The organism is Gracilibacillus orientalis, from assembly GCF_900114645.1.
Taxonomy (GTDB): Bacteria; Bacillota; Bacilli; order Bacillales; family Amphibacillaceae; genus Gracilibacillus; species Gracilibacillus orientalis.
Map to the genome: position 1 here is coordinate 1 of NZ_FOTR01000005.1, position 115,343 is coordinate 115,343.

The following is a 115,343-nucleotide window of genomic DNA, read 5'->3' on the forward strand; positions in this document are numbered from 1 at the left end:
TGCTATTTTTATGAGACTTATAGTACAGGCCCGTTGGTCAAGTGGTTAAGACACCGCCCTTTCACGGCGGTAACACGGGTTCGAATCCCGTACGGGTCACCATTTATATCAATTATGTTAGGATGGCATGTTAAGAACGCGACTTCCTGTCGCAAAACGTGCACTAGCACTTTTTGTGCGTCGGAGGATTAGCTCAGCTGGGAGAGCACTTGCCTTACAAGCAAGATGTCGCAGGTTCGAGCCCTGCATCCTCCACCATTTTAGCCGGTCTAGCTCAATTGGTAGAGCAACTGACTTGTAATCAGTAGGTTGGGGGTTCAAGTCCTCTGGCCGGCACCAGGTAATGTCATAATATTTATGCATGGAGGGATAGCGAAGTTGGCCAAACGCGGCGGACTGTAAATCCGCTCCCATCGGGTTCGTAGGTTCGAGTCCTACTCCCTCCACCATTGTATAAAATTTCTCTAAGTGTATATACTATTTTTTGTACACTTCATTTCCATTGTTGGGCTATAGCCAAGCGGTAAGGCAACGGTTTTTGGTATCGTCATGCGCTGGTTCGAATCCAGCTAGCCCAGCCATTTTTTTATGCCAAAAAATAATTACGAAACTCATTAGAGCCATTAGCTCAGTTGGTAGAGCATCTGACTTTTAATCAGAGGGTCGGAGGTTCGAATCCTCCATGGCTCACCAGTTTTAAGGGGCCTTAGCTCAGCTGGGAGAGCGCCTGCTTTGCACGCAGGAGGTCAGCGGTTCGATCCCGCTAGGCTCCATTATTTTAAAAGTTTACTAGAAAAGCGGTTTTCCATCAATTTTGGAAAACCGCTTTTTTGAATAATACTTTTTCATTGTAATCAACAAAATGAGGTGCAATATCTCTTGTTTTCTTCAGAAGATTGTTTCAATACGATCATTCACTATTTGTGCTATTCCTTGATGAAAAAGGAGAGTGGTTCTGCCAACATCATGCGAAAAGGCTTCCCGGAAGCGTAAGTATATTTACGTATTAGGGTAAATTCTATATCTTATTATCCAAAACTATAAAACTATTTACTCTTCTTAGTTTAAAGCTTCCTGTTTTTTTGTGAAAATTTGTCATGTATCAACAAAAATGTACATTTTCTTGGTATAATATTTTTGATTAGAAAAACAAAAAGGTATCAAAAAAATTATAAAATAAATGAAACTTTTCTTTGGGGTATCTCGTAATTAAAGTAACCGCAAATGTAGCGGAGGTAATTAGATGATTGAGGAAAAATTGAAGCAAAATATAAAATCAGTAAAAAAGGGAGACCAATCAGCATTCGAAGACATTGTTGCATTCTATCAAAATAAAGTCTTTGCTATATGTTATCGTATGATTGGAAATAAACAAGAGGCAGAAGATATCTCACAGGAAGCTTTTATTCGAGCGTATCTTAACATTCAGTCATTCGATGAAAATCGAAAATTTTCAACTTGGCTTTTTCGGATTGCAACAAACTTAACAATCGACAGAATACGTAAGAAGAAACCAGATTTTTATCTTGATGCTGAAATAAAAGGAACAGATGGATTAGATTTATATGCACAATTACCGGCTGAACAAGCTCTGCCAGAAGAAGAGGTAGAGAGTTTAGAAATGCAAAGTTATATCCAAAATGAAATAATGCAACTCCCTGCAAAATATCGGAGTATAATCGCTTTACGTTTTTTAGATGAGCTATCTCTAAAGGAAATTAGTGAAATACTGGAAATGCCAGTGGGGACAGTCAAAACGAGAATCCACAGAGGCAGAGAAGCTCTTAGAAAAAGGCTTCGCCATGTTTAAGGGGTGTGAGTGAAATGAAATGTAATAAAGAAATTGTTGAATTGATGCATCAGTATTTAGATGGTGCTATAACGGAAACGGATGAACAGCGATTACGCTCCCATTTACAATCATGTGAAGCTTGCCAAACACATTTTCAAGAATTAAAAAGAACGGTAGCATTAGTGACAGCAAACATCGAATTAAAACCTTCAAAGGACTTTACTAGTAATGTAATGGCACAATTGCCGAAAGAGAAGAAGCGTATGTCGGCGAAAAGATGGATGAAGCTACATCCAATGCTAACAGCAGCTGCCATCTTCTTTATCTTGATGTTTAGTGGGACTTTTTCCGCATGGAATCAAGATCAACATCAATTAAGTTATCCTAAGGGTCAAAATTTAATTGTAGAAAATGATACTGTTATTGTCCCGAAAGATGTGGTTATAGAAGATGATCTTGAAATAAAGAATGCCAATGTGAAAGTGGAAGGAAAAGTCTTAGGTGATGTTGTTCTTATAAATGGGAAGCATCTATCTGCCTCTGCAGGTAAAATAGCAGGAGAAATTAAAGAGGTAGATCAAATATTTAATTGGATGTGGTATAAACTAAAAGACCTTACTGAAAGTGTTTTTAGTTTGGACTAACAAGAGAAGACAGTGACTCTTATTTTGATGAATAAGTGTCACTGTCTTTGCATGTTTAAAACAAATAGAAAATATTACATTTATTTAATGGTTATATAAAACATATGTTATAATGAAAAATAACTACAATAGAGATAAGGAAGAGGATTCAGATGGACATAAGGTTGTGTTTGCATGCTTAATGGTGACATGAACGTACTTGATATTGTCAAAATCATCACAGATATTGCCATTGTTTGGTATGTTTTATATAAATTATTAATGCTAATTCGTGGTACGAAAGCGATCCAATTATTAAAAGGTATCTTCGTTGTCATTATCATTTATCTTGCGAGTGTATTATTCGATTTAAGTACAGTACGCATGATTATTTGGCAAGTGATTATGTGGGGACCTCTAGGAATTATTATCTTATTCCAGCCAGAATTAAGAAGAGCGCTGGAGCAATTAGGAAGAGGAAGCTTTTTTTCTCGAAATACAACTTCCGAGGAGGAAGAACTTAATCAATCGATTGAAGCAATTGTAGCTTCTTGTAAATACATGGCCAAGAGAAGAATTGGAGCTTTGATTACGATAGAACGAGAAACTGCAATGGGTGATTATGTATCAACTGGTATCCCGATTAATGGGAATTTAACTAATCAATTGTTAACGAATATATTTATTCCAAATACGCCTTTACATGATGGTGCTGTTATCATCAGCCGAGATGAAATTGTAGCGGCGGCCTGTTATTTACCATTGTCTGAAAGTCCATTTATATCGAAAGAATTGGGAACGCGGCACAGAGCAGCGCTAGGTATTAGTGAAGTAACAGATGCCATTACGATTATTGTATCAGAGGAAACTGGAGATGTATCGTGTACGAAAAATGGCGAGTTACACCGTAATCTGACGACGGAACAATTAGCAGATATCTTAGAAACCGAATTAGTGAGAAAATTTAAAACCTCAACGACGAAGGCATGGAATTGGAGGGGTAAAAAAAATGAATAAGTGGTTGGAAAAACCATGGGTTATAAGAGTTGTTGCCTTGATACTTTCCGTTTTGCTTTTTGTGGTCGTTGCATTTGATGAGAAGTTTTATGATAATGACGATGGATTTGAGTTATCATTTGGTACTACTAACGAAACACAGACATTGGATGATGTGCCTGTTCAAACACAAATTGATCAAGAGAAATATGTTGTAAGTGGAGTGCCAGAAACCATAACTGTTTCCTTGCAAGGATCGGTTAGCTTGGTAACATCGACCGTATTACAACGTAACTTTGATGTGTTTGTAGACCTCGAAGATTTAGGCACAGGTACACATATGGTTCCACTCGAATATTCAGGTATTCCAGACCGACTCAATGTCTACATTGAACCACAAGAAGTAGAAGTAACAATAGAAGAAAGGGCCAGTCAGAAATTTAATGTTACGATAGATACGGTGAATAGAGACATGGTGGAAGAGGGATATGAAGTTGCCAATGTCTATGCTGATCCAGAGCAAGTAGAAGTTACCAGTTCAAAAAACATTATAGATAAAATAGCGATAGTAAAAGGGTTTGTCGATGTCAGTGGTTACAGTGAATCAGAGACAATCGAAAATGTCCCTGTAAAAGTTTATGATGGTCAAGGAAATGAATTAAATGTAAGAATCGATCCACCAACAGTCGATGTGTCTGTGGATATGAAAAATCCAAATAAAACCGTCCCGATATCACTCCAATCGGAAAATGAAGTACCAGAAGATGTTCGTTTAACTTCGATGGAATTAGAAACAGAAGAAGTGAAAGTATTTGCTGCAGAAAGCTATTTAGATCAATTAGAAGAAATTGAGACAGAACCAATTGATTTAAGTCAAATTTCTGAAAGTGGCACGATCGAAGCCCCATTAGCAATATCTTCAGATGTTAGAAAGATAAATAGTGAGACAGTCAATGTTAATGTAGAAGTAGAAACAGTAGAGGAAGAAACGGTAGAGGACGTCCCGATTGAATATGATGATGAAGTAGACGAGCTTTCTGTATCATTTAGCGAGCCAGATACCAATAGTATGAATATCACCATGAGAGGCTTTCCATCAGATTTGTCAGATATAACAGTAGAAGATCTCCGTTTTACAATTGATATTGGAGATCTTGCTCCTGGTGAACATGAGCTTCCAGTTGAACTCGTTACACCGGAAGATATCCCAGAAGGGGTAGAATTCGAATGGGAATATGAACAAGTAACAGTAGACATCGAACAAGAAGAATAATTCATAAAACTGAACTTAATTGGATAAGTAATGTAAAAGGAGAGATTTGGAATGGGTAAATATTTTGGAACGGATGGTGTCCGTGGCGTCGCAAATAAAGATCTGACACCTGAATTAGCGTTTAACCTGGGACGATATGGTGGATATGTGTTAACAAAAGAAGCTAATAAACCTAAAGTGCTAATAGGCCGTGATACACGTATTTCTGGGAATATGTTAGAAGGAGCGTTAGTTGCTGGTCTTCTTTCGATTGGTGCTGAGGTTATGCGACTAGGTGTTATTTCTACACCAGGTGTCGCTTATTTGGCAAAAGTAATGAATGCGCAAGCAGGTGTAATGATCTCTGCTTCTCACAATCCAGTTGAGGATAATGGAATAAAATTCTTTGGTTCTGATGGTTTTAAATTATCAGATGAACAAGAAGCAGAAATTGAAGGGTTATTGGATATGGATACAGATGATTTGCCGCGACCAGTGGGAGAAGATGTAGGTCAGGTAAATGATTACCTTGAAGGTGGACAGAAATATATTCAATATTTAAAAGAAACAATTGATAATGAATTTGATGGTATACATATCGCATTAGATTGTGCGCATGGTGCAACATCAGGACTTGCATCACATCTTTTTGCTGATTTAGAAGCAGATATTTCAACCATTGGTTCATCACCTAATGGATTAAATATTAATGATAATATCGGCTCTACTCATCCTGAGAAATTACAAGCACTTGTGATGGAAAAAAGTGCAGATATCGGTCTTGCCTTTGATGGTGATGGAGACCGTTTAATTGCTGTTGACGAAAAAGGAAATATGGTTGATGGCGATCAAATCATGTTTATTATCGGAAATTATTTAAATAGACAAGGAATATTGCGTCATTCGACCGTTGTGTCTACGGTTATGAGTAATATCGGTTTTTACAAAGCATTAGAAGCGAATGAAATGAAAAGCAATAAAACAGCCGTTGGAGATCGTTACGTAATGGAAGAAATGCGCAAGGGTGGTTATAACCTTGGCGGGGAACAATCTGGTCACATCATTTTCTTAGATTATACTACTACTGGTGATGGGATGTTATCTGCATTACAACTAGTAAATGTAATGAGAGAGACAGGTAAGTCATTATCAGAACTAGCTAGTGAAATGAAAAAATTCCCGCAGGTACTAAAGAATGTTCGTGTAGTAAAGAAGAATGAAGTGATGACAAATCAAACGGTACTTAATGCTATAGATAAAGTAGAGGCAAAGATGGGTGACCAAGGACGTGTTTTAGTACGTCCTTCTGGGACCGAGCCTTTAGTTCGTGTTATGGTGGAAGCACCAACATTAGAAGACTGTAACCATTATGTCGATGCTGTTGTAGAAGTAATCCAGCAAGTAATGGGAATGGAAGATCAAGAATAAAAAATGAAGCTATGGGAAACCCCCATAGCTTCATTTTTTATCACTAATAGTATAGATAGCGCATAGAAATGTAGTAGATCTTTTACGATAAATATTGCTTATAAAGATCTTTTAAAGTAAAATAAAAGAGTCGTTTTCATTAACGACGTACTCAAAATTAGAAAGGAGTATAGAAAGAAGAATTGTAATTAAAGCGCCTGGGCTATGATGAACGAAATAATCAATAGCTGACGAGGTGGAGGTTTATCGAGGATGATCGGCGGATGCCTCCCGGTTGTACATCTCAACTGATATGTTTTTATTCGAAAACAGGAAGGCAACTTCTTGGTACAAGAATAAAAATAAGATGAACGAAACAAACACGAGAAAGGGGCAGATAGACGCCCCTTGTAACAAATAAGTTCAATGGTCGTTTGTTTGCCCCTTATTATAAGGAGGAAACAACGCTATGTGCGGTATTGTAGGATTTATTGGAGCAAATGATTCAAAGGAAATTTTATTAACAGGGTTAGAGAAATTAGAGTATCGAGGATATGATTCTGCAGGTATTGCTTTATTAAATGATAATGGTGTAAATGTGACAAAAGTAAAAGGACGAATTGCAGCGTTACGTGACAAGGTAGACCAAGATGTGATGGCGACAATGGGGATCGGACATACTCGTTGGGCAACACATGGTGAGCCAAGTGAAGACAATGCGCACCCTCACCAAAGTGGATCAGGCCGTTTCACATTAGTTCATAACGGTGTAATCGAGAATTACAATGAGATTCGAGATGAATATTTAGTTGGCGTTACATTGAAAAGTGAAACAGATACAGAGATCGTCGTGCAGTTAATTGAACAACTCGCTAGTGAGACGAATGATGTATTAAGTGGTTTCCGTAAAGCTTTATCTGTTCTAAAAGGATCTTATGCCATTGCTTTAATTGATAATCAAAATCCTGACCTTGTTTATGTTGCCAAAAATAAAAGTCCATTACTTATCGGTTTAGGTAATGGTTTTAATGTAGTAGCAAGTGACGCGATGGCAACATTAAAAGAAACGAATCGTTATGTGGAAATTGAAGATAAAGAAGTTGTATTGGTTCAACGTGACCGTGTGGAAATCCAGAAGTTAGATGGAGCAGTTGTAGAGCGTGAAGCGTATGTAGCTGAAATCGATGCTTCTGATACGGAAAAAGGAACCTATCCACACTTTATGTTAAAAGAAATTGACGAACAGCCATTTGTTATCCGTAAAATCATTCAAGAGTATCAAGATAAAAATGATACAATAAAATTAGATAAAGATATCCGTAAAGCGATGAAGAAATCGGATCGTATCTATATTATTGCAGCGGGAACAAGTTATCATGCTGGATTAGTGGGGAAGCAATTTATTGAACAATTGGCTAATATCCCTGTGGAAGTGCATATTGCAAGTGAGTTCTCTTATAATATGCCTCTGTTATCTGAAAACCCATTATTTATTTTCATTTCTCAAAGTGGGGAAACAGCAGATAGTCGTTCGGTATTAGTACAAACAAAAGCTTTAGGACACCCGGCATTGACGCTTACTAATGTGCCTGGTTCAACCCTTTCTCGTGAAGCAGACTATACCTTGCATTTACATGCAGGTCCAGAAATTGCGGTAGCATCAACAAAAGCATATACAGCACAAATTGCTGTGTTAGCTATTCTGGCGGTAGATAGTGCCAGAGCAAAAGGTATTGATCTATCATTTGATCCGCTCCAGGAACTTGGTATTGTATCAAGTGCCATGGAGACATTAACGGATCAAAAGGAAGAATTTGAGCGTATTGCAAAAGAAATGTTTGAAACATCAAGAAATGCCTTCTATATCGGTCGCGGCATGGACTACTTTGTTGTTCAGGAAGCGGCATTGAAGTTAAAAGAAATTTCATATATTCAAGCAGAAGGCTTTGCTGGCGGAGAATTAAAGCATGGTACGATTGCTCTAATAGAAGATGGAACACCAGTTATAGCTATCTCAACGCAAGGCAATGTCAACTTTTCGATTCGCGGTAACGTACAGGAAGTTGCAGCACGTGGAGCTAACACTTGTGTCGTAAGTATGAAAGGTCTGGAAAATGATAGTGACCAATTTGTCTTACCACAAGTCCATGAACTACTAACACCATTAGTAAGTGTGGTTCCAATGCAATTACTTTCTTACTACGCAGCACTTCATCGCGAGTGTGATGTTGATAAGCCAAGAAACTTAGCTAAGTCTGTGACGGTGGAGTAGTTAGACTTATAAGAAGATTTTTATTTGTAGCATGAAAAAAAAGTTCTATACTGAAATGTCTTTTTGTCACCCACAATTAATGTTTTTCCGTGAATTGGAAAGGAAAGAGCATTTGAGAGAGACTTTTGGAGAAGATGTGAGAGAAAAATGAAGTGATAATGAAATGGTTCAGCATCGGATAAAACTTGATTTATAGAGGTTTAGAGCAGAAGAGAAGGATATCCTTTTTCTTCTGTTCTTTTTTTATCTTCATTCAGTTTTTTTCTATTGCGGAAAAACAAAGTTACCGTTCGACAAATTTCGCGGGGTGTGTTTCGGGTCAAAATCGGCAGTTTTACGGAAAAACATTAATTACGTGTAAGAAATAGGAAAACAAGGTTGAGAGTAACGGTGGTAAGGGATTGAGGGGGATTTTGGGACGGAAAGAGATTAATTGTGGGGGATAATTGGCAGAGAATGTAATTGATATTAGAGAACAGTATCCTTTAGATAGAGAGAAAAAAACCAAAATAGCAGTTAAGAAACAAATTAACCATTCAATTGAAAAAGCAAATGGAACCCCCATTGTAATGACAACTGACTTTTTAATAACTTTAAATGGACAGAGTGGAATAAGTTATATTGCAAGGTCCATTAAGCCAGCAAACCAATTAAATGATAAACGTGTTATAGAAAAATTAGAAATTGAAAGGCAGTATTGGGAGGATGAAGATGTTGACTGGAGAATTATGACTGAGCTTGATATTCCAATTGACCTATGCAGAAATATTGAACAACTTCATCAGCATTATAACTTAGATGATAAAGAAAAATTGTTGGCTGAAACTCTGTATAGAGAACTACTAGAGCAGGAAGGCGTATTATTAAAAGCTTTAAATTCATTTGATTCCAAGTATAATTTGGAAGCTGGAAGCGCATTGGCTCTGTTTAAACATTTATTGGCTAATAAAGCCATTACATTGGATATAATGCAGAAAATAAACTACAGGATGGATATTGGAAATCTTAAATATATGGGATTAAGTCTAGAAGAAGGGACATTAAAACATGAAAATATATTCTAATGAAATTTTAGCAAATGTAAAGGAGAGTAAAAGATACAGGGTTTTATGGACAGACAGTAAAAATAGCTATACATATTTAATCGAAATAGATAATAAAAAGGCTTTACCTTTTCTAAGAACGGTGGATGCAATAGCCGAAGATATATTACTGGGAGTATTAGTAAAAGAAAAGAATAGTACGAGGATAGTAAATGAAGAAGAGGTTAGTAAAAGAGCCTTAGAGTTGAGGAACACAGCATGGAAAACTATAAAAGATGCTGTGAATCAGGAACCGGAAATTTACATATCTGAAACAAGAGGCAAAAATCATTGGTGGACTAATGGAAAAACACAATATAACAAAGGTTTCGCTTTATAGCTACCTAAGAAGATATTGGCAAAGAGGGAAAACACCGAATGCTTTAATTGCAGATTACAGTAATTCTGGTGGAAAGGGAAAACCAAAAGTAGCTAAGAAAAAAATGGGTGGGACTAGTAAATTTTCTGAATTCGAATCAAAAGTAGTTGTAGACGAGAAAATTAAAAGGGTATTCAGAATTACGCTTAGGAAATATTATTTTAATCAAAATAAAAATAGCATTCCTTTTGCTCATAAAATGATGGTTCGAGAGTTTTTTTGCTAAGGATTTTTATTATGAGGACGGTCAAGAGAAGCTAATAATTAGTGATAATGTTGCAATACCAGGTACTTTCTGAATACAGAATATAACGATCGTCAAAAAAGGGCATCTAGAGTTGGCTTAAATAAATTTGAGAAACAATTTCGTGAAATTCTAGGTTCTTCAACTTATGAAACATTTGGTCCGGGTACAAGATTTCAGATTGATGCAACGATAGCAGATGTTTATTTAGTTTCTGAATATATATAAATTTATTAATGAAAACTGGGGAAATAGCTGGGATGAAATTAATCATGAGTGGAAATCGATAATTGAGAAATTAATTTTTAGCAGGATGAATAATAAATAAAGCTTTAACAGGAATTAATAATTTCAGGAGAAAAGATATAAGTTATACCATATGTAAATAAATTTCATTGTTGACAAAATACCTGCCAGGGTATATTATAGGGTTAGTCAGATGGACACCGGTTCTGTTCATCAAATGTAAATTTTTAAAAGAGGGTTGACACCCACTTTTTATTTTATCATTTTATATACCTGTAGGGGTAAGGGTAATTTAGGTTAAAAAAAGCACACAAAATAGGAGGATTAACATGTCAGAAAAGAAAAAAACAACCATTGTTCTATTCAGTGGTGATTACGATAAAGCAATGGCAGCATATATTATTGCGAATGGTGCAGCTGCCTATGACCATGAAGTTACTATTTTTCATACGTTTTGGGGCTTAAATGCTCTAAGAAAAGATGAAAATATTGAAGTAAAAAAAGGTTTTGTGGAAAAAATGTTTGGCAAAATAATGCCAAGAGGTGTAGATAAAATGGGCCTTTCTAAGATGAATTTTGCGGGTGTCGGGCCTAAGATGATCAAAGATGTCATGAAAGAGCATAACGTGATGAGTTTACCGAATTTAATTGAGATGTCTCAAGAACAAGATGTTAAGTTAGTTGCTTGCACGATGACAATGGATTTATTAGGACTGCAAAAAGAAGAACTATTAGATGGTATTGATTATGCTGGGGTTGCAGCTTATCTTGGTGACGCAGAAGATGGAAATGTAAACTTGTTTATATAATAATGATGGATTTTTCCTTCATCAGTTGGAGGACGATAAAATGGAATATTTAAATTATGTTATTTATGCGTTAATACTGTTTTTTATTGTAAAACGATTTATTCCCGTTAAAGGAATCAAAAATATCTCAACAACGGAACTCAAAACAAAACTAAAAGATAAAAATAAGCAATTTGTTGATGTGCGAACACCAGCAGAATTTAAAGGGAATAATATTAGAGGTTTTAAAAATATTCCACTTCATACCCTAGGGGAAAAAGCAACAAATGAACTTTCAACTGATAAAGAGGTAGTTGTAATTTGTCAAAGTGGAATGAGAAGTCAAAAAGCATCAAAAAATCTAAAGAAATTAGGATTCACCAATGTAACAAACGTTAAAGGTGGCATGAATGCCTGGAGATAGTCTGAGTGATAAGAATCCATGAAAATTTAAATAAGAAAGGAGATGTTATTATGAAAAAAATTTCAACTAAAGAACTTCAAAATTTAATAGAAGAAAATAAAGACATAAATATTATTGATGTACGTGAGGTTGATGAAGTAACTCAAGAGAAGATCATAGGAGCAATAAACATTCCACTAGGTTTATTAGAATTTCGAATGCATGAATTAGATAAATCAAAGAAATATGTTATGGTTTGTCGTTCTGGTGGTAGAAGTGGTCGTGCCGTACAATTTCTAGAAAGCCAAGGGTTCAACGTAATCAACATGACTGGCGGAATGCTGGCGTGGGAAGGCCAAACAGAATAAAATTTTTTGATTACAAATATACTTGCACAGGTATTAGGAGGTTGTGTTATGGATTTATTAAAAGCAAATGTGGTGTTGGATGCTACAGGTCTAGCTTGCCCGATTCCTATTGTTAAAACAAAAAAAGCAATGAAAGATGTAGAAGCAGGGCAAGTGATTGAAGTGCAAGCAACCGATAAAGGATCAAAAGCTGATATCGAGGCTTGGGCCAACAGTTCTGGACATCAATATTTAGGGACACAAGAGGAAGGTGACACTCTAAAACACTATTTAAGAAAAGCATCTGATGAAGAAACAATTGAAAAAAAACATCCAAATACTGCTACAAATGAAGAACTAGCATCAAAGTTATCTGAAAATATTGTGGTTCTTGATGTAAGGGAGTCAGCAGAACATGCCTTTAACCACATTCCAAGTGCAGTTTCGATTCCATTAGGGGAATTGGAAGACCGTATAAACGAGTTAAACAAAGATGATGAAATCTATGTTGTATGCCGTACTGGAAGTAGAAGTGATTTAGCCGCACAAAAATTGGTGGAAATTGGTTTTAAGAATGTTGTTAATGTATTACCGGGGATGATTAAGTGGACTAGAGAAACAACAAAACTAGAAAACTAAGGAGGTAATGTTCTGGCGAATATTACTGTATATACAACAACACATTGCCCATGAAAGGTACGTGGGTTTTAGGTTTTGATCCAAACAGTATTATGGATGCTTTGAAGAATTAACTATATTTTTTTACAACAAATAATACCGTAGGGGGTAATTTAAATGGCTGTAAACATGATGACAGCACATCAGGTGACACAAAAGGTTTTTAATAAAGAAGAATTATTTATTTTAGATGTTCGTAATGAAGATGCATTTGAAGATTGGAAGATTGAAGGAGAATACTTTGAATACTTGAACATTCCTTATTTTGAACTTTTAGATGGAGTAGAAGAAATTCTAGATAAGATTCCTTCTAATAAAGAAATCTTAGTAGTTTGTGCCAAAGAAGGCTCTTCTGTAATGGTAGCAGAAATGCTATCTGAAGCAGGATTAACAGTGTCTTATTTACAAGGCGGTATGAAAGCTTGGAGTGAACACTTGGAACCTGTTAAAGTTGGAAATTTGAAAGACGGTGGAGAAATATATCAATTTGTTCGCATTGGTAAAGGTTGCCTTTCTTACATGGTTATTTCAAATGGGGAGGCGGCAATTATTGATACAACACGTATGACAGATATTTTTGTAAATTTTGCTACAAGTAAAGGAGTAAAGATTACAAACGTGTTTGATACCCACCTTCATGCAGATCACATCTCAGGAGGAAGGAAAATTGCTGAACAAACAGGTGCAACATACTGGTTACCTCCTAAAGATGCACAAGAAGTAACCTTTGAATATGCAGCCTTAGAAGGTGGAAGTGTTGTAACAATTGGGAATACTGCAATTGATATTCATGCCCTATATTCACCAGGACACACAATTGGTTCCACATCTTTTGTCGTAGATGAGAAATTCCTATTATCTGGTGATATATTATTCATAGATTCTATTGGAAGACCCGACCTAGCAGGGAAAGCTGAAGATTGGGTTGGAGACTTAAAAGAAAGTTTATATTCTCGTTACAGAGCATTATCAGAGGAACTAGTTGTTTTACCAGCACACTTTATGATCATCGATGAATTAAATGAGGATGGAAGTGTAGCTGAAAAACTGGGTAAACTATTTGCAAAAAACCACGGTCTAAACATTGAAGATGAAGCCGAATTTAGAAGATTAGTGACGGAAAACTTACCGCCACAACCGAATGCTTACCAGGAAATTCGTGAAATAAATAGGGGTAAAATTACACCTGAAGAAGAAAAACAAAGAGAAATGGAAATTGGACCAAACCGTTGCGCCGTACGTTAATAGTTAATTTCGCAATTATGAAGGAAAAAATCATTTAGGAGGAAGATAAAATGGACGTATCAAAAGTATTAGACGCAAAAGGGTTAGCATGCCCAATGCCAATCGTAAGAACAAAGAAGGCAATGAATGAATTAGAAACTGGCGAGATCTTGGAAATTCAAGCAACAGATAAAGGTGCAAAAAGTGATCTTGCAGCATGGGCAAAATCTGGAGGCCATGAGCTATTAAAAGATACAGAAGAAAATGATGTATTAAAGTTTTGGATTAAGAAAAGTTAAATAAAAGGGGACCATGAACAATGGTTCCCTTTACTTAGGGGGGAGGAAAAAATGGACTTTGCTTTTATCATTACGATATTCTTAATTGGTTTTGTCGGATCTTATGTATCAGGAATGCTCGGTATTGGTGGTTCCATTATTAAATATCCAATGCTGTTATATATTCCACCATTATTTGGTGTGACAGCATTGACAGCGCATGAAGTATCAGGAATTAGTGCTGTTCAAGTATTGTTTGCAACTATTGGAGGCGTATGGGCTTATCGAAAAGGTGGCTATTTAAATAAAAAGCTTATTGCTTATATGGGTATTAGTATTCTTATAGGTAGTTTTATTGGTGCATACGGCTCTAGTTTATTATCTGAGGGTGGAATAAACCTAACCTATGGGATATTAGCATTAATCGCTGCTATTATGATGTTTGTTCCTAAAAAAGGAATTGATGATATACCATTAGATCAAGTTGAATTCAACAAATGGTTGGCAGCCTCCCTTGCTTTAATAGTTGGTATCGGAGCGGGAATTGTTGGGGCAGCGGGCGCGTTTTTATTAGTTCCGATTATGCTTGTAGTTCTTAATGTTCCTACACGTATGACGATTGCTTCATCTTTAGCGATTACTTTTATCTCATCAATTGGTGCAACAGTAGGAAAAATCACAACAGGACAGGTCGACTACTTTCCAGCAGCAATTATGATCATCGCTAGTTTAATTGCTTCGCCACTAGGTGCAAATACTGGTAAGAAAGTAAATACGAAGGTGTTACAAGTTATATTATCATTACTAATAGCTGGAACGGCTATTAAGATATGGATGGATATAATTTAAAATGGATTCAAAAGGGAAGGAGGAAATTAATTAATGGATGAATATAGTTTCCAGTATTTAAAAAGTGATGTTAAAATTAATCATATTCATACATTGTTGGGTGACGGACAATTTAAAGTATTTCATGTGTAACTAGTAGAAGCTGCTAGTTGGAAGAACTTGATTTGTCGTTTCTACTCCTTGGATTATTTGTTATAATTATTGCAGTTGTATTTGGTATTTACTTTTCTAAATACCTGGAGGAGTATATAATAACGTGAGATTAGGATAATAGGGGGACAATCAATGGGTCTCTTCTATTTGAAAACGACATTATGTTGATCTTTCAATAGATAAAAAATAATGGCTTAAGACCAAATTGAAGCAACTTAGTATGAGGTTTTTAAAGAAAATAGGATTTCATATAGCTCTCTATTGTTGCCCTAGTATAATGAAGGAGGACTACTATTGTGGAGTACAATGATCAAATGAAAAATAGAATGAAAAGAATTGAAGGACAAGTTAGAGGTTTGATGAAAATGATGGAAGAGCAAAAAGATTGTAGAGATGTAGTAACACAGATGTCTGCTGTAAGAAGTGCTTTAGATCGTACAGCAGCTTTAATTGTTAGTACAAACCTTGAACAGTGTATTCGTGACGAAAAACAAGCTGGTGGAAGCTCAGAAGACTTAATAAAAGAAGCGGTAAATTTACTTGTGAAGAGTAGATAAATTGACTATTAAATATTTTTTATTATAAAAGAGGTCCAATCTAAATATAATTAGGTGACCTTTTTTAAACAGAAAAATAATACCCATGCATGTATATTTTTTTAGTTTTAATAATACCCTTGGTGGTATGTTTTTGTTAATAATATAAATTCAATAGGGGGAAAATAGCGATGAAAGCTATATCAGCAAAAGAATTAGCTGTGAAAGTTAAAGCAGGAGAAAAATTGAGATTATTGATGTTCGGAAAGATGCGGAAGTGCACAAGGTAAAATTCCTGGTGCTAAATATATACCTTTAGGTGAACTTCCAGAGCGTTTAAATGAAATTGATAAAAATGAACATCATTATATGGTGTGTCGCTCAAGAGTTAGAAGTGGTAAGCATGTGCTTTCTTAAAGAATGAAGGTTATGACGTTACGAATATGGAAGGCGGCATGTTGAGCTAGAAACATAAAGTTGAGAAATAAGGAGGAATATTGGTGAGCATTACAGCGAATGAAGTGTTAGATGCAAAAGGCTTAGCCTGTCCAATGCCTATTGTTAAAACAAAAAAAGCAATTACAAATTTAGAAGCAGGTCAGGTCATGGAAGTTCAAGCAACAGATAAAGGATCAACTGCTGACATCAAAGCGTGGGCAGAAAGTACAGGGCATCAATATCTTGGAACAGTAGAAGACGGTGATGTATTGAAACACTATTTACGAAAAGCTAGCGAAGAGGAGACAAAAGGTGAGACCAAACATGAGGATGTGCTAGATATTGAGGAGCTTCACAACAAAGTAGAAGGGGAAGAAGCTATTTCTGTTCTTGATGTTCGTGAGCCTGCTGAATATGCCTTTGGTCATATCCCTGGCGCAGTGAATATACCCCTAAGTGAATTAGAAGAACGTTTTGAAGAGATTAACAAAGAACAAGATATACATGTTATTTGCCGAACAGGTAGTAGAAGTGACTTAGCTGCACAAAAGCTTACGGAAAAAGGTTTTCAGAGTGTGAAAAATGTAGTGCCAGGCATGACAAATTGGGAAGGCCCAACTGAAGGCAATTAATAAGAACACAACAATATAGGAGGAATAATAAATGGCTAATACAAAAGTTGCAATCATAGCTGCAAACGGAGGACGTTTTGATGCTTATAAAGTATTTAACGTAGCACTTGCAGCTGCGGCATCTGATGCAGAAGTAGGTATTTTCTTTACCTTTGAGGGATTGAATTTAATTCATAAGGAGGCACATAAAAACCTCCCGCTTCCAGAAGGAAAAGAACACTTCCAAGAGGGATTTGAACGTGAGAATGTTCCGGCAATTGAAGAAATGGTGTCAATGGCGCAAGAAATGGGGATTAAATTAATCGCATGCCAAATGACAATGGACGTTATGAGTTTAGATAAAGAGGTATTTGTTGAAGGAGTTGAAGTAGGTGGCGCTGCTACCTTTATTGAATATGCGAAAGATGCAAACACGTCATTAACATTTTAAATAAAGGAGGAAATAAATTGCCTAATCCCATAACAACTAGTGAATTAGCGAAGAAAGTTGTTAATCATGAAGAAACACTGATCTTAGATGTTAGAAATACAGATGAATTTGATAACTGGAAAATTAAAGGCGGGAATGTAGAAGTAATTAATGAACCGTATTTTAATTTATTAGATGGAATTGACCCTGTTGCTGAAAATTTAGTTAAAGATCAAGAAGTCATTGTTGTTTGTGCTAAAGGCGGTTCTTCTCAAATGGTAGCTGAGTTACTGGAAGAAGAAGGTGGATTCACTAACACCTATAACTTAGACGGTGGCATGAAAGCATGGAGTGAACACCTAGAGCCAGTGAAAATGGGTAATTTAAAGGATGGCGGAAGTTTATATCAATTTGTACGTTTGGGTAAAGGTTGCTTATCGTATATGGTGGAATCTGATGGTGAAGTAGCCATTATTGATACTAATCGGATGATTGATATTTACGAAGCATTCGCTAAAGAAAAAGGAGTGCAAATTAAACATTTAATTGATACCCACCTTCACGCTGATCACATTTCGGGTGGCCGTGCTTTAGCTGATAAAGTAGGCGGAACGTATCACTTACCACCAAAAGACGCAACAGAATTGACTTATGATTACAAGGCATTAGAAGAAGGAAACGACATCACTGTGGGAAACACAAAGGTGAAAGTACAACCAATTTATTCTCCGGGACATACAGTCGGAAGCACATCATTAATTATTGATGATGAATATCTTTTAACGGGTGACATTCTATTTGTGAAATCCATCGGCCGACCAGACTTAACTGGTAAAGCGGAAGATTGGGTTGGAGACCTTCGTAATAGTCTTTATAAACTGTATAAAAGATTATCCGAAGATTTAATTGTCTTACCTGCACACTACTCGTTTGCAGAAGAACTTGGTCAAGGTGGAAGTGTATCTGCACGCTTGGGCGATCTTTATCAACGTAATGAAGGGCTACAAGTAGACGATGAAGATGTCTTTAGAAAAATGGTGACAGAAAATCTGCCACCACAACCAAATGCATATCAAGAAATTCGTGAAACAAACATGGGAAAAATTACACCTGAAGATGAAAAACAAAGGGAAATGGAAACTGGACCGAACCGTTGTGCGGTTCACGGTTAAAAGGAGGAATGTGTAATGGAGTCCGCAAAAGTATTAGATGCAAAAGGATTGGCATGTCCAATGCCGATTGTTAGAACGAAGAAGGCAATAAATGAGTTAGAATCAGGTGATGTTCTTGAAATACATGCTACAGATAAAGGTGCTAAAAGTGATTTAGGTGCATGGGCAAAGTCTGGTGGGCATGAACTACTAAAAGAAACTGAAGAAGGCGATGTATTAAAGTTTTGGATTAAAAAAGTATAGAAGGCGGCCCCTTAGAAGGTCCTATTTCATAAGAAAGGAGTGAGAACACTGGCTGGTAAGAGATTCAATCCTGGTAAAGCACATAAATTAATGAGTGAAGAGAGAAAAGCACTATTACCACCAGATAAAATAATCGAATACCTAGAAGTAGAAGATAATGATGTTGTGGCAGATCTCGGTGCAGGCAATGGGTACTTTACTATTCCATTTGCCAAAAGTACTAATAACACTGTCTATGCTGTTGATATAGAGCCTATGATGCTAGATATGTTAAAAGAGAATGCAGTAAAGGATAGTATAGAGAATATTCATTATGTCGTAAGTGATTTGGTGGAAATTGAACTAGAGGATGAGTCAGTAAATAAAGCAATTATTTCCATGGTTATTCATGAAGTTTCTAGTATTGATCATACGCTTAATGAGATTAAACGAATTTTAAAACCTGGTGGACAACTGTTGCTTATCGAGTGGAAGGATATTGAGATGGAATATGGTCCTCCACAGCACGAAAGGATTTCGGCCACAGATATGCTAGAGACTATTCATAATGCAACCATTGATGCTGAACTAATTGATTTGAACCCGCAACACTATGCGGTAAAAGCAAGGATGAAATAAAATAAAGGTAGGAAGCGGAGAATAGATAGTGAAGAAATTATGGGGAATGTTTTGAACCTCTCAAAAACGTATTTTCCAGGCAGGAGCAGGATTTTTCATCTATTCATTTCTATCAAAGTTCATATAATGTAACTATTATATCAAGGAGGAATCATTTATTATGTTTGATTATACTGTAGAAACAAATCAATCGATGGAAGAAGCAGTGCAGTCATTAGAAGAAAGCTTAAAGCAAGAGCAATTTGGAATACTATGGCAGTTTGATATTAAGTCTAAGTTACAAGAAAAGGGGTTAGACTTTAATCAGCCCTATTTAGTGCTTGAAGTATGTAATCCAAAAGAAGCACAACGAGTATTAACACAAAACCAAATGGTTGGTTACTTTCTACCTTGTAAAATCGTCGTTTATGAAGATGGTGACAAAGTGAAAATCGGCTTACCTAGACCAACTGCTTTAATCGAATTGGTAAAGGATGAAACCATTAAAGAATTTGCTGCAGATATTGAAAATAGGTTAATTGCTTGTATAGATCAGAGTATCTAATTATTTAGATATATGGTTTAAACGGTAAAGGTGCATGACCTTTTGGTGCCCCATTAACTTTATTTATTGATGCGTTAATTTTCTTTGTAGCTTCATTTTTATATTGTTTAATACCTAATTTTATTTTCCAACAAGGACTAAACCAAGAATTAATTGTTTTATCTCTCAATGAAAGAATGAAACAGTTTGTTGAGGATATAAAAGTAGGTTTTAAGTTTTTAATCAATCATAAAGAACTCATTATGATAGCTTCTGTTACATTAGTTTTTAATTTCACTTACGCTCCATTAGAACCTGTTTTCCCAGTTTTTGTTGGAGATATTTTAAATTCTGGAGCAGAAATACTTGGTATTATTTGGACTGTTTTTGCTATTGGTGCATTATTAGGTTCGATTATTTGGGTGAGATTTAAACCTCGAGTTCCATATTCCTATTTACTTGGAACTGTAATTTTTTTGTGGGGAATGGCTCCGTTGTCATTTAGTTTTTTTTCAAACGAATATATTATTTATTTTATTATGTTTTTAGGTGGAATAGCTTATGCACCATACAATATTGTTGCGCCTACACTTCAACAACAATTAGTACCTAATCATTTAAGAGGGAGAATTATTGGTATTATTGGTTTAATAGCTGGACTAGGATTTCCCATCGGGGCATATGTGGGTGGGAAATTAGGTGATTATTTAGGTGCAGCACACACCATATTTTTATCAGGTTTATTAACAGTTTTACTAGGAGTAGTCGTTTTTTAAAATCCAGCTTTACGTTTTAAAGAGGCTTATACACTTAAAAAATGATACTTTATTTTTTTATGGGTTAAATTAAAAACGGAATATTGGAATATTATGTTAAAATTATGTGAGAAGATATTGTGCTACCAGGTCAGGTTTATTAAATAATGCACTTAAAATAACTGGTGCGTTTCTTTCATAAGGAAGAAGCGCTTTTTTCAACACAAGTGAAAGGAAAATTATGGTGAAGTGATATTAGCGAATTTTGTTGTTCATGTAAAGTAGCAGGATTGTTCAACAAATTGTACCCTTTAGGTTGTAATTTGGTTAATAAAAATGAACCGGTATATGCGGCATTTGAAGATGATTATTATGTCTGTTGTTTTTTAGAACATAATCCGTTTAATGAACGACATATTTTGATTGTTCCAAAGAAGCACTATTATGATGTTGATAAACTGGATGATGCTACTGCAAAGTCGGTAATGAAAGCATCTATTGTTAAGGGTATGGATGATTTTGAAGAAAAGACTGTAACGGCACCATTAGAATTACACAAAACCTTTACTGTTCAAAACGTGTTAATCTCTTATGTAGGAGGTAGTGAGGAGAACAATAACAAGTTGGTTAAGGCAATTGATCCGTTAATTTTATTAAAGTTAAATTAGATATGCCTTAAAACATCTTAGTATATTTATAAAAGAAAAGGAGTTTCAATTTGAAGAAAATATTTGTTTTCGTCCTTCTTTTACTATTATTAGTGTGGTGTAGCCAAAGAGATGTCCAGCAGAATACAGATTTAGAGGAATCCATTTATTCTGTTGTTGGGGATAAAAATAAAAGTGAGATAAGTATTAAAACATTGACGAGTTTCGACTGGGATAAAGCATTACTGTTCACACCTTATAGTACACAAGAAAATATAGAAGAACAATTAGGTGCTGATTTTAAAGACCCATCCAATATTGATATTAGAGACGATATATATCTTTTGGTTTTCCTTAACAAAGATAAAGTCGTACAATATGTTGAAATAGCACGTCAAGGAGCTGACTTTTCAATGGGAGAAAAGGGATACCTTACTCCGTCCGAAGATGTGATAAGGATTAAAAGGCATTAAAAAAGAATTTTCCTTGTTGTAGTAACTGGTGCCTTACTTCAATCGTATAGCTTGTGTCAGGATTCAGGCGTTTAAAGAGGCTATTCTGCTGTCTGAAGTTTTACTGTAAAAGTTTAGAAAGGTGGAGGAGAATGGACAAAATACCTGCATCATTTGTTGAATATACAGATTTACTGCCGAGTTTGAAGGAGACAACTTCTTGGGAACTTCTGCGCCAATGGTCACTGTCTGAAGTCTGGAGAGTAGGCAAGCAGGGTGGTGATTCTCTCATTATCAAAAAAGGAATAGAAGAAAACTCTCGTGAAGTTGCAGTTTACAACCATGTATTGATTCCACTAGAATTGGATATACCAACCATTTATGAAGCTTACGAGGATAAGGCTATTGGCTTATTAATCATGAGAGATCTAAAGGGAAAAACATTAGAACATGACCCTCAACATAAATATTTTGTCGAAGCTGCCAAAACCTTAGCAAAAACTCGCAACAAGGCAAGGTTAGGAATAATAGAAGGAAAACTTACTGAAGAGTCGTATTTAGCGAACTACGTTTCAAAAGAAGATATAATAGACGATTTAAAGTATATTAGCCAACAAAGTGAGTACATAGACACTGGTCAAGATGTGGTGTTAGAGAAAGCTCTAAACGTATTGCCGTATCAGGTTGGTCAGTTATATGAAAATTTTCCAATAACACTTACACATAACGATTACCATGCCAAAAATATAATAAAAAACAATGGGGGGATAGCTGTTATTGATTGGGCATCAGCATATCTTAGTCCCCATCTTGGAGATTTATACTGTTTGATTAGTTCCGCAAAAGACTACGATATTACACCAACCGATTTGATTTATGCGTATTGGGAAGAAATTGATGATGATTGGTCATGCGATATGGAATGGCAAATAAACATAGGTGGTATTTGCTGGATAATTCATGAACTTCGTCAGCTTTTAGATTATGGGATTAAAGCTATCCCGGTTGCACATGAATGGATTCCTGAAATGATTTATGATATTCGTCAGTTATTGGGCGATTTATAGGTTAAATTAATTAAAATGTATTAGGTCTTAAGAAACACCATGCAATTACTGGACAACACTCCAGAAAATATGACGTAAGTCTCATTTTATAAAAGTTGCTATCCCCTTTGGATATAAAAATCTAAAGGGGATTTTTGATGTCAAAAAGAATAGCTGAAATTGAAAAATGGCTTATTAGGTTGTGTATGAAATGGATGATTGGATGGTGTTAAATGTGGATTTTTTATTAAATAATATAATGATATTATATTAAAAGAAATTAATGAAAAAAATGTAGATTTGAAATGAAGTTTGATAATTTTTGATTGAAATAAATCAACATTTCTTAATGTTTTTGCTTGATTTATTTCTTGAAAAGGAAAACAATTTTTGTTGTTATATCAGTATTTATAACCTTTTTCCATCAGAATATTTATAGGTTGAAATTCAAAAAGATCTTATTTAATGGTATGAATCTATAATATAGAACATATAAATATATTGTTGACACAATTGACATACTATGTATAATTAATGACAACGGTTACATTAGGTGTATTAATAAATGATATGTCATTTGTAGGTGGGTTAGCTGTTATCTAAAATACATGATTGGAGGAGGAAAAATTTAGTTTTCTGCTTTTATTTTTTCGGATACTCAGAATAGGAGGTAGTAAAAATGAGCAATTCTATCTTTCGCAAATTAATGTTTAGTTTCTGTTTAGTAATAGTAATAGCCTTAGTCGCTTGTTCTTCAAATGAGGACGGGGACGGAAGTACTAGTGAAGGCGACACTGTGGAATTTTGGCATTCTATGACGGATACTTCAGGTGACGCTGTGGAAAAAGTGATAGAAAAATTTGAAGAGGAAAATCCTGATATTAATATTGAAGCTACTTATGTGGCAAATCAAGGAGAGGGGCAAAACGAGAAATTATTAACAGCTATTGCCGGTGGAAATCCTCCTGATGTTGCCTATTTTGATCGATTTGAAGTGGCCGCATGGGCAGCTCAAGGTTCTTTAGAGCCGCTAACAGAGATGGCAGAAGAAGCTGGAATCAGTCAGGATAATTATTATGATTTTGCATGGGAAGAAGCTAGTTATGAAGAAGAATTGTATGCGGTTCCAACTACAACGGATTCACGGCTACTTTTCTATAATAAGGATCATTTTGAAGAAGTAGGATTAGATCCAGAAAGCCCACCTACAACAATCGATGAACTAGAAGAAGCAGCGGAAAAATTAACGATTAAAGAAGGAAATCGTTTTGAAAGAATTGGTTTTATTCCTTGGTTTGGTCAAGGTTGGTTCTATGGTTGGGGATGGTCATTTGGTGGAGATTTCTATGACCCAGATACAGGAGAGGTAACTGCTGATCATCCTAAAAATGTGGAAGCATTAGAGTGGATGACAGAGTTCGGCCAAGAATATGGCGTGGAAGATATTGCAGGTTTCACAGATTCTCAGGGTACTGGCGCAATGGATCCGTTCGTATCAGGTCAGATTAGTATGAAGATTGATGGTAATTTTGGTGTAGCAGCCTTAGAAAAATTTGATCCAGATTTAAACTATGGTGTAACGCCAATTCCGACTCCTACTGGTGATAATTTCACTACTTGGTCTGGTGGCTGGTCTGTAGTCATGCCAAAGGGTGCTAATAATCAAGAAGGAGCTTGGGAGTTCATGAAGTTCTTTGGTAGTGAAGAAGGGCAGAAGATTTTCAGTGAAACAAGTAGAGACTTCTCTGTCATTGAATCAGTAAATGAATCATTAGGGTATACCGAAGATCCAATCTTTGCTGAATTCATAAATATATTGCCTGAATCTAATTCTCGACCAGTAATGACAGAAGGTTCCCTTTATTGGAATGCATTAGCGGATGCCGTGGAGGCTTCTACACGTGGAAACGGCACACCAAAGGAAAATTTAGAAAAGGTTACCCAACAAGTTTCTGACGCATTGGAAGAATAAGCAGTAAAGGAGAAGGTAACTCTTCTCCTTTACCTCTTAAATGAGGGAGGTAATCCAGATGAAGAAAAAGATGGAACAATCCGATCAGCCTTTGTCAGCGGGAGGTATGATAAATCCCAAAAAGAAAAAATCTAAAGTAAGTGGATCGTCTATTAATGGTTGGTTATTTGCCTCACCGTGGATTATAGGGTTGTTATTATTTTATGCGTTTCCGCTCTTCTCTTCCATTTACTTTAGCTTTACTACATATAGTATATTAAGCCCAGGTGAATTCATAGGCTTAGATAACTATAAACAACTTATGAGTGATGGATTATTTTGGAAGTCTATTTATAATACTATTTATTTCGCTGTTTTCTTTGTACCTTTAAGCATCATCATTGGAGTTGCATTAGCGATGATGTTGAATATGAGAGTTAAAGGAATGGCTGTTTACCGTACAATCTTCTTTCTGCCGACCTTAGTACCTCATGTGGCATTAGCGGTATTATGGATGTGGCTATTAAATCCAGGTTTCGGTCTAGTAAATGGTGTGCTAGATGCAATCGGTATTACAGGTCCCAATTGGTTAGGAAGTGTGACATGGTCAAAACCATCCCTGATTTTGATGTCCCTATGGGCGATTGGGCAACCAGTGATTATTTATTTGGCAGGACTCGGGGATATTCCTCAAGAGTTATATGAAGCTGCTGATGTAGATGGTGCAAGCTGGCTGCAGAAAACGTTTAAAGTAACAATACCATTATTAACACCCGTTATTTTCTTTAATTTGGTAATGGGGGCGATTGGGGCATTTCAGCAATTCACCCTCCCATATACGATGACGCAAGGACAAGGAACACCTGATAACTCAATGACTTTTTATGTCATGTATTTATATGACAATGCCTTTAAATATTTTCAAATGGGTTATGCGTCTGCGATGGCGTGGATTCTCTTTATCGTTATCATGCTATTAACAGCAGTGATTTTCATTTCATCAAAACGGTGGGTACATTATCAAGGTAAATAAAAAGGAGGTAGTTCGTAATGCAGCCAAAAGCAAGACAAAATCTTCTGAGAACATCTGCTCACCTTGGTTTATTAATTGCTTCAGCGTTTTTCTTAGTGCCTTTCTTGTGGATGGTATCAACATCTTTGAAGCCAGTTACACAAATTTTTACGTATCCGCCTGAAATGATACCTAATCCATTTCAGTGGAGTAACTATATTGAAGCAACACAGTATATTCCGTTCTTTACCTATTTATCTAATACAACGATTATTACTGTATTCAGTACCATAGGTGTCGTCTTATCCTGTCCGCTTGTAGCATATAGTTTTGCTAAATTAGAGTGGAAAGGCCGCAATACGATGTTTATTATCACCATAGCAGTTATGATGATTCCTATGCAGGTGACGATGATTCCGCTCTTTTTATTGTTTAATAAGATTGGCTGGGTTGGAACACCATTACCATTAATTGTCCCTGCATTTTTCGGTGTACCATTCTCCATCTTTTTAATGAGACAATTTTTTATGGGCTTGCCAAACACTCTAAGAGATGCTGCCAAAATTGATGGAGCAAGTGAATTCAGGATATATTGGCAAATTATGCTGCCGCTTGCTAAGCCAGCTGTGTTAGCTGTTGGGTTGTTTCAATTTATGAATGTGTGGACCGATTTTATAGGCCCGTTACTTTATCTTACGGATGAATCACAATATACGTTGTCATTAGGTTTACAGCAATTCCAAAGCCAGAAAGGTACAGAATGGGGCTTGATGATGGCTGTTTCCACTATGATGACTTTACCGGTTATCATTTTATTTTTCTTTATGCAACGTACATTTATTCAAGGTATTACCTTTAGTGGTATCAAATAAGTTCGTTTTTTACAATAGGAGGTTTTTAAGATGGATTATCAAATTGGCATGCGCTTATCCCCGAATATGGGAGAGGAAGGTATTGAATATGTTGCTAAGTGGGCAGCAAGCATTGGTTTAGATGTAATCGATGTTCCGGAATGGAATCAAGATATAAAACAAGTTCTAGATAGGTATGGGTTGAAAGTAGGATCGATTGATGGTCGAGGTGCAGTGGGTAACTCAAAACTATTAAGTTTAGATGCTGACAAAAGAAAACAAGCAGTAACCGAGTTAAAAGAACAGATGTCAGAAGTTGCTGCCTTAGGTGGTAAGGTACTATTCATGTGCTTAATCCCAGAGGATAATAGTACTCCAAGGTCGACAAGTTTTGAATTATGGAAAGAAACGTTTTCTAAGATTATTAAGCATGCAGAACATGAAGATCTTTATATTGCATTAGAAGGTTATCCTGGTCCAGCCCCATACTATCCGACAATTGGTTGTACACCTGAGATGCTAAGAACGATGTTTCAAGCAATTCCTTCTACACATTTTGGATTGAATTTTGATCCATCTCACTTAGTGCGCTTAGGGATAGATTATATGCGCGTATTAACAGAATTCGGTGATCATATTAATTATTGCCATGGTAAAGACACGGAAATATTACAGCAAGAATTATATGAATTCGGTATTTTGCCAACAACATTTGGAACGAATATTGATTTTTCTGAGGGATCTTGGCGATATACCATACCAGGTCATGGAGAAGTGGACTGGGGCAAAGTAGCGTTAGGTCTTGAAAAAGTAGGTTATCAAGGACCAGTGAGTATCGAGTTAGAAGATCATAGGTATTGGGGTTCCCTTGAATTAGAAAAACAAGGAATTATCAAAGCGAAGGAACATTTAGAGAGATATTTTAAATGAGGAATAAAAGGAGCGTTATTATGACTAGTAAAGTTAGCATTGGAATTATTGGAAGTGGTGGAATTGCAGCTGCTCATGCGCAAGCTTATTTAAGTTTTCCAGATGTTGAAATTATCGGTGTTTCAGATATAATACCAGGAAAAGCACAGAGCTTTATTGATCAGCAGGGTATAGAAGGTGCAATAGCTTGTGATAGTGTAGAAGAATTATTAGCATTAGATATCGAAGCAGTAAGTGTTTGTACACCAAATGTTGCCCATCATTCTGCCTCAGTTGAAGCATTACAGGCAGGAAAACATGTATTGGTTGAAAAGCCGTTAGCTGTAACATTAGATCAAGGAATTGATATGGTAAAAACAGCAAAAAATAATGACAAAATCTTAAGTGTAGGCTTCCAGCCAAGATACGACCCTAATATGAAAGCGGTAAAAGAATTAATCAATTCTGGTAAATTAGGTGATGTCTATTACATGCAAGCTGGAGGCGGGCGTCGTAGAGGTATGCCTGGTGGGACGTTTATTAATAAAGAATTAGCTGGAGCAGGTGCGATGGCGGATATCGGCTGTTATTCATTGGATCTAGTCTTGAATGCGTTAAATTATCCTAAGCCACTTACTGTATCTGCTTATACGTCTAGTTTATTTGGGACGAACCCAGCTTATCATCCTGAAGCAGACAAGTTTGACGTAGAAGATTTTGGTGTTGCGATGGTTCGATTAGAAGGTGGGAAAGTATTGAATTTTAAGATTTCCTGGGCAATGCATATGGATTCATTAGGACCAACATTATTCCTTGGAACAGATGCTGGATTGAAATTGACTCCTGCAGGTAATGGTCCTTGGAGCGGTGTCTGGGATGGTGGCATAGGATCTATTGAATTATTCCATGATCTAAATAACCATCATGTAGAGACATCCATTCCGGTACAGGAGCACTCCATTGATATTTTCAGAGAAAAAGTACGTGATTTCGTTACGGCAGTAAAAGAAGGTAAATCAGCACCTATTCCTGCTGAAGAAATCTTGATCAACCAAGCAATTATTGATGGTATCATACGATCATCAGAATTAGGAAGGGAAATGGAGATTAATATACCAGAAATATAATCAACAGAGGTTGAGGCTAAAGCTTATTGTGAAGAGGTAAAGGAGCGATGTCATGGAATTAGATGGCCTAGCAGGAAAAGTATATAAAGTTACCGATTGGTTAATGACGATAGTTGTTACTAATTTGCTATGGTTTATATTTAACATACCAATCGCTTATTTAACCTTTATGTTATTAGTAGTTGATGATATGAGAGAGATTATTGCATTCTCTTTATATATTTTGATATTAGTACCATTGCTGTTTTTTCCAGCAACAACAGCAATGTTTGCGGTGATCAGACATAAAATAATGTTTTCGAAAAATGATGTGAGCATTTTTAAGCTTTTTATTAAGAATTGGAAAGTTAATTTTGTGAGAAGTATGCTTGGAGGAAGCATTTTTGCGCTTCTTTGGGTTATTTTAGTGGTTGATTACTTCTTTTTTGTAAATCGTATAAATGAAAACTTTGTGTATTTGTTTATGTTGATTGGTTTTTTTCTAGTTGTCATGACGTTACATTTCTTTTCTGTGACTGTACATGTTCATACTAAGCTGCTCCAGGCCATAAAGAATGCAATGATAATAAGTCTGATTAACCCACTGTTAACACTTATCATAGGCGTAGTAAGTCTAGCTGTTATCTATTGCAGTTTTCAAGTAACTACATTTCTGATTCCTTTTTTTGTGGGGTCGCTAATAGTGTATGTATCATTTTATGGTTTTTATCGCTTCTTCACAAAAATGATAGATACTACAATGCCAATAACATCTGAAAAAGGTTAACTAGATAATCTAGTTAACCTTTTACTTATCTAAATGAATATTACAAAAGTGGAATAATTTATGAATCGTTGATTTTTTTGATATAATAGTATATTAATGGAGAAAAGTACATCGCTTACCTTGAGGTGAAGAAATGAGAGCACTGTATGAGCAAGTGTATGAATCTTTAAAGCAAGATATTCTTTCATCGAAATATAAAATAGGTGAAAGAATACCTTCTGAGAAAGAGATAACAGAATCTTTTTCAGTCAGTCGTATAACTAGCAAAAAGGCACTAGAGAAATTAGTTCAAGACGGCCTGGTATATCGGCAAAGAGGAAAAGGAACCTTTGTATTGAACACAAGTCAAACCTCGGTAAATATTGAAAAAAGTAATCGAACAAAGCCTGTATTCGGCTTGATTGTTCCGATGTTTAGCGAAAGCTATGGTACGGGAATCATTGAAGCAATTGAGGAAGAGGCGAATGGTAAGTGTATGATTATGCTGAAGCGTTCGCTTGGTATACTAGAACGAGAAGAAAAAGCAATCAAGGAACTACTTGCATATGGAGTGGACGGCCTAATCATATTCCCAGCAAAATCAGAGCATTATAGCGCAGAAATTTTAAAAATGATTGTGAATAAGTTCCCTTTTGTATTAATTGACCGCAACTTTAAAGGTATTGCGGCTCCATCTGTATCAACAGATAATTTTAATGCCGCTAAAAATGGTATTAAATATTTATTTGATAGTGGTCATGAACAAATAGGTATTTTACTAGCAGAAGATTTTGAAATTACTGCAATTGAAGAGAGACTAAAAGGGATTGTCAGTGCATTCGCAGAAAATAAGGTAAGTGTCAATAAAGCGTACTGGTGTGACACCATCAAAAGAACTCCCGCTACGGAGAAAAAAGATATCGAATGGATTAAACAACATTTAATCAATAATCCTAATTTAACGGCACTATTTGCTTTAGAATATAAAATTGCGACCTTAGCGAAGATAGCGGTGGAACAACTTAATAAAAAAGTCCCGGAAGATATTTCGATCTTATCCTTTGATAGCCCAACAGTAACAACGATGGAGTGGCACTTTACCCACATAAAGCAGAATGAAGGAGAAATTGGCAGGCGGGCAATTCAAAAGTTATTACACATGCAAGAGACTGGATTAGACTCAGACAAAGAACAGATCAGAGCAACTTTACATGATGGAAATTCTACCATGCCACTCGTTAAGGTAGTTGCGGAGAATCAATCTGAAACATGATCAATCCTTTATCGGATGAACGATAGTAATAGAAGTTCCCCATCTTTCCTTACTACGAATGATAAATGTATAGCGACTATTAAAGATTAGCTCAAGTCGCTTATTGGTATTCGCTAATCCGATATGCTTTGTTGATAATGATTCGGATTGAATTTCTCTTCTTAATGCATGCAGATTCTCCTTTGAAATGCCCTTTCCGCTATCAATCATCGTAACGTGGATCTTATCCTCTAAAACATGAATTTTTATTTTAATAGTGAGTTCTTGATTCGATTGATGGTCTATCCCATGAGCCAAGCTATTTTCAATAATCGGTTGTAACATAAATTTTAGTACTTGTTTATCCAAAAGCTTTTCGTCGTAATCCCAAATGATTGAAAAAGGGTGATCCGAACGTATCTTAATAATGTCGATATAATTCTGGGTATGATGTATTTCCTCTGCTAATGTCACAGTATGTTGCTTGATTCGTAAAGAAAAATGAAGAATATCTGTTAGTGTTTCTACCATTTTTGTCACTTTATTTGGTTGTCCTGTTAATGCCATAGCCCGCCAATAAATGATAGTTAGTGTATTAGACAGAAAGTGTGGATTAATTTGATTTTGAAGTGCTAACAATTCAGCTGATTGCAGCTGGTACTTGTTTTCTTTCAGTTCTTTTTCTAAATTGCTTTGGTTCACATAATTTTTTAAAATCCTTTGCACAATAAGTTGATATTCGTTGTCTTTAAAAGATAATTTCTTTGTCCACTCTTCATGTTGACTAGTGGTATTTAAGGTAGAGATGATTTTGTGAACGTGTTTTGCGTTTTTTTGTGATAAATAATAAATGGTTGCTGCTCCTAATATCAATGATAATAGTACAAATAATAAGGTAAACCATCTTAATTGATTAGGGATATTATAGATAATATTGTCTTCAATTACCGAGATGTATCGAAGTTGATATTCATCAGAGAATAGTTGATGAACAATATATGTGTTTCCATCTAACTTCATTGAATAGGATTCTTGTTGATTAGTTAAATCTAATTCAGATGGATTTATGCTATTACTCGTTGTGTTTTCATATAGTTTTTGGTGATTTTCGTCTAAGACGAATATATTTTGATCTTGATAATGATTTAATTCATTCATTAAATCTTTGAAATAGCTTTGGTATATATTTAATACAATTATCCCTTCCACATGTTGTGCGCTCGTTTTAAAAATATTTTTGTAAATCGATATAACTGGTTCAGGTGATTCAAATGAAAACTCAGAAATGCTCCGTGTTCTCATCCATAGTTCTTCCTTCTTAGATGACTTATCAAACTCTTCGAACCATTCCGTATCATGCATGGAGCTGATAGAGGTAACACCAGCTCTAGATGTTAGTACACGATCTTTATCATTCATATAATAAACATATATCGAGTGAATATAAGGGGTTGCTATTGCTTTACGTCGTAATGTACCTTCTCCATATTCTAAGTTTCGTTTCTGTTGGAGTGTTAAAAACTCTGAATCTAGTATATTTTGAAGTGATAAAATTATTTCTGGATTCCAATTATAATCTAAGTGTAACAAGTGCATGTCGTTTAGAACGAGACTTGTTTGTTGGTCTAATTGCTGTAGTAGATTCAGGTTATTAGTTGTAATGGATTCTTTCATATATTTGTCGGTAATAATAATAGCAAATGATCCGAGTATGAATACCGGTATTAATACAGGAAATAAAAAGAGAACAATGTTTTTGATTAATATTTTATTCATCATATTTCAGTTTGATGGTTACTTGTTTGTCGGTATTCTCTCGGTGTTATGCCATAATATTTCTTAAACGTTCGGGTGAAATTTTTTGGGTTGCTATAGCCGACAAGTTTACTGATTTCATACGTCTTATAGTTAAAGTCATTCAGCATTTGTGACGCTTTTTCCATTCTGATTTCTGTTAAATAAGTGGAAAAATTAGTACCTGTCTTTTCCTTGAAGAAGGTACTTAAATAATTTGGTGACATTTTGCATAGATTAGCTAGATCTCCGAGTGATATGTTAGCATAGTGATCTTCTACATATTTCTTTATGGTATGAATAATATTATCCGAATAGCTACCAGTCCCTTTTGTCGAATGAACGGTTAAGCACGTATCTAATTTCTTCTTCAACTGGGAGAATACCTCTTGCATTTCCTCATACTTACCTGGTTTAACAATATAGTCGACCACCCCAAATTTCATGGCTTCCTTCGCATATTGAAAATCACGATAACCACTTAAGATAACGGTGTGAATCTGATTATGTTTTTGATGAATCTGTTTCGCAAGACCAAGTCCGTCTATGACAGGCATTCGGATATCTGTTAATAAAACATCAATGGGATTTTGGGATATATATTCAAGCGCTTTTTCACCATTTTCACAATCATGGGCGATTTCAAAACCTAGATGACTCCACGGAAAATAGTTTTTTAAGCCATAACGAATTTCTTTCTCATCATCTACTAGTAATATTTTGTACACTTTTTTCGCTCCTTTAAGTATCTTTTTCTACGATATCGTAAATAAAGATTCCTTTTAATGTAAACGCTTAACTTTTTAGTAAAAATATTAATTGTAACCCCTTTTTTATATGTAAAGTCATTATATACTTAACGTAACGATTTATTATTCATTTATTTTAAAAGATAACAGAAAAAATAACAACCGTAGGAAGGGGGGGATTAGTGAATGAGTATGGAAAAGTTGACGGATGTCGTGAGGGTTTTTTGTATTCAACTCTTACAGCTAGTGTATTTAAATATGTTATGGTTCCTCTTTACGATTTTCGGCATCATTCTATTGGGAATAATTCCTGCAACATTGGCAGTTTGTAAAGTGCAGCATCATCTATTAACAGAAAAACATATCCCATCGATTTGGAGACTATTTTGGGAGACGTATAGATCGCATTTCTTTAAGGTGAATCAATTAGCAATTGTACTTGGGTCAATTGGTTTCATTATTTATTTTGATATACAGTTTTTTATGAATCAAGAAGGTCTTTGGAGTTATGGCGTTAGTGTATGTTTTTATATTATTTCTGTTTGGTTCATGATTACGTTGTTGTATATTTTTCCAACTTATTTACATTACCAACTAAGTCTTTTTGGTTATATTAAATATTCTTTTATTGTAGGTATGTTAAATCCTATTAAAACAATTGGTTTTACCATAGCGATTGTCGGTGTGATATATCTGTCATTAGCATTCCCACAGCTATTATTCTCAATAGGAATAAGCTTAACTTTATTTATTGTCATGGTTATCGGGAATCATGCAATAGATACTATTAATGTATTGAAAGAGAGTTTCAGTAATTAAACGATAAAAAATTTATGAAAAAGGGGAGAATTTACATGACAAAAAAATGGCATTATTTATTTTTTGCTTTGGTTATGACTGGTTTATTAGTCGCATGTAGTTCGAGTGATTCTGCGTCTGAAACAGATAGAGATAGTAGTAATAAAGTAGAATTACGAATGCTCTGGTGGGGTTCACAAGATAGACATGATCGCACGTTAGAAGTAATTGATTTATACATGGAAGAAAATCCGAATGTAACGATTTCTGCAGAATTTACTGGTTGGGATGGTTATTGGGAGAAGATGGCAACACAAGCTGCTGGTGGCAACTTACCTGATATCGTCCAAATGGATTATAAATATTTAGCGGAATATGCTGGGAAAGGTTTGTTAGCAGATTTAAACCCATATCTAGAAAGTGATGCGCTCGATTTAAGTGATGTAGAAGATACGTATATTGATGGTGGAATCATCGATGATAAGTTATACGCAGTGAATATTGGTGCCAACGCACATGCGATTGTGGTAGATAATGCGATGTTTGAAGAAGCAGGCATAGATCCACTAGAGCCAGGTTATACGTGGGAAGAATTGAAAGAAAAGGCAAAAGCGCTTTCTGATAACTTAGGTGATAATGTGTATGGTGTCCATCCGGGTGCAGGCGTCATGGGATTTAAACATTATTTAAGACAACATGATCAATGGTTATATAGTGAAGATGGAACAGAACTTGGTTATGATGATGATCAATTATTAGTAGATTACTTACAGATTACCGTAGATATGTTGGAATCGGGAGCAGCTGCTCCACCTGATGTGTTTATGACAGCCGGTACAAATGTGGAACAATTTCCGATTGTAAATGAAGAAACAGCGATCGTCATGGATATTCACAGTAATCAAATTACCGCCATTGAATCAGGAGCCGGAAGATCATTAGATTTAATGCTTCAGCCTAGTTTAGAAGGTGGCGAACTCGGTCATTATATTAAGCCTGGCCAATTCTTTTCTGTAGCGGAAAGTTCAGAACAACAAGAAGAAGCTGCAAAATTTATTAGTTTCTTTACTAATAGTATTGAAGCAAATGAAATATTAAATGCAGAACGAGGAGTACCAATCGCAGGAGCGGTTCGTGAACACTTAAAGGAAAATGCATCTGATGCAGGTAGAAAAATGTTTGAGTATGTAGAGTTAGCACAAGAGCACAGTCGTGAAATTGATCCACCAGATCCACAAGGTTCTACAGAAATTGAATCATTATTTGCAAATGAAGTGCAAGATCCGATTTATTATGGTGAAGTAACTCCAGAAGAAGCGGCTGAGAATTTCAGAGCGAAAGCATCTGAAATATTAGCTACAGATCAATAGTATAATAAGAAGTCATCCGATCATGAGATGACTTCTACCTTAATTGTTGGAGGTGTATACATGCCAGAGCAGGCTAATGTAGCGAAATATAACAGTAACAGTGACAAGCTGCATAAACAATGGAAGGTCGATTTGATTGGGTTTGCGTTTATTTCACCATGGTTAATTGGCTTTTTAGGCTTTATTATCGGTCCTATGCTTGCATCCTTGTATTTTTCATTTACTAATTATGATTTATTAACTGCACCTACGTGGATCGGATTAGATAACTACATAAATATGTTTACAAATGATAGTAGATTTTGGCAAGCGATAAAAGTAACATTTATCTTTGTCTTTGGTAGTGTTCCACTTAAATTAGTTTTTGCCTTATTTGTGGCGATGTTATTTAATACAAAACGTCGTGGCGTTGGGTTATATCGAACATTGTATTATGTGCCCTCTATTCTTGGAGGAAGTGTAGCGATAGCAGTAGTGTGGAAGCAATTATTTGGAGGCGATGGTGCGATTAATGATATTTTATCATTGTTTGGGATTCCTTCGATTAGTTGGGTAACAAGCCCTGACTTTGCACTTTCTACACTGATCCTTTTGGTTGTTTGGCAATTCGGCTCACCAATGCTTATTTTTTTAGCTGGTTTGAAAGCGATACCGGCAGAATTGTATGAAGCGGCAGCTGTTGATGGAGCTAGTCCATTTCACCAATTTATCAAAATAACAATTCCGATGTTATCGCCAGTTATCTTCTTTAATTTAGTGATGCAGACAATCCAAGGATTTATGGCATTTACACAAAGTTTCTTGATTACGGAAGGTGGACCAATGGATCGGACATTATTCTATGCTGTTTATTTATATGAGAAAGCTTTTGCCCATTTTGATATGGGGTATGCATCCGCATTAGCATGGATTTTATTATTAATTTGTGGCATCTTTACGGCATTTATCTTCCGTACAGCTAAAAGCTGGGTCTATTACGAATCGGAAGGAGGTAAATAAGGATGAAAAGAAATAAAAATCTCAAAACACTTATTTATCACGGATCGATTTGGGTATTAGGTCTGTTAATGATTTATCCAATATTGTGGACTATTGCGAGTTCTTTGAAACCTGAAAATGAAATATTTCGTAATGCTGCATCGTTAATCCCTTCAGAAATTAGATGGGACAATTATTTACAAGGGTGGGAAGGGTTCGGTAATCTTAGCTTTGCTACTTTTTTCATTAATTCGACTTTTGTAACTACAATGGTTGTGATCGGGACCTTATTCTCATCGACCCTAGTTGCTTTTGGGTTTGCAAGGGTGAACTTCCGATTTCGAATGCCGTTATTTGTATGTATGATTATTACGTTAATGTTACCTCAACAAGTAACGTTAATCCCTCAATATATTTTATTCCATAAACTTGGTTGGGTAAATACTTACTTACCGTTAATTGTGCCGGCATTTATTGGTGGGATTCCATTTTTTATCTTTTTAATGATTCAGTTTATCCGTGGGATCCCTCGTGAATTAGATGAAGCGGCATATATGGATGGTTGTAGTATGTTTGGGATATTTTGGCGTGTGGTCTTACCTTTAACGACACCTGCTTTAGCAACGGTTGCGATTTTTTCTTTCTATTGGACTTGGGATGATTTTATGACACCATTAGTTTATTTGAATGATACGAAACTATATACTGTTGCGTTAGGTTTGCAAATGTTTTCCGATCCTGCATCTGTATCTGCTTGGGGACCAATGTTTGCGATGTCTGTTGCCTCGATTATTCCGCAATTACTAGTATTTTTATTCTTCCAAAAATACTTAGTAGAAGGAATTACAGCAGGTGGTGTCAAAGGATAAAGTTAGGATAAATAACAGTAGAATACAGTAGCGTTGCTTGTTCCCTCAGATGATCTTGGTCTAAGAGTGTTGTTTGTACCATATTTATAGCAAAAGGTAGACCAAGATTACCGATATAGGTGCATTTCTTTAATACACAATGTGACCAACCATTCAAATAATAACTCAGGACCCCATCTGATAAACAGGTGGGGCATATTTAGCTCTTACTTTGACATTAAAGATAAATTTTTGCTAGTAATCTGGAGTAGCTTTATAAAATCATGTAATTAGGTTTTTGAACTAAAGAATCAATCTTACTTATTCGTTGTATAATTGTGTCTTTAGGAGCATTTCACATAAATTTCTTTAAGCCTTAACATTCCTCGAATCTGCTCTGAAGAGATATCTTCATATAGAAGTTGAAAAATTTGTTGTAAAGTAAATCCTAATTCTTTATACATTAAGATACGGTTTGCTGTTCTGCGGAATAATAGCGATACCTAGTGTCTGGATCAACTTTGGCATGTTTCAGCATCCCAATTGTTTAAGTATATACTTTCCAGTATAGGGGAAAGTCAACAATTTTTATCACGGTGCTAATCGTCCGTAAAATCCTTTTCTGTTGGAAGCCTTACTTTATATCAAACAAAGTCCGATTCATAAGCATGAAATTTGAAGAGGACGGAAGTTAATGAGATAGTTACTTCAATATAAAGGAAGAAGGTGTAAAACAAATGGAGTCAAATAAAGTCATTGTTGCTTTATCTGGTAGTATAAGAGATAATTCATCAACTCAAAAGTCGTTGAAAAGTCTTGGAAGCTATATACCAAACGAATTTGATTACATCATTTATGATGGTCTTCAAAAACTTCCTCATTTTAACCCGGAATTAGATGGCGAGACACCTCCTTTAGAAGTTCAATCTTTTAGAGCTCTATTAGATAAGGCAGACGGTGTGGTGATTTGTACACCAGAATATATAAAAGGTGTACCCGGCGTTCTAAAAAATGCGTTGGAATGGTTAGTATCATCAGCAAATCTATACACAAAACCTGTAGCCGTTATTACTTCCTCGGGTGGAGGGGAAAATGCACATCAAGCATTGCAACTTAATTTAAGTATGCTTAATGTCGATGTTTCTGAAGGTCGAACACTATTAATCTCAGGTGCCAATAGTAAACAAAGTGAGAACGGGGAATTTGCAAATCATGAAGTTGTTCAATCACTTAAGGACTTAATAAGTAATTTAATAGAACAGATTAAGTAAAATATTTCATCACTAGCAACAAAAAGATCGTCACTTGTGGCGTTCTTTTTCTTTGATAAAAGAAATAATCCTCGGATGAAGTGATGGCTACTATTCTTCCAAAATAGACAGGAATGTTTTTATAGATGTTATTTTTTTACAGGTAACAATCACCTTTTTTATCAGATAGAGGAAAAAGACCTATTGAATTCTTTAAGGTATAATGATAATTTTAAATAGTACATATTATCTAATTTTGAGGTGAAGAAGTGGAAAACGGTAATAATCTTGAAGAAGAAAACGTAGTAGAAAATTCTGAAACGAAAGCTTCAAACGAAGAATCTGGGGAGGAAAAGAAGAAGAGCTCTACCAATTTTGATTTTGGAGAAAGCATGAAAGAAACAAAAGGGATCTTGAAAGAAGCTATCCTGAGACCGCATAATATTGTAAGTTCAAACAGATCGATTAAACTTGAAACAAGTGTACTTATATTATTGTTTCTATCTTTTTTAATTGGTATTTGCAGTTTTATTTTCTATAAATATGCTTTTGATGGTATGCTTAGTTTCCTTGAAGATGTTGGGTTTTTATTTATTCTATCCACTATTTTTTCGTGGATTATAACGTTTGCGATCGGTTATCTTTCAGTATACTTACTGTTAATGTATTTTGGAAATCGAAAAATGGAGCACAAAGAATTATTGACTAAATACGCTATTGTAAATATTCCATTTGCATTGGTTTTCTGTTTAGTAATTCTACTTTTTGGATTTTTAATGATAGACTTGTTTGTCATTACATACGTGTTTGCATTAATGCTTTATGGAATGTTACACATTTATCTTTATCTAGTAAACATGGATAAGCCAAAGTTGGATTTATATTGGACAATGACTGTTTATCTATTATTTTTAATTGTCGTAACGTACTTACTGAATGGACTTGATTTCACATCCTTCTAAAATAAAGAGGAAAAATACAGTTATCAATCTGTTTTTGTTTATCATTTATTATTGGAAGTATTATGTTCCCATGTTGTAAATTATCAAGGAAACCGTTTAACCCCTTTGGATTAATTTGTCTAAAGGGGTTTCTTATGTTAAAAGTAAAATAAAAATGCCGTTAAAGATCCGATAATAGACGAAGTTAAAAGGGAGTGATTCATATCTCCTTTATCCAAAAGGTTTAACTATAACTTTAGAGTTATGTAACGGCTTATAAAACGAAAATCAATTAATGAAAGCTTATTTTTACTCGAACGTTATCACTTGCATTGATGTTGTAAAATAAAATAGAAATCTCTTTTACTTTTATAAGAAACAGGGAAGACCATGTAAAAAAGAAAGAAACTTTAATTTAAGTAAAAGAGACATCTCAGTGTAGGCAGCCACAGATGAAAGGGTAGATTAGGACGGTTGGAAATCTTCAGGATATAAATGTGGAAAGGGTGAATGTATGACGACTAAAGTTCGATCGGAAAAAGAAGCGCATGTGATTGAAGTACGCCAGCTAAAAATGCGTTACGGTACAGTGGACGTGTTGAAGGATGTGAATTTCTCAGTGAGACGTGGTGAAGTTCTCGCCCTTCTAGGTCCCAACGGTGCGGGAAAGACGACTACCATCGAAATTCTAGAAGGTTTCCGTATATCTTCTGGTGGGGAAGCGTTTGTCTTGGGTATTTCTCCAAAAGAAGCAGATGAATCTTGGCGAGCACAACTTGGTATTGTTATGCAGTCCTGGAGGGATCATCCGAAATGGAAAGTGCATGAATTGTTGGATCATTTGGGCAGATATTACGAGCCTTATTCTACTGCAACTCGCTTCAGACCAATGGATGCCGGTGAATTGATTGAGAAAGTCGGTCTGCAAGAACAAGCGAATCAAAAGATTAGTAGCTTGTCCGGTGGTCAACGCAGACGGCTTGACGTTGCCATTGGATTGATCGGCAACCCTGAAGTTTTGTTTCTGGATGAGCCAACTACAGGCTTCGATCCGCAAGCTCGTCGGGATTTTCATGAGGTGATCCGACGTTTGTCAAAATTAGAAGACACTACGATTTTATTGACGACTCACGATTTACATGAGGCGGAGAAACTATCCGATCGTATTCTGATTCTGGCAGATGGTAGAATCGTCGCCAATGGTAGTGCAGAGCAACTAGCTGAGCAAGTTGCCGGAACTTCAGAAGTGCGGTGGATGGTGAACAATGAACGCTTCCAACGAGAAGTACCGGATGCTCCATTGTTTGTCCAACAATTGTTTGAAGAGCATGGCGCTGCCGTTACTGACCTAGAAGTGCGCAAGGCGAGCCTGGAAGATGTCTATATCAAAATGGTTCAACAGATAAAAAATAACGGACGGTTGGACAATAAGCTGGCCAATTTTGAGGGGGAAACAGAATGAACCCTGTTCTACACGCGGCTAAACTCGGTGTATTGCGTGGCTGGATCGAGTTTAAACAAATGCTCAAAAATCCTCAAGAGTTTGGCTTCAATATTATCATGACTATTGTATTCTTGGTTGTTTTGTATTTCCAGCGTAATAAGACGATTGAAGGAAATGATATGGCATTAGCCATGTTTGCACTTCCGAGTTTGCTCGGTATGTTAGTTGTATTCGGCGGCTTTATGGGTGCTGCTACTACGTTGACATTTGAACGGGAAGATGGAACGTTACTTCGGGCGAAGGCGACACCAAATGGTATGGTCAGTTACTTGATCAGCAGAATTATTAGTGTGACGACTTTCTCCATGGTAAGTGTGATCATGCTGCTGATGCCTGGACTGTTTTTGATTAAAGGATTGGCGGATACTTCTTGGAGCGGTTGGTTGCTGCTGTTGCTTATTTTTATTATTGGCATATTGGCTACTCTTCCATGGGGAGCTGTTGTTGGCTCGTTAGTAAAAAGCACTGCTTCCTCATTTAATTTGACGATGTTGCCGTTGGGTGCCTTGACAGCAATCTCCGGTATCTTTTATCCAATTACCAGTTTGCCAGATTGGTTACAAGTCATTGGCCAAATTTTCCCGGTTTATTGGCTGGGTCTCGGCATGCGGGCGGCATTATTGCCAGAAACAGCAGTACTGGCCGAAATTGGGGAATCCTGGCGCTATTTCGAAATGTTTGGGGTGCTTGGTATTTGGACCATTGCAGGATTCCTAATCGTCCCCAAAATATTAAGACGAATGGCACGCAAAGAATCCGGATCCACCATGGAGAAGCGCAAGCAAGAAATGATGTCCCGTGGTTATTAAACAGTGTTGATGGATTTATAATAAAGTTGGTGAAGATTTCCCTTTTGGATTTCACATTGTCCAAAGGGTCTTTTTATCTGATACTATAAGTCACTTAAATGATATAATCACAAAAATCCCAGCGGGGAAGTTCCCACCAGGATTTAGATTGAAAAATGATTATTATACAAATCAAAAAATTAAAAGATTTATTTTAAGGGTTTTAATGGATCTCGAAATAATCAACGAAAGCATCCCACTCTCCGTCATCAGATGTTACAATGAGCTCAATCTCTTGCTCTCCAGTTCCATGGTTCACATTGTCTATGGTATAGACAGCAGGGTTGCTTCCGCCGAAGTAGAAAGTACCCTTCGTTTGTCCGCCAATTTTTAAGTCGACTCTGGCCATGTTGGAGTTATCAGAAGCACCACGAAGTGAAAAACTATGGGTGTCACTTGCAAAATACTGGGTGTATTTGACCGAATCATTGTTTGCGTATAAAGCGACTCCATCGAATGGCGAACTGATATTTCCGGTATACTGACCACTTTTGGTCATGTTTTCGGCTTCCACTCTCGTATTGCTGTCATTTTCATCATCACCGCCGGAACCACCATCACCACCACCAGAGTTTCCACCGATAGTAATTGTATTACTATATACATCAGCACTTCCACTGCTTTGATAGCCCTCTACCGTAAGTGCTGTTTCATACATATTACCCATATCCATCCCTAAACTTTCCCACGCATTAAAATGTTCACTAACAGATATGGTTCCGCTCGTACGTTTCGATCTTCGGACACTCCAATACTGCTGAAAAGTTGCCGTTCCTATGATGGAAGGTTCGTTGGTTCTAGTGGTCTCATAGATATCATAGGTACCACCATCAACGGTAATGGTGTCTTTTACTGTTCCACCTGGTGGACGCCAGTTGCCCCAACTCTCAACGATGTAATATTCTACGAGTGGGTCAACAGTCCATCCATAAACCGTTAAATAGGAGTTGCCATTAGGCTGATAGTTGGCTCCATAGTTTATTGATATATTTCCAATTTGCTGGTGTGTCTGTGTCTCGTCGAATTTCTTGCCTTTACGGAATAATATATTATTGACATTACTCCACTCAGCACTGAATGTACCACCACTATTGAGGGTCATACTTCCTGACCCACCGCTATCCTTCCAGAATTCATAATCGTATCCGTCATGGGTGCCAGTTTCATTACTAGTGACCGCTGCATTGACATTTATTGCAGGAATTGTAAGTGCGAAACAAACTAACATTACGAAAAAAATCTTCATACTTTTTCGTTTCAATTTGGAATTCCTCCTTTTTGCTGAAATGCAATTAGTCCTTACTATGATGCTGTGCAGCCCTTATCAGGCAAATTACTCCCTCCTTTTTGTAAGCGGTCTCTTTAACGCACTTTAATGGTACTAGAATTTTCCATTAATTTTAACCATAAAAACTATATATGATATTTAAGAAATTAAAGATTTCATAGTTTTAGTGAAGACTTTGTCATTTATCTCGTATCAATCTGTGTTTCCATTAACTTATTAACATAAAAAATATGCATACTACAAATTGAAACATCAAAATTACCACACAAACTATTTCCTGAGCTAGAAATTACAGATGTCGCAAATTCTATTCAAGAATATGTGCAACAAAAAAACTAAATATCTCACACTACCTTACTTCATATGAGCCTGTATTAATTAATAAAGAGCAAGCAGAATTGATGGGATGCAAAAAAGGTATTCCAGCTATGAAAATACAAAACCGTTGCCTACTTAAAGGTGGTGTTGTTTATGAGTATAGCGAGGTTATCGCAATTGACTATTCTTGCACTTATATTACACCTTTTAACAAAGAAAACCATTCACAGCGAAGAAGACAAAGATAATAGAAAAACCTATGATAAGGTATCATAGGTTTTTAATAATATTATGATTTATCTTCATTTTCAGCTAACATTGATAGAAATTCAGGAGGAAAGATAATCGGTTTTTCCCCATTACCATTTTGGTGATCGTCTTCTTTGAGTTGACTTACTTCCTTATGGATTCTCTCCATTCGTTCATCTAGTTCATTTGCTGTCACTGCAGCATCTCTTAAATCATCTCGTAATGATTTAGGGATAGCTTTATTATATTTATAGTAGATTTTATGCTCTAAACTTGCCCAGAAGTCCATTGCAATCGTTCTAATTTGAATTTCAGCATAAACATTTTCAACCCGGTCTGACATGAAAATGGGTATCTGTACTATCAGGTGAAGACTTTTGTATCCATTAGTCTTTGGATTTTGTATATAGTCTTTCTTTTCAATCAATGTAATATCTTTCTGTTGAGTCAGCATATCTGCTACTCTATGAATATCTGATACGAAAGAACAGTTTATTCGAATTCCGGCAATGTCACGGATGTTCTCTCGGATCACTGGCAGGTTTAAAGGCAACTTTTTCTTTTGCACTTTTTTGAAGGTGCTTTCAGGTGATTTGACACGTGATTTCACATGTTCAATCGGATTGTAATCATGAATTTGTTGAAATTCCTGTTGTAATATACTAATTTTTGTACTTACTTCTTCCACGGCAAACTTATAAGCCATCATAAATCGTACCATTTCTGTTTTCCAATGCATGACATTTTTGAGTTCTATTGAAGTATCTTCCATGTTGTGAAATCTCCCTTCTCATTCACTAACGTATCTATATTCAAGCACTATTAATTGTTTTGGTAAATTCTATTATCATAAAGTAATCAGCTCAAGTCAAAGAAAAGAATGAGGAAAAAGTGTGAAAGAACTGTGGTGTGCAGTCAAATGAATGCTATGGGAATCATTCAAATCCAATACAAAATGCATCAAGGGATGATTTTTAGAAATAATGAATTTGAAGCACGGATTGTAAAATAACCTCCATATTCAAACAGACCATATAGAATGCATTATTTCAAAATAATGGCTGATATAGAGTCGAATGATCTGATTCTGAATTTTACATACAAGAAATAATAGTTTCTCTCGAATTCTCTTATGTAAAGAGAAAATGGGGAGGAATTTTTTATGTTAAAAAGATTTAGAAATATGTTTATAGTTTGTATAATGGGGGCCCTTATGATGATTATAGCTCCTACCATTTCAGAAGCTGCGATTGGGGATCGCACACTAACTAATGGATCATCAGGATCGGATGTTGCCGAATTGCAGGATTATTTGATGACGAAAGGAGTATTCCCGTACCATACGTCGACAGGATACTACGGTGACATCACGGAGGAAGCGGTAGAGGATTTTCAACGAAAACGAAATCTGAAAGTAGATGGTATTGCTGGTCCGCAAACGAATCATGCGGCACAAGTGTTGCGAAATGGTAATATAGGAAAGCAAGTCATCCAAATTCAATACCAGTTGAAGGAGACAGGACACTACAATTCAAGTATAGATGGTATTTATGGTTCCGGTACAGTGAGTGCGATTAAGAGCTTTCAAAAACAACAAGGATTAGCAGTCGACGGAATTGCAGGACCTAATACTAGATCAGCATTGGATAGTTTAGCTGAGCGTGGTACAGCAGCTGGAAAAACATTGACGGTGGAAAGTACAGCGTATACGGCAAGTTGTGATGGTTGTTCAGGTGTGACAAAGATGGGTCTTGATCTAAAGGAATATCCTGATGCGAAAGTAATCGCTGTTGACCCTAGTGTTATTCCACTAGGATCTATTGTTAAAGTGGAAGGTTATGGAGTCGCCATTGCAGCAGATATTGGCGGTGGTATAAATGGCGATTCAATCGATTTGTTCATTCCTAACCGTGACGATGCCCTTCAATGGGGACGTAAAAACGTACGTGTGGAAATAATAGAATAGATTACAAGAGCTGACCCCTGCATTTTTGCCGCGGGTCAGCTTTTGTATCACGATACTAACCGTCAGTAAGCCCCCACTGATCATAGTTTCACTTTTATCAGGTAAGAAACAGAAACATCCACGAATTAGTATTACATATTTTAGCAAGTATCTAGCACTTCTATAATCCGTATTTTACCATAGGAAAAACAATCCATTTTATCCAAGTCTACTCTATTTAAACGATTTATTTAACAATTAGTAGGTAATAGGTTTAGTTTTTTGTAATAACTATTGTAAAAGGGTGTCTGCTATTGGCAAGATATGTAGTAGAAAGTCAACTTAGATCGAAAGGGGATTCTGGTATTGGAAACATTTCTTTTTATTTTATTCTACATATGTATATTTTTTCCGATTCTCCATCTACTTCATTGCTTGCCATGGTTTCGTGTACAGGGAGAGGATGATAGACGAAATCCCAAGTCAGAGAAAGGAGTAAGTATATTAATCCCTTGTTTCAATGAAGCGGGAATTATCAAAACGTCGGTTAATAGCATGAAATCACTAGATTACCAAAACTTTGAGGTGATTTATGTTAATGATGGTTCGTCGGATGATACGTTTCCACTTTTGTATAAAAATTTAGAGTTAGAACAATGCTGGAAAACGACACTTAATCAGTTACCGCATCAGGAAATTGAGAGTGCTTATCAGTCTAAATTATATCCTTATATCTTTGTGGTGAATAAAGTAAATGGTGGCAAAGCAGATGCATTAAATGCTGGCATTGAATGTTCGACAAAAGAATTAGTCGTAACATTGGATGCAGACACCATATTAACAGAATCTGCTCTCCATTCCATCAATAATACATTTGACGATGAAAATGTTATTGCTGCAGGTGGTATGGTGCATGTCTTGCAAGCAAAAACGTCAAATCCATTGAATAAGCTTACGCTAACGAAAGCTAATGTGCTCCTTGGTGTGCAGATGCTCGATTTTCTTAAAGCTTTTTATGTAACGAAGATATCACTAGCCCGTTTTCAGGGATTGGCAATTATATCTGGAGCCTTTGGTATTTTCAATAGGGAATTGCTCGTTAAGGTTGGCGGATACAGGTCCTCTGTAGGGGAAGACATTGATATAACGCTAAAAATTCAGCGTTATATCTCTAAAAAGAAACATGAGATGAAAAATAAAAAAATTGTCCTCATTAAGGATGCTATTAGTTATACGGAATTACCGGAAACATGGATAGATTTATTTAAGCAGAGAATCCGTTGGCAAAAGGGATATATTGATTGTCTAGTCCACTTTATGCCCTTTCTATTAAGAACTGTATTGACAAGAGCTGTTTCCTTTTTCTACATTGCAGAAACACTTGTTGTTGCAATACTAGCAGCCTATGTAACAATTGGTGTTTTCACGTACAATGCAGTCGTTAATTTTTCTACGTCATTACTTAGTTTTGTATTGATCTATTTACTTTATATTATCATATTTAATTTAGTATATGACATATTGGCAATATTACAGGTTAAACGTTATGGCTTTACTTTTCAAAAAAAGCAAGTCTTTCGATTGTTCTTAACGATTCTCTATGATGTTTTTATCCATCGCTTTGTAACCATGTATTTTGTTTTGTATGGAAGTATCGCCTATTTCTTTAATAAAGACTGGAAAAAGGTAAAACGAACCGGAAGAAACTATGAAACAGATATGGCATCAGAATATACTACAAGGATATAACATAAAAGCTGGGTGAGGATAATATGAACAAAGACAAATTAAAAAAGTTACTCGTCATAGTAATAACCGCTGTTGGTGTGCTCCTTATCACTACCGGAGGTTATGCATGGCATTCATTTACATCAACCATTACGAATATTCAGGAAGAAATTGATTATCAGGCAAATCAAATGCGTGTAAAAAATCTCGAATTGGGATCAGGTGAACCAATGAGTCTATTATTAATTGGAGTAGATGAACCTGGGTCAAATGGAGATTTTAATCAACGATCGGATACACTCATTTATGTAACCTTAAATCCAAAAACAGAAACAACACATATGGTAAGTATTCCGCGTGATACGTATACAGAAATGACAGGAGAAATTATAGATGATGAGATTCCAGATTCTCCTGCTTTAGATGGTGAAAAAGATAAGATTTCACATTCATATGCTCTAGGTGGTACTAGTATGACTGTGCAATCAGTAGAAACCTTCTTGGATGTGAGAGTGGATTATTTTGTGAAAGTGGATATGACAGGACTTGAAGATATTGTGGATGCAGTGGGTCGCATCGAAGTGGACAATAGCTTTGCATTTACATATAAAGGAGTTACTTTTGAAGAAGGTCCTAATCACTTAAATAGTGAAGAAACAAGAAAATATGTACGTATGAGAAAAGATGACCCACGAGGAGACTTTGGCCGTCAGGAAAGACAAAGACAGGTCATTCAGGCACTCATGGAAAAAGGAACAACACTACAAGGTTTAACTTCATCTATTTCTAATTTTAAAAAGATACTTACCGCAATAGAAGATAATTTTCGAACCAACCTAGATCTGGAATCTATGTGGGATATACAAGATAATTATCGTGATGCTTTAAACAATATTGTAGAACACGAAATCCCCGGAGAAGACGGAGAAATCGATGAGACGTATTACTATATGCCAGATGAAGAAAAAGTTCAGGAACTTTCTGAGGAATTGAATAAGCAGTTGGAAGAATAGTTGAAAGTTGCGTTTTATGATTCAAAAGAGAGATAAGAGCTACATTATTAGTACTCTTATTTCTCTTTTTTCTTTTGTTGTAGATAACGGGTTACTTTATTTCAATTTCCACATATTTTCATGGAATACCACTAAAAAGCATTTGCTATTAAAAATAATAATAGTGTGTTTTGATCAATCTCTTTCGAAACACGCTATTTCTTTTGCATTTTACTATTTTTCCATAAGACTATAAAACTAATTTTTCTGCAATTATATCAATCATATAAGCAATATAATCCTCTTTTCTCTAAAAGGTTATAGGTAAAAATAATCATTTTTCGACAAAATAGTTTAACGATTAGTCTTTTGTGATATTCTATCATATTAAGAAGAGGAATATTTTAGCATCTTTCCTATAGGAAAAAAGGAGGGCAACAATGAATAATAGATTATCTTCTAAACTCGTATTTATTCTTTCTTTATTTTTTCTATCATTTATATTTTTGCAACCAGTACAAGCTAGTAATTTAGAAACCTATGAAGTTAGTTCATCGACTCTTAATGTTCGAAGTGGGCCTTCTTCTGACAGTGAAATCGTAGCACAATTCGTGAACGGGAATGAGCTAGTGATTTTCCAGGAAAAATACGGATGGGTTCAAACTTACTTAGATGGAGAAGAAGTATGGGTGGCCAGACATCATTTAGTAAAAAAAGATTCTTCGAATACCGAAACTGCTAGTACAGGAACTACTAATACCGAAACAAGTAGTGATCATAAAATGGTTACTATTACATCCGAAAGCATTTTTGTTCGTTCTGGACCAGGTACTAGTCATGAAATGGTTAGCTCAGCAGTATCTGGAGATAACTTTGAGGTGACAGACAAGTCAGGTGATTGGTATCAAATTATGTTAAGTGGATCAGAAACAGGCTGGATTGCTTCGTGGTTAACTGACCAAGCTTCTCACCAAGAAGCATCTCAAGATAACAATGCTAATGCTGTATCCTCTAATTCAAAAAGCTTAGAAGGATACAATATTGTTGTTGACCCGGGACATGGTGGTACAGATCCTGGAGCAATAGGCTTCAATGGAATACAAGAAAAAGACGTTATATTACCTACTTCAACAAAGGTTATTGATCATTTACGTGATGCCGGTGCTAATGTCATTGTCACTAGAACCGGAGATAATTTTGTCTTATTAGATGATCGTGTCAGAATTAGTAATAGCTATTATACAGATGCTTTCATTAGTCTTCATTATGATTCATCTTTAAATATGTCAGCAAATGGAGTTACTACGTATTTTGCTGATATAGCTGATAAAAAAATGGGTGAATCTATACAGTCATCCATTATATCTCAAGTTAGTCTTCATGATCGGGGAGTAAGACAAGCAAACTATAAAGTGCTTGTTAATTCATCAGCTCCTTCTGTTTTACTTGAGTTAGGTTTTATATCCAATCCTCATAACCTGCCGATCGTACAAACAGAAAGCTATCAAAACAGTGTAGCAACGGGAATCACAAATGGATTAATAACATATTTTGAATAATACGAGTGGGCTGAATGAATATTCAGCCCACTTTTTTGCTGTAAGGTCCCCTTCTCCTAAATGAATTCCTTTCTCTTCCTACAAGTCAATTGTGAACTTTCCAATTTTTATCACGGTGCTAACCGTCTGTAAGACCCCCACTGATCATAGTCTCACTTTATGAACATTTAAAGATAATCAAGGGTTGTTTTTCTGAGAGTAATAGTATATACTTTTTAACTGATAATGATTATCAATATTGGTTACGGGTTTGGAGGGAAAATATGTATAAACAGAAGAATGTTTATTTTATAATCTTTTGTCTGTTGATGTCCTTGGCACTTCTAGGTGCTTGTAATACGACTGCTACTCATGAAGCCAATTCTGAAGAGGATGAGACGGAAAATGTTAGATATTACGAGAGTGAAAAGGGAACGGTTGAATTACCACTTGAACCATCAAGGGTTGTAGTTTCAGTGAGAGATTATGTCGGTGATGTATTGGCGATGGGCGTCAAACCTGTTGGAGTATCTGAAACAATGGTTTTCGATGCGCCTTATTATCAGGAACAGTTGAAAGGCGTAGAAAGCGTCGGAGAGGATACCGCAATATCCTTAGAAAAGATTACTAGTCTAAACCCTGATTTAATTATTACATATACAGAAGATTCATATGAACAATCGTCCAAAATTGCCCCGACGGTTTTGATTCCATATGGAGAACTTAATTACGAAGAACGTTTACTTGAATTCGGCAAAATATTAAATAAGGAAACGGAGGCTCAGCAAAGGTTAGAGCAGTTTCAAGAGAAAGTAAAGGATAAGAAAGTACAACTATCAGATACATTGGAACAAGATACCAAGGTAGCGATCGTTGAAATTACAGATAAAGATTTGTATGTGTTTGGAAAAACATATGGTCGCGGCGGGGAAATTTTATATAATCAATTAGAATTAGCAGCACCGAAGAAGGTAGAGGAAGTCACAGAAGCTGAGGGGTGGGCAAGTATATCCCTGGAAACCATACCAGAGTACTTAGGAGAAGCTGATTATATCTTAATGGGTGTACGAGATACTGGATCAGATAAAAAAGCTGAAATTCAATCTAGTAAATTATGGACAGAATTATCTGCTGTTAAGGAAGGAAAGGTGTATGAATATGACCTTGCATCGTTCTACTTCCAAGATGTCATAGCTCTCGATTATCAATTAGACTTACTTGTCGAATTTTTTCAATCGAATGAAAAGGTCAACTAAATCATAAGGTGCCAAAATAAATGGAATGAAGGCGGATATATTGGTTCAAATCAACCATTTTTATCACGGTGTTAACCGTCTGTAAGACCCCCACTGATCATAGTCTTACTTTATTGATCTTAAGAGAGGAGATTTTTAATGGATGCTTTAGATGTAAATAAAATAAGTGTAGGTTATTCGAACAACTTAATTATTAAAGATTTGAGTGTCGCGATTCCAAAACATAAAATCACGACTATTGTCGGACCCAATGGATGCGGGAAATCAACGCTTATCAAAACGATTGTCCGCGTTTTGCAAGTGCAATCTGGAGCTGTTTTCTTAGAAGGAAAAGCTATCCATACATTGGATACCAAAGAGGTTGCCAAGCGTATGGCTGTTTTACCCCAAACAGCACAAGCACCTAGTGGATTAACGGTGTTTGAACTCGTTTCTTATGGTCGTTTTCCTCATCGCAAGCGGATGGGAAGATTAACCCAAAAAGACTATGAATATATTTATTGGGCACTTGATGTAACCGGTTTGAATGATTTGAAAGATCAACCCGCCAATGCTCTTTCGGGAGGTCAGAGACAACGAGTGTGGATAGCAATGGCGTTGTCGCAAGGAACAGACATACTTGTGCTTGATGAACCTACCACTTATTTAGATCTAGCCCATCAATTAGATATTTTATTATTACTACAACGTTTAAATAAAGAAGAAGGCCGAACCATTATTATGGTGCTGCACGATTTAAATCACGCCTCACGTTTTTCTGACTATATGATTGCCATGAGAGATGGAGCAGTGATAACGGAAGGGACACCGAATGAAGTCATGACTTGCGATTACTTGAGGAAAGTTTTTCAGATAAATGCGGACTTAATTTCATGCCCGCACAGTACTAATCCGGTGTGCTTGTCATATCAGCTATGCAAAAATAATTCGGAATGTAAAGTTATCTAGCAGAAACACTTATTATTGGTTTTGCATGTCTCCGTGTATACAAGAAAGGAATAATAAATAGATGGAATGGTCAAATCAACAAATGGATGAAAAAGAACAATTAAGAAAAGTAAAAGAAACGGCACGCCCAACCGTAGGCATATGGATACTATCGGCGGGGACGTTGATGCTGATATTTTCGTTAGTACTGTCGATATCCTTAGGAGCAGCAGATATAGATTTTAAAACGGTATGGGGAACTGTGTTTAATTTCAATCCTGAATTGGTGGAGCATCAAATTATCTGGGAACTGAGGATGCCTCGTGTGATTGGAGCAGCCATTGTTGGAAGTTGCTTTGCGGTATCCGGGGCACTAATGCAAGGGATGACGCGTAACCCTTTAGCTGATTCGGGGTTGCTTGGATTAAATGCTGGAGCAGCTTTTATGCTGGCTTTATGCTTTGCTTTTTTCCCTGGTTTATCTTATACGTACGTAATATTATTTTCCTTTTTAGGAGCAGCTTTAGGAGCGGGGATTGTATATGGTGTTGGTTCATTATCAGAGAACGGATTAACACCGATACGCTTAGTATTGGCAGGAGCAGCGGTTAGTGCTTTGTTAGGTGCACTAAGTGAAGGGATTGCGCTCTATTACGAAATTGGGCAGGATTTAGCTTTCTGGTATGCCGGTGGCGTTTCAGGTACAACTTGGAGTCATTTGAAGGTTGTGACGCCATGGTTGTGCATAGCTATTCTAGGTGCGATCGCCTTGTCACGATCAATTACGATCTTGAGTCTGGGTGAAGAAGTAGCCATAGGGCTTGGTGAGAAAATGGGCCGAGTGAAAATACTAAGTGCTATCATCATCCTTATTTTAGCGGGAGCGGCCGTTTCAGTGGTAGGCGCTGTTAGTTTTGTCGGATTGATCGTTCCGCATCTAGCACGTCGATTAGTAGGTCATGATTACCGGTGGATAATCCCGACTTCTGCATTGCTTGGAGCTTTACTGGTTGTTTTTGCCGATTTATCAGCACGTATCATTAATCCTCCTTATGAAACACCAATCGGAGCATTAATAGCTCTTATAGGTGTACCCTTCTTCTTGTATTTAGCAAGAAAAGGAGGAGGCCAAGTATGACCAGTAAACAGTGGAAAACCAAAAGTCAGCTAAAAAAGGAAAGACAGGTAAAACTAAGTGTTGCTATCCTCCTTATTCTGATTAGCATATGTTTTTTAATCAGTTTAAATACTGGTCATATCCGATTAACACCACAAGAAACGTTTATGACATTAATAGGACAAGGAACAGAACAGCAATCTTTAATCTTATTTGATTTTCGATTGCCACGTATGGTTGTTGCTATATTAGTTGGTGTGGGATTGGCGGTTTCTGGGGCAGTATTACAAGGAGTTGTTCGTAACCCATTAGCTGAGCCGGGCATCATCGGGATCAATGCAGGAGCTGGTCTGGCGGTCATGCTATTCATTTCGTTTTTTTCATCAGCATCAGCCGCTCCTGTTTTTGTAATGCCGATTATAGCGTTTATCGGTGCTGGAGGAGCAGCAGTTCTTATTTATGTTTTGGCATATAAACGTCATGAAGGGATATCACCGATTCGACTTGTGTTAACAGGTGTTGCTATAGCTGCAGGAATTAATGCCTTAATGATCGTATTGACATTAAATCTTGACCCTGAAAATTATCAATTTTTAGCAACATGGTTAGCTGGTAGCATTTGGGGTTCGAATTGGAAGTTTGTACTTGCATTATTACCTTGGCTAATCATATTGATTCCGTTTGTCTACGTCAAAGCATCAGTCCTCAATGTATTAAATCTTGGTGATGAAACAGCCATCGGTCTGGGAGCCCATATGGAGAAAGAAAGACGGATATTATTAGCATCAGCAGTCGGTCTTGCTGCAGCTTGTGTTTCTATTAGCGGTGGTATAGGATTTGTGGGTCTAATTGCCCCTCACTTAACACGACGATTGGTAGGGGATAAGCATGAGTATATTATTCCTATTTCTGCCATGGTTGGTGCATTGCTACTTCTCGCTGCTGATACTCTAGGGCGATGGATGATGCAACCTTCTGAAATTCCAGCAGGTATTATTGTCGCTGTTATTGGTTCGCCATATTTCTTATACTTGCTGGCGAAAACAAAAGATTAGAAATCACTATTTAAATGGGAAAAAGTGAAACAAATAATCAATATATTTTAGGAAAAAAGAGGTGTTATTTGATGATGGAACATAATGAAGAGGTTTATGACGTTACGATCATTGGTGGAGGACCGGCCGGTTTATTTGCAGCATTTTATGCAGGGTTACGTGAAATGAAAGTAAAAGTTATTGAAGCACAGTCCCAATTAGGAGGAAAAGTCCACGTTTACCCACAAAAAATGATATGGGACATCGGAGGTATGACGCCGATTAACGGATCTGGTCTTATTGAACAAATGATAGAACAAGGGCTTACGTTTGAACCGACGATTGAGCTTCAGCAGACCATAACAAAAATGAATAAATTAGATTCCCATATTTTTGAATTAGAAACCGATCAACAAAAGATACATTACTCTAAAACTGTCATCATGGCAGTAGGTGCAGGAGTTATTGATCCGATTAAGCTCGATGCCGAAAATGCTTCATTATATGAAAATAGCAACTTATATTATAGCGTGAAATCCATAGCAGATTTTAAAGATAAGACTGTTCTCATATCAGGTGGAGGCTCATCTGCTGTTGATTGGGCAAATGAGCTAGCCCCAGTTGCTAAACAAGTGATATTAATCTATCGAGGAGACGACTTCAAGGCACATGAGTCAGATGTTTCAAAGTTAGCAAGAAATAATGTGGAATACCGTACTCACACAGAGATAACAGCATTACTAGGCGATGATTCGATTAATGAAGTGAAAACACTTAATAACCAAACAAACAAGACGGATACTCTTTCTGTTGATGCCGTTCTTGTTAATCATGGCTATAATCGTAATCACCAATTAATGACGGAAAGCGGCCTGCAAATTGAATTGAAAGATAATTATTTTATTCAGGGGAATGTACTAGGAGAATCGAATATTCCAGGATTATATGGCGCTGGTGATATTCTGTCTCATGAAGGAAAGTTACACCTTATAGCGGGAGCCTTTCAAGATGCTGCTAATGTAGTTAACTGTGCGAAGCGCTATTTAGATCCTGAAGCACAAAAAGTGGCATTGGTGTCTTCTCATAATGCCCGTTTCAAAGAAAAAAATAAAGAGTATTTATATACGAAATAGCAAGGAAACCTGACTATTTTTCTAAAGAAAGGATTATAATATATGAAAATTAAACATTATTTTTTAATGATCGTTTTTACCTCTGTTGTCTTTGTCGTTAGTGCTTGTGGTAGTGAGTCTAGTTCTTCCCAAGCAGAAAATACAGCGGAGTCTACAGATACTGTTACATATGAATCAGAGACTGGTCCAGTAGAAATTCCTGCTAATCCACAGCGAATTGTTGCTTTGACTAATGCACCAAACGTACATGCGTTGGATGGTGAGTTGGTAGGTGTTGATCAGTGGACAAAGTCCAGTCCACTTTTTACGGATGAATTGGCAGACGAAGCAGTCGTCTCTGAAAATGAGCCGGAGAGTATTATGGCAGAAGATCCTGATCTTATCATTGCTGGATCGCACATGGAGAATCTAGAGGAACTGGAGAAAATTGCACCTACTGTAATTTATACATGGGGTAAACTCGATTACCTGTCCCAGCAAGTAGAAATTGGAAAGTTGTTAAATAAAGAAGAAGAAGCACAGGAATGGGTCGATGATTTCGAACAACGCACAGCAAAAATCGGTGAAGAGATCAAAGCAGAGTACGGAGAAGATGTTACGGTGACAGTGTTTGAAGTAGATGCAAAAAACTTCTATGTATTCGGTGATAATTGGGCGCGAGGTACAGAAATCTTATATCAAGCAATGGATCTAAACATGCCTGAAAAAGTAAGTGAAGATGCATTAGAAGAAGGATACCACACGTTGTCATTAGAAGCCCTTCCGGAATATGCGGGTGATTTTATCGTCGTTAGTAAAAAATCGTCCGAGGATAATGAATTCATGGAGAGTGATATTTGGAACAATATTCCGGCAGTTAAGAACAACCGTGTTATCGAAATTGATCAGGAAGCATCTTCGTATAGTGACCCGATCACACTTGATTATTTAACAGAAATCTTTGAAGAAGGTTTTCTGGGACAACAATAGAAAATTGTTTTATGAATATGAGGCTGTATTTTAAAAAGGTGAGAGACTTTTTAAGATGCAGTTTTTTATGGTTAAGTGGATAAGTTCTAAAATCAAGCAGAATTTATGAAAATCTTAACATCCCCCCAAGGACGACAGGACGAAAGAAATTTAAAGAACAAATCTAAATGGAAAACTATGAGATTTGTCACAAAAAAAGAAATAACCGACAAATCTAAGTGAAATAGGGAGGGATTTGTCACAAAAAAAGATATAACTGACAAATCTAAGGGGAATATCAATAGATTTGTCATAAAAAGCATGCTAATCCACAATTCGTCCAATACCACGTTGATCTTATCCTTCATTTGTGGAAAGGGAAGGGATTATACAAGCGACAAATCGTAATCATTATTATTTACAATGCATAAAAATGCTTTATAATATCATGTATTACGTAATCATTACGATTTAAAAATGATTTTTATATAGAGGGTAATTATTAAATAATAGAGAGGAGTAGCTTAAATGGCTAAAAAGTCTAAAATTGCAAAAGAAAAAAAGCGCCAGAAAATGGTTGAACAATACGCTGTCTTGAGGAAAGAGCTCAAAGCAAAAGGTGATTATGAAGCACTTCGTAAATTGCCACGAGACTCTTCTCCAACTCGCTTAAAAAATCGTTGCGAAAGTACTGGCAGACCACGAGGCTATATGCGAAAGTTCAACATGTCGCGTATAGCCTTTAGAGAATATGCACATAAAGGACAAATACCAGGTGTGAAAAAGTCCAGTTGGTAATTGGCGTTTAGGTGGTTATAGTGTTAGATAAATAAACCGATTAGCAGGGGCATAACATCATGTTTTGTCCCAGTATTTACGTACATTACTTACATCTTAGAATTTAATTTATTTTTTAAATCCTTGACATAATGTTGTCAGGGTACTCCTGTATAATGGTCTTTAGATTATATAATGATAGCTAACTTTACAGGAGTGGTTAATTATGGTTGACAAGCAATTTATTAAACTTTTCGGATTGAATGAAAATAACTTGAAAAATGTAACACTAACTATTCCAAAAAAGAAAATAACTGTATTTACGGGTGTTTCTGGATCTGGCAAATCATCAATCGTATTCGACACAATAAGCAAGGAAGCTCAGCGCCAGTTGAATCAAACATTTACGACGTATATTCAACATCGATTACCAACATATAGCCAGCCAGACGCATTGTCCATTGAGAATCTTTCCCCCGCAGTGGTCATTAGCCAGAAACGTTTAGGAGGAAATTCACGTTCAACACTAGGTACAGTCGCTGATATTAATTCATTGTTGCGCCTATTATTTTCTCGTATTGGAAAGCCTTTTATTGGCGAATCAGATGTCTTTTCTTTCAACAATCCAAAAGGGATGTGTCCAAAGTGTCAGGGGATAGGACGAAGTATAGAGCCGAATATAGAGAAGTTATTTGATAAGGCGAAATCGCTAAATGAAGGAGCCATTTTGTTTTCCACTTTCGCTGCGGGAACTTGGTATTGGCAGAAACATTTGATTTCAGGGATATTCGATTCAAAGAAAAAGCTAATAAATTACACGGATACAGAGTGGGAAACGTTATTACATGGAAAGGACAAGAAAATCAAACTGCCCTTGAAAAATGAACCTGTTAAGTATTTTGAAGGAGTTGTAGATAGGTTTAAGCGTGTGTACTTAAAAAAAGAAACCAACCAATTACCAGATAATATTAAGAATTTTATAACCTTAAAACATTGTTCTGTATGTAATGGAACTCGGTTAAATCAAGAAGTATTAAAGTGTGAAATTGATGGTTACAACATTGCTCAATGGGCAGCTATGGAAGTAAGTGAATTGGTAAAGTTAATAGAAATGATAAAGGATCCAATTGCAAAACCGATTATTTCAAATATTGCGAGTCGCTTACAATCTCTCGTGAACATGGGGCTCGATTATCTTACGCTGAACCGTGAAACATCAACTTTGTCTGGGGGTGAATCGCAACGTGTAAAAATGGTACGTCATCTTAATAGCAGTCTGACGGATATGATGTATATTTTTGATGAACCTAGTATCGGACTGCACCCTCGTGATATAAATAGCCTCAATCGAATGTTGCAAAAACTCCGAGACAAAGGAAACACTGTAGTCGTGGTTGAACACGACAAGGATGTTATTGAATTCGCTGATCATGTTGTGGATGTTGGGCCACAGGCAGGTACTAACGGTGGTGAAATTGTTTATGAAGGAAGTATTCTAGGGTTATATGATGCGGATACGCTAACTGGAAGATATATGAAATATAATCAACTATTAAAAAGGAAAATCCGTGAATTTAACGGCTCTCTCTCTATTGTCAAAGCAACAAAACATAACTTAAAGAACGTGACAGTCCATATACCATGCGGTGTTCTTACTGTAATTACTGGTGTAGCTGGATCAGGGAAAAGTACATTGATTTTTGATGAGTTTTTGACACAGCATCCAGATACCATTGTTATCGACCAAAAGTCTGTGAGTACTTCAATTCGGTCAAATCCAGCAACTTATACGGGCATTATGGATCCAATTCGAGATTCCTTTGCTCGTGCCAACAAGGTAAGTAAATCATTTTTTAGTTTTAATTCTCAGGGGGCTTGTCCAGAGTGCCATGGCAATGGATTTATTTATACGGATCTTGCATTTCTTGAGAGTGTTAGAGACACTTGTGAAACGTGTAATGGTAAGCGGTTCAAAGATGAAGTTCTTCAGTATAAGTTAGATGGAAAATCCATTTCAGATGTTTTAGACATGACAGTATTAGAGTCACTTTCATTTTTTCGAAGGAAGGAAGTAATTCATACTTTAAAAGCATTATCGGAAGTAGGGCTAGACTACATGACATTAGGTCAACCATTGAGTACATTATCAGGTGGTGAATGTCAAAGAATTAAATTAGCCAGTGAGCTACATCGATCTGGTAACACTTATGTGCTTGATGAGCCGACGACTGGACTTCACATGTCGGAGGTTGAACATTTATTAGCCATTCTAAATCGTTTAGTTGATAACGGTAGTACTGTCATTGTGATTGAACACAATCTAGATATGATGAAACAAGCAGACTGGATTATTGATCTTGGACCTAGTGGCGGAAAAAGGGGAGGGGAAATCTTGTTCACGGGTACGCCACACGATTTAGTAGCAAGGAGCAACTCTCTAACCGCACATTATCTAAGAAATGATATACAGGAGGTCTTACCTTGAAAATTGATCGGTTATTAGGGATCATTATGTTACTGATTCATAGGAAAAGAATGAAGGCAGTTGAATTATCGAGATACTTTGAGGTATCGGAGAGAACTATATATAGAGATATGGAATCCCTTAATAGTGCGGGGATTCCTATCTTATCGCTTCCTGGCCAAGAAGGCGGTTATGAATTAATGGATGGGTTCTTATTGGATAAAAAGTATCTAACTTTGGACGAGCTACTTTCCATTCAATGGGCTTTGTCAAGCATTGAAAAGGCTACTGGATTTGAGGACATCAATGAATTAATTACGAAGATTAACCAATTAATTGACCCCGAAACTACACAAGATAAAAATATCCAATTACATTTATCCGATTCAAATCATATTCAAACCATATATAAAGCGATTCAAAACTGTAAAGTGATAGGGATTCGCTATGTAAATTATACTGGAACTGAAACAAAGAGATCGATTGAACCTATGGGAATTTTTTTAAGTGATTATCACTGGTACACTTGGGCTTATTGTTTATTGCGAAATGAACCCAGAGTATTTAAACTGACCCGTATAGTTGAAACGTATAACACAAATCGCTATTTTATCAGACGTCCCTATACAATTGAAGATATATACGAGAATAGTGATAAGAAATCAGGAAGTGACATAAGGCCATTCACTGTTTGCCTCCGGTTTAGCCAAGAGGCTAGAGCACAAGTATTAGATAATTTCCGGGAGGACGAGATAGTGGATTCTCTAGACGGGACAATAACTGTAGAGAAAAATTATTACTCCAATGATCGAGCTATAAGTCAGATTATGAGTTTCGGAAATAAAGTCCGTATTGTTTATCCTAAAGAGCTAATTCCAAAGTTTATTAAATGTTTAAATGATATAAAAAAATTATATAAAGATTCAGAAGAGGTGTAAATGATGGAGATTTTTGGTTTTCCAATCGATTCAGCAGGAAGATGTAAACATTATTACGGAGAAAATGATATAGTTTCCATTAAGTTTACATGCTGTAACAGATATTTCCCCTGTTATAAATGTCATGATGAAAGCACCGACCATGAGCGACAATTATGGCAAAAAGAAGATTTTCAAGAAAAAGCCATACTTTGTGGAAACTGTTTCAATGAACTAACAATAGATGCCTATATTCATTATCAGCAATGTGATAATTGTAATGCCACATTTAACCCTAATTGTGCCAAGCACTATAGTAAGTATTTTGAAATATAAAAATGTTTACATTTAATGAATAGTGAACTATAATAACTTTAATAAACTGATCGGTCAGTTTATTAATTGAATCAATATTAGTAAGGTGGTGTACTTATGGCTAGACCTGTTGGGCAAGGTATCCAAACAAAGAAATTAATTTCCGATAAAGCGAAAGTTCTTTTTGAACAGAAAGGTTATACAGCAACTTCCATGGAGGATATACGTTCCTTTTCACAGATTAGTAAAGGAAGTATTTATTATCACTTTAAAAGTAAGGAGGAATTGTTTCTCTATACGGTGGAAGAGGCCTCTAAAGAATGGAGAGGAAAGTGGGAAGATCAGGCTAATAATGTTAGCACAGCGAAAGAAAAATTATACTTATTAGGACGTTTCTACGCTTCAGACATGCAAAGTCCATTATCCAAAACAGTTTCAGAATATATTGGTTCGGAAAATCTAGATAATATGATGATAGAAAACATTAGCCAACTTATCCAACCAGAGTACAACGTATTTCTCCAAATAATTGAGGAAGGAATGCGAACTAAGGAATTCAAGACGTCCAAAACCGCTGAAGATTTAGCATATATTCTTTATAGTACGCTTACCGGAATGAGCATTACCCAGTTTTTAGGTTATGATGAAGAAAAATTCTACAAGCTTTATAATGCTGCAATTGAAGTATTGCTATATGGAATTATTGAAAGATAACTTCTTAATTGGAAGTTATTTTTTGAACAATTATTAAACTGAACGTTCAGTTTAATAATTAGCTGTTTTCATAAAATCTTATTGTAAAGGAGAAGGTGTATATGTTTTTATTACCTAGATCTCAATATTTTAAGGTTAAACCATTATTTAAGTCATTTCATCACCAAATTATCATTCATTCTGTTTTGGAAGGAAATACTAGTGGCGACATTTTTGTTGATGATATAAATGATCCTAAATCGGTGGTGTTATATGGAATAAACTTCGAAGTGCTTGTTGCGGGGGAAACGCAAAACAAGGAGTTTAATAAAAAACTCTACCAGTTGATCATAAATGAATTTTTACCTAATATAAGAAAAAAAGGTCTTCCCATCATAAATTTGTATTATGACAGTGAACAATGGAAACAAGTACTTGAGCTAGAGATTATCGACCAAATCGAATCCACAACTGTAAACAAAAGGTTTTATACTCTGGATGAAACTAAGGGTTTCCAATCTCAAAAGCCTCTTCAGGATAATGCAGCCATTAAGCCTGTTAATGAGCAGCTTTTAAGAGATTCCTCATTGAAAAACCTTGATTTGGTGACCCAATGGATACATGTAGCTTGGCCATCTGTAGATCATTTTTTAAACAAAGGAATTGGGTATTGTGTCGTTGAATCCGATACTATAGCCAGTTGGTGCTTATCACTGTTTGCGACAAATAATCAGTGTGAATTAGGGTTAATGACCGATGAAGCTTATCGAAAAAAGGGCTATGCTAAGGCTGTAGCTTTAGCATGTGTAAACTTTTGTGTTGATCATAATAAAAAACCTGTTTGGAACTGTGATGATGAAAACACTGGCTCCATTCTGGTTGCTGAATCAGTCCGATTACAAAAAGTGTTAAATTATAATGTGTTTCAACTTAAAGCATAACCATTCACTGTACCTACTTATATAAATACTGTTCTTTATTTTCCTGTGAAGATATTCCGTAGTGGGAAAAGTATTTATCTAAACCCACCTCTTTTACTTCAAAAGACAATGAAACTGAAATGGAAAAGAAGGCGATAGTGTTTATTCAAGAAGCTGGAGATACAATGGTTCAGATAATTTCTAGAGAGTGTAGTGAGGGTATTGTAGGCTTGTATTAAAGATGAGGTTATACCAATGATTATTTGTAATTCATTGATATAGCCTCATTGTTTCTATTTTGTTTTAAACTTTTTTCTAACCTTTCATAAATCCACCTTCAGAGTGTATAATCTGCCCGGTTATCCATTCAGATTCATCACTAACGAGAAATTTAATGATACGTGCCACATCATCTGGTGTACCAATTCGTCCCATTGGAAATTTAGGTAAAAGTGATTTTCTTATTTCATCCGTCATCCAAGTTGAATCAGTTGGACCTGGGTTTACGGCGTTAACCGTAATTCCTAATGGGGCAAGTTCTTGTGACAAGGATCTAGTAAAGCTTGAAATGGCCCCTTTAGTCGCTATATAGGCTAACTCTCCAGTCATAGGACCTAAATCTTGCCCAGAGGTCATATTGATTATTCTACCTGCATCTAAATTAGTTTTTTCAAAAAGGCGAGCAAATTGAACACAAAGGAGAAAAGTTGATCTCATATTGACCACATAATGCTCATCAAGCGTTTTGGCATTTAACTCTACATATCCACCTCTTGTGGAATGCGCTGCATTATTGATCAATATAGATGGTAAATCTAACTTTTGGGTAACTGTATCGAGTATTTCAAAGGCCGCATCAGAATCAGACAGATCTATTTGCAAGTTTTCACAGCGAACACCCATTTTTCTAATCTCTTGTTGAAACTTCTCTATCCAATCAGCATTTGATTTCCAGTGCGTAAAAAAAATATCAATACCCTCAGCTGCTAGCTTGCGACAAATAGCGGTTCCCATATCTTTGTCACTACTGGCCCCTGTAATTAATGCAATTTTATTTTGACGATCATTCATTTTAATTTACCCCCGATATATAGGGACACTTGATAAAAGGGGAATAGAGATGTATCTGTCTCCAAAAAACAAAAGCAGACCCAAATAGGATCTGCCTAGTCAAAGGATATTTATACCTCCATACCACGCATCCCTGTAATGATAATTATTCAAACAAATAGACGTACTTATCCCGTTAATGTTATGGGTAAGCAGTTATTTATTTTGATGAATTATGCATTACAAGATTGGACACATATAGAAGAATTCTCCTTTCGATACATCTCTAATTTTATGTTATTTCATTTTTTGTTAAAAAACAATCCTTTTTTATAACGATGTTAATTGTCCGTAAAATCCCCACTGATAGAAGTCTCACTTTTAATTATTGATATTAAAATCCGGTAAAGTCTCAAAATTCTTCGGTAAATCAACTAAATATAAATTTCCGTAGCCATTTTTGTCACTGGTAAATAATAACTGGCTACCGTCCGGGCTAAATCTGGGATGGGCGTGTACTTTTTGAACATGAAAACTGCAACGGTGTTCACACAACATTTTAGGGTTAGAGAACTCCCCATTAACCTGATCCCAGACAATTAATTTATCAAGTGGAGCTCTTCCGTCTATTACTACTCTAGAAAATCCGTGAGAATGGGCATGCCAATTGCGAAAAGAAAACTCTACCTCCTCCATGTTTTTATTGTTGTAGTGGATTTTCCCAAAAAAGGCTGTGCCATCCGCTCGAAAACCATGATATCCAATGTTTTCCCCATCTGGAAACCAGTATTCATGTCCGACCATTTCATAAGGTTCTTTTCGCTCACGAATCTTCCATGTCTCTTGGGTATTTAAATTAAGCCCCCATATTCGGTGATCGACAAGTTGCCACGGCCCTTCATGACAGAATGTGATCAGGTTTTTATGTTTTGGTGACGTATTTATGTGAGTGGTAAAATTATGATCTTCGTAAACTACGGTTGCGTCTCCATCTTCAATGTTTATTTTTAGAATTTGAGAGTATGGTTTTGCTTCCATTAATTCACGATGACCCACATAACCATTCTTTAAATCAATTGGAAATTTGTTTTTAAAATCCTCATGTAAGCATGTAATAATAAATTTGCCATCCGCAGTACAGTTAATATTACCTCCAACAAGGGATTTATCTCCTTCAAAGATTACTCTTTCTTTCAATGTGATTAAATCAATCTCGATAATTTGATGTTCTTTTCTGAAGTAGGCCGTTTGTTCAGTTGGATGTAAACACGCAGATAAACTGCCATACGTCGTATCATGATCAGTCAACTGTACAATTTCTCCGGAGGAAATATTAAGACTGAATAAATTTGTTTTATTTTCCCTATCGGAGCAAAATAATATCTTATTGCCGTTATCATACCAACCGTTTTCCGTAAAATACAGATGATGACTGTGTCCTGTGTAATCAGTTAATTGTGTTATGGTTACTCCTGAAAATCGATCTTCGAAGCTTTTCCGTTCTGCTGGCCATATTGTACTTTTGGACATAGAATTCCAACCCTTTCTTTTTCAAAGATTTACCTGCATAGGTATTTCATCGTCTAAATGTAATCGTATTCATTTTGTTGTTCAAAAAGAAGTATTTGTAGTAACTTTATTGTAAGCTATCCTGTTGGTTTACTCAAAGCATTTGGTAGACAACTTATGGTTCTTATACAAGTATTACTTTTCTTGCAGGTTTACTCAGTTTTGAATTTTAGTTTGATAGTTTCCGATAAGAAAGCATAAAATTGGAGGGAGCATATGAATAGGATAGAATTCATTCGCAATGAAGAAAAGCAGTATCATGAATATTGTTATGATAATTACAAATTATTTGAAAAGGGTTCCTGGTTATATAAACCTGTTAAGACAGTAATGGAATTAATACCTTTATTGGAAGATAAAGATCATCTTAATGTTTTGGATTTAGGTGCCGGTATAGGGAGAAATAGTATTCCTATCGCGGAAAAAATTAAAGGTAAGGGTGGAAAAGTTGTCTGTGTTGATTTACTGGATTCAGCTATTGATAAATTAATAGAATACAGTAAGAAATTTGATGTGGAAGATATAATTGAAACAGAAAAGGCTGATATAGGAGAGTATTCAATACAAGATGATGAATATAATTTGATTGTTGCAGTATCTAGCCTGGAACATGTTAATTCGGACAATGCCCTTGAAGATACAATTAATCGGATGGTTAAAGGCACCAAAAAAGGTGGTATTAACTGTATTATCATAAATTCAGAAGTAGAAGAACTGGAAATAGAAACAAATAAGCAGTTAGAAGCACTCATGGAGATCAATATTCCAACAGACGAAATGATAAATAAATTAAATAACATTTATAATGGTTGGAAGGTCATCAATCAGTTAGTCAAACCGTTGGAATACCAAATTATACGTAATGGAAAACCTGTTTTATTAAAATCGAATGCGATAACATTTGTGGCAAAGAAGGATTAGTATTTTTGAGGTATTCAAAATACAGTATCAATACCTACCTTTCTCAAAATTAAAGTGAGGTGAAATGAATGCTTTTGAAATTCATAGTGTATTCAAAAGACAATAAAAGTTTGTTACTTAATCAACTAAACCAAAAGTTTTTTTTACCTGCTTTTGAATTTGATACTTTTCATATAGCGGTCACATCGACTATTAATCATTTCTTTATGGAAGAATTCAAATTAAAAACAAACGTACTACGATGCAATTACCAAGAATTGCGTATTTATGAATTAGAAGCATTGGATGATTTAAAAAACAATAATAAATATGTTTGGATAAAAATATCATCTATTCCATCACTAAAAGATCAAGTTTCCGACGATAAAAAGGAGCTATTACTTAACGTGTTGAATAATACATTTAATCGTTCTGTATCATGGTTTGAACCTGGTCGGCAAAAGGAAATGAGATATTGGGTTGAGCAAAAAGTATTTAAAAATGGAAGTCTTACATTAATACAAATGAGAAGCTGGGAACGAGCAGCATTATTTAAGGTTAAAACTAGTAAAACAAACTATTATTTTAAAGCAGTACCAAAAACTTTTGCACATGAAGCACTTGTTCATAGATATATATCGGGACAATACCCTTCATATGTCCCCGAAATCATAGCAATAAATGAAAACAGAAATTGGTATATAATGAGCGAAATTCAAGGTGATCTTCTTGGAAAGTCTAAAGAGATTGAGCACTGGCAAAAAGCTGTCCATAGAATAATTGATATTCAAAAAAATTCTTATATACATAAAAAAAGGCTTCAAAAATTAGGATGTCCAGAAAGGCCTTTGGTAGAGGTGCTGAACAATTATTTAGAGCAATCTCTGGAGGGATTAGTCGATAGTAATTATATTTCCAAAGCTAACTACACTGTTTTGAAACAGAGTATACCTTCTATGTTGTCCCTTGTTCATCAATTAGATGACTCGTATTTACCAAAGGCTTTAGATCATGGTGATTTGTTTGGCGGAAATATCATCGTCCAAAATGGGCAACCAATTATATATGACTGGTCGGATAGTTCATTAACACATCCATTTCTAAGTGTCGTGGTAATATTAGAAGAAATAAGTGAAATATTTTCAAACAATCAGAGCAATAGTTTGTTAGAAAGCTATATTAAAGAATGGGAAGAATTTGATACATTTGAACATTTACTTAATGAATATCGGATTATTAGAATATTGGCTCCATTATACTATTTGACGGTTTATCAGCAATTTATATTTCCAAACTTCGCTGACAATGTAGATAAACAATGGGTAGTTAACGATTATGTAGATCAATGGTTGAATCATATATTTAGATTGTCAGCATTTGATTAGTTATTACTGTTTCTAATGTGGTATAAGAAAGTTACTGTTAAAGAAAAAATCTGATTTGTAAAATCTATAGGAGCAGGGGTAAGATATATAGATTAAAAAAATCTTTTCATATTAAAAGAGTTATGATTTTAACAACATACAATGCTTGTTCAAAAAAAGATATATAAATGCTAAGGTAGAATATATATAGACGTGAGGAATGACAACAATCATTATTACCTAAGTATCCTTTGATTAAATTCTTAATTCACTAACTATTTGTTAAGCAGAAAAGGAGAGGAGCTAATTCCATTGAAAAGAAATTTTTGGTTCATATCTTTGGGAATGGTTTGGACCGTTATTTTTGCAAGTATGAGTTTCTATTGGGCAATGGGTGGTTTACTTGGTGTTCGATCCCTAGGAGGGGCAATATATGAAATGTCGTTAAATCCTGCTCCCTCGTTTGTTGTTGTAATATGGTTAACTGGTGTATTTAAACTATTTGGTTTTCTTTTGTTACTGATGATTCTTATTAAATGGCATAATATTATAATAACTAAAACCCTTTATTACATGACAAAAATTGCAGGAGTAGCTTTATTTCTATACGGCTTACTCAATTTTATCACGATTACATTAAGTGCGATCAATATTCTAGATTTTGACTTGGATTCCTCTGCAACTTTTTGGAGGTTAGTTTTTTGGGAACCTTTTTGGATGTTTGGCGGTATATGTTACTTTTTTTCAGTTAGGAAGTTATAATGATTGTTGACTGCCAGGCTGCTTAGCAAAGATAAACGTGAAACCCCCACTGATGGAGGTCTCACTTTATAATTTAAACTCCTTTTTTAACAAGCTCGCGACTTCTTCTGCACTTAGTTCAGTATTGTTTATTCTTAGGTGATTTTTTCGTTCAATTTCCCTTGGCTCTGAATTCAATCTGTAGGCATTTAAGGAGTTAAGGAGCTCTTCTTCAGACTGTTGAATATTTCTTTTTGTTGGTTTCTGTTCAAGTCTGTTAGGTGTTTTATTACGTATTACTCTCTGATCGACATCAGCTTCTAACTCAACGAAGTATATTTCAGCATTCTCAGATTCAAATATATGACAGATATTTTTCACAAAATTCCAATCTTCGTCTTCATTAAATGCCCATACATAGGTGAAGATCATTCCATAGTTTTCGCTTTTCGCAAAGGATTTCATTATTTCCTCGCGAAACAGCGTTGATAATCTCCATGTTTCAGTTTCGAATCCGAAGAATGGCTCTAGTAAATCGATGGTCATATGGTTATGTAATAATTTTAATTCTGTTATCTTGGCTAGCTCTTGTCCGACTGTCATTTTTCCAACAGCTTGTGGTCCAAAAATTAAGACGAATTTCATTTTTTTACTCCTTTTTGTTAATCTCCTATATTGCTTCTATCAAAGATAGTATTTCATATTAAAAATGCCGAGAAATTTGTTCCACAACTTGTTGTAAATAAGCTTTCCGATGTGGAACAATATTGTCTAAACTTATGTTTCTATTGATGGTGGTTTTCTGACCGATTTCATTGATTTCAAAACCTTCCACTTTCATTTCATTCTTCTTGTCAAAGCACAAATCAGAAAAATCATTAATCGTTGTCTTTACCATTCCAGAAACTTCTTCTTGTTGTAAGTTGAATTCATCGGTATCTTTTAAGTGGTATAGATATACATTAGCCCATTCCATGTCCAGGAAGTTATTTGTTTCGATGGGGTCTTCTAAAACTCCTAATGATATTAACTCATCAAAATTCACATCTATTCCCATTTCTTCATGTATTTCTCTGACACCATCTGTAACAGTTTCAGTTGAGAGTAAATGACCAGCAGCAGTTATGTCAAAAAGGTTAGGGAAATCTTTTTTTTCATTGCTACGTTGTTGTAAGTAAATATAATTTATGCCATCTTTTTGATCGACGAACCAGCACTGGAATGTTTCATGCCAATATCCGCGTTTGTGCACTTCATCCCTATCTGCGATGCCTAATTCATTTCGTTTGCCATCATAAATTTTTAGTTCTTCGCTCATAGTATATTCCACCTTAATAAAGTTAGATTCCTATCCCTGACTATTATTCTTTCTGTCTATTAGTATTAAGTATATCACAACAAGCCCTAATTATTTCCAGTAGATTACTCAATAGTCTGTTATTAAGCAATGTAAAAAACCCCTAATGACTAGCTTTAAACGATACAGATGATAAAATAGCATCATCATTAAATGAATGAATAAAGCAAACATAGGGGTGAAAAAAAGTGAATAAAAAGGAACTTATTTTGAAACAATTTGAAGCGTGTCATAACAAAGACACTTGGTTTGTATCTTTGAAGACTGCAATAGAGGGGGTTAGTTCTGAACAAGCTTCCTATAAAAGTGAAAGTGCTACACATTCTATATCTGAGATTGTTCATCATTTATATTTCTATAATTTACTTGAATTAAATAGATTTAAAGAAATACCTGATGATGTTAGTGTTGCGGATAATAACGCAACATTTCGTAATGCAAAGGAAGTGAGTTGGAAGTCGCTGGTAAGTGAAATTTTGACAACGATGGAAGACTGGGAATATGAAATTAAATGTTGTGACCAAGATTATTTAGAAAAATATTCAGAAAGTCTTTCATATATAAACTTACACAATGCATATCACATCGGACAAATTTTACAGATAAGGAAACTAATTGGAATGTGGGATAGCAATAATGGAATTAACTATACTTTTTAATAATTATGGTCGAATTTTAAAATGAGCAATGATGCTTATTTTTTCATGATTTTCATTTCCCTCTTATTTTTCGGGGAAATCTAACAATTTTTTAGTTATTTATCAATTTATCTATCAATTTTTTCTAAAAAAAGATATAATATCCTTGAGTAGATTTGAAATAAAGTCATACACATTAGCACAAAAGACCTACATAATTGCACTATTTTCGATTAACGTATTTCTAAGTATGTGTTTTAATCGAACTTTATTTTAAATCAATACTAAAAAATATAATTATCATAAATAGGAGGATATGGAAATTGGCAAATAAAAAAGTGGTAATGTCGGTTACATTAGGTGCAGCAATCGCAGCGGCAATGGTAGGTGCAGACGAAGCAGAAGCAGCATCATATAAAGTTCAGAGTGGAGATTCTTTATGGAAGATTGCGCAAAAATATAATACAAATGTTCAGTCAATAGTCGATATCAATAAACTCACTTCAGATGTCATTTATCCTAATCAAGTTCTAGAAACTGATAAAACTCCTTCAAGTAGTGATGAAAAAAATAAGGATAAAGACAGCAGCCAAGCGGAAAAAACAAGTTCTGCTAAACATACCGTGAAAAGCGGTGACACTTTAAGTGCCATTGCATCCAAACATAATATTTCTCTTAGTAACCTCATGAAATGGAATGATTTAGATACTACATTAATATACCCTGGGAATGTTTTAGTAGTTAAGAAGTCAAACACTAGTAGTAGCTCTAACACAGATAATACTTCCACTTCAAATTCTAAACCTAAAGAAGAAAGTGTGGGGTCTTCCACCGTATACGTTGTAAAATCCGGTGACACGCTTTCCCATATTGGGGCAGAGCATAATGTGACGGTCGCTAAGTTGAAGAAGTGGAATAATCTAAGCACGGATAGAATTAATATTGGTCAAAAATTAAACATCGGGGAAGCAAAAAGTAATGGATCCTCTTCGAAGGATAACAGTTCTAGTAACAAACCCACCGCAGATGTAGATTATAATGTCGACGAGCTTATTGACGTAGCAAAAAGTCTGGAAGGTACTGGTTATGCATGGGCAGGAACAACACCAAGTGGGTTTGATTGCAGTGGATTCATATACTATGTTTATAACGAAGCGGGGATGGATCTTCGTCGTTACTCAAGTTCTTCTTACTATGATCGTTCCCATTATGTGAACAATCCTAAAGTAGGAGATTTAGTATTCTTCGAGGGAACCTATAAATCTGGTATCTCTCATATGGGTATCTATATAGGAGATAATAAGTTTATCCATGCAGGTTCCAGTGGGGTTGTTATCACTAGCTTGGATAATTCTTATTGGAAGAAACACTTTGAAAGTTTTAAACGATTTTATTAAAGGAAAGTACTTGGCAATAAGTTTCTAGTCGATCAACTAATTCTGCAAAAACTGGGGTTAGGCTTATCTATCGAAAAGTTTTATGGAATAAATGAATAGAGTTGAACTGTAAGATACTTAAGAGGCCGTCACCATTACATTGGGACAGCCTCTTAAGTTTATTTAGGTTGGATTGCTACGCTTTTAGTTAACATGCGAATCAATAATAGTCCCACAGCAATTAGAATTAGGGTGCAAAACAGTGCTGCAGGGGTTGAAAGATTAGGGTCAGTGATACCAATAGCATTTATTAATGGGTGTGATATATCTCCTTGCCATAATAAATCAGTTAATGAAAAATACAATAAAGCGATCAGGATAAATACGAAACATCCCCAGCCACCGAGCCGTTGAAAACCTGCGATAATCATCCATCCAGCTATATAGTAACATAATATGATCAAGCTAAAGACAAGTATGGGTATGATCCACATAGATGTTGTATCTAAGAATGCAATATGGGTGTTGCTAGGTGAAAAACCTGTCAATGGCTCAATTAAATGCAGGATACCATTAATGATACTTGCGATGATCATGATAGAAAAGGCTACTCCTGTAGCTGCCATAGCGGATCCGCTAACATAATCTTTACGAGTAATCCCGTTTTGTACATAATGGTTGAAAAAGGCTAGGGCAGAGATAATACCGATAACGAGCATATAAATTTTAGATGGATTAAACATAGTAGACAAAAAATTTAATTCCACTTCTGTTATTTCCTTAAGAACTATAGGAAGAAACAAATAAAACCCTAAAACGGCCGGAATAAACCAGAGTGTCCATTTCATCTGAAAAAGAAATAAATCTGTTGCTACCTTAAACATCGTATTATTTTTCGTGTTCATACTATTCTACCTCCTTTGTTAGGTGAATGAATAATTCCTGCAACGAAACTGGACCGATCTCAAGGCCAAGCTTTTCCGCTTCAAAGAGGTCATTATCGCTTAAATTTCCATATATCATAACGGATTTTGTATTGCCAAGTGTTTGTGTGCTTAATGCATTCCTATTTTTAACGAATGTATCGACAGTTTCTGCTATACCCGTAACAGAAGCACCACGGCTGATAATTTCTTCAAATGATTCATTAACAATGAGTTTCCCCTGATCTAGTATCAGGACATGATCAAACAAATAATCCATTTCAGATACTAGATGAGTCGATAAAATCATAATTCGCGGATGACGTTGCTGTTCCTCGAGAACTTCCTGATAAAATATTTCACGAGTAGGAGCATCCATCGATACATACGCTTCATCAAATATCGTGACAGGATTACGGTGAGCGAGTCCAAGAGTAACATTTAAAGCAGATTGCATCCCACTAGATAAACTTCTAATTGGTTTATCCAATGGCAGTTTGAACCGTGCTGCGAGTTCCTTTGCATACTCTATATCAAAATTTGGTCGGTATTGATTGGCGAATGAAAAATAACTTGTGATAGGTTCGTGTTCATCTTTATAATCCACTTCGAAAATAAAACTTACATAGGGCATGATCTTTTTATTTTCGAACGGTGTCTCCCCACCAATCTGAATTTGGCCTGAAGTAGGCTCCATCAAAGATCCCAATAATGAAAGTAATGTTGTTTTCCCAGCTCCGTTTCTTCCAATTAATCCGTATATTTTGCCGGGTTCAAGTGTAAAAGAAATGTCTTTTAATGCAACAAATTTTTTGTATTCTTTCGTGACATTTTCGAGAAATACATCAAACTTCATCATTTCCACTACCTTTCTTTTTTAGAATTAAGTCAATGATATATTGGTCTGTTAATCCCAGTTTTTTCGCTTCCTGCATCATGGGCATAATATAATCATCTGCAAATTTTTTTTGCCGTTTTTTGAATAACTTCTCTTTCGCTTCAGGTGCCACAAACATTCCTACACCTCTTTTCTTATAAATGATGCCTTCATCCACTAATAAGTTAGTACCTTTAGATATAGTGATGTGATTGACCTTATAAAAATGCACCATATTTGTTGTTGAAGGAATTTGCTCATTCTCCTTTAACTGGTCATTGACGATCTGATCTTCTATTTTTTCTTTTATCTGCATAAATATCGGTTTTTTATCATGAAAATCCTGATTCAACAGCTTTCACCACCCTTTGGTGTAATGGTTGTATAGTTATGTATATAAGTATATGACGGTGGTGGGATAAATGTCAATAGTTAGCAGACCATTTATTTTGCTACTGCTATTGTTAATTAAAAAAGGAATGCGTGTAGGGAATATTGATGAAAGGAGTGTGCTTGGTATAGCGGGGATTTCATGAAAGTGAAACAAAAAAACGGCACCTGGAAAAAGGCGCCGTTTTTTTGTGATAAGGTCATTAATATTGAAAGGACTGGCCACCATCAATAGCGATAACTGTACCGTTGATAAAATTCGCCTGGTTGGATAAAAGGAATGTAGCGAGATAAGCAACTTCTTCCGGTTTACCGAATCGTTTCATTGGATTGACACTGATAAACTCTTTTCCGGCTGCTTCCCAATCGTCTCCACCCATTTGTTTCAATGACTCTTCGACCATATTTGTCATAATTGCACCAGGAGCAATAGCCTTGATACTTACACCATACTGCCCATACTCCACAGCGGAGTTTCGAGTTAGACCAACCACACCGTGTTTACTGGCTGCATAGCCAGATTGATTACCAACACCTCTGATTCCTCCAACTGATGCTGTATTAACAATAGATCCATATCCTTGTTCTTTCATTACTTTTAACACATGTTTCATTCCATAGAATACACCATTTAAGTTAATATCCAATACACGTTGGAATTCCTCAATGCCATAGTCTTCCGTTAAGTTTTGTTTTCCTTCAATACCGGCATTATTGAAGAACCCGTCAATTCTGCCGAATGTATCCATCGTAAATTGAATATAACGGGAAACATCTTCTTCTTTAGCAACATTAGCTTCTGCCAGTTCTACTTTTGTTTGAGGAGCTATTTTTTTAATTTCATCTTGGCTTTCTTCCAAACCTTCTTTGTCCAAATCGACAAGTACAAGTTTGCCGCCTTCTTTTGCTACTTCTAAAGCGGTAGCCCTGCCGAGTCCAGAAGCACCACCAGTAATGACAACCACTTTGTCTTCAAAACGATTCATTAGCCATTCACTCCTTCGTAAGTTGTTGGTATCGATTTACTTCTGACCTGTAAACAGAAAATGCCATATAATTCTCATCCATACTATTCCCATTTTTAGAGAAAAAACACACTTATTCTTTTGCTTTTCCGTTAAATGTCTTATTAAAATAGTCACCCCAATCAGGTTTAGTGCCGTCAGTGTCTGTAAAATCATATTCTTTAGCCAATTCCCAAGAGCTTAAGATTTGTCCAGTTTTTTGAAAAATGCCCCTATCGGATGATAAAGCAGCAATACCTTTTGCAATATAGTAAGGCGATTCTGATGCGATAAAATGAGGTTCAATTTTAGTTGCCTCTTTCCAATTTTCTTCTGTAACACCAAAGTGATCAAGCATAGCCTCTGACCGAAGAAAACCTGGTGTGACAGCAACAGCAGTAATCTGATGTTTCTCTAGATCATGAGCCATTGCTTCTGCAAGATGAATAGCTGATATTTTGGCAAGGCTGTAATATAGATTCCCTCGATAGTCATAATTGACTCCATCTGTAATTTCCACAACCAAACCTTCTCTCTGTTTTATCATTAGGGGGATAGCGTAGTGACTCGTAATGATATGGGAATGCACTGCTTGTGTTTGTATTTTTAAACCATTGTGCAGATTATGTTCCCAGAAAGGTTGGTCCCAATTAGTTAATGGGTCTCCACCCCAAACGTCGTTGACAAGAATGTCAAGCTTACCTTGCTCCATTTCAATTCTTTCAAAAAGCACTTTAACCTCTTGTTCCAAAGTATGATCCACTTTGACAGCTATTCCATTTCCACCTTGTTGATTAACAAGTTCTGCCGTTTCCTCAATCGTTTCAGGTCGTCCCAACGCAGAAGGTTTTCCTCTAACACTTCTACCGGTTACGTATACAGTAGCACCAGCTTTGCCAAGCATGACTGCAATAGCTCGTCCAGCTCCACGTGTAGCTCCAGCTACTACAGCGACTTTCCCTTTTAAAGAATTCATATTGTTTTGTCTCCTTTCTTTGCTTTGAACTAAAGTATATACTACAAATACGACATCCTATGTCATGATTAAAATATATATTTTACGTAAAGGGTGAATTGGATGAGAGCGGATCGATTAATTAATATCATGGTTTTGTTGCAGAACAGAGGTAAAATGACTACGAAGGAATTGGCTGGTGAATTAGAAGTCTCAGACAGAACGATTATTAGAGACATGGATGCACTAAGTACAGTAGGAATACCAGTGGTTGCAGAAAGAGGCAAATGGGGAGGTTGGCGCTTATTAGATAACTTTCGAAGTAAATTAAGTACGATAACATTAGAGGAGATGAAAGCTTTATTTGTGTTTCCTTCCAAAGGGTTACTTCAAGATTTGGGGTTAACCCATTCGATAGATCCTAGACACAATCTACTTGTATCCCTTCCAGTTCATTATCAAGCGGATGCTCAAGCAATGTGGGATAGAATTCATATAGATGTTAGTACTTGGAGGCAATCTAAAGAAAAAGTGACTGCCTTTGAAACCATTCAACAAGCTGTTTTGGGGAATAAAAAGCTGAAAATTCACTATGAGAAGGCTGATGGAAACAAAGAAGATAGATTGATTGAACCATTAGGCTTAGTTGCAAAAGGTAACAGATGGTATCTTGTTGCATCAAGAAATGGAGAATTACGAAATTATCGAGCATCAAGAATTCATTCCGCAAAAATGGAAATGGAAAGATTTGAACGTCCAGCTAATTTTCATTTAGCTACGTATTGGGAACAATCAAAAGACAACTTTATCCGGAATTTGCCCGCTTATGATGTCGATGTAGAGATTGCCCCGTCCATCATAAAGAGAATAACGTTTACAGGAAAATTTGTCCAAGTGATCGAGAAGAAAAGTGCAAATGAACAAGGTTGGCTTCCTGCAGTTTTGCGTTTCAATGATCGACAGGAAGCCATAGAGTATATTTTAGGATTTGGTGATCAAATCAAAATAGTCTCACCTGCGCATCTTACAGATGAAATTGTGTCGTTGGCTAGGAGAGCTATTAGATTTCACCAAAATAGATGATAAAGTGAGATTTCCATCAGTGGGGATTTACGAAACGATTAGCACCATGATAAAAGAGTTATCTCAGCTTATTTGACCATCTTTGTCACCATTGTTACTAATTCATTCTTATATGCCTCTAAGTTAAAGTTTTCTTGATTCATTAGCATACTTTCACCAATAGCGCCTTGAATGATGATGGAGACATTTTTAGTATCAAATGTGCTAAATTCCTTCGTTTTCTGCCCATCTTGTAATATTTCTTGTAATAGTACATATAATGGATCTTCTTCATCATCCGATACTTTATAGTAAGGTATATTATCTGGTGTACGGGCATTAAAGATAATCTCAATTAATGCCACGTTGTGAACGTAATGGGTACCTTGATACGCCAAAGATGTATCTATGAAAGTAATGAGTTGATCATATGCAGATTTGCTCTCATCAACTTTTTCTTTAATATAGTCATATTGTTTTTTTAACAAATAGACAAGTGTATTATTTAATACATCTTCTTTATCAGAGAAATGATAAGAGATTAGTCCTGTACTAACTTTTGCTATTTTTGCTATTTTGGCTAGGCTGATACTTTTATAGCCAATTTCGTCCAATGCCTTAATTGTCGCTTCGATGATTTGTTCTCTTCTTGCTTGTGTAATAAAAGACGGCTGCTTTTCCATTCTCTTTCCTCCTGCATATAGATTACTTTTGAGGCTTTTTTAGTTGATCGATTATCCACATCACTCCAATAATAAAGAGCACGCTTAATATGATTATATCGAATTTACTCGGATAGTTCTCGATAAACATTCTAATTGGCTCAGGAACACTTCCTTGAAAAATGGATTGAATAACTATTCGTATCACTTTTAAAATAAGTAAGAAAAGCTGCAACATTAAAAGTATGGGTAGTAAAGTCAATCCCCCAATGAGTAATTTCCAAGACTCCTCTTTATTGAAGGCGAAGGTAATAGCAGAAAATAGTAATACGACTCCTATAATTGAAAAAATAATTATTCTCAGCCAATGTACAAATTCTAAATCTCCTTGTGTGTAACGAAAAAAAACGTAGGAAAAAGCTAATAACGACAAGACAATACTTATAAAGGGGACAATCCGTTGAAGCCAACCAGGAAGGCTTTTATACACTTCTACATTATCCATAAGACCACTCCTTAATTTGATTAATTAATATTTATTTTGATCAGTCAATCAGATTTTATCATTAAAACAAACGTTTTACAAGACAATAAATCAGAGGTACAGATTTTCTGGCATTTTCGTGATCATTCATTAACTTCGTCAGCTATACTAGCATCGAGGCTTATATAACAGGAAAAGATACAAAATTGTAACATTAATTTAATATGGATAAATGAAACTTAACACGTGGTGAAATCGTCTCTTTTATATAAAGAGAAATAGAACTATGGGACGGAGAAATCCCTGTTTATCACGGTGCTAACCGTCTGTTATCCCTACTTCATGCTTCAAGTAACACAAGGAAGCTAAGTGGGGCAGACGCTAACACCCTGATCATAGTCTCGCTTTATAAACAATTAATGGAAGGAGCAATTAATCATTGAGGAAGTTATCAGTAATACTAGTTGTGCTTATTAGTCTGTTATGTGCTTGTTCTACAGAGCAAAAAACGGTTCAAGTAGATAATAAAGACTTTGTCAATACATTATTTGTTCAAAAGGTAGAAAATAACTTTACTTCAGATAAACTATTGAAGCAAATAGAAGACCAGGAAAAGATAGAGCAAGTGTTATCGATGGTGGAGGGATTGGAAGCGGAAGAAATTGATAACGATGAACTAATCGGGGTATTGGAGAATCATGCTAATTACTATATGTTTCAATTTTCTGAAGGCGAGAATACCAATACAGACAGAGGAGATTACGGGTTCCAGGTTTTGGAGGATGGTATCATTCTATTCAGCTATGATCAGCCCAATACTTCAAGCCAACCTCTTATCACTGTCAACACGCATAAAGATCTACTAGAAGATATGAAAGAAATGTTGGAAATTACATTCTAAAGTATAATAGTAGGTATACGTTAATATAGTAGGATAAGAAGAGATTTTCTTGAAACTAATAATGAATGGGTGAGGTAATTTAATGAAAAGGTTAGCAGTATATTGTGGATCTAGTACGGGAACAGATCCTATTTATGTAAAAGAGGCGAAAAGGTTAGGACAACTATTAGTAGAAAACGGGATGGACCTTGTTTATGGAGGTTCTAATGTAGGGTGTATGGGTGCTGTCGCTGACGGTGTTTTAGAAGCTGGTGGTAATGTGATCGGCGTCATCCCGCAAAAGTTAAAAAATGTAGAGATTGCTCATGAAAAACTGACCGAACTACATGTAGTTGAATCCATGCATGAACGAAAAGCGATGATGGCAGATTATGCTGATGGATTTGTTGCGTTACCGGGAGGAACAGGGACATTAGAAGAATGGTTTGAAGTGTTTACTTGGGCCCAAATTGGCTATCATAAGAAGCCATGTGCACTCCTTAACATCAATAATTACTATGATCCGATTATGACTCTTTTTGACCATATGATAGAGCAAGGCTTTGTGAAACCGGAATATAAGGAATTAATCTTAATAGAAAATGATGCAAAAAAATTAATCGATCGATTGTTAAAATATGAAGGAACTTACATACATAAATGGGGAAATGGACCGACAGAGAAAAATTAATAGATTGAGCCGCAAACTACTATTTTCCCTAAGTACAACGGTAACTAAATGATAATGTTAGAAGGAAAAGATAGGGAGGTAGCTAAGTGTGGCTAATTTGACTTATGATCTAATAATAGAAAGGTTTCTATCATTTGCTGACAAAGAGCAAAATATCCGAGCGGTGATAATAGTCGGTTCTAGAGCAAGACAGGAAAAACCAGCCGATCAATATTCGGATCTAGATCTAGTTATATTTGCAGAAAATCCTAATTCGTTACTTTATCATAAAAAATGGTTAGCACAGATAGGCAAATCACATATTACTTTCCTTGAAAATACAGCAGTTGGTGGAGGTATAGAACGAAGGGTTTTATTTGAAGGTGGGCTTGACGTCGACTTTGCCTGCTTCCCTATATCAGCAGTGTCAGAAATGAAATCTCAATATCAAGTGTTAAGCGTTTTTGGAAAAGGTATTGAAGTATTAATAGATAAGGATAATATCATACCTACTATTAAAAAGAATATAAAGACAGATCTTAGCAAAAAAGATATGTCAGAAGAGATAGAGAATACAATGCAGGATTTTTGGTACCATGCAGTTCTCGCTGCTAAAAAAATATGCAGGGGTGAGTTATTAGAAGGTAAATCGATATGTGATACTTATATGAAGAACCTACTTATCTCGTTAAATAGAACGCATTCCAAATTAAAGAACGGAATAGAGTATAACACTTGGCATGGCTTTCGATTTTTTGAAGAATGGTCTGATCCGACAATTGTGGCAAAATTCGCGCAAATATATTCACATTACGAAGAAAAAGATGTTTGGGAAGCACTAAAATACACGATGAATCTATTTGAAGAACTCTCCATAGAAGTTTGTAAGTTAAAGAATCTTTTCTATCCAGCTGAAAGCGTTCGATATGCAACACATTTAGTAGAATCATATTACCTACAAGGGAGATAATAGGTGATGAGTAATTATATTGATATTCAGGAAATAGAAGAACTTTCCTTGAACGCTTTCCCCTCTCTACAAACACAGCATTTGGATGGTTGGATACTTCGCTTTTCCAATGGATATGCAAAAAGAGCCAACTCTATTAATCCTCTATATGATTCTCAAGAGGATATCCAAAAGAAGATAGAAGAATGTGAACGCATTTACCGAGAAAAAGGGCTAAAAGTTATCTACAAACTTACGCAACAAGTTTTCCCAAAGCAATTAGACAAAATTCTCGAACGAAAAGGTTATAATGTTGTCGGGGTGACAAGCGTTCAATGTTTATCACTAGAGGAAAGCGAAACACACATGTCGGATAAGGCAGTTATTTCTAATCAATTAACTGATGAATGGTTTACTGATTTTAGTGAATTAAATCATATAGATGATACGGACCAGCATACACTTAAACAGATGTTAAAAAATATCAATACAGATGTGTGTTATGTTCGTTTGATTAACAACAGCGAAACTATCGCTTGTGGAATGGGAGTCTTAGAAGATGGATGGTTGGGATTATATGATATCGTAACGAGTGAAAAGCATCGAAATAAAGGATATGGCATGGAAATCGTTTCATCGATTCTGGAATGGGGAAAGAATCACGCGGCAAAAAAAGCCTATCTTCAAGTGATGTTAAATAATAAACAGGCTATAAACCTATACACAAAATCAGGTTTCGTTGAAGCATATCGATATTGGTATAGAATAACCAAGTGAACAAATGAATAGATTATGAGAGTATTAAAAATAGAAAATAGTTGAGGTGAGGCCATTGTTGACCATCCTCGCATATTCCTCATTAATTACAGCATTTGTCTCCTTTATTTTAGCTGTTGGCGGGAAACATTATTATTATTGGATATCTGCCGTAGGTATGTATATTTTTAGTTTTTTAGCAGGCTTTTCTATTGGGCAATTAACAGTGGGATTAACCTTTATTCCAATAGTGTTGGCAATTGGATATACGTTTGACTGGATTAAAAATAAAGTGCATTATTTATTTTTTGTCTGTTCAGGTGTCATCATCGGTTTTATTATGGTGTTCTTTGTAGACGATCAATGGGTGTTTTTTCCCTTCTGGATCTTTAATTGAATGCTACAGTCTTAGTGCAAATGGAAGGGCGATAATGAAGTAATAGTTTTTAGTGAAGGTGATGTTGTGAAAATAGCTATGAAATGGTGTTTTCTCTTTCTTTTTATATTGATAGTGATAATTGGAGCAACTTACATATGGAAGCCAGAAGAAAAAGTGGATAATGTTAATAGTCTACCACCTGACTCTTTATTGTCTTCTGACCGAATTTTAAATATTGCCCATCGGGGAGCGTCCGGGTACGCACCAGAACATACGTTAATTGCTTATGAATCGGCGCAAAAAATGAATACCGATTTTTTAGAAATTGACGTTCATATGACAGCTGATGGAGAGTTAGTTGCGATGCATGATGAGGATGTTTCTCGTACTACAAATGGAAGTGGTCTAATCAAAGATATGTCTCTTACCGAACTGAAAAATTTGGATGCTGGTTCTTGGTTCAACACAGCTTATCCTGAAAAAGCAGACGAATACTTTGTTGGTATAGAAGTGCCCACATTAGAAGAGATTCTCGACTCTTTCGGTTTACATAGCAATTATTATATCGAAATAAAAGACACGGATTCAAAGATGACAGACAAATTTCTTGGCATTTTAGAGGATTATCACCTGATCGAGGAAAATAAAGTGGTCATTCAATCCTTTAGCGCAGAAATCTTGAAACAAATTCATGCGCAATATGAATCTATTCCACTTATTCAGCTTTTGTATCAAGATGAAACAAAGTCAGCTCATTACAATCAGATTCGGCAATATGCAACAGGGGTAGGTGCTCTATATCAAGAGTTAGATAAGGAACTCGTTCAAGAGACTCATAGTGAAGGTTTACATGTTCATACTTATACAGTTAATGCGGAAGAGGATATGAAACAAGTGATAGAGTGGGGAGTTGACGGTGTTTTTACAAATTATCCTGATCGATTGGCAGAAATACTTATGAATGATATGTGACATACAGAATAAGGATAAAAACTAGTAGGGAAAAGGTTGAATTGCTTCGTCCACATGAAAATATGTGAACGGAGTTTTTTGTGATGGTGCTAATAGTCCTAAAACCCCCGCCGCTAATGGAAGTCTCACTTTATAAAGAGAAAGAAACGTAGCAATTAAAAAGAAATATTTACTGTCTTCGTTTGTTATACTCTTATCAAATGTGATGGAACACCAGTTTATGTGGATTAGGAGGAAAACGCTTGATGAAGATAATATTTGATCAATATAAGATGACGAGAGGTTTATTGTTTGACTCCATCTCACCTATCTCTAAGGATTTGATCGATCTGAAGCCACCCGGATTTCGTAATACGATTCATTGGCAGGTTGGGCATGTGTTAGTCATAGCAGAAGAAGTTGCGAATTTCCCACATCGAAGCAAGAGTAGTTTACCAGATAATTATAATGAGTTGTTTGCAAGAGGTACAAAACCTGATGATTGGTCTCGTAATATACCAAGCATAGACCAATTAATACTAGATTTACAGGATCAATTAAATCGAATCGAGAATATGTCACCTAAACAGGTAAAAGAAAGATTAACAGTACCATTTGATGGTATCGATCGTTTTGAGGAGTTTGCTAGTCTTGGTATATTCCATGAGGCGATGCATTTGGGGCAAATTCTCGCAATGCAACGTATATTGACGGAAGATCATACGGGTTATTATGATGTATAGTTCGGGAGGTGTAAAAATTGAAAAAACAAATCCTTTTTGTTCATAGTGCAGGGGCACAAGGTCCTCAGCAAGGAAGCAGTGAATTAATCGAATATCTACAAGATCAACTTAGTGATACTTATCATTTGATTTCACCTAAGATGCCTAATCCAGAAAATCCTGAGTACGCCAGATGGAAAAATGCATTAACAAACATATTCGCTAACTTGGAGGAGGATGAAGTAATGCTTATTGGACATTCGCTGGGTGGATCGGTTTTATTGAAATATCTTTCAGAAATGGATGTGAAACCTGTTGTTTCCAGTTTGTTTCTAATTGCATCACCATACTGGGGAAAAGATGAGGACTGGCAGGTAAAGGAGTTTACTCTAACAGAGAATTTCAAATCAAATCTTCCTCACATATCCAACATATATTTGTATCACGGCAAGGATGATAAGGTAGTACCAGTTACGCACATCAATCACTACACAAACAAATTTCCTCAGGCTATTACTAGAGTATTTGAAAGAGAAGATCATTATTTTTCCAATGGAATACCTGACCTCATAAGCGATATAAGGGGATAAAGAGGCCAGATAAGTGTATTAAGTATAACGCTTCTAATATTATTCCTTGAGAAATAAATTTTTTGCCCTGAATATAAAAAAATAAAATATGGAACTCGGCTTATATCTCATTTTTTTCTTTGAGCAACCAAAGCCACAGGAAACTAAGTAATACCACTTGACTGATGCAAAAGATAGCCTATAAAAACTTCCTTGTTTGATACGATATTCCTTTTCCCTCTTCGCAATATTGTTTCAGACTGTATAAAAAGATAGCCCAGTTGTAATTACAACTACGAAAGCAAGTGGTAATATCCTGCCAATTTGCATGACGGAAAATGATCTCAGTTTTTTCGTTGTTTTCTTCCAAATCAAAGGAAATTGTTGTATTGATCCATTCTGGTTCATCTGATTCAATGCATTTCCAAACAACCTTCTTATTAACAACTAGCTCTTCCACACGAATTTTGCTCTCATCCCTTTCACCGAAACGAAACACATTAATCGCACCTATTTCATTATTGAAATTTAAGTCATTTGTCCATATTTCGGAAAGACCTTTTTTCGTTGTCAATACCTCGTATACATTTTGAACTGGAATGTTGACAATTTGAAAGTGTTCGATACTGGACATAATCCCATCTCCTTTTTATATTAAATATTTATTTAATCCATTTGATTATACAATTTTTTAGGCCGATAGATTTCTTCTAAATTGCTTTTATTTTCTGTTATTCACTTGGTTTTTGTATGAGTTAATTTCTAGCAATATAAGAGAAATATTCAGCTATTTCATATGCTAGAATAAAGAAAAAAAGAAGGAGCGAATTAAATGTCGAAAGTTATTCTTGATATTTCAATGTCACTTGATGGTTTTATAGCAGGTTTGAATGATAACCAAAAACAGCCGTTAGGAGAAGGAGGCGATGTGATCCAGAACTGGTTGTTTAGTGGTGACCAATTAAGTCGTTACAATGACTTTTTTAAGCTATCTGCTACAAACAAAGAAGTTTTTGACGGTCCAGTTCCCATGACTGGGGCGATGGTTGTAGGAAGGAGAACATTTGATATCGTTAATGGCTGGGGTGGCAGTCATCCGATTCAAGGAGTTCCTATTTTCATCGTGACACATGAAGCTCCGGAACGTTATTTAGAAGAGAATACAAACTTTACTTTTGTCACAAGTGGTGTTGAAAATGCTATTCACCAAGCAAAGCAAGCGGCAAATGGTAAAAATGTTAGTGTTGGGACAGCAAGTATTGCTCAGCAGTGTATAAGAGCAGAACTTCTAGATGAAATGCATCTTCATGTAGCCCCGATTCTGATGGGAAAAGGTATCCGCTTGTTCGATCAAATTGGCACGGAACAAATAAAGTTAGAATCTCAAGATGTAACAGATGGTACAAATGTTACACACTTAAAATATAAACTCTTGTACTGAAAACTCTTAGTGCAAAAGTTTTATTTTTGTATGGAAGTATTATTTAAATGTAAACTAAGAATGATCCATTTGAAAGGGAGGTGCTATTAACTATGAATCTTGATAGAAAAACCAAATTAGTAGTTTTACACGCGCATCATAGTAACATTGATTTTACGGAGGCCGCACTGCAAGATGCTAATGTGGAACAAATTCACCATGTTGATCCTGGTTTTATTGATGTCATTAAAAATAAATCAAAGCACCAAATCGAAAAAAGAGTACAGACACAATTAGAATGGCTCGCAGCTTCAAAACCAGATGCTATTTTAATAACCTGCACCAATTATAGTCTGTATATAAAGGGATCGGAGATAAACGATATTCCCATTTTAAAAATAGACGAATTATTTTTCCAATCCCTCCTTGATTATTCAAATGTAACTTTATATTTCACAAATGATGAAACTGTGGAAGGTACTACACATCGACTGAAAGATTATTTTAAACAAGTCAAATCTAAGGTTGATTTCCAGGTAAAGCTCATTGATCATGCTTTTGAGTTATTAATGTCCAATAAGCATGATGCCTATAGTAAAGTGATTGTTGACTATATCGGAAAAAATCCAACTCAAGGACATATAGTCTTTCCTCAGCTTTCCATGCACCAGGCAGCCACACACCTGAAAAGTAAGGGATTTAATGTTATCACCCCAGTTGACACCTTGAAAAAAGCAGAAATCTATATGAGACAAATATAAAAAGAAAAGCCGAAAGAGTACATGTAATGTAGTGCTTTTTCGGCTTTTAAAATGGGTCTTCAAAAACTGATTGCCTTTATATACTGAGTAATTATATACTCAATATATATTTACTCAGTATATAAATAAAGGGTGAAAAAAATGAATTTTATCGTCCAGTACCAATGGGAAATCTTTATTGTCGTTGAAATACTATCACTTGCCTGCTTATTGTTATTTGGTGGGGTGCGTTATCTGATTGGTAAGAGGAAACAAAGCTTATTCTTTTTATTTTTGTTTCTTTTCTTGCTTATTCTAGAAGCAGGATTAGCCTTCTTGATCTATAATGAAACAGGTGAGATCTCCACATTCCAAATAGTTATTACCATATTTGTTATTTATGCCTGCACGTTCGGTATTAACGATTTTAAAAAGCTTGACCGATGGATGCGGATAAAAATAGGGAAATGGAGAGGTCTCGATTTACTAACAGACAAAGATAAGGCGATTATGAAAAAGCAACAAGATCCAAAGTATATTGCGAAAATAAATCGATATAGTGCAATAGCTCATTTGTTTATATTTGTAGTCGTACAAACTGGTTTCTGGCTATATGGATTGGGAGAATTCGCACATTTTGGCGAATATCTTACCGATTTTTCCTGGGTCGGAACTGAGGAATTAGATAAAACTCCATATCCAAATGATACACTCTATCGTATTTCAATGTTATGGGGGTTAATTTTTATCGTTGATTTTATCTGGTCGATGTCTTACACTTTTTTTCCGGCGAAAGGATAAAAAGTTGATTCAAACAATAGGTTTTAAAAAAAGGATTTTAAGGCAGGGAAAGAGGTGGTTACAGTCATTTAGCATACGATGAAGATGTTTATCGAAGGAGTATTACTGCACTTAGAAGCGGATATAAAATGGCTGGATATGATGGTAGGATAGCACTTCAGGTGAACCGATATATGTACTACAAATCTATCTCGGTTCTTTATGTTGAGTGAAAGATGTAATATTTTATATGATTAAAGAAGTACATTTAAAAGACACGCTTCTTTATCAAAAGTACTCCAAGTATAATAAGGGGCAAAATTAATCCAGCTGTGACCGAGAGAACAATATACGCCCCATTTATAAATGCAAAAGATGCGAATGTATTAGGTACTGAAAGTATGGAAGCTAAAAATATAAAAAGAGCTAATGGAACGGATAACGTTTTATAATTTTTTAATTTTAATAAATGACTAATCCCATTTGTAAAAACATAAAAAGACACACAAAGCTTTATGAAGATAGTGAAAAACCAGATAAAGGCAACGATTATTTCTACACGTTCCACAAAATCAAAGATACTAATTCTTTGACCCAAAGCATAGATTGGATAGGCATAATTGGCTGTTCCTTGCACTCCAAGTACTGTAATACAAGCCAATGTAATAACTAAAAGAATTAACCCACTAGTAAATCCACCTACTAGAAATCCTTTGCGCGCACTTTGAATATTGTTTACGTTATCTGTAATAGCTAGCAAAATGACTAATTCCAAAAACGTGACAGATACAATGGGCAAAGTACCTACTATCGTGGCTGATTTATTTAGTTGAAAAATGGGTGTGATATTGCTAAAATCAGCATCTTTAATCACCAGTAAGGTAAGTAATAAAGCACACAGCATTGTGAAAGGGAAAAAAAGTTGGGCAGTTCTCCCAATTACTTCTATACCGTATCTAATTGCAATTAATACGGTTAAGGCAATTATTAATGATATAACTTCAAAAGGTGTACCCATTAAAATTTGTAAAGAGATAAAATCACTTATTGCCCATAAATTTGCAAACGTGTTGATAAAGATATAACAAGTTAATAACATAATAATGATAGCTCCCAACCATTTACCGAATAAGATATCGATGGTCGAGAAAAATTCTTTACCATTTAGTTTTTTAATTATTTGGTTATAAAGTAAAATAATGAAGACGCCTAATATAGTAGAAAATATCAGTGTAATCCAACCATTTTCCTTACCATAATTAGTTGCGATACTAGGAATGAAAATAATCGATGCTCCGAGAGTGTTCATAATGACTAATACTGTGAATTGCTTGCCATCTAACTTCTCTGTCATAGAAGGTTCCTCCTGCTAAGCATATTAAGAAGGTTGCTGAAAGTTTTTTAACCATTTCCCTAAGGGTTCTGAGATAGGCTTTGTAACAAATTCAATCATATCAATGATATATGGCAGCTTGATATCCAAATAGTGTAAGGAAATCAAGGTAATAAATAGGCACATCATGATAATGAAAATTATTTTATCTTTCATACCTTTCCTTTTATTTAGTCTTTTAATCTCCATGTAGGACAATAATGCGCTTATCACCCAAAATATAATAATATTTGGCATGGCTATTCCTCTTTCTCTGTTTTTCTTTCTATCTTTTCATATATTGGTTGCGTGATCATACCAGATTTTTTTATTTCCACTTGTGCTTGCACATCCACATTTAAATCAGGATATATAGTGTTCCAATTGTCTTTTATTTGCTCCCATTTTTTGGGATTAGAACGCCTGATAGCATTGCCGAATCCAAAAATATCGCTACGGTATTCCTGAGCTGCAGAAATACTTGCTTCAGCAATGTTAATAGTTTTCTGTTCAAGTTTTTTTTGAACGTCTTGAATTGTTTTTGGTTTAGAGAGATCTAAGGAACATTCTACATCTCCAATATTTGCTTTGATTTTAATATCGATTTTGATACTTGGTTCACCATTAACCACTGATCCTTGCATGTTGGTATTGCTTTGGAAAACTTCAACTGATATCGTGCCTCCATCGTTACAATCTACCCAGCCTATTGTATTGGTTACATTGTCGGTTATATAATTGAATCCTTTGCTTTCCTTTTCATTTAACCAGCCTTGTAACTTGTCACCACGAAAAACACCAATATCATCTAAGTAAATCTGTGCTGGTGAATCAGAATACTCTGTATTCTCCATTTTAGTCCCTTCATCTGGGCTCCCTACAAGATACACACCAGTTAATATAGCTTCCTTTCCGTTTGAGGAAATGGATTCTATTAGTTCATCTAATTTAACTTCCTTTGTTGGTGCCCAGAAGTCTTCTGAGGATTCAACGCTTGATCTTACTTTATCAGCTGGAATTTTCTCCAGGGGGGTTAAAATACTTATTAAAGCATCACCTGATAAACCTTTTGCAATGGCGATGGTAAAATCCGTACGCACTTCGTGATCCCTTATAAGGAAATCTAATGTTTTTCCAATGCCTTCTTTAGCCGTCTCTTCTCCATAAACGACAAGCTGAAGATGGCTTAGGTGAACTTTTCTAGGTGAGCTTTTCGTTAATTTCCTAATTGCTTCAAAGATCGATCTTCCTGAAGCGGAGTATGTAGAAATCGTAGCTCTGGTTGACAGCTGATCTCCTGCAATTTCTCCAGGATTTAAAACTTGTATTGTTACCTTGTAATCTTCCCCATCTTTATCAATCGCTAGTGCTTTTGCAAGTGTGATATCTGTTAATTCTTGTGCACTCCAGCAACCAGTAAGCAGGAGACACAGTGATGAACATAACAACCATACTCGAAATCGTTTCATGTTGACCCCTCTTTTGTTCAAAATAATCATTAGGTGTATCACTCTATTAGCTATTATTTGGAGGCTGTGGTTTTTTCATTTTTTCTCGCTTTATATTTCGTTGACTCATAAGCCGAGGTCTTGTTGTTTGTTTCCATCTCGGAAGTCGTATAATAGCATCCTGTTGGTCAGCAGAATTAAAAGGTGCAAATGGTGATAAGTAGGGAATGCCAAAGGACCTTAGACTAGTCAAGTGTAATGCCATTAGTAATAAGCCAATGAAAATACCAAACAAACCTAACGTAGCTGCTAGCCCCATAAAACCAAATCGTAACATCCTGACACTAATTGCTAAATTGTAATTGGGAAAGATAAAGCTGCTTATTGCGGTAAGCGAGACCACAATAACCATTGTGGCAGATACAATTCCGGCATCTACTGCTGCCTGCCCTAAAACTAGTGCTCCAACAATCGATATAGTGGATCCGACCGGGTTAGGTAATCTTATTCCTGCTTCTCTTAATAATTCAAAGGTAATTTCCATTATGAGTGCTTCTACAAGTGCTGGGAAAGGTATCCCTTCCCTTTGAGCAGCTAAACTGACCAATAAAGTTGTCGGTATCATTTCCTGATGGAATGTTGTTAATGCGATATAAGTGGAAGGCGTTAATAAAGCAAGAAAAAAAGCAAAAAATCGCAACATTCTGATTAAGCTCGCAATATCACTTCTTTGATAATAATCTTCACTGGATTGGAAAAAATCAATAAAAAACGACGGAACTAACAAGACAAAAGGTGTGCCATCTACTATAATAGCTACTCTACCCTCTAATAATCCCGCACTTATCGCATCAGGCCTCTCACTATTAATAATAGTTGGAAAAGGGGTATAAGTTTCATCTTGTATCAACTCTTCAACGTAACCACTTTCTAAAATGGAATCAATATCTATTTTTTCTAATCTGGATTTTACTTCTTTGACTATATCTGGATTAACGATTCCGTGTATGTAAGCAATAGTTACTGTTGTTTGAGTCTTTCGTCCATAAGTAAAAGACTCAAGCCAAAGGTTAGGGTCTTTAATTCTTTTTCTTATTAATGCAGTATTGACATTAAGGTTTTCTGTAAAAGAATCCTTTGGTCCACGTACAACCTGTTGTGTTGTAGGTGTTTCTACATTACGTTCACTTGCTCCTTTGGAACCTACAGCAAACCCTTGATTGATCCCGTCAATAAGCAAGACCGTGTCACCGGTTAATAAATGTTCAAGTAGTTTTTTAAAATGATCAATTTCCGATAATTCAGCCGTTGTAATCGAGTATTTGATAAGTTGATATAATGTAGCAGCATCTTGTAGGCTTTCATCAAGTTCTATACCTCGCACATTATCTATTAAAGGGTTCAATAGATAATGCTGTACAGTTTCCTTATCGACTAATCCATCCATGAAAATAATAATAGCTTTAGTAGAATGGATTTTTCCTAGCTGGAATTCTCGAATAATAATGTCAGAGCTATTACCTAATATTTTCAAAAGGTGGCTTCTGTTTGTTTCGAGATCTTTGAATAAGTGCTGTTGATAATCAGTTGATATATTCTCCTTAAACACCTGATCTTTTTTTTGTTTTATTTTCTGCCTGCGTTTGATCATATAAACTGAACCTCATATGGAGTTATTTTGTGCACACAATTATGTAAGCCAATTCTTATTCGATCATAAAAATTTGTACCGTTAGTATGATCAAAAACAGCGAATTTATGTATTCTTAGGGAACAGAGTATGAAAAAATTCTGGTTTAACTTTAGATTCAGTAAAGGGGTAAAAGGAAATATAGACTTAACTGTAGTAGGTGAGGGCAAATATTGGAGTCGACCAAGACATGAAAGCTTGTGTTAGTCAACTCCCCCTATCAAGAAGAATGTATTTTTTCTTATATGCTAGTACAAAAGTGATTACTAATATTTTTATAGTAATGAAACCAAGGGTTTTCTTGTTCCATTTGGGTAGCGAGCTGGAGTAATAGCTCGTCCTCACCTAGCCTGCCAAAGAAGTGAGTGCCAACGGGAAGTCCATCATTGGTCCAATAGGTTGGAACACTCATTGCCGGTTGTCCCGTTGCATTTGCGATCGGCATAAATGGGTTATAGTCTAACATGTTATCCAACATTTGTTGAAACGCATCCGTTTTGGGAGCCGCAAGTTCTCCTATTTGTGCTGGCAATTTGTTTAAGGTTGGCGTCATCCATACATCCACATCACGGAAAAATGCTAAGATTTTTTGTGCTTCCTTCTGGATGTATACCCGCGATTCTTCATATTCTAAAGCTGACAAATCTCTACCATATTTCAAAATTTCAAAGGTTAACGATTCTAGGTTGTTGCAAGTAGGTTTTTGACCTGCCATTAGTCCAGAGTGATTGATAATAGCGGATCCGCTGCCCATCCAAATATTAATAAAATGCTTGGCAAGTTCTTTGAAATCGATTGGTGGCATTTCCTCCACTACCTCATGGCCTATGTCTTTTATGAGTTGTACAGTGTTCTCCATGTTATTTCTTGTCTCCGGATCAAAATGAATGGTCTCATCTTCTTGATATTGAACAGCAATTCTCAGTTTTCTCGGCGTTTCATGGACGCGTTCTAAAAAGTTGTTCTGTGAAGCAAAGCTTGGATATAATTGATGATCACCAGCTCCATTTAAAATATCCAATAATGCCGCACTATCTCTGACAGAACGAGTAAGTGCGTGGTTGATGGAAAAATGATTCATATAAGTAGGATATGGCATTCTTCCTCTACTTGGTTTAAATCCAAATAATCCACAGGCGGAGGCCGGGATTCGAATGGATCCACCACCATCATTAGCATGAGCAAAAGGAATTAGACCAGCTGCAACGGCTGCAGCAGAACCTCCACTCGAGCCACCTGGTGAGCGTTCTAAATCCCAAGGGTTTTTAGTCGGTCCAAACAGATGAGGCTCTGTGGTAGGAAGAAAACCAAATTCAGGTGTATTGGTTTTTCCTAAAAAAATAAGTCCAGCATTTTCAAAACGATGAACGATTTCATCGTTTTCCGGAGCGATAAAATCCTTTAACATAGCAGAACCACTTGTTTGTCTTACGCCTTTTACCGCATTTAGATCTTTTATTAAAAATGGAAGTCCTGCAACCTTCCCTTCCAAGGATTTCATCTTTTTTGCTTGTTCTCTCCCTATTTCAAAACTTTTCGTGACTACCGCATTTAATTTAGGGTTGTATTGCTCGATTCGATCGATGAAAAAATCAGTTAATTCTAATACGGATATCTCCTTTTGATCCAGTAACCTTTTTTGACCTAAAGCGTCTAGTTGAAGTAATTGATCAAAGTGTTTCATTTATATATTCCTCCGTTTTCAAAAGCATATATTAACTGTTTAGTCTTTTTCTCGTACATTGCGATTCTTGCAATTTCTTTGGTGCTAATCGTCCGTAAAACCCCTACTTTAAGGATCAAGTAAGGGACAAAGACCCTTACTGAGGGAAGTCTCACTCTATTTTCTCCTTCAGTCCCATTAGCATAGTATCCAATCCAAATTGAAATTCTTTCTCCATATCTGGAATGGTTAGATGAGTAGGAGTTGATGAGTGAGGTGTTTCCTTACTTATTCCTAAAAATCGATATTCCTCTAAGATAAAAGAAGTAATGTAGATATTGTATAGCCATAAAGAGGAGAAGGCATTTTCTTTATTCATTCCCGCATTTATAAAAATTTGATGAAGCCTCTCGATTAGTTGTATGCGATATGGTGTAGTTGGTGCTGTTTCTGATAATACAACAGCCGCATCTTTAATGGATAAAAGCTGATCCCGCCATTGATTTGCAAACTGTCTTAATTGCTCGTCCCAATTCTCTTTCTCTACAGGAAATTGTATGTCTTTACATATTTCATCAGCTACCAGTTCAAGTAATTCTTTTTTATTTTTAATATGCCAATAAAGCGAAGCACTTTTAATACCTAATTTTTCAGCAACTTTTCTTATTGTGATACTTTTGTAACCTTCTAATTGAAGCACCTCAAAAGCTGCTTGGACAATTTTAGATTGATCAAGCATTTTATGGTGGGATTCGTTATGTGTTGTCAATATCAAGTCTCCTTTCTGGTCGAATAACGTTATTCTCCATTTATGGATTGATTTTTAAAAGAATCTCTTGACATTATAACATTTATCATTTAACCTATCAATGATAGTTAAACTATCGTTGATAGGTTAGGAGCTTTTATAATTTTATGAAGGAGAGGATCATGATGAAAAGAATCTATACGCAAGTTGTGTTGATTAGTTTAATTACGGTTATTGGCCTTGAATTAGGTGGGGCAATTTATGAATGGGTTGTTGTTGCTTCACAGTGGAGCGCTTATCCGCCAGTATCGTTTGCCGTTCTTCAAGAACCTTATGGCTTACCTTTGGAACATTTCTGGATACCGCTTCATATGGTCGCACAAGTATTAATTTTATTGGCGGTGATCTTATGCTGGAAGGAAAAAAGTGTTAGAAAATTATTATTATGGGTAATAGGACTTTATCTTCTGCTCAGAATTCCGACTTTTTTGTACTTTATACCAGAGTTGGGTGTTTTTACAAACGCAGATCCATCTGGTCCATACTCGCAAGAATGGAAGAAACGTGCAGACTTATGGGTGAATCTAAGTATAGTTAGGACAATTATTGTAGTTAGTGTCTATGTACTATCTTGGATAGGATATAACCGTTTTAAATCTTTAACCGTGAAGTGATGAATTAGTAAGTTGTTAATGAATTTCATTCGTGATTCATTTCCATCATTTCATAGTGATAGAGATTTTGGAGATGGATCACTATCCTTCTTTTAGGGAAATGAAGAAGATCAGAAGAATATATTTAATCTATATCCGTTTATTAAGAACAACATTTTACGGCATCGTCTACAGCATCTTCAATTTTATAAGGGGTATCATTGTCTTCTAACCGATCCGTTAATTGTTCTGCATCTGTTTTTTGATCAGACCATTCAACGTATTTTCCTTGATATTCCTCCGATTGGCAAGCATTGAGAAACAGGGGTACAGAAAGTAAAGTAATTAGAGTTATCACTTTTTCATATTTTCACACCTCTTTTTACTTTTTTACAATACAATTGGAAACTAAAGAAACCCTATTATACAGTGCCAGTTTGGAATTATGCATTCATTTTACATACATACAGTTTGTATGTTAAAATAAATCTAACCTATTTAAGAGGAGTGAGGTTCATGAAGCTAAGCAGTTTTTATCCAGTATTGATGACAGATAGAATGAAGGAAACAGGAGATTTTTATCAAAAACATTTTGGTTTCTCCATCGTATTTGATGCCGATTGGTACATGAGCTTGAAACAGGAGGAGACTGGAGATGAATTAGCGATTCTTCAAGCTAGTCATGAAACAGTGCCATCTCCGTTTGGAAAGTCTGTGCAGGGATTAATTCTTAATTTTGAGGTAGACAATGTCGATCAAGTATATCAACAACTGATTAAAGAAAGACAACTTCCTTTACATCTTGCATTGCGTGATGAAGCATTTGGCCAAAGACATTTTATTACACGTGACCCTAATGGAGTTTTAATTGATGTAATTACCGTGATACCACCTGAAGAGTCCTTTCAAAATCAGTATAAAGAAGAAGTATGGAAGGACGAGGGATAATGAGCGATTATGTACCTTTAAAATATTACTTTGATCAGGCATTAGCCATTCGATTAGCTGATTCAATTCAACCTTATTATCATTCATTCAACAGAAAAGCCATTATAGAATTTGTAACCAGAGAAGTTGAAAATAAAGAACTGAAGGCGAGAGTTGAGGTAATTACGGATGCATTAAAACAACACCTCCCTTCAGACTATGAAGCAGCTTTAGCTATCTTGTTACAAATACTCGGACCGGAAAATAAAACAGAAGAGGGGATGTTTACCAAAGGATATTTCCTCATGCCTGTAGCCTTTTATGTTGAAAAATATGGGCTGGATCACTATGATCTTTCTTTTCAAGCGATGTATGAAATAACGAAACGCCATACATCAGAATATGCTATCCGTCCTTATCTGATAGCAAATACCGATCACTGTATGACTTATTTTCGAGATTGGGTAACAGATCCTAATCCACATGTTAGGCGATTAGTGAGTGAAGGAACACGACCAAGGCTTCCATGGGCAAAGAAAATGCCCCCCTTAAAAAATAATATAGAAAACAATCTACGTTTACTTGAAAACTTGCTTCATGACAGCTCTTCTTATGTTCAAAAATCTGTAGCCAATCACCTGAATGATTTAACGAAAGAAAATCCGGAAAAAGTTTTATTATGGGTACATCAAATTATGGAAAATAATCTTGATGTAAATCCTAAAATTATTAAAAATGGATTAAGAACTTTGGTAAAATTAAAGAATGAACAATCATTAGAATTATTGCGACAAGTAAAATGAGGAGTGTAACCGCATGAAAAAGAACAAAATAGAAACAGAACAGACGATACAAAATATAATAAAAATCGCACGCTATCATTTTACAGAGCACGGTTATGCCGAGGCTGCACTAGAAGACATAGTGAAAGAAGCCAATTTAACACGAGGAGCATTATACCATCATTTTCAAAATAAAAAAGGACTTTTTCTTGCTGTATTTGAGACCGTTCAGCAAGAAGTAGGAGAACATGTAGAAGCAGAAGCGGCAAAAGGTAATGATAGCTGGGAACAATTAATCCGTGGGTGTCGAGCTTTTTTGGAAGGGGCAATACAATCACACAATCAACGTATCCTTTTGATTGATGGTCCGGCTGTCTTAGGATGGGATACGTTTCGGAAAATGGATGAGAAATATTCGATGAACTCCTTAAAAGAACAATTACAGTTGATGCAGGAACAAGGGTTACTAAAGCCGATTTCCATTGAGGCGATGACACATTGCCTGTCAGGAGCGATGAATGAAGCGGTGCTGTGGATTGCTGATCGCCTTGATCAGGAAGATGAAGATGTCATGGAGGATGCAATAATTGTTTTAGAGCATTTATTGGGAGGATTAAAAAAGTAGAAAAAAGGAATAAACTATTCATTCCTGACGTGATATAATACGTATAATCAACTAGAAGATTACACCGTGCCAAAGTCTAATAGTAGTGGAGGTTTATACGTTGAATATGCTCGAATTGAAACGAGATGCATCTGTGAAAGGAAAGAACGGCATTGCTTTTATTATGGCGGCAACAATTATTTGGCTTGCGATTACGGTCGTTTATTCGCAAACAATACCACTTCAAACTAAGAATATTATCTTGCTTTTTCTCACCGCATTCCTTTTTCCACTTGCATTAGCAGTTTCTGCTATGGTAAAAGCAGATTGGAAATTAGCAGATAATCCACTAGGAATGTTAGGGTTATTTTTAAATTTAGCTCAATTCATGTATTTTCCTATTATATTTTGGGCGTTTATTCAAAGCCCGAAGGAAATGATTATCTTTTTTGCTGTCGTGACAGGAGCACACTTTTTCCCATATGGCTGGTTTTACGAGGCAAAACCTTATTATATATTCGCTCCCATTATATCGGTGTCGATTATGTTAGCAGGGTGGAGGATGGAAGAAAGTCAATTATGGATTATTCCGCTTATGATGATGATTTTTCTTACTATTCTAAGCCTCTTCTTATATGGCGACTATAAAAGTAAGGTGAAAGGTAACTAGAATGTGGAGGGAGGGGCAGGTTTCTTGTCCCAAAATCTTGCCATGCCTCTCCCGAAATTTATCACGGTACTAACCGTCTGTAAGACCCCCACTGATCATAGTCTCACTTTGTCAGAACAATATTTCTCGAATATCTTCTTCTGTTAGTGTGGACGATGATTTTTTCTTCGAATCAATGACTTCTTCTATGAGGAATCTCTTTTGTTCTTGCAAATCATTCATTTTTTCTTCAATTGTACCGCGGGCAACAAGTTTGATGACTTGTACGACACTCGTCTGACCCATACGGTGGGCACGGTCAGCCGCTTGTTCTTCCACAGCAGGGTTCCACCAACTGTCATATAAAATCACTGTGTCAGCACCTGTCAGGTTGAGGCCTGTTCCACCTGCTTTCATTGAAATGAGAAACAAATCGGATTCACCTGCATTGAATCGATCACATCGTTCCATACGTTCTTCTGATGGGGTTTGTCCATCTAAATACAAAAAGGACCTTCCTTGGATGGCTAAATCTCTACCTATCATCTCAAGCATTTTCGTGAACTGAGAGAAAATTAATACGCTTCTTCCTGCAAGCCTGGATTCTTCGAGAATCTGTTTTAACTGTTCAAATTTAGCAGAACTCCCTTTATAACCCTCTACAAACAAGGCAGGATGACAACAAATCTGTCGCAATCGAGTTAGGCCGGCAAGGATTTTGATCCGATTTTTCTGTAATGTGTCCTTGTCTAGATGCTTTAACGTATCGTGTCGAAGTTTTGCCAAATAAGCGGCATAAAGCTCCTTTTGGTCTGGTAGCAATTCGACAGATTCTCTTGATTCAAGTTTTTTAGGTAACTCTGTTAGTACATCCTCTTTTACCCTGCGAAGTAAAAAGGGCTTGATCCGCCGAGCAATCTGTGTTCTCGTGAGATTACTATACTCCTTTATCCCTTGAAATAGCTCAGGAAAGACAATATGAAAAATCGACCATAGCTCCTCCTGATTATTCTCTACTGGTGTACCAGTTAAGGCGAAACAATTATCAGCCTGTATCTTTTTTACTGCCTTTGCTGTTTGTGTAACAGGATTTTTAAAGGCTTGTGCTTCATCAAAGAAAACGGTGTGAAAGGTTTGTTTCTTATACCAATCTATATCCATTCGTAACAACTGGTAAGAAGTAATAACAACGTCCATTTCCAATGCCTCTGTCCTTTTTTTGAACCGTTTTGTTCTATTTCCATCTACAATAGTCACTTGAATATCGGGTGCGAATTTCCTTATCTCACTATGCCAGTTATACATTAAAGATGATGGGCAAACAATAAGAGTAGGAAGTTTCTGCTTACGGATAGTAGGAAGTTCAGACAAAATAAAAGCGATACTTTGTAGTGTTTTGCCAAGTCCCATATCATCTGCAAGAATTCCTCCAAATCCATGGCTAGCAAGTGTTTTAAGCCATTTATAGCCGTGTATTTGATAATCTCGTAATATTGCCTCTAAACTATTCGGGACTGTAAATGTCTGATTATCAGGATTTTGGATATTGTGTAGGAACTGACGAAACGATTGCTCGAATGTGAATACATGATCATCAGCGGAGTCTAGCAGCTGCATTCCTTTAAGGGTTGGTACATGTAATCCGTTTACCACGTCTTCTTGATCCTGGATGGGAGCAGCACTCCTCAAAAAACGTTGAAGCTCTTCAAACTCTCTTGTTTCCAATGACAATAGTGCTCCGTCTCGCAAACGATAGTATTTTTGCTTTTCCTCCAAAGCCGATAAAATTTCACGTATTTGTTGGTCAGGAATGCCATCCATTTCAAATTTGAATTCCAACCAATTGGTCCGCTCCTTTTGGATCTTTACTTTAATCTTTGGGCGGGGCTTTTCTTTGAATACCCTATTTCTCACAGCGGTTGTAGCATATACTTGTACTAATTTTTGAATCTTCGGGAGCATATGGTATAAAAAGTCATATTCCAGTGCTTCATTATGCAAAAAGTATCCGCTATCTGTCTTGATAAATTGACTTTCATCCATCATTTGTAGGATAGCTTCTTCTTTCTCCTCATCTCTTATCAAAATAGATGCTGTCTCGATTTGGTCATTGTCCAATGGATTGATCAGGATATTTCCATAATGAAATTCTAACCCCGCAAGAAGCCGGTTTTTTACTCGATCCAAATATAATTTTGTGACTAAAGGAGTTTTCATGATTCGGTTGGTGACAGCACCATGTAAATGGACTTGACCTAATCTTTTTAATATAGGTAGCCCTTTTTCTATGAAAAACTCTGCTTGAGTTGGAGGAATCGGAATTTGTTTGGTTTCAGAACTATCCAGCATCTGAATGAGCTCAGATAGATACTGAAAATCCTCCTCATTTAGGTGTGTTAAAATACCGTCAAACAGAAGAGCTCTATATGCATGTAACACTACGATCTTATCTAATCCTTTAATGGTGAGTAGGTAATCTTGATTGCGAGTTTGTGTAAAGTAAAATGATAATGGCGATGTTTCATGATCCGAAAAGTGAAGTTTGTCGATTATTTCCTTCCCATGTGCTAACTTCACAACTGGTGCTTTAGTGAGTAAGGGCACAAGTTGTCCCCAGGGAGATGGTGGAATAACTAATAGCTGATCTATCATTTTATATTCAAATTTGTCTATTAACAGGTCATAGCCATATGCCTTTTCATCATTAATTACTTGAATAAGTTGTTGTATAATGTCGTCTGTTTCTTTTGGAAAACAATGTACCTCTGGATCGTAAGTGAATGAAGTAGTTAATACATAGCTATCACTTTCTTTCACTTGTTTAAGAAAGGTGCGGATATTTTTAACTTTCGTAGTGCCAATCTCAACTTCTATTCCAAACAGAGATTGCCCTTTATTGTTTGTAATAAGTTTGCACGTGAAAGCTAGTGGAAGCACATTTCGACTTTCAAATCGTGGCTGTTGGGCACTGGGACGGATCGGGCGATTATCAAACAGGTTCATTAGTCCTTCTGAAATATCGGGACTAGACAAAGAGTCTGCATGAGGATTTAATTCTCTTCGCGGATGTTCAGATATCGCCAGTAAAACGGCCGCTACATGCTGACAGTCTTTTTTTATAGAAGCTAATGTAGGACAGCTACATGTTGTACTTATATGATTACTTTCATCCTGTTCAACAGTGACTTGGAAATTTTCCTTTCCAGCTACGATTGCCTCACAACGATGGGGAGTGAAAGTTTCAAGGTATACTTTATTCGAACGATAAAAAGAAAGCCCATTTTTGAAGGATATTTTACCACAGGCTTCTTCAATTTTTTTATGACTCCAGTCTATATTCATATATGCGTACTCGCCTTCTGTCAAGACACATTTAATGTGCATTTAGTATTTATTTGTCCAATATTTTACGTTATTCTGTTGAACTAGTCACATAAATGGTGGGGTAATGGACTTGAAGATAGGGGGAGAGATCTTGCCCCATCCCTATCTTAAGGATAATCACAATATTCGATAATGGTTCCTTCGGTATCGGCAGGGTTTAAGTAAATCAATCTTCTACCGTGTTTGTTGATTCGTCTGGTGTGTTCCATCACGCGAATGTCTGCTTTCTTTAGATTCTCAATTGCTATATCTAAGTTATCCACGCGATAAGCGATATGGTGTACACCTTTCCCTTTTTGTTTGATAAAACGGGCAATGGGAGAGGTTGTATTATTGGTTGGCATCAATAATTCTGTACGAGCACCCTCTATATCGATGATCGCAATCTCGCTTTCGACACCAGCAGCTTCACTGCGATAGCGATCAAATAATTCTCCACCTAAGACATTTATATAGAAATTGATACTGCCTTCCAGATCTCTAACTGCTACCCCTATATGATCTAGTACTTTTTTCATTAAAATCACCTTTCACATCTATTTATCATTTATCACCTATTGTAACATGGTTATCATCCATCTTCTTCTAGATAGGTTTGTGCAACTTCGTGTGCGCTTTTTCCTTCGACTGCTACCTGGTAGTTCATTTCGCGCATTTGATCATCTGTAATTTTTCCAGCAAGTTGGTTAAGTATTTCCTCCAATTCAGGGTATCGATCCAGTGTTTCTTGTCTTAGCAGTGGAGCACCTTGATAAGGTGGAAAGAGCTCTTGATCATCTTCTAACACTTGTAAATGGTACCTTCTTAATTCACTATCCGTAGAATAAGCATCAATCAGATTGACATCACCTTCCGCAATAGCCGCATAGCGAAGTTGTGGTTCCATCGTGGTAACGTTCGGGAAATTTAGTCCATACAGGTCCTGAATTCCTAAATAGCCATCTTCTCGATCAGAGAATTCGAGCGTGAATCCTGCCTGAACTTCATTTTCTATCCTTTGCAAATCAGAAATAGTTTCTAATTGATGTTGTTCGGCAAATTCCTCTGGTACTGCTAATGTGTACGTATTGTTGAATTGCATTGGTTGTAAGAATTTTAGATCAAAGTCTTCTAATAAACCATCATGTGCTTGATGATAGACCTCTTCTTCATCATTGCTTGAAGCAGTCTCATTTAAAAATTGAGATAGTGCTGTTCCGGTAAATTCCGGATAAATATCAATGCTTCCTGATCGTAATGCTTTAAACAAAAAGGACGTTTTACCTAAGCCGGGTTCTAGATCTACTTGAAGATTTGTTTCATCTTCAATTAATATTTTGTACATGTTGATTAATATTTCCGGTTCAGTGCCTAATTTTCCACCAATAACAATGGTGTCTTCATCATTTTCCATGATATTTGGCACAAGAATAAATAGTAAAGAAATAATCGCAATGAGTACCATCGTCACCATTGATTGCTTGTAAGAGAATGTCTCCATTTTTCTTAATAATAGATCAAAAACGATGGCTAAAAGTGCAGCAGGTATTGCCCCTAATATAATAAGTGACGTGTTATTCCGATCGATTCCTAACAGAATAATATCCCCTAAGCCGCCAGCACCAATCAATGCAGCAAGAGTTGCTGTCCCGACAATTAATACCATGGCAGTTCTGATCCCCGCCATAATTACTGGCATCGCTAGTGGCAATTCTACTTTCATTAGTTTTTTTGATGTATTCATCCCCATCGCTGTTGCTGCTTCAATTAATGAATGATCAACTTCTGTGATGCCTGTATACGTGTTGCGCAAGATTGGTAACAAGGCATAAATGATTAATGCGATGATCGCCGGTATTTTGCCGATTCCGAATAGAGGAATGAAAAGACCTAGTAAAGCTAAGGAAGGAATAGTTTGTAAAACTGCGGTCACGCCGATAATAGCTTCTGCAATTTTCTCTTGTTTCGTCAGGTAGATTCCAAGAGGGATGGAAATTATTACGGCAAATAATAAGGCAATGAAAGATATCTGTATATGTTCCAATAATGCCTGCCATAATTGATTCTGCCTGTTTTGAAACACGTCATAGAAATTAGACATATTCTCTCCGCCCTTCTTTTAATGAGGAAGAAAAGTAATGAACTATCATCTGTCTATTCACTCTCCCGACTGTCTTACCTTCTGAAGTAACATGTAGCGTTTCTTCTTTGGATAGCATCTCTAATACTTCTTCCAGCGTAGCGGATGCGTCAATCGTGAAAGCTGGTTTAGGTTCCTGTGTATCTATAGGTTGCACAATATCCTCTAACTGAAAAGCGGTGCCTATTTTGTTAGAAGAGCCTACAAAATCACGGACAAAGTCGTTGGCTGGGTGCGTTAGGATATCGTTTGGAGTGCCTAACTGAACTATGTTACCCTCTTTCATTATGCAAATCCTGTCCGCCAGCTTCAGTGCTTCTTGAATATCATGGGTAACAAATACAATCGTTTTATTAATTTTCTTTTGCAAGTCTATAATGTCTTCCTGCAATTTTTCCCGACTGATCGGGTCTAATGCGCTAAATGGTTCGTCCATTAGGATAATATCAGGGTCTGCCGCTAATGCACGGATAACGCCGATTCGTTGTTGCTGGCCACCTGAAAGTTCGCTCGGTTTACGCTGGCGATATGTGTCCGGATCTAGGCCAACCATATGTAATAATTCGTAGGTTCGTTGTTTGATCTGATCGTTGTTCCATTTTTTCATTTCTGGAACTATTGCAATATTTTCTTCGATGGTCATGTGTGGAAAAAGCGCAATTTGCTGCAAAACATATCCTATATTCCATCTTAGTTCGTTGATGTTGTAATCACTGATTCTTTTATTATCAATAAAAATCGTTCCAGTGGATAGTGGGATGAGACGATTCATCATTTTAAGCGTAGTGGTTTTTCCGCAGCCACTCGGTCCAATCAGCACAAAAAATTCCCCTTTTTCTATAGAGAAGTTCATGTTGTCTACAGCAGTCGTACCATCAACAAATTGCTTGGTAACATTTTCAAAAGTGATCATTCGAATAAAACCCCTTCTTTAAACGCTGAAATAATAGTGTATATGGATACTTTTCCCCTTTATTACGGGACTAATCGTCTGCCATTCTTGTTTATTCGTAAAGAATCTTTAAGTACCCGGATTCCTTTAGTCTCAAGTAAATATTGAATGACACAGTTACTTTTCCTTTTTCTTTCTTTTATGATGTCTTGTTACTTTGACTCTATTTCCGCAAATTTGCATCGAACACCATTTTCTACGGCCTCGCTTGTCAATAAAGAGTAAAACACATTCTGGATTAGAACATCGGTGTAAATGTTTTAAATCTCCAGAGGCTATTAATTGTAAACCATTCAATACAATTAATGACACTAGCGATTGTGCAGGATCACCTAAAGGGACAGGAACGAGCTTATCATCAATCAACTGATACGTAAATGGAGCTTGTTTTAGTCGCTCTTCCAACAGTGTCACCATCTCAGAGGGGGCTTCTCTCCCATCAGCCACTTTTTCAAAATGCTCTCGAAGGTAAGCACGAATTTCTCTTAAGAGGTTTAATGCCTGCTCACTCCAATCATCTATTTTCCTATCAAATTGTTGTGTGAATACAATATTTTCTGATAGCAAAGTATCGAACCATGCCTTTACATGCTCCTTTTCAGTTAGTAAATCATGTCGAACTCCATGCCGAACGACTTCTGTATTGATCAAGTCTAATGAGATATTCCCTGATATAAGTGGGAATTTTATGTTTTCTATCATTATTATCAGCAACCTTTCGATATTAACCTATAATAACATATTTGACAGGTTAAATGAAATGATGTATATTTTTAACCATTAAATTATGTTTATAGTGGTTAAAAGAGAGGTGGTTTAGATGAATAATAAGTTTATCGGTTCAAGAATTGTTTTGGTAACATTTATTACGCTTATGGGTGCGTTTGGTTTGAATCTGACGGCAGGTCAATTTTTTGCACCACTACATGATACTTACGGATGGAGCTTGGCGGTACTTAGTTTAGCAGTATCCCTTAATATGGTGACATGGGGGATTTTTCAGCCAATTATGGGAAAGGGCATTGACAGATTTGGTCCCAAAATAGTGATTGCAGGAAGTGCAAGCTTAATGGGAATGGCATTTATTCTATGCGCAACTATCACACAATTATGGCAATTCTTTGTTTATTATGGTGTTCTTACAGCTATCGGATTTGCGGGGTGTGGATCGATGGCAAATTCTGTACTAGTGTCTCGCTGGTATATCAAAAAACGCGCAAAAATGCTTTCGAGAAGCTCAATGGGAATGAATATTGGCCAATTGTTATTATTGCCTTTAGCAGGTTTACTCATTGCATTAGCTAGTTTTCGAATGGCATTCTTCATACTGGGTGTCATTATGCTTGCTATTGTTGTCCCGCTCGTGTTGGTTTTTGTAAAGAATAACCCTGATGAAGTGGGGCAAATGCCTGATGATTATGCTGAGTCGTTTATTGTAAGCAATCATAATGCAACGCTAAAAGAAGCTATCCAGAGCAAAGAGTTTTGGCTTGCTACTGCAGGTTTTGCTTCATGTGGGTTTACACTCTACTTGGTGACAATACATTTGCCTAATTATGCAGTAGATCTAGGAGGAACAAAGTCACTTGGAGGTCAGTTATTAGGACTTGCAGCATTAGCCAGTGCAATTTCGATGTGGATATCTGGGCAATTATCTTATAAAATGGGTAAGAAGAATATTCTTGTTTTTCTATATATTGTAAGATTGCTAGCCTTTTTTTGGATCGCCATGTCACCGGGTATATGGCAGTTATATCTGTTTGCTATTATATACGGTGTTTCCTCTATGCCCATCATTCCAATAGTTACCGGTGTTATTGGTGATAAATTCGGCAAGAATGCGATGGGAAGTATTCTAGGGTTCAGTTGGTTCATTCATCAAATTTTTGCCGCAATAGGTGTATTCCTTGGTGGCTATTTAAGATCAGTGACGGGGAATTACATGATTGCATTCTGGACTGGAGGATTGTTATTAGTATTTGCTGTTATTCTAACACTATTTATTAAAGATACGGCTGTTACGGTGAAGGACAATACCGTTACATCATAAAAAAACTTAAGAGGAAAGGTGCTGAGTTGGATGGATGAGCTTTTGAAACAGTTACAATTTGCAAGACAAAGTACCATTGATTATGTTAAACAGTTGGAAGAAAGAAGATTTGAGGTCATGCCTAAAGGGTTTAATAATCATATTAAGTGGAACTTGGGTCATATCTATGTTGCGTTTGAAAACATTGTTTTTCGATTGACTGGCGAAAATGCGAAGTTTCCGGTGAATTTCCCAGAATTATTTAGCCCTGGTACTTCACCAAAACAATGGACAATGAAAGCACCGGAAACAACAGAGTTAATTACTTTATTGGAAGATCAGTTGGAAAGGCTTGATTCTTTGCAGTCAAAAAGTTTAGATCATCCCATTCCGGAAGAGTATACTACTTCAACAGGTGCAAAATTTTTAACAATTGGGGATTGTGTGAGTTTTATCATTTATCATGAAGGTATGCATTTTGGAATCATAAAAAGCATTAATCAAGTATTACAAGAAGTTGAATAAAAATAAATTGATATAGAGTTTGCGTGATTATTTACACGCAAACTCTTTTTTGTTAAGCCTCTTTTTTGTTACATTTTCTAAGTGAGTTGTTCTTGTAAATAATGGTTTGTGATATAGTAAACTCATCACTCTCGTGTGCAGAAGTGAAATGACGTGTATATATACAAAATGACACTAAGATTAAATTGGGGGAACTATGAAACGACTACTATGGATTGCTTGCTTTACCTATTTGTTAATAGGACTAACACATATTATTATAGGTTCATTGTTAACAGAAATCTTGGATTATTATAACCGGAATTATACAGATGGTGGTGTCTTAATTGCCTGTCAATCAATTGGCTTTCTGACAGGGGTTATTTGCTCATCTTATATATCGAATTTTTTAGGGCGTAGACGTGCTGTCATATTCGCCATTCTATCTATTGGTCTAGCACAAATCGCATTTGTATCATTGATACCATGGACATGGTGGTTGGTCATCGCTGTGTTTTGCGGGTTAGGATTTGGGATTATCGAGCCTTTGGTGGGGTCACTTATAATTGATGCAATTAAAGATAAACCAGCAGTAGCATTTAGTAGACTAGAAGTTTTCTTCGGGCTAGGCTCACTCATTATGCCTATTATATCCGGTTGGTTGGCATCGACAGACTTATGGCGTTATTCCTTTTTAGTATTAGGCTTGTATGCCTTTTTTATTGGTGTGATTTGGATGAAGGTATCCTTTGGAGCACTAGATAATTTGATGGCAAAATCGATTGAGCAAGAAGAACATAAACAAGCAGAATCAACCCCGTTTTTAGGAGGAAGATACCCTTTATTTATCGGTTTTATTTTGTTTTTCCTTATCTATGTCGGAACAGAAGTCAGTATCATGAATTTTCTACCATCTATTCTTATTAGCAAATTAGGCACAGAAACCTTTGCGGCAACGCTAGCTGTCACCATTTTTTGGGGTGCGATAGTTACAGGTCGTTTAGCAGCAGGTTACTTAGCAGAAAAAATGAACTATGTTCGTTATTTAATGGTTTGTTGTTTTGGAACAGTCGTTTTTGTTGTAAGTTTAGGTTTTATTACAAGCTTGTGGTTAGGCTATGTCTTCATTGTTTTGATCGGGTTGATGATGGCAGGGATATTTGGAATTGCCCTTGTATATGCTAATCAAATGCTTCCAGGTAGTACCGAACGAAATACTAGTATATTGATTGGAGCTGGGGGAGTTGGAGGCATTGTTCTCCCACTAGTTACGGGTAGTATTATGGATCAGTTTTCAACAATGGTCGTTTCGTTTGTACTTGCAGGATTATCGCTTTTTATGTTTGTGTTTATTTTGTTTGCGAAAGGTCAACGGTTTGCAAGTGAACAGATTAAAGCTTGAAAATTAAAGGGTTAAAATGTCTGAGCTTAAGATCAATAAGAAGACAAAACAAAGTTCGTGTGATAAAAAGTAATAAATTCACATAACTATTATACTGTTTCATTTTATGAAAATAATTGGAAACTTTTTTGCTTTTGATTCGTATATAGTAATAGGTAATATCATCCGGAGGTGTACATATTGGAGTAGTTGATATTTATTGGTGGTTATTATGGGGGAGCCTAGTGTTTGCAATTATTTCCCTTTTATTAGGAAGTGTATTGGAAGGACTCTTAGATAGTCTATTTGATAGTTTAGGAGAATTTTTCAATCCATTACTAGTTTTTGGTACGTTATCTGTTGTGGGAGGATCAGGTGTCTTGCTGACTAAGTATTCTTCCATGGTCGAGATCTATGTCTTACTAATTAGTTTGTTAATAGGAATTGGAGCATACGTACTTATTTACTATTTCCTTGTGATTCCTATGTCGAATGCTGAGTCCTCTACGTCCATATCGGTTCATGATTTAGAGGGTAAAGTGGGCGAGGTAATTACCACGATCCCTGCTCAAGGCATGGGGGAAGTATTTATTTCCTCAACTAGTGGAAGTCGCAGTGAAACAGCAGTAAGTTTTGATCAAAAGATAATTAAGCAAGGACAACAGGTTGTGGTTGTCCAAGTGAAAGATCACGTGTTATACGTTTCTGAACTTGATGAAATTTAACATAGGAGGCTAAGAATGGATTTTTTGATTGTCATTGGCGTCGTGGTTGCGGTTATCCTAGCATTTGCGATTCTATTTGCAGCTCGCTATAAAACGGTAGGCGCAGACGATGCTATGATCGTAACAGGTAGTTTTTTAGGGAGCAAGAATGTACACAGGACGGATGATGGAGGTGGCATTAAGATCGTCCGTGGTGGCGGTGCTTTTATCCTACCTATTTTCCAACAGAAAGAAAACATCAGTTTACGCTCGCATAGTTTAGATATTTCTACACCTAATGTCTACACTGAGAATGGTGTGCCAGTAATGGCTGATGGAACAGCGATTATCAAAGTGCAAAGCACAACAGAAGGGATTGCAACAGCGGGGGAACAATTCTTAGGAAAAGACGATTCTGAACTTCAAAAAGAAGCACAAGAAGTATTGGAAGGTCATTTGCGAGCGATTTTGGGAACAATGACAGTAGAAGAGATCTACAAAAATCGTGAACGTTTCGCACAAGAAGTACAAACCCAAGCGGCTGTTGATTTAAAGAAAATGGGGCTGCAAATTGTCTCATTTACCATTAAAGATGTGCAAGACGAAAATGGCTATCTAGAAGCATTAGGTAAGCCGCGTATTGCAGAAGTAAAAAGAGACGCCCAAATTGCCGAAGCGAACGCGATGAGAGATGCTCGTATTCAAAAAGCTTCAGCTGAGCGTGAAAGTCAAAGTGCAGAATTGTTAAGTGAAACACAAATTGCTGAATCATCGAAGGAGAAAGAATTGAAAGTAGCGGCTTATAAGCTTGATCAAGACACTGCCAAGGCAGAAGCGGATATGGCTTATAAATTACAGGGTGCCAAATCAGAACAACAAGTCAAACAAGAAGAGATGCAGATCCAACTTGTTGAGAAAAATAAACAAATTGAAATTGACGAAAAAGAAGTACTTCGTAAGCAACGTCAATATGAAGCGGATATCTCTAAAAAGGCAGAGGCAGAGCGTTATGCAACGGAACAAAAGGCAGAAGCAGATAAAGTTACTAGTGTTAAAAATGCCGAGGCAGAAGCTGCACAAATCCGCTTAGACGGGGAAGCCGAAGCAGATGCTATTCGTCAAAAAGGTTTGGCAGATGCAGAAGCGAAAGAAAAACTTGCCGAAGCGATGGGGAAATATGGCGAAGCCGCGATACTCGAAATGATTATCAACATGCTTCCTGAGTTTGCTGGAAAAATTGCCGAACCTATCCGCTCGATTGACAAAGTCACTGTTGTTGATAGTGGAAAAGGCGATGGCGACGGTGCAACACGAATGAGCGATTATGTAACTAAACTAATGAGCCAATTACCAGAAACACTAAAAGATGTATCTGGTGTTGATTTAAAAGGGATGTTAGATAATGTGGCATCCAATAATGAATCAAAAATTAAGGATAATTTAGCAGGGGCAAAACCAGAAAAGCCAGAAGTAACCGATGGGGAATAAGAAAGTGGTCAGGCTTAAGTTAACTGTACTATAATTAGTAGTTAATTATATGTGTAATTTAAAATCGCCCCCTAGGATTCGTCTATCCTTGGGGGCGATTTTTTTATCACGTTGCTAATCGTCGGTACAACCCTCGCTGATGGTTAGCCTCACTTTATCTGAATGTGAGTGGATACAAGACGTTGATAAACACTTTTCATGAGTTATCTAAGGCTGTGTCAACATTCGATGCTACCTTTTGTGACAGTGTAATGAATAGTTCCTTTTCCTGTTCAGTTAGACCTTCTGTAGTAAGGTTTTCCAGTCTGCTCCAAACATCTGTGACCTTTGTTTTGAGGTCCTGGCCGGCTTGAGTTAACGACACTATCGTAACACGACCATCTTCCTCAGAACGGCTGCGGGTGACAAGACCTGTGTCCTCCAACCTTCGAACACTCTTCGCAATGGTCGAGTGGTCAAGACGTAATGTGCGGCCGAGGCAGTTTTGTGATTGGCCATCCTGATCCCACAATTGCATAAGCAAAATCTCTTGCCCTGCGAACAGCCCCACCTCACGAAGCATTTGACCAGCAAGTGCACGGTGAGAACGTGCTAAAGCGAAAATAGCGAAACTTACTGGATGCAGGTCTGCCGCACTCAATTCTTTTTCGTATACTGCTCTATCTGAATCGTTTCTTTTCTGTTTCATGAGATATCCTTACCTTTTCTATTGTTTATAATGAAACCGCATAGATGTGGATTCCATTTAATAAAGATTATCACCTTTTTTCTTTTTTAACAAATGGATTCCATCCTGCTACCTAAATGAAAAAAGGAAATGAAGGGTTAGTATCACATCATACAGAAATGTTCATTATTCTTGAATTTGACACCATTTTTATTTTCCATGAGATATCTTTACTTTTTGTTGTTTATCCATAGTCGGATAATCGGTGTAACCGCGGCTGTCTCCGCCATAAAAAGTAGCTCTGTCTGGTTCATTCAACGGTGCATCGAGCTTCAATCGTTCTACCAGATCGGGGTTTGCCAGGGCCCAAGAACCGACAGGAGCAATATCAGCAAGTCCCGCATCAATGTCTACGACGATATCTTCAAGCGGACGACCTGCACGATTCACCAGTAGGGTATTTGGCCATGCCGAACGAATTTCACGAAGTAATTCATCGTTTCCACCGTGCGCCACGTGAATGTAAGCCAAGTTCAAATCCGCCAACTTCGGAATCAGATAACGGTAAAGGTCTGAACCGCTTCGTCCTTCATCAATGCCACCAATAGGTAACCCGGGCGAGATACGAAATCCCGTGCGATCTGCTCCTATTTCTTTTACCACTGCTTTTGCGACTTCAATAGAAAACCGAGCGCGATTCTCGATCGAACCCCCATATTCATCTGTACGAAAATTAGAATTTTCACCAAAAAACTGATGAATAAGATAACCATTAGCACCGTGAATCTCCACGCCATCAGCGCCTGCTTTTATAGCTGCCGCTGCTGCCTTTCTAAAGTCTTCGACCGTTTCTTTAATTTCTGCCCGGCTCAACTCCCTAGGAACCGGGATATCCAACTTCCCATTGGCAGTGAACATCTGAACGCCGGGTGCAATTGCTGATGGTGCAACGGGCTGACGATGATGTGGGGTATTATTTGGGTGCGACATTCTTCCCGCATGCATTAACTGAATGAATAGGTAACCACCAGCTGCGTGCACTTTATCGGCAATCTTCTGCCATCCTTCCACATGTTTATTCGTGTAAATTCCAGGGGTGGTAAGATATCCTTGCCCATCATCAGAGGGCTGAGTACCTTCACTGATGAGCAAACCCAAGGAGGCGCGCTGCGCATAATATTCTGCACTTAGATTTCCTGGTGTTCCATCAGGAAGCGCACGGCTTCGAGTCATTGGGGCCATCGCTAAACGATGGGATAATTTTAAACTTCCAACAGTTGTTGAACGCCATAAGTTTGTCATTTACAACACTCCTTTAAGATAATTGGTGGTCAACCACATAGTTAGCTTAACACCTTTAAATGTGGTTGGCAACATATATGTTTGTAAGATATAGGTCTTGATAACATGGGCCTGCCATCTTGTGCTATTCATTCTATTAAATAGTTGCCTAAACGAGCAGAAAAAATGGTATGCTACAATATAAAGAAAATGAGGAGGAGCGTTTATGTCAGAAGATATGATTCAAGCATATTTAAAAGATAAAGAAGAAAAATGGCACGAACCATTTACAAAACTCTATCAAACGATCCATGAGAATATTCCAGAAGGTTTTACACTAGAAATGCAGTATGGGATGCCTTCGTTTGTTGTTCCATTGACCATATTTCCTGAAGGTTACCATGTTCAAGAAGGCACACCACTTCCATTTATCAGTATTGCGGCACAAAAGAAGCATCTTGCTGTCTATCATATGGGAATCTATGCTGATAAGGAATTGCTGGATTGGTTTCAAAAGGAATACCCTCACCATATGTCAACCAAATTAAATATGGGTAAGAGTTGTATTCGATTCACGAATCCTAAAAAACTCCCATTTGAGTTGCTTGGTGAACTTTCCGAAAAAATAACAGTAAATGAATGGATCGAGATGTATAAAAATAGGACAGAGTGATTCATTTCCCTATCCCCTGTCTAGTGCTAAAACATGATGTAGGTAGCAATAAAATACAGAACAATGGTTGTAGCTGATGGCAACGCATAGATGAATACATTTTTGACTAATGGTCGTTGTAATGCATAGATAGTTAAGAAAATCATCATCAGCCCAAGCAAAGCTGTCATAGCATTTGATAGGCTTGTCATATTTAAAATTGCACCTTTTTGATGGAAGATATCTGTAATCACCAATAGCTGCAGATTATATAGGTTACTACCTAAAATAGCTCCGATAGCAAGGGAGTATTTGGCCATCTGGAATGCTGCAAGTACAGTGACTAATTCAGGTAAAGAGGTTGCCGCAGCAATCAAAAAACTTCCGACAAAACTGGAGTTCATTCCTGTTTGTTCAGCAATTTTGTCGCCGGAAATAGTTAAAGTACTACCAGCAAGAAAGACGACAATGGCGGCAAAGATAAAACGAATGACACCTTGTTTTAATGTTAAATCAGATGTTACCTCAATATCTTCTTCCCCATAATCGAGTTTTTTCACAACAAATAAATAAAGAATAATAAGTAGATACATCTCGAAGCCGATATGAAAAAAGCTAGGAGAGTTGTCCCAAAGAATGGCAATCACTAATAAGGCAGTCGTTACAAATCCAGTTTTACCAATCGGGAGATGTGTGCTTTGTTCTACTGTATTAAACACTCTTTTTTTTCGATAAATAAAATCAAATGTCATTAAAATCAAAACGTTAAACACATTGCTGCCTAACATGTTTCCAACGGCAATATCGGCATTGTCAATATATACAGCAGTTAAACTAGTTGTTAACTCAGGTAAACTTGTTGCCCCGCCAATTAGAAAGGTCCCTATCATAGCCCCACTTAGTGTTGACTTTTGATTAATGACGTCTCCATATTTATTTAACTGAATTGCAGCAAAAATAACTATTGTGGCTGCCAGAAAAAATACGATAAATGTCATGACTATCCTCCCTAAAATTATAATCACAATTAAACTATAAAATTTTTATACAAGCGAACATATATTCTTGATAGGAAAGAATGGATATGGTATGATAAATGCCTTCATTGCATACTTTTATCCGCAACATGAAAAGGAGATATAATACATATGACAGGAAAAACACATATTATGGGTGGGATCGCAGCAACTACTGTGATGGCCACTTTTACAGATTATGATCCTGCTTGGTTTATATTTGCAGGAGCTATAGGGGGATTAATACCAGACATATGTCATGGTGGAAGTAAAATTGGCCGAAAATTTCCACTCCTGTCTAAATTGATTAATACGTTATTTGGTCATCGTACTTTTACTCATAGTCTATTATTTTTACTGTTAGTTGGATTTTTATTATCGCTAATTACTAGTAATAGATCATTGATTATAGGTGTCGTTATTGGAATAATCAGCCACTTCCTATTAGATTCTATGACGAAACAAGGAATAAAATTACTTTACCCAGTAAACATTACCGTAAGATTTCCATTCACAACAAAAACCGGTGGTGCAGTTGAAAATCTTGTGTTATTAGGGCTAACTTTGCTGACTATTTACTTTGGAAAAGACATCGCCATTATGGGTTCTTCATTTTTCTTGCAATAGATTCCAATATATAGACAACTGGCACTTGTGTTGTGACATTGGAATCTTGAAACCATTCTTCCGTAACATAATAGGCAAGATTAATTTCAGATATTTTAGCTATCGTTGAAAGTTTATTATTGGTAATGCTAATAACTTTACTGCCTTCCTGCTTGAGCTGATTAACCTGTGTCACGGTAAAAGGGTTTTCTCCCGACACCGAGAGTACTATTGTTACACTATTATAGCGGAATTTAGCGTGAATCGGATAATGAGGGTCTTTGATATAGACCGAAAACTTCCCCATACTGGAAAAATATCTCGCTCCATATTCTGCTAGAATACCGGAGCTTCCGATCCCGGTGAAAATTACACTTTCTGCTTCCGCTATTAATTTGGCTGCATCATTGATTTTCTCCTCTAGATCTCCGGTTAGTGTACGCTCGAAGAATTCTGTAATGGAATGCTGAGGACTGTTGATAACTGTCCGCTTGGTTTCCTCTAAATGCATTTTTAGTTTTACCTTGAATTCCGAAAAACCATCACAATTTATTTTGCGACAAAAGCGTAAAATAGTAGCTGTCGATACATGTGTTTCATCCGCTAATTCGCGAATTCTCATGTAAGCAACTTTGTCACTGTTTTTCGATATATAGTTATACAACGTTAACTCTAATTCATTAAAGGAAGCAATCATTTCATGGGTAAACATGGAGGTGGAATCCCTTCTTCATATAAGTTTTTTCTCTATTTTAGCATAATTATAGAATATGTTACACATTGTATCACTTATGAAACATGTCACGAAAGCTGTTATAAACAACAGAAAGCTGTATTCATATTTACCTTGCTTATGATCCACACTATAATGCAAATAGAATATTGTAATAGGAGGTCATATCATGTCGATAAAAACATATCATTTTCCGGAAAACTTCCTATGGGGTGGAGCTACTGCAGCCAACCAAATTGAAGGTGGATTTCATGAGGGAAATAAAGGTTTAAACATAGCAGATGTATTACCAGGTGGCAAAGGTCGGCTTAATATATTAAAAGAGCCTGGCTTTAACTTTGAAGTAAATACAGAGAAATATACATATCCTAATCATGAGGCGATCGATTTTTATCATCGTTATAAAGAAGATATTGCCTTGTTTGCAGAGATGGGCTATAAAGTATTTCGGATGTCGATTGCTTGGACGAGAATATTTCCAAATGGCAATGAAACAGAGCCAAATGAAGAGGGTTTAGCCTTTTATGATCGGGTATTCGATGAACTGCATAAACATAATATTGAACCAGTTGTGACCATATCTCATTATGAAATGCCGGTTAATTTAGTGAAGAATTATGGTGGTTGGAGAAGTAGAGAAGTGGTTACTTTCTTTGAGCATTATGTCAAAGCGATTTTTGAACGCTATAAAAATAAAGTAACATATTGGATGACATTTAACGAAATTAACAGTGGGCTAATCATGCCAATTATGGGGTTGGGTTTCTCTATCCAGCAGGAAGAGGATAAATATACCCCGACATTCCAAGCTTTCCACCACCAGTTTGTTGCAAGCAGCTTAGCGGTAAAAGCTTGTCATGAAATTATTCCAGATGCACAAATTGGCTGTATGATTTTATACGCACCAGTTTATCCATATGATTCTAATCCCGAAAATGTCATGCATGCACTAGAAGAAGAACGACTATTTAACTATTATTGTGCCGATGTACAAGTGCGTGGGGAATATCCTGCGTTTATGACTCGCTACTTTAAAGAGAATAGTATAGAACTGGATATTAGAGAAGGTGATTTAGACCTGATTAAAGAAAACACCGTCGATTATATTGGGTTCAGCTACTACATGTCCCGTACAGAGAAAAAGGAAAAAGCG

The 115,343-nt window shown here is 36.2% G+C and carries 120 protein-coding genes, 7 tRNA genes and 2 pseudogenes (1 of these 129 running past the window's edge); 98 read left to right on the plus strand and 31 right to left on the minus strand.

Features of this window, described 5'->3' with window-relative positions; all coding sequences use genetic code 11:
* The first annotated feature begins 27 nt into the window (after nucleotides 1-27).
* From BM121_RS10395 to BM121_RS10600, 42 genes and pseudogenes are all read left to right on the plus strand, one after another.
* Nucleotides 28-102, plus strand: a tRNA-Glu gene (locus tag BM121_RS10395).
* Nucleotides 103-182: 80 nt separating this feature from the next.
* A tRNA-Val gene (locus BM121_RS10400) sits at nucleotides 183-258 on the plus strand.
* A gap of 5 nt (nucleotides 259-263) precedes the next feature.
* Nucleotides 264-339 (plus strand) — tRNA-Thr (locus tag BM121_RS10405).
* Nucleotides 340-363: 24 nt separating this feature from the next.
* A tRNA-Tyr gene (locus tag BM121_RS10410) sits at nucleotides 364-449 on the plus strand.
* A gap of 57 nt (nucleotides 450-506) precedes the next feature.
* Nucleotides 507-581 (plus strand) — tRNA-Gln (locus BM121_RS10415).
* 36 nt (nucleotides 582-617) lie between these two features.
* Nucleotides 618-693: transfer RNA gene (locus tag BM121_RS10420), tRNA-Lys, on the plus strand.
* Nucleotides 694-700: 7 nt separating this feature from the next.
* A tRNA-Ala gene (locus tag BM121_RS10425) sits at nucleotides 701-773 on the plus strand.
* A gap of 470 nt (nucleotides 774-1,243) precedes the next feature.
* The gene (sigW, locus tag BM121_RS10430; RefSeq protein ID WP_425432235.1) at nucleotides 1,244-1,810 is read left to right on the plus strand and encodes an RNA polymerase sigma factor SigW; all 567 of its coding nucleotides are present in this window, start codon (nucleotides 1,244-1,246) and stop codon (nucleotides 1,808-1,810) included.
* Nucleotides 1,811-1,824: 14 nt separating this feature from the next.
* Nucleotides 1,825-2,436: an anti-sigma factor family protein gene (locus BM121_RS10435; protein WP_091483582.1), complete on the plus strand. Its 612-nt coding sequence runs from the start codon at nucleotides 1,825-1,827 to the stop codon at nucleotides 2,434-2,436.
* A gap of 174 nt (nucleotides 2,437-2,610) precedes the next feature.
* Nucleotides 2,611-3,432, plus strand: coding sequence for a diadenylate cyclase CdaA (cdaA, locus tag BM121_RS10440; RefSeq protein ID WP_091483583.1), 822 nt, complete (start codon nucleotides 2,611-2,613; stop codon nucleotides 3,430-3,432).
* The gene (locus BM121_RS10445; RefSeq protein WP_091483584.1) at nucleotides 3,425-4,684 is read left to right on the plus strand and encodes a CdaR family protein; all 1,260 of its coding nucleotides are present in this window, start codon (nucleotides 3,425-3,427) and stop codon (nucleotides 4,682-4,684) included. Before cdaA ends, BM121_RS10445 begins: the two co-directional genes overlap by 8 nt.
* Nucleotides 4,685-4,735: 51 nt before the next feature.
* Entirely contained in the window at nucleotides 4,736-6,091 is a 1,356-nt protein-coding gene (glmM, locus tag BM121_RS10450; RefSeq protein ID WP_091483585.1) for a phosphoglucosamine mutase, read from the plus strand.
* A gap of 448 nt (nucleotides 6,092-6,539) precedes the next feature.
* Nucleotides 6,540-8,342, plus strand: a complete 1,803-nt coding sequence (gene glmS / locus BM121_RS10455) for a glutamine--fructose-6-phosphate transaminase (isomerizing) (protein ID WP_091483586.1) — start codon at nucleotides 6,540-6,542, stop codon at nucleotides 8,340-8,342.
* Nucleotides 8,343-8,788: 446 nt separating this feature from the next.
* Entirely contained in the window at nucleotides 8,789-9,406 is a 618-nt protein-coding gene (locus tag BM121_RS10460; RefSeq protein WP_091483587.1) for a TnsA endonuclease N-terminal domain-containing protein, read from the plus strand.
* Entirely contained in the window at nucleotides 9,390-9,764 is a 375-nt protein-coding gene (locus BM121_RS10465) for a hypothetical protein (RefSeq protein WP_091483588.1), read from the plus strand. The genes BM121_RS10460 and BM121_RS10465 overlap by 17 nt, the downstream gene beginning before the upstream one ends.
* Nucleotides 9,727-10,029: a hypothetical protein gene (locus BM121_RS10470; protein WP_091483589.1), complete on the plus strand. Its 303-nt coding sequence runs from the start codon at nucleotides 9,727-9,729 to the stop codon at nucleotides 10,027-10,029. The genes BM121_RS10465 and BM121_RS10470 overlap by 38 nt, the downstream gene beginning before the upstream one ends.
* Before the next feature lie 593 nt (nucleotides 10,030-10,622).
* A complete protein-coding gene (locus BM121_RS10475) occupies nucleotides 10,623-11,102 on the plus strand; it encodes a DsrE/DsrF/DrsH-like family protein (RefSeq protein WP_091483590.1) in 480 nt (159 codons plus the stop codon).
* Nucleotides 11,103-11,142: 40 nt separating this feature from the next.
* Entirely contained in the window at nucleotides 11,143-11,505 is a 363-nt protein-coding gene (locus BM121_RS10480) for a rhodanese-like domain-containing protein (RefSeq protein ID WP_091483591.1), read from the plus strand.
* Nucleotides 11,506-11,555: 50 nt separating this feature from the next.
* Nucleotides 11,556-11,852: a rhodanese-like domain-containing protein gene (locus BM121_RS10485; protein ID WP_091483592.1), complete on the plus strand. Its 297-nt coding sequence runs from the start codon at nucleotides 11,556-11,558 to the stop codon at nucleotides 11,850-11,852.
* A 48-nt stretch (nucleotides 11,853-11,900) separates the two neighbouring features.
* Nucleotides 11,901-12,470: a sulfurtransferase TusA family protein gene (locus tag BM121_RS10490; RefSeq protein ID WP_091483593.1), complete on the plus strand. Its 570-nt coding sequence runs from the start codon at nucleotides 11,901-11,903 to the stop codon at nucleotides 12,468-12,470.
* Between the two features lie 156 nt (nucleotides 12,471-12,626).
* Nucleotides 12,627-13,754, plus strand: a complete 1,128-nt coding sequence (locus tag BM121_RS10495; RefSeq protein ID WP_091483594.1) for an MBL fold metallo-hydrolase — start codon at nucleotides 12,627-12,629, stop codon at nucleotides 13,752-13,754.
* Nucleotides 13,755-13,804: 50 nt separating this feature from the next.
* Nucleotides 13,805-14,032 carry a sulfurtransferase TusA family protein gene (locus tag BM121_RS10500; RefSeq protein ID WP_091483595.1) on the plus strand — a complete coding sequence of 76 codons (228 nt, stop codon included), beginning with the start codon at nucleotides 13,805-13,807 and terminating at the stop codon, nucleotides 14,030-14,032.
* A gap of 51 nt (nucleotides 14,033-14,083) precedes the next feature.
* Nucleotides 14,084-14,860 carry a sulfite exporter TauE/SafE family protein gene (locus BM121_RS10505; RefSeq protein WP_091483596.1) on the plus strand — a complete coding sequence of 259 codons (777 nt, stop codon included), beginning with the start codon at nucleotides 14,084-14,086 and terminating at the stop codon, nucleotides 14,858-14,860.
* Between the two features lie 449 nt (nucleotides 14,861-15,309).
* Entirely contained in the window at nucleotides 15,310-15,570 is a 261-nt protein-coding gene (locus tag BM121_RS10510) for a metal-sensitive transcriptional regulator (protein WP_091483597.1), read from the plus strand.
* Nucleotides 15,571-15,740: 170 nt separating this feature from the next.
* A pseudogene (locus BM121_RS22665) lies at nucleotides 15,741-16,016 on the plus strand (rhodanese-like domain-containing protein).
* 33 nt (nucleotides 16,017-16,049) lie between these two features.
* A complete protein-coding gene (locus BM121_RS10520; protein ID WP_091483598.1) occupies nucleotides 16,050-16,619 on the plus strand; it encodes a sulfurtransferase TusA family protein in 570 nt (189 codons plus the stop codon).
* Nucleotides 16,620-16,650: 31 nt separating this feature from the next.
* Nucleotides 16,651-17,049 (plus strand): DsrE/DsrF/DrsH-like family protein, encoded by a 399-nt coding sequence (locus BM121_RS10525; RefSeq protein ID WP_091483599.1) that lies wholly within the window; start codon nucleotides 16,651-16,653, stop codon nucleotides 17,047-17,049.
* 17 nt (nucleotides 17,050-17,066) lie between these two features.
* Nucleotides 17,067-18,200, plus strand: a complete 1,134-nt coding sequence (locus BM121_RS10530) for an MBL fold metallo-hydrolase (RefSeq protein WP_091483600.1) — start codon at nucleotides 17,067-17,069, stop codon at nucleotides 18,198-18,200.
* Nucleotides 18,201-18,215: 15 nt separating this feature from the next.
* Complete coding sequence (locus BM121_RS10535) at nucleotides 18,216-18,443, plus strand: sulfurtransferase TusA family protein (protein ID WP_091483601.1); 228 nt, start codon at nucleotides 18,216-18,218, stop codon at nucleotides 18,441-18,443.
* 39 nt (nucleotides 18,444-18,482) lie between these two features.
* Nucleotides 18,483-19,061, plus strand: coding sequence for a class I SAM-dependent methyltransferase (locus BM121_RS10540; RefSeq protein ID WP_091483602.1), 579 nt, complete (start codon nucleotides 18,483-18,485; stop codon nucleotides 19,059-19,061).
* 160 nt (nucleotides 19,062-19,221) lie between these two features.
* The gene (locus BM121_RS10545; protein ID WP_091483603.1) at nucleotides 19,222-19,605 is read left to right on the plus strand and encodes a DUF302 domain-containing protein; all 384 of its coding nucleotides are present in this window, start codon (nucleotides 19,222-19,224) and stop codon (nucleotides 19,603-19,605) included.
* Nucleotides 19,606-19,781: 176 nt separating this feature from the next.
* Nucleotides 19,782-20,360, plus strand: a complete 579-nt coding sequence (locus BM121_RS10550; protein ID WP_091483604.1) for an MFS transporter — start codon at nucleotides 19,782-19,784, stop codon at nucleotides 20,358-20,360.
* A gap of 302 nt (nucleotides 20,361-20,662) precedes the next feature.
* Nucleotides 20,663-21,007: an HIT domain-containing protein gene (locus tag BM121_RS10555; protein WP_245780782.1), complete on the plus strand. Its 345-nt coding sequence runs from the start codon at nucleotides 20,663-20,665 to the stop codon at nucleotides 21,005-21,007.
* A gap of 50 nt (nucleotides 21,008-21,057) precedes the next feature.
* Nucleotides 21,058-21,459 carry a hypothetical protein gene (locus BM121_RS10560; protein WP_091483606.1) on the plus strand — a complete coding sequence of 134 codons (402 nt, stop codon included), beginning with the start codon at nucleotides 21,058-21,060 and terminating at the stop codon, nucleotides 21,457-21,459.
* A 131-nt stretch (nucleotides 21,460-21,590) separates the two neighbouring features.
* Nucleotides 21,591-22,505, plus strand: a complete 915-nt coding sequence (locus tag BM121_RS10565; protein ID WP_091483607.1) for a phosphotransferase — start codon at nucleotides 21,591-21,593, stop codon at nucleotides 22,503-22,505.
* Between the two features lie 658 nt (nucleotides 22,506-23,163).
* Complete coding sequence (locus BM121_RS10570) at nucleotides 23,164-24,456, plus strand: ABC transporter substrate-binding protein (RefSeq protein WP_091483608.1); 1,293 nt, start codon at nucleotides 23,164-23,166, stop codon at nucleotides 24,454-24,456.
* Between the two features lie 58 nt (nucleotides 24,457-24,514).
* The gene (locus BM121_RS10575) at nucleotides 24,515-25,468 is read left to right on the plus strand and encodes a carbohydrate ABC transporter permease (RefSeq protein ID WP_091483609.1); all 954 of its coding nucleotides are present in this window, start codon (nucleotides 24,515-24,517) and stop codon (nucleotides 25,466-25,468) included.
* Between the two features lie 17 nt (nucleotides 25,469-25,485).
* Nucleotides 25,486-26,319: a carbohydrate ABC transporter permease gene (locus BM121_RS10580; protein WP_091483610.1), complete on the plus strand. Its 834-nt coding sequence runs from the start codon at nucleotides 25,486-25,488 to the stop codon at nucleotides 26,317-26,319.
* A 30-nt stretch (nucleotides 26,320-26,349) separates the two neighbouring features.
* Complete coding sequence (locus BM121_RS10585) at nucleotides 26,350-27,228, plus strand: sugar phosphate isomerase/epimerase family protein (RefSeq protein WP_091483611.1); 879 nt, start codon at nucleotides 26,350-26,352, stop codon at nucleotides 27,226-27,228.
* A 20-nt stretch (nucleotides 27,229-27,248) separates the two neighbouring features.
* The gene (locus BM121_RS10590; protein WP_091483612.1) at nucleotides 27,249-28,334 is read left to right on the plus strand and encodes a Gfo/Idh/MocA family protein; all 1,086 of its coding nucleotides are present in this window, start codon (nucleotides 27,249-27,251) and stop codon (nucleotides 28,332-28,334) included.
* 52 nt (nucleotides 28,335-28,386) lie between these two features.
* Nucleotides 28,387-29,100: a YesL family protein gene (locus tag BM121_RS10595; protein WP_091483613.1), complete on the plus strand. Its 714-nt coding sequence runs from the start codon at nucleotides 28,387-28,389 to the stop codon at nucleotides 29,098-29,100.
* Between the two features lie 133 nt (nucleotides 29,101-29,233).
* On the plus strand, nucleotides 29,234-30,352 hold the full coding sequence (locus BM121_RS10600) for a GntR family transcriptional regulator (protein WP_091483614.1): 1,119 nt from the start codon (nucleotides 29,234-29,236) through the stop codon (nucleotides 30,350-30,352).
* Here BM121_RS10600 and BM121_RS10605 read toward each other — a convergent pair whose 3' ends face one another.
* A complete protein-coding gene (locus BM121_RS10605; RefSeq protein WP_175495400.1) occupies nucleotides 30,353-32,107 on the minus strand; it encodes a sensor histidine kinase in 1,755 nt (584 codons plus the stop codon).
* Nucleotides 32,107-32,853: a response regulator transcription factor gene (locus BM121_RS10610; protein WP_091483616.1), complete on the minus strand. Its 747-nt coding sequence runs from the start codon at nucleotides 32,851-32,853 to the stop codon at nucleotides 32,107-32,109. Before BM121_RS10610 ends, BM121_RS10605 begins: the two co-directional genes overlap by 1 nt.
* Before the next feature lie 207 nt (nucleotides 32,854-33,060).
* Here BM121_RS10610 and BM121_RS10615 point away from each other — a divergent pair, with 207 nt between their 5' ends.
* The 8 genes from BM121_RS10615 (at nucleotide 33,061) to BM121_RS10655 (ending at nucleotide 41,372) form a co-directional block, all read left to right on the plus strand.
* On the plus strand, nucleotides 33,061-33,693 hold the full coding sequence (locus BM121_RS10615; RefSeq protein WP_091483617.1) for a YesL family protein: 633 nt from the start codon (nucleotides 33,061-33,063) through the stop codon (nucleotides 33,691-33,693).
* A 35-nt stretch (nucleotides 33,694-33,728) separates the two neighbouring features.
* Nucleotides 33,729-35,042, plus strand: coding sequence for an ABC transporter substrate-binding protein (locus tag BM121_RS10620; RefSeq protein ID WP_175495401.1), 1,314 nt, complete (start codon nucleotides 33,729-33,731; stop codon nucleotides 35,040-35,042).
* Nucleotides 35,043-35,102: 60 nt separating this feature from the next.
* Nucleotides 35,103-36,041: a carbohydrate ABC transporter permease gene (locus BM121_RS10625; protein WP_091483619.1), complete on the plus strand. Its 939-nt coding sequence runs from the start codon at nucleotides 35,103-35,105 to the stop codon at nucleotides 36,039-36,041.
* Nucleotides 36,042-36,043: 2 nt separating this feature from the next.
* Nucleotides 36,044-36,889 (plus strand): carbohydrate ABC transporter permease, encoded by an 846-nt coding sequence (locus BM121_RS10630; RefSeq protein WP_091483620.1) that lies wholly within the window; start codon nucleotides 36,044-36,046, stop codon nucleotides 36,887-36,889.
* 716 nt (nucleotides 36,890-37,605) lie between these two features.
* Complete coding sequence (locus BM121_RS10640; protein WP_091483621.1) at nucleotides 37,606-38,139, plus strand: NADPH-dependent FMN reductase; 534 nt, start codon at nucleotides 37,606-37,608, stop codon at nucleotides 38,137-38,139.
* 248 nt (nucleotides 38,140-38,387) lie between these two features.
* Complete coding sequence (locus tag BM121_RS10645; RefSeq protein WP_091483622.1) at nucleotides 38,388-39,080, plus strand: hypothetical protein; 693 nt, start codon at nucleotides 38,388-38,390, stop codon at nucleotides 39,078-39,080.
* A 493-nt stretch (nucleotides 39,081-39,573) separates the two neighbouring features.
* Nucleotides 39,574-40,521, plus strand: a complete 948-nt coding sequence (locus BM121_RS10650) for an ABC transporter ATP-binding protein (RefSeq protein ID WP_091483623.1) — start codon at nucleotides 39,574-39,576, stop codon at nucleotides 40,519-40,521.
* A complete protein-coding gene (locus BM121_RS10655) occupies nucleotides 40,518-41,372 on the plus strand; it encodes an ABC transporter permease (protein ID WP_091483624.1) in 855 nt (284 codons plus the stop codon). The genes BM121_RS10650 and BM121_RS10655 overlap by 4 nt, the downstream gene beginning before the upstream one ends.
* A gap of 202 nt (nucleotides 41,373-41,574) precedes the next feature.
* On the opposite strand, the gene BM121_RS10660 is transcribed toward BM121_RS10655, so the two are convergent.
* The gene (locus BM121_RS10660; RefSeq protein WP_091483625.1) at nucleotides 41,575-42,672 is read right to left on the minus strand and encodes a glycoside hydrolase family 11 protein; all 1,098 of its coding nucleotides are present in this window, start codon (nucleotides 42,670-42,672) and stop codon (nucleotides 41,575-41,577) included.
* Between the two features lie 368 nt (nucleotides 42,673-43,040).
* Between BM121_RS10660 and BM121_RS22670 the strand changes: the two are divergent.
* Together BM121_RS22670 and BM121_RS22535 are read left to right on the plus strand one after the other, a co-directional pair.
* Nucleotides 43,041-43,127, plus strand: a pseudogene (locus tag BM121_RS22670) (GntR family transcriptional regulator); the annotation flags it as partial.
* A 43-nt stretch (nucleotides 43,128-43,170) separates the two neighbouring features.
* Complete coding sequence (locus tag BM121_RS22535) at nucleotides 43,171-43,293, plus strand: hypothetical protein (protein ID WP_281244817.1); 123 nt, start codon at nucleotides 43,171-43,173, stop codon at nucleotides 43,291-43,293.
* Between the two features lie 13 nt (nucleotides 43,294-43,306).
* On the opposite strand, the gene BM121_RS10670 is transcribed toward BM121_RS22535, so the two are convergent.
* The gene (locus BM121_RS10670; RefSeq protein ID WP_091483626.1) at nucleotides 43,307-44,038 is read right to left on the minus strand and encodes a GTP pyrophosphokinase; all 732 of its coding nucleotides are present in this window, start codon (nucleotides 44,036-44,038) and stop codon (nucleotides 43,307-43,309) included.
* Nucleotides 44,039-44,479: 441 nt separating this feature from the next.
* Between BM121_RS10670 and BM121_RS10675 the strand changes: the two genes are divergently transcribed.
* The 16 genes from BM121_RS10675 to BM121_RS10750 all read left to right on the plus strand — a co-directional run bounded on the left by BM121_RS10675 (nucleotide 44,480) and on the right by BM121_RS10750 (nucleotide 61,991).
* A complete protein-coding gene (locus BM121_RS10675) occupies nucleotides 44,480-45,232 on the plus strand; it encodes a peptidoglycan-binding protein (RefSeq protein WP_245780783.1) in 753 nt (250 codons plus the stop codon).
* 345 nt (nucleotides 45,233-45,577) lie between these two features.
* Nucleotides 45,578-46,960 (plus strand): glycosyltransferase family 2 protein, encoded by a 1,383-nt coding sequence (locus BM121_RS10680; RefSeq protein WP_175495402.1) that lies wholly within the window; start codon nucleotides 45,578-45,580, stop codon nucleotides 46,958-46,960.
* 23 nt (nucleotides 46,961-46,983) lie between these two features.
* Nucleotides 46,984-47,952: an LCP family glycopolymer transferase gene (locus BM121_RS10685; RefSeq protein WP_091483629.1), complete on the plus strand. Its 969-nt coding sequence runs from the start codon at nucleotides 46,984-46,986 to the stop codon at nucleotides 47,950-47,952.
* 419 nt (nucleotides 47,953-48,371) lie between these two features.
* A complete protein-coding gene (locus tag BM121_RS10690) occupies nucleotides 48,372-49,490 on the plus strand; it encodes an N-acetylmuramoyl-L-alanine amidase family protein (RefSeq protein ID WP_091483630.1) in 1,119 nt (372 codons plus the stop codon).
* Nucleotides 49,491-49,753: 263 nt separating this feature from the next.
* Nucleotides 49,754-50,725: an ABC transporter substrate-binding protein gene (locus tag BM121_RS10695; protein WP_091483631.1), complete on the plus strand. Its 972-nt coding sequence runs from the start codon at nucleotides 49,754-49,756 to the stop codon at nucleotides 50,723-50,725.
* Nucleotides 50,726-50,863: 138 nt separating this feature from the next.
* Nucleotides 50,864-51,673 carry an ABC transporter ATP-binding protein gene (locus BM121_RS10700; protein WP_091483632.1) on the plus strand — a complete coding sequence of 270 codons (810 nt, stop codon included), beginning with the start codon at nucleotides 50,864-50,866 and terminating at the stop codon, nucleotides 51,671-51,673.
* Nucleotides 51,674-51,734: 61 nt separating this feature from the next.
* Nucleotides 51,735-52,790, plus strand: coding sequence for a FecCD family ABC transporter permease (locus BM121_RS10705; protein WP_091483633.1), 1,056 nt, complete (start codon nucleotides 51,735-51,737; stop codon nucleotides 52,788-52,790).
* Nucleotides 52,787-53,824 (plus strand): FecCD family ABC transporter permease, encoded by a 1,038-nt coding sequence (locus tag BM121_RS10710; RefSeq protein ID WP_091483634.1) that lies wholly within the window; start codon nucleotides 52,787-52,789, stop codon nucleotides 53,822-53,824. Before BM121_RS10705 ends, BM121_RS10710 begins: the two co-directional genes overlap by 4 nt.
* 74 nt (nucleotides 53,825-53,898) lie before the next feature.
* Nucleotides 53,899-54,936: an NAD(P)/FAD-dependent oxidoreductase gene (locus BM121_RS10715; protein ID WP_091483826.1), complete on the plus strand. Its 1,038-nt coding sequence runs from the start codon at nucleotides 53,899-53,901 to the stop codon at nucleotides 54,934-54,936.
* A gap of 42 nt (nucleotides 54,937-54,978) precedes the next feature.
* On the plus strand, nucleotides 54,979-55,905 hold the full coding sequence (locus BM121_RS10720) for an iron-hydroxamate ABC transporter substrate-binding protein (protein ID WP_091483635.1): 927 nt from the start codon (nucleotides 54,979-54,981) through the stop codon (nucleotides 55,903-55,905).
* A 507-nt stretch (nucleotides 55,906-56,412) separates the two neighbouring features.
* Entirely contained in the window at nucleotides 56,413-56,682 is a 270-nt protein-coding gene (gene rpsN, locus BM121_RS10725; RefSeq protein WP_091483636.1) for a 30S ribosomal protein S14, read from the plus strand.
* 205 nt (nucleotides 56,683-56,887) lie between these two features.
* A complete protein-coding gene (locus tag BM121_RS10730) occupies nucleotides 56,888-59,146 on the plus strand; it encodes an ATP-binding cassette domain-containing protein (protein WP_091483637.1) in 2,259 nt (752 codons plus the stop codon).
* Nucleotides 59,143-60,063 (plus strand): helix-turn-helix transcriptional regulator, encoded by a 921-nt coding sequence (locus BM121_RS10735; RefSeq protein ID WP_091483638.1) that lies wholly within the window; start codon nucleotides 59,143-59,145, stop codon nucleotides 60,061-60,063. Before BM121_RS10730 ends, BM121_RS10735 begins: the two co-directional genes overlap by 4 nt.
* Nucleotides 60,064-60,378 carry a CHY zinc finger protein gene (locus BM121_RS10740; protein WP_245780784.1) on the plus strand — a complete coding sequence of 105 codons (315 nt, stop codon included), beginning with the start codon at nucleotides 60,064-60,066 and terminating at the stop codon, nucleotides 60,376-60,378.
* Nucleotides 60,379-60,474: 96 nt separating this feature from the next.
* Complete coding sequence (locus BM121_RS10745; protein WP_091483639.1) at nucleotides 60,475-61,071, plus strand: TetR/AcrR family transcriptional regulator; 597 nt, start codon at nucleotides 60,475-60,477, stop codon at nucleotides 61,069-61,071.
* A gap of 101 nt (nucleotides 61,072-61,172) precedes the next feature.
* Nucleotides 61,173-61,991, plus strand: coding sequence for a GNAT family N-acetyltransferase (locus BM121_RS10750; protein ID WP_091483640.1), 819 nt, complete (start codon nucleotides 61,173-61,175; stop codon nucleotides 61,989-61,991).
* 294 nt (nucleotides 61,992-62,285) lie between these two features.
* Here the strand turns inward: BM121_RS10750 and BM121_RS10755 are convergent, their stop codons facing one another.
* Nucleotides 62,286-63,041, minus strand: a complete 756-nt coding sequence (locus BM121_RS10755) for an SDR family oxidoreductase (RefSeq protein ID WP_091483641.1) — start codon at nucleotides 63,039-63,041, stop codon at nucleotides 62,286-62,288.
* A gap of 360 nt (nucleotides 63,042-63,401) precedes the next feature.
* A complete protein-coding gene (locus BM121_RS10760; RefSeq protein WP_091483642.1) occupies nucleotides 63,402-64,550 on the minus strand; it encodes an oligogalacturonate lyase family protein in 1,149 nt (382 codons plus the stop codon).
* A 255-nt stretch (nucleotides 64,551-64,805) separates the two neighbouring features.
* Here BM121_RS10760 and BM121_RS10765 point away from each other — a divergent pair, with 255 nt between their 5' ends.
* The 3 genes from BM121_RS10765 (at nucleotide 64,806) to BM121_RS10775 (ending at nucleotide 67,615) form a co-directional block, all read left to right on the plus strand.
* A complete protein-coding gene (locus BM121_RS10765; RefSeq protein WP_091483643.1) occupies nucleotides 64,806-65,510 on the plus strand; it encodes a class I SAM-dependent methyltransferase in 705 nt (234 codons plus the stop codon).
* 68 nt (nucleotides 65,511-65,578) lie between these two features.
* Entirely contained in the window at nucleotides 65,579-66,874 is a 1,296-nt protein-coding gene (locus BM121_RS10770) for an aminoglycoside phosphotransferase family protein (protein WP_091483644.1), read from the plus strand.
* 291 nt (nucleotides 66,875-67,165) lie between these two features.
* Nucleotides 67,166-67,615 (plus strand): DUF3995 domain-containing protein, encoded by a 450-nt coding sequence (locus BM121_RS10775; protein WP_091483645.1) that lies wholly within the window; start codon nucleotides 67,166-67,168, stop codon nucleotides 67,613-67,615.
* Nucleotides 67,616-67,681: 66 nt separating this feature from the next.
* On the opposite strand, the gene BM121_RS10780 is transcribed toward BM121_RS10775, so the two are convergent.
* Both BM121_RS10780 and BM121_RS10785 read right to left on the minus strand, forming a co-directional pair.
* Nucleotides 67,682-68,239, minus strand: coding sequence for a DEAD/DEAH box helicase family protein (locus BM121_RS10780; RefSeq protein WP_091483646.1), 558 nt, complete (start codon nucleotides 68,237-68,239; stop codon nucleotides 67,682-67,684).
* Nucleotides 68,240-68,297: 58 nt separating this feature from the next.
* Entirely contained in the window at nucleotides 68,298-68,912 is a 615-nt protein-coding gene (locus BM121_RS10785; protein ID WP_091483647.1) for an NUDIX hydrolase, read from the minus strand.
* 227 nt (nucleotides 68,913-69,139) lie between these two features.
* Between BM121_RS10785 and BM121_RS10790 the strand changes: the two genes are divergently transcribed.
* Both BM121_RS10790 and BM121_RS10795 read left to right on the plus strand, forming a co-directional pair.
* A complete protein-coding gene (locus tag BM121_RS10790) occupies nucleotides 69,140-69,610 on the plus strand; it encodes a DinB family protein (RefSeq protein WP_091483648.1) in 471 nt (156 codons plus the stop codon).
* A 302-nt stretch (nucleotides 69,611-69,912) separates the two neighbouring features.
* Entirely contained in the window at nucleotides 69,913-70,986 is a 1,074-nt protein-coding gene (locus tag BM121_RS10795) for a C40 family peptidase (RefSeq protein ID WP_091483649.1), read from the plus strand.
* A gap of 158 nt (nucleotides 70,987-71,144) precedes the next feature.
* Here BM121_RS10795 and BM121_RS10800 read toward each other — a convergent pair whose 3' ends face one another.
* From BM121_RS10800 to BM121_RS10820, 5 genes are all read right to left on the minus strand, one after another.
* Nucleotides 71,145-71,870 (minus strand): hypothetical protein, encoded by a 726-nt coding sequence (locus BM121_RS10800; RefSeq protein WP_091483650.1) that lies wholly within the window; start codon nucleotides 71,868-71,870, stop codon nucleotides 71,145-71,147.
* A 1-nt stretch (nucleotide 71,871) separates the two neighbouring features.
* Nucleotides 71,872-72,744: an ATP-binding cassette domain-containing protein gene (locus BM121_RS10805; RefSeq protein WP_091483651.1), complete on the minus strand. Its 873-nt coding sequence runs from the start codon at nucleotides 72,742-72,744 to the stop codon at nucleotides 71,872-71,874.
* Nucleotides 72,734-73,117, minus strand: coding sequence for a GntR family transcriptional regulator (locus BM121_RS10810; RefSeq protein ID WP_091483652.1), 384 nt, complete (start codon nucleotides 73,115-73,117; stop codon nucleotides 72,734-72,736). Before BM121_RS10810 ends, BM121_RS10805 begins: the two co-directional genes overlap by 11 nt.
* A gap of 241 nt (nucleotides 73,118-73,358) precedes the next feature.
* Nucleotides 73,359-74,141 carry a glucose 1-dehydrogenase gene (locus tag BM121_RS10815; protein WP_091483653.1) on the minus strand — a complete coding sequence of 261 codons (783 nt, stop codon included), beginning with the start codon at nucleotides 74,139-74,141 and terminating at the stop codon, nucleotides 73,359-73,361.
* 112 nt (nucleotides 74,142-74,253) lie between these two features.
* Nucleotides 74,254-75,135 (minus strand): SDR family oxidoreductase, encoded by an 882-nt coding sequence (locus BM121_RS10820; RefSeq protein WP_091483654.1) that lies wholly within the window; start codon nucleotides 75,133-75,135, stop codon nucleotides 74,254-74,256.
* 102 nt (nucleotides 75,136-75,237) lie between these two features.
* Between BM121_RS10820 and BM121_RS10825 the strand changes: the two genes are divergently transcribed.
* Nucleotides 75,238-76,197, plus strand: a complete 960-nt coding sequence (locus BM121_RS10825; protein ID WP_091483655.1) for a helix-turn-helix transcriptional regulator — start codon at nucleotides 75,238-75,240, stop codon at nucleotides 76,195-76,197.
* A gap of 68 nt (nucleotides 76,198-76,265) precedes the next feature.
* Here BM121_RS10825 and BM121_RS10830 read toward each other — a convergent pair whose 3' ends face one another.
* Together BM121_RS10830 and BM121_RS10835 are read right to left on the minus strand one after the other, a co-directional pair.
* On the minus strand, nucleotides 76,266-76,859 hold the full coding sequence (locus BM121_RS10830; RefSeq protein ID WP_091483656.1) for a TetR/AcrR family transcriptional regulator: 594 nt from the start codon (nucleotides 76,857-76,859) through the stop codon (nucleotides 76,266-76,268).
* 22 nt (nucleotides 76,860-76,881) lie between these two features.
* The gene (locus BM121_RS10835) at nucleotides 76,882-77,343 is read right to left on the minus strand and encodes a hypothetical protein (protein WP_091483657.1); all 462 of its coding nucleotides are present in this window, start codon (nucleotides 77,341-77,343) and stop codon (nucleotides 76,882-76,884) included.
* Nucleotides 77,344-77,761: 418 nt separating this feature from the next.
* Between BM121_RS10835 and BM121_RS10840 the strand changes: the two genes are divergently transcribed.
* From BM121_RS10840 to BM121_RS10875, 8 genes are all read left to right on the plus strand, one after another.
* On the plus strand, nucleotides 77,762-78,223 hold the full coding sequence (locus BM121_RS10840) for a hypothetical protein (protein WP_091483658.1): 462 nt from the start codon (nucleotides 77,762-77,764) through the stop codon (nucleotides 78,221-78,223).
* A gap of 82 nt (nucleotides 78,224-78,305) precedes the next feature.
* Nucleotides 78,306-78,893, plus strand: a complete 588-nt coding sequence (locus BM121_RS10845; RefSeq protein ID WP_091483659.1) for an LOG family protein — start codon at nucleotides 78,306-78,308, stop codon at nucleotides 78,891-78,893.
* An 88-nt stretch (nucleotides 78,894-78,981) separates the two neighbouring features.
* The gene (locus BM121_RS10850) at nucleotides 78,982-79,842 is read left to right on the plus strand and encodes an aminoglycoside 6-adenylyltransferase (protein WP_091483660.1); all 861 of its coding nucleotides are present in this window, start codon (nucleotides 78,982-78,984) and stop codon (nucleotides 79,840-79,842) included.
* 6 nt (nucleotides 79,843-79,848) lie between these two features.
* Nucleotides 79,849-80,598 carry a GNAT family N-acetyltransferase gene (locus BM121_RS10855; protein WP_091483661.1) on the plus strand — a complete coding sequence of 250 codons (750 nt, stop codon included), beginning with the start codon at nucleotides 79,849-79,851 and terminating at the stop codon, nucleotides 80,596-80,598.
* A 58-nt stretch (nucleotides 80,599-80,656) separates the two neighbouring features.
* On the plus strand, nucleotides 80,657-80,974 hold the full coding sequence (locus BM121_RS10860) for a hypothetical protein (RefSeq protein WP_245780785.1): 318 nt from the start codon (nucleotides 80,657-80,659) through the stop codon (nucleotides 80,972-80,974).
* Nucleotides 80,975-81,040: 66 nt separating this feature from the next.
* On the plus strand, nucleotides 81,041-81,928 hold the full coding sequence (locus BM121_RS10865; RefSeq protein WP_091483663.1) for a glycerophosphodiester phosphodiesterase family protein: 888 nt from the start codon (nucleotides 81,041-81,043) through the stop codon (nucleotides 81,926-81,928).
* Nucleotides 81,929-82,173: 245 nt separating this feature from the next.
* Nucleotides 82,174-82,650, plus strand: coding sequence for a DinB family protein (locus BM121_RS10870; RefSeq protein WP_091483664.1), 477 nt, complete (start codon nucleotides 82,174-82,176; stop codon nucleotides 82,648-82,650).
* 17 nt (nucleotides 82,651-82,667) lie between these two features.
* Nucleotides 82,668-83,219 (plus strand): alpha/beta hydrolase, encoded by a 552-nt coding sequence (locus tag BM121_RS10875; RefSeq protein WP_091483665.1) that lies wholly within the window; start codon nucleotides 82,668-82,670, stop codon nucleotides 83,217-83,219.
* Nucleotides 83,220-83,397: 178 nt separating this feature from the next.
* Here the strand turns inward: BM121_RS10875 and BM121_RS10880 are convergent, their stop codons facing one another.
* Nucleotides 83,398-83,832, minus strand: a complete 435-nt coding sequence (locus BM121_RS10880; protein WP_091483666.1) for an SRPBCC family protein — start codon at nucleotides 83,830-83,832, stop codon at nucleotides 83,398-83,400.
* A gap of 198 nt (nucleotides 83,833-84,030) precedes the next feature.
* Here BM121_RS10880 and BM121_RS10885 point away from each other — a divergent pair, with 198 nt between their 5' ends.
* The 3 genes from BM121_RS10885 (at nucleotide 84,031) to BM121_RS10895 (ending at nucleotide 86,159) form a co-directional block, all read left to right on the plus strand.
* On the plus strand, nucleotides 84,031-84,639 hold the full coding sequence (locus tag BM121_RS10885; RefSeq protein ID WP_091483667.1) for a dihydrofolate reductase family protein: 609 nt from the start codon (nucleotides 84,031-84,033) through the stop codon (nucleotides 84,637-84,639).
* A 92-nt stretch (nucleotides 84,640-84,731) separates the two neighbouring features.
* Nucleotides 84,732-85,379 (plus strand): hypothetical protein, encoded by a 648-nt coding sequence (locus BM121_RS10890; RefSeq protein ID WP_091483668.1) that lies wholly within the window; start codon nucleotides 84,732-84,734, stop codon nucleotides 85,377-85,379.
* Between the two features lie 141 nt (nucleotides 85,380-85,520).
* The gene (locus tag BM121_RS10895; RefSeq protein WP_175495403.1) at nucleotides 85,521-86,159 is read left to right on the plus strand and encodes a hypothetical protein; all 639 of its coding nucleotides are present in this window, start codon (nucleotides 85,521-85,523) and stop codon (nucleotides 86,157-86,159) included.
* A gap of 247 nt (nucleotides 86,160-86,406) precedes the next feature.
* On the opposite strand, the gene BM121_RS10900 is transcribed toward BM121_RS10895, so the two are convergent.
* The 5 genes from BM121_RS10900 to BM121_RS10925 form a co-directional block, all read right to left on the minus strand.
* Nucleotides 86,407-87,492 (minus strand): GerAB/ArcD/ProY family transporter, encoded by a 1,086-nt coding sequence (locus tag BM121_RS10900; RefSeq protein ID WP_091483669.1) that lies wholly within the window; start codon nucleotides 87,490-87,492, stop codon nucleotides 86,407-86,409.
* Between the two features lie 278 nt (nucleotides 87,493-87,770).
* Entirely contained in the window at nucleotides 87,771-88,979 is a 1,209-nt protein-coding gene (locus BM121_RS10910; protein WP_175495404.1) for a Ger(x)C family spore germination protein, read from the minus strand.
* 46 nt (nucleotides 88,980-89,025) lie between these two features.
* Nucleotides 89,026-90,609, minus strand: coding sequence for a spore germination protein (locus BM121_RS10915; protein ID WP_091483672.1), 1,584 nt, complete (start codon nucleotides 90,607-90,609; stop codon nucleotides 89,026-89,028).
* Between the two features lie 280 nt (nucleotides 90,610-90,889).
* Complete coding sequence (locus BM121_RS10920) at nucleotides 90,890-92,332, minus strand: amidase (RefSeq protein WP_091483673.1); 1,443 nt, start codon at nucleotides 92,330-92,332, stop codon at nucleotides 90,890-90,892.
* Between the two features lie 151 nt (nucleotides 92,333-92,483).
* Entirely contained in the window at nucleotides 92,484-93,080 is a 597-nt protein-coding gene (locus BM121_RS10925; RefSeq protein ID WP_091483674.1) for a TetR/AcrR family transcriptional regulator C-terminal domain-containing protein, read from the minus strand.
* A 164-nt stretch (nucleotides 93,081-93,244) separates the two neighbouring features.
* On the opposite strand from BM121_RS10925, the gene BM121_RS10930 reads away from it, so the two are divergent.
* A complete protein-coding gene (locus BM121_RS10930) occupies nucleotides 93,245-93,733 on the plus strand; it encodes a hypothetical protein (protein WP_091483675.1) in 489 nt (162 codons plus the stop codon).
* Nucleotides 93,734-93,875: 142 nt separating this feature from the next.
* Here the strand turns inward: BM121_RS10930 and BM121_RS10935 are convergent, their stop codons facing one another.
* Nucleotides 93,876-94,070, minus strand: a complete 195-nt coding sequence (locus BM121_RS10935; RefSeq protein WP_091483676.1) for a hypothetical protein — start codon at nucleotides 94,068-94,070, stop codon at nucleotides 93,876-93,878.
* 158 nt (nucleotides 94,071-94,228) lie between these two features.
* Between BM121_RS10935 and BM121_RS10940 the strand changes: the two genes are divergently transcribed.
* The 4 genes from BM121_RS10940 to BM121_RS10955 all read left to right on the plus strand — a co-directional run bounded on the left by BM121_RS10940 (nucleotide 94,229) and on the right by BM121_RS10955 (nucleotide 96,695).
* Nucleotides 94,229-94,660 carry a VOC family protein gene (locus tag BM121_RS10940; RefSeq protein ID WP_091483677.1) on the plus strand — a complete coding sequence of 144 codons (432 nt, stop codon included), beginning with the start codon at nucleotides 94,229-94,231 and terminating at the stop codon, nucleotides 94,658-94,660.
* Nucleotides 94,660-95,442 carry a DNA alkylation repair protein gene (locus tag BM121_RS10945; protein ID WP_091483678.1) on the plus strand — a complete coding sequence of 261 codons (783 nt, stop codon included), beginning with the start codon at nucleotides 94,660-94,662 and terminating at the stop codon, nucleotides 95,440-95,442. Before BM121_RS10940 ends, BM121_RS10945 begins: the two co-directional genes overlap by 1 nt.
* 13 nt (nucleotides 95,443-95,455) lie before the next feature.
* Nucleotides 95,456-96,046: a TetR/AcrR family transcriptional regulator gene (locus tag BM121_RS10950; protein WP_091483679.1), complete on the plus strand. Its 591-nt coding sequence runs from the start codon at nucleotides 95,456-95,458 to the stop codon at nucleotides 96,044-96,046.
* Between the two features lie 106 nt (nucleotides 96,047-96,152).
* Nucleotides 96,153-96,695, plus strand: coding sequence for a DUF7010 family protein (locus BM121_RS10955; RefSeq protein WP_245780792.1), 543 nt, complete (start codon nucleotides 96,153-96,155; stop codon nucleotides 96,693-96,695).
* Nucleotides 96,696-96,806: 111 nt separating this feature from the next.
* Here BM121_RS10955 and BM121_RS10960 read toward each other — a convergent pair whose 3' ends face one another.
* From BM121_RS10960 to BM121_RS10980, 5 genes are all read right to left on the minus strand, one after another.
* Nucleotides 96,807-100,016 carry a DEAD/DEAH box helicase gene (locus tag BM121_RS10960; RefSeq protein ID WP_091483681.1) on the minus strand — a complete coding sequence of 1,070 codons (3,210 nt, stop codon included), beginning with the start codon at nucleotides 100,014-100,016 and terminating at the stop codon, nucleotides 96,807-96,809.
* A 149-nt stretch (nucleotides 100,017-100,165) separates the two neighbouring features.
* Complete coding sequence (locus BM121_RS10965) at nucleotides 100,166-100,576, minus strand: VOC family protein (protein ID WP_091483682.1); 411 nt, start codon at nucleotides 100,574-100,576, stop codon at nucleotides 100,166-100,168.
* Nucleotides 100,577-100,629: 53 nt separating this feature from the next.
* Entirely contained in the window at nucleotides 100,630-102,138 is a 1,509-nt protein-coding gene (locus BM121_RS10970) for an ABC transporter permease/substrate-binding protein (protein ID WP_091483683.1), read from the minus strand.
* Nucleotides 102,131-103,090 carry an ABC transporter ATP-binding protein gene (locus BM121_RS10975; RefSeq protein WP_091483684.1) on the minus strand — a complete coding sequence of 320 codons (960 nt, stop codon included), beginning with the start codon at nucleotides 103,088-103,090 and terminating at the stop codon, nucleotides 102,131-102,133. The genes BM121_RS10970 and BM121_RS10975 overlap by 8 nt, the downstream gene beginning before the upstream one ends.
* 156 nt (nucleotides 103,091-103,246) lie before the next feature.
* The gene (locus BM121_RS10980; protein ID WP_091483685.1) at nucleotides 103,247-103,831 is read right to left on the minus strand and encodes a CGNR zinc finger domain-containing protein; all 585 of its coding nucleotides are present in this window, start codon (nucleotides 103,829-103,831) and stop codon (nucleotides 103,247-103,249) included.
* Nucleotides 103,832-103,949: 118 nt separating this feature from the next.
* Here BM121_RS10980 and BM121_RS10985 point away from each other — a divergent pair, with 118 nt between their 5' ends.
* The 5 genes from BM121_RS10985 to BM121_RS11005 all read left to right on the plus strand — a co-directional run bounded on the left by BM121_RS10985 (nucleotide 103,950) and on the right by BM121_RS11005 (nucleotide 109,235).
* Entirely contained in the window at nucleotides 103,950-105,179 is a 1,230-nt protein-coding gene (locus BM121_RS10985) for an MFS transporter (RefSeq protein ID WP_091483686.1), read from the plus strand.
* Between the two features lie 30 nt (nucleotides 105,180-105,209).
* On the plus strand, nucleotides 105,210-105,683 hold the full coding sequence (locus BM121_RS10990) for a DinB family protein (protein ID WP_091483687.1): 474 nt from the start codon (nucleotides 105,210-105,212) through the stop codon (nucleotides 105,681-105,683).
* A 196-nt stretch (nucleotides 105,684-105,879) separates the two neighbouring features.
* Nucleotides 105,880-107,064 carry an MFS transporter gene (locus BM121_RS10995; RefSeq protein WP_091483688.1) on the plus strand — a complete coding sequence of 395 codons (1,185 nt, stop codon included), beginning with the start codon at nucleotides 105,880-105,882 and terminating at the stop codon, nucleotides 107,062-107,064.
* A 194-nt stretch (nucleotides 107,065-107,258) separates the two neighbouring features.
* A complete protein-coding gene (locus tag BM121_RS11000) occupies nucleotides 107,259-107,768 on the plus strand; it encodes an NfeD family membrane protein (RefSeq protein WP_483866636.1) in 510 nt (169 codons plus the stop codon).
* A gap of 15 nt (nucleotides 107,769-107,783) precedes the next feature.
* A complete protein-coding gene (locus BM121_RS11005) occupies nucleotides 107,784-109,235 on the plus strand; it encodes a flotillin lipid rafts scaffold protein FloT (protein ID WP_091483690.1) in 1,452 nt (483 codons plus the stop codon).
* A 196-nt stretch (nucleotides 109,236-109,431) separates the two neighbouring features.
* On the opposite strand, the gene BM121_RS11010 is transcribed toward BM121_RS11005, so the two are convergent.
* The gene (locus BM121_RS11010; protein ID WP_091483691.1) at nucleotides 109,432-109,923 is read right to left on the minus strand and encodes a MarR family winged helix-turn-helix transcriptional regulator; all 492 of its coding nucleotides are present in this window, start codon (nucleotides 109,921-109,923) and stop codon (nucleotides 109,432-109,434) included.
* Nucleotides 109,924-110,112: 189 nt separating this feature from the next.
* The gene (locus BM121_RS11015; RefSeq protein WP_091483692.1) at nucleotides 110,113-111,204 is read right to left on the minus strand and encodes an alkene reductase; all 1,092 of its coding nucleotides are present in this window, start codon (nucleotides 111,202-111,204) and stop codon (nucleotides 110,113-110,115) included.
* 205 nt (nucleotides 111,205-111,409) lie between these two features.
* On the opposite strand from BM121_RS11015, the gene BM121_RS11020 reads away from it, so the two are divergent.
* A complete protein-coding gene (locus BM121_RS11020; protein WP_091483693.1) occupies nucleotides 111,410-111,856 on the plus strand; it encodes a DUF1801 domain-containing protein in 447 nt (148 codons plus the stop codon).
* Nucleotides 111,857-111,882: 26 nt separating this feature from the next.
* Here the strand turns inward: BM121_RS11020 and BM121_RS11025 are convergent, their stop codons facing one another.
* A complete protein-coding gene (locus BM121_RS11025) occupies nucleotides 111,883-112,833 on the minus strand; it encodes a sodium:calcium antiporter (RefSeq protein ID WP_091483694.1) in 951 nt (316 codons plus the stop codon).
* A 150-nt stretch (nucleotides 112,834-112,983) separates the two neighbouring features.
* On the opposite strand from BM121_RS11025, the gene BM121_RS11030 reads away from it, so the two are divergent.
* A complete protein-coding gene (locus tag BM121_RS11030; RefSeq protein ID WP_091483695.1) occupies nucleotides 112,984-113,478 on the plus strand; it encodes a metal-dependent hydrolase in 495 nt (164 codons plus the stop codon).
* Here the strand turns inward: BM121_RS11030 and BM121_RS11035 are convergent.
* Nucleotides 113,450-114,169, minus strand: coding sequence for a MurR/RpiR family transcriptional regulator (locus tag BM121_RS11035; RefSeq protein ID WP_091483696.1), 720 nt, complete (start codon nucleotides 114,167-114,169; stop codon nucleotides 113,450-113,452). The two genes, BM121_RS11030 and BM121_RS11035, sit on opposite strands and share 29 nt — an antisense overlap.
* A 190-nt stretch (nucleotides 114,170-114,359) precedes the next feature.
* Here BM121_RS11035 and BM121_RS11040 point away from each other — a divergent pair, with 190 nt between their 5' ends.
* Nucleotides 114,360-115,343, plus strand: partial view of a glycoside hydrolase family 1 protein gene (locus tag BM121_RS11040; RefSeq protein ID WP_175495406.1) — the 5' portion only. 459 nt of this gene lie beyond the right edge of the window; the window shows 984 of its 1,443 coding nt (coding positions 1-984); the start codon lies at nucleotides 114,360-114,362; its stop codon lies beyond the right edge, outside the window.

What these genes read in the sequence shown, in the direction of transcription:
- BM121_RS10965 (WP_091483682.1), bottom strand. Translation starts at nt 100,576, where the DNA reads ATGAAAAAAGTACTAGATCATATAGGGGTAGCAGTTAGAGATCTGGAA.
- BM121_RS10580 (WP_091483610.1), top strand. Translation starts at nt 25,486, where the DNA reads ATGCAGCCAAAAGCAAGACAAAATCTTCTGAGAACATCTGCTCACCTT.
- BM121_RS10940 (WP_091483677.1), top strand. Translation starts at nt 94,229, where the DNA reads ATGAAGCTAAGCAGTTTTTATCCAGTATTGATGACAGATAGAATGAAG.
- BM121_RS10895 (WP_175495403.1), top strand. Translation starts at nt 85,521, where the DNA reads ATGAATTTTATCGTCCAGTACCAATGGGAAATCTTTATTGTCGTTGAA.
- BM121_RS10710 (WP_091483634.1), top strand. Translation starts at nt 52,787, where the DNA reads ATGACCAGTAAACAGTGGAAAACCAAAAGTCAGCTAAAAAAGGAAAGA.
- BM121_RS10575 (WP_091483609.1), top strand. Translation starts at nt 24,515, where the DNA reads ATGAAGAAAAAGATGGAACAATCCGATCAGCCTTTGTCAGCGGGAGGT.
- BM121_RS10915 (WP_091483672.1), bottom strand. Translation starts at nt 90,609, where the DNA reads ATGATCAAACGCAGGCAGAAAATAAAACAAAAAAAAGATCAGGTGTTT.
- glmM (WP_091483585.1), top strand. Translation starts at nt 4,736, where the DNA reads ATGGGTAAATATTTTGGAACGGATGGTGTCCGTGGCGTCGCAAATAAA.
- BM121_RS22535 (WP_281244817.1), top strand. Translation starts at nt 43,171, where the DNA reads ATGAGTATAGCGAGGTTATCGCAATTGACTATTCTTGCACTTATATTA.
- BM121_RS10435 (WP_091483582.1), top strand. Translation starts at nt 1,825, where the DNA reads ATGAAATGTAATAAAGAAATTGTTGAATTGATGCATCAGTATTTAGAT.
- BM121_RS10955 (WP_245780792.1), top strand. Translation starts at nt 96,153, where the DNA reads ATGCTCGAATTGAAACGAGATGCATCTGTGAAAGGAAAGAACGGCATT.
- BM121_RS10885 (WP_091483667.1), top strand. Translation starts at nt 84,031, where the DNA reads ATGTCGAAAGTTATTCTTGATATTTCAATGTCACTTGATGGTTTTATA.
- BM121_RS10995 (WP_091483688.1), top strand. Translation starts at nt 105,880, where the DNA reads ATGAAACGACTACTATGGATTGCTTGCTTTACCTATTTGTTAATAGGA.
- BM121_RS11035 (WP_091483696.1), bottom strand. Translation starts at nt 114,169, where the DNA reads ATGTTTACCCATGAAATGATTGCTTCCTTTAATGAATTAGAGTTAACG.
- BM121_RS10605 (WP_175495400.1), bottom strand. Translation starts at nt 32,107, where the DNA reads ATGAATAAAATATTAATCAAAAACATTGTTCTCTTTTTATTTCCTGTA.
- BM121_RS11005 (WP_091483690.1), top strand. Translation starts at nt 107,784, where the DNA reads ATGGATTTTTTGATTGTCATTGGCGTCGTGGTTGCGGTTATCCTAGCA.
- BM121_RS10690 (WP_091483630.1), top strand. Translation starts at nt 48,372, where the DNA reads ATGAATAATAGATTATCTTCTAAACTCGTATTTATTCTTTCTTTATTT.
- BM121_RS10465 (WP_091483588.1), top strand. Translation starts at nt 9,390, where the DNA reads ATGAAAATATATTCTAATGAAATTTTAGCAAATGTAAAGGAGAGTAAA.
- BM121_RS10975 (WP_091483684.1), bottom strand. Translation starts at nt 103,090, where the DNA reads ATGATCACTTTTGAAAATGTTACCAAGCAATTTGTTGATGGTACGACT.
- BM121_RS10820 (WP_091483654.1), bottom strand. Translation starts at nt 75,135, where the DNA reads ATGAATTCTTTAAAAGGGAAAGTCGCTGTAGTAGCTGGAGCTACACGT.
- BM121_RS10945 (WP_091483678.1), top strand. Translation starts at nt 94,660, where the DNA reads ATGAGCGATTATGTACCTTTAAAATATTACTTTGATCAGGCATTAGCC.
- BM121_RS10640 (WP_091483621.1), top strand. Translation starts at nt 37,606, where the DNA reads ATGGAGTCAAATAAAGTCATTGTTGCTTTATCTGGTAGTATAAGAGAT.
- BM121_RS10720 (WP_091483635.1), top strand. Translation starts at nt 54,979, where the DNA reads ATGAAAATTAAACATTATTTTTTAATGATCGTTTTTACCTCTGTTGTC.
- BM121_RS10985 (WP_091483686.1), top strand. Translation starts at nt 103,950, where the DNA reads ATGAATAATAAGTTTATCGGTTCAAGAATTGTTTTGGTAACATTTATT.
- BM121_RS10565 (WP_091483607.1), top strand. Translation starts at nt 21,591, where the DNA reads ATGGACAAAATACCTGCATCATTTGTTGAATATACAGATTTACTGCCG.
- BM121_RS10980 (WP_091483685.1), bottom strand. Translation starts at nt 103,831, where the DNA reads ATGATAGAAAACATAAAATTCCCACTTATATCAGGGAATATCTCATTA.
- BM121_RS11015 (WP_091483692.1), bottom strand. Translation starts at nt 111,204, where the DNA reads ATGACAAACTTATGGCGTTCAACAACTGTTGGAAGTTTAAAATTATCC.
- BM121_RS10505 (WP_091483596.1), top strand. Translation starts at nt 14,084, where the DNA reads ATGGACTTTGCTTTTATCATTACGATATTCTTAATTGGTTTTGTCGGA.
- BM121_RS10705 (WP_091483633.1), top strand. Translation starts at nt 51,735, where the DNA reads ATGGAATGGTCAAATCAACAAATGGATGAAAAAGAACAATTAAGAAAA.
- BM121_RS10880 (WP_091483666.1), bottom strand. Translation starts at nt 83,832, where the DNA reads ATGTCCAGTATCGAACACTTTCAAATTGTCAACATTCCAGTTCAAAAT.
- BM121_RS10755 (WP_091483641.1), bottom strand. Translation starts at nt 63,041, where the DNA reads ATGAATGATCGTCAAAATAAAATTGCATTAATTACAGGGGCCAGTAGT.
- BM121_RS10990 (WP_091483687.1), top strand. Translation starts at nt 105,210, where the DNA reads ATGGATGAGCTTTTGAAACAGTTACAATTTGCAAGACAAAGTACCATT.
- BM121_RS10950 (WP_091483679.1), top strand. Translation starts at nt 95,456, where the DNA reads ATGAAAAAGAACAAAATAGAAACAGAACAGACGATACAAAATATAATA.
- BM121_RS10830 (WP_091483656.1), bottom strand. Translation starts at nt 76,859, where the DNA reads ATGGAAAAGCAGCCGTCTTTTATTACACAAGCAAGAAGAGAACAAATC.
- BM121_RS10760 (WP_091483642.1), bottom strand. Translation starts at nt 64,550, where the DNA reads ATGTCCAAAAGTACAATATGGCCAGCAGAACGGAAAAGCTTCGAAGAT.
- BM121_RS10585 (WP_091483611.1), top strand. Translation starts at nt 26,350, where the DNA reads ATGGATTATCAAATTGGCATGCGCTTATCCCCGAATATGGGAGAGGAA.
- BM121_RS10765 (WP_091483643.1), top strand. Translation starts at nt 64,806, where the DNA reads ATGAATAGGATAGAATTCATTCGCAATGAAGAAAAGCAGTATCATGAA.
- BM121_RS11025 (WP_091483694.1), bottom strand. Translation starts at nt 112,833, where the DNA reads ATGACATTTATCGTATTTTTTCTGGCAGCCACAATAGTTATTTTTGCT.
- BM121_RS10590 (WP_091483612.1), top strand. Translation starts at nt 27,249, where the DNA reads ATGACTAGTAAAGTTAGCATTGGAATTATTGGAAGTGGTGGAATTGCA.
- BM121_RS10470 (WP_091483589.1), top strand. Translation starts at nt 9,727, where the DNA reads ATGGAAAAACACAATATAACAAAGGTTTCGCTTTATAGCTACCTAAGA.
- BM121_RS10800 (WP_091483650.1), bottom strand. Translation starts at nt 71,870, where the DNA reads ATGAACACGAAAAATAATACGATGTTTAAGGTAGCAACAGATTTATTT.
- BM121_RS10670 (WP_091483626.1), bottom strand. Translation starts at nt 44,038, where the DNA reads ATGGAAGATACTTCAATAGAACTCAAAAATGTCATGCATTGGAAAACA.
- BM121_RS11010 (WP_091483691.1), bottom strand. Translation starts at nt 109,923, where the DNA reads ATGAAACAGAAAAGAAACGATTCAGATAGAGCAGTATACGAAAAAGAA.
- BM121_RS10630 (WP_091483620.1), top strand. Translation starts at nt 36,044, where the DNA reads ATGAAAAGAAATAAAAATCTCAAAACACTTATTTATCACGGATCGATT.
- BM121_RS10845 (WP_091483659.1), top strand. Translation starts at nt 78,306, where the DNA reads ATGAAAAGGTTAGCAGTATATTGTGGATCTAGTACGGGAACAGATCCT.
- BM121_RS10900 (WP_091483669.1), bottom strand. Translation starts at nt 87,492, where the DNA reads ATGACAGAGAAGTTAGATGGCAAGCAATTCACAGTATTAGTCATTATG.
- BM121_RS10490 (WP_091483593.1), top strand. Translation starts at nt 11,901, where the DNA reads ATGGATTTATTAAAAGCAAATGTGGTGTTGGATGCTACAGGTCTAGCT.
- BM121_RS10535 (WP_091483601.1), top strand. Translation starts at nt 18,216, where the DNA reads ATGGAGTCCGCAAAAGTATTAGATGCAAAAGGATTGGCATGTCCAATG.
- BM121_RS10855 (WP_091483661.1), top strand. Translation starts at nt 79,849, where the DNA reads ATGAGTAATTATATTGATATTCAGGAAATAGAAGAACTTTCCTTGAAC.
- BM121_RS10650 (WP_091483623.1), top strand. Translation starts at nt 39,574, where the DNA reads ATGACGACTAAAGTTCGATCGGAAAAAGAAGCGCATGTGATTGAAGTA.
- rpsN (WP_091483636.1), top strand. Translation starts at nt 56,413, where the DNA reads ATGGCTAAAAAGTCTAAAATTGCAAAAGAAAAAAAGCGCCAGAAAATG.
- BM121_RS10805 (WP_091483651.1), bottom strand. Translation starts at nt 72,744, where the DNA reads ATGAAGTTTGATGTATTTCTCGAAAATGTCACGAAAGAATACAAAAAA.
- BM121_RS10550 (WP_091483604.1), top strand. Translation starts at nt 19,782, where the DNA reads ATGAAACAGTTTGTTGAGGATATAAAAGTAGGTTTTAAGTTTTTAATC.
- BM121_RS10615 (WP_091483617.1), top strand. Translation starts at nt 33,061, where the DNA reads ATGAGTATGGAAAAGTTGACGGATGTCGTGAGGGTTTTTTGTATTCAA.
- cdaA (WP_091483583.1), top strand. Translation starts at nt 2,611, where the DNA reads ATGCTTAATGGTGACATGAACGTACTTGATATTGTCAAAATCATCACA.
- glmS (WP_091483586.1), top strand. Translation starts at nt 6,540, where the DNA reads ATGTGCGGTATTGTAGGATTTATTGGAGCAAATGATTCAAAGGAAATT.
- BM121_RS10870 (WP_091483664.1), top strand. Translation starts at nt 82,174, where the DNA reads ATGAAGATAATATTTGATCAATATAAGATGACGAGAGGTTTATTGTTT.
- BM121_RS10770 (WP_091483644.1), top strand. Translation starts at nt 65,579, where the DNA reads ATGCTTTTGAAATTCATAGTGTATTCAAAAGACAATAAAAGTTTGTTA.
- BM121_RS10910 (WP_175495404.1), bottom strand. Translation starts at nt 88,979, where the DNA reads ATGAAACGATTTCGAGTATGGTTGTTATGTTCATCACTGTGTCTCCTG.
- BM121_RS10930 (WP_091483675.1), top strand. Translation starts at nt 93,245, where the DNA reads ATGAAAAGAATCTATACGCAAGTTGTGTTGATTAGTTTAATTACGGTT.
- BM121_RS10655 (WP_091483624.1), top strand. Translation starts at nt 40,518, where the DNA reads ATGAACCCTGTTCTACACGCGGCTAAACTCGGTGTATTGCGTGGCTGG.
- BM121_RS10480 (WP_091483591.1), top strand. Translation starts at nt 11,143, where the DNA reads ATGGAATATTTAAATTATGTTATTTATGCGTTAATACTGTTTTTTATT.
- BM121_RS10745 (WP_091483639.1), top strand. Translation starts at nt 60,475, where the DNA reads ATGGCTAGACCTGTTGGGCAAGGTATCCAAACAAAGAAATTAATTTCC.
- BM121_RS10475 (WP_091483590.1), top strand. Translation starts at nt 10,623, where the DNA reads ATGTCAGAAAAGAAAAAAACAACCATTGTTCTATTCAGTGGTGATTAC.
- BM121_RS10890 (WP_091483668.1), top strand. Translation starts at nt 84,732, where the DNA reads ATGAATCTTGATAGAAAAACCAAATTAGTAGTTTTACACGCGCATCAT.
- BM121_RS10485 (WP_091483592.1), top strand. Translation starts at nt 11,556, where the DNA reads ATGAAAAAAATTTCAACTAAAGAACTTCAAAATTTAATAGAAGAAAAT.
- sigW (WP_425432235.1), top strand. Translation starts at nt 1,244, where the DNA reads ATGATTGAGGAAAAATTGAAGCAAAATATAAAATCAGTAAAAAAGGGA.
- BM121_RS10495 (WP_091483594.1), top strand. Translation starts at nt 12,627, where the DNA reads ATGGCTGTAAACATGATGACAGCACATCAGGTGACACAAAAGGTTTTT.
- BM121_RS10780 (WP_091483646.1), bottom strand. Translation starts at nt 68,239, where the DNA reads ATGAAATTCGTCTTAATTTTTGGACCACAAGCTGTTGGAAAAATGACA.
- BM121_RS10960 (WP_091483681.1), bottom strand. Translation starts at nt 100,016, where the DNA reads ATGAATATAGACTGGAGTCATAAAAAAATTGAAGAAGCCTGTGGTAAA.
- BM121_RS10685 (WP_091483629.1), top strand. Translation starts at nt 46,984, where the DNA reads ATGAACAAAGACAAATTAAAAAAGTTACTCGTCATAGTAATAACCGCT.
- BM121_RS10835 (WP_091483657.1), bottom strand. Translation starts at nt 77,343, where the DNA reads ATGGATAATGTAGAAGTGTATAAAAGCCTTCCTGGTTGGCTTCAACGG.
- BM121_RS10750 (WP_091483640.1), top strand. Translation starts at nt 61,173, where the DNA reads ATGTTTTTATTACCTAGATCTCAATATTTTAAGGTTAAACCATTATTT.
- BM121_RS10715 (WP_091483826.1), top strand. Translation starts at nt 53,899, where the DNA reads ATGGAACATAATGAAGAGGTTTATGACGTTACGATCATTGGTGGAGGA.
- BM121_RS10920 (WP_091483673.1), bottom strand. Translation starts at nt 92,332, where the DNA reads ATGAAACACTTTGATCAATTACTTCAACTAGACGCTTTAGGTCAAAAA.
- BM121_RS10970 (WP_091483683.1), bottom strand. Translation starts at nt 102,138, where the DNA reads ATGTCTAATTTCTATGACGTGTTTCAAAACAGGCAGAATCAATTATGG.
- BM121_RS10700 (WP_091483632.1), top strand. Translation starts at nt 50,864, where the DNA reads ATGGATGCTTTAGATGTAAATAAAATAAGTGTAGGTTATTCGAACAAC.
- BM121_RS10545 (WP_091483603.1), top strand. Translation starts at nt 19,222, where the DNA reads ATGTTTGATTATACTGTAGAAACAAATCAATCGATGGAAGAAGCAGTG.
- BM121_RS10595 (WP_091483613.1), top strand. Translation starts at nt 28,387, where the DNA reads ATGGAATTAGATGGCCTAGCAGGAAAAGTATATAAAGTTACCGATTGG.
- BM121_RS10600 (WP_091483614.1), top strand. Translation starts at nt 29,234, where the DNA reads ATGAGAGCACTGTATGAGCAAGTGTATGAATCTTTAAAGCAAGATATT.
- BM121_RS11020 (WP_091483693.1), top strand. Translation starts at nt 111,410, where the DNA reads ATGTCAGAAGATATGATTCAAGCATATTTAAAAGATAAAGAAGAAAAA.
- BM121_RS10815 (WP_091483653.1), bottom strand. Translation starts at nt 74,141, where the DNA reads ATGAATCGTTTTGAAGACAAAGTGGTTGTCATTACTGGTGGTGCTTCT.
- BM121_RS10675 (WP_245780783.1), top strand. Translation starts at nt 44,480, where the DNA reads ATGATGATTATAGCTCCTACCATTTCAGAAGCTGCGATTGGGGATCGC.
- BM121_RS10730 (WP_091483637.1), top strand. Translation starts at nt 56,888, where the DNA reads ATGGTTGACAAGCAATTTATTAAACTTTTCGGATTGAATGAAAATAAC.
- BM121_RS10785 (WP_091483647.1), bottom strand. Translation starts at nt 68,912, where the DNA reads ATGAGCGAAGAACTAAAAATTTATGATGGCAAACGAAATGAATTAGGC.
- BM121_RS11030 (WP_091483695.1), top strand. Translation starts at nt 112,984, where the DNA reads ATGACAGGAAAAACACATATTATGGGTGGGATCGCAGCAACTACTGTG.
- BM121_RS10445 (WP_091483584.1), top strand. Translation starts at nt 3,425, where the DNA reads ATGAATAAGTGGTTGGAAAAACCATGGGTTATAAGAGTTGTTGCCTTG.
- BM121_RS10500 (WP_091483595.1), top strand. Translation starts at nt 13,805, where the DNA reads ATGGACGTATCAAAAGTATTAGACGCAAAAGGGTTAGCATGCCCAATG.
- BM121_RS10695 (WP_091483631.1), top strand. Translation starts at nt 49,754, where the DNA reads ATGTATAAACAGAAGAATGTTTATTTTATAATCTTTTGTCTGTTGATG.
- BM121_RS10825 (WP_091483655.1), top strand. Translation starts at nt 75,238, where the DNA reads ATGAGAGCGGATCGATTAATTAATATCATGGTTTTGTTGCAGAACAGA.
- BM121_RS10740 (WP_245780784.1), top strand. Translation starts at nt 60,064, where the DNA reads ATGATGGAGATTTTTGGTTTTCCAATCGATTCAGCAGGAAGATGTAAA.
- BM121_RS10625 (WP_091483619.1), top strand. Translation starts at nt 35,103, where the DNA reads ATGCCAGAGCAGGCTAATGTAGCGAAATATAACAGTAACAGTGACAAG.
- BM121_RS10570 (WP_091483608.1), top strand. Translation starts at nt 23,164, where the DNA reads ATGAGCAATTCTATCTTTCGCAAATTAATGTTTAGTTTCTGTTTAGTA.
- BM121_RS10620 (WP_175495401.1), top strand. Translation starts at nt 33,729, where the DNA reads ATGACAAAAAAATGGCATTATTTATTTTTTGCTTTGGTTATGACTGGT.
- BM121_RS10525 (WP_091483599.1), top strand. Translation starts at nt 16,651, where the DNA reads ATGGCTAATACAAAAGTTGCAATCATAGCTGCAAACGGAGGACGTTTT.